At 63.7% G+C, this 115,343-nt stretch carries 98 protein-coding genes and 2 pseudogenes (2 of these 100 cut by a window edge); 42 read left to right on the top strand and 58 right to left on the bottom strand.

Annotated elements, in window-relative coordinates; translation table 11 throughout:
- Positions 1-1,567 carry the 5' portion of an FMN-binding glutamate synthase family protein gene (locus L1080_RS29855; protein ID WP_159923595.1) on the bottom strand. The gene continues 38 nt to the left of window position 1, outside the view, so 1,567 of the gene's 1,605 nt are visible here — the first part of the coding sequence; it begins with the start codon at positions 1,565-1,567; the stop codon falls past the left edge of the window.
- 128 nt (positions 1,568-1,695) lie between these two features.
- On the opposite strand from L1080_RS29855, the gene L1080_RS29850 reads away from it, so the two are divergent.
- Complete coding sequence (locus L1080_RS29850) at positions 1,696-2,703, top strand: NAD(P)H-dependent glycerol-3-phosphate dehydrogenase (RefSeq protein WP_109333855.1); 1,008 nt, start codon at positions 1,696-1,698, stop codon at positions 2,701-2,703.
- A 16-nt stretch (positions 2,704-2,719) separates the two neighbouring features.
- Here L1080_RS29850 and L1080_RS29845 read toward each other — a convergent pair whose 3' ends face one another.
- The gene (locus L1080_RS29845; RefSeq protein ID WP_236603514.1) at positions 2,720-3,406 is read right to left on the bottom strand and encodes a M50 family metallopeptidase; all 687 of its coding nucleotides are present in this window, start codon (positions 3,404-3,406) and stop codon (positions 2,720-2,722) included.
- 241 nt (positions 3,407-3,647) lie between these two features.
- Between L1080_RS29845 and L1080_RS29840 the strand changes: the two genes are divergently transcribed.
- On the top strand, positions 3,648-4,076 hold the full coding sequence (locus L1080_RS29840) for a CBS domain-containing protein (RefSeq protein ID WP_159927347.1): 429 nt from the start codon (positions 3,648-3,650) through the stop codon (positions 4,074-4,076).
- 78 nt (positions 4,077-4,154) lie between these two features.
- Here the strand turns inward: L1080_RS29840 and L1080_RS29835 are convergent, their stop codons facing one another.
- Positions 4,155-5,342: an ATP-binding protein gene (locus L1080_RS29835; RefSeq protein ID WP_250776997.1), complete on the bottom strand. Its 1,188-nt coding sequence runs from the start codon at positions 5,340-5,342 to the stop codon at positions 4,155-4,157.
- A gap of 177 nt (positions 5,343-5,519) precedes the next feature.
- Here L1080_RS29835 and shbA point away from each other — a divergent pair, with 177 nt between their 5' ends.
- The 3 genes from shbA (at position 5,520) to L1080_RS29820 (ending at position 7,560) form a co-directional block, all read left to right on the top strand.
- Positions 5,520-6,110 (top strand): RNA polymerase sigma factor ShbA, encoded by a 591-nt coding sequence (shbA, locus tag L1080_RS29830; RefSeq protein WP_250776973.1) that lies wholly within the window; start codon positions 5,520-5,522, stop codon positions 6,108-6,110.
- A 62-nt stretch (positions 6,111-6,172) separates the two neighbouring features.
- On the top strand, positions 6,173-7,273 hold the full coding sequence (locus L1080_RS29825; protein ID WP_250776974.1) for a WD40/YVTN/BNR-like repeat-containing protein: 1,101 nt from the start codon (positions 6,173-6,175) through the stop codon (positions 7,271-7,273).
- A complete protein-coding gene (locus L1080_RS29820) occupies positions 7,270-7,560 on the top strand; it encodes a MoaD/ThiS family protein (RefSeq protein ID WP_250776975.1) in 291 nt (96 codons plus the stop codon). Before L1080_RS29825 ends, L1080_RS29820 begins: the two co-directional genes overlap by 4 nt.
- 41 nt (positions 7,561-7,601) lie before the next feature.
- Here the strand turns inward: L1080_RS29820 and L1080_RS29815 are convergent, their stop codons facing one another.
- A complete protein-coding gene (locus L1080_RS29815) occupies positions 7,602-8,273 on the bottom strand; it encodes a cyclase family protein (protein WP_250776976.1) in 672 nt (223 codons plus the stop codon).
- Positions 8,274-8,417: 144 nt separating this feature from the next.
- Between L1080_RS29815 and L1080_RS29810 the strand changes: the two genes are divergently transcribed.
- The gene (locus tag L1080_RS29810; RefSeq protein ID WP_250776977.1) at positions 8,418-11,912 is read left to right on the top strand and encodes a serine/threonine-protein kinase; all 3,495 of its coding nucleotides are present in this window, start codon (positions 8,418-8,420) and stop codon (positions 11,910-11,912) included.
- Between the two features lie 250 nt (positions 11,913-12,162).
- Here L1080_RS29810 and L1080_RS29805 read toward each other — a convergent pair whose 3' ends face one another.
- The 13 genes from L1080_RS29805 to L1080_RS29745 form a co-directional block, all read right to left on the bottom strand.
- Positions 12,163-13,731, bottom strand: a complete 1,569-nt coding sequence (locus L1080_RS29805) for an ABC transporter substrate-binding protein (protein WP_250776978.1) — start codon at positions 13,729-13,731, stop codon at positions 12,163-12,165.
- A 295-nt stretch (positions 13,732-14,026) separates the two neighbouring features.
- Positions 14,027-15,076, bottom strand: coding sequence for an ABC transporter ATP-binding protein (locus L1080_RS29800; protein ID WP_308202214.1), 1,050 nt, complete (start codon positions 15,074-15,076; stop codon positions 14,027-14,029).
- Positions 15,073-17,052 (bottom strand): dipeptide/oligopeptide/nickel ABC transporter permease/ATP-binding protein, encoded by a 1,980-nt coding sequence (locus L1080_RS29795; protein WP_159923577.1) that lies wholly within the window; start codon positions 17,050-17,052, stop codon positions 15,073-15,075. The genes L1080_RS29800 and L1080_RS29795 overlap by 4 nt, the downstream gene beginning before the upstream one ends.
- Positions 17,052-17,999, bottom strand: a complete 948-nt coding sequence (locus L1080_RS29790; protein WP_159923575.1) for an ABC transporter permease — start codon at positions 17,997-17,999, stop codon at positions 17,052-17,054. Before L1080_RS29790 ends, L1080_RS29795 begins: the two co-directional genes overlap by 1 nt.
- Positions 18,000-18,996: 997 nt before the next feature.
- Positions 18,997-20,412: a Re/Si-specific NAD(P)(+) transhydrogenase subunit beta gene (gene pntB, locus L1080_RS29785; protein WP_159923573.1), complete on the bottom strand. Its 1,416-nt coding sequence runs from the start codon at positions 20,410-20,412 to the stop codon at positions 18,997-18,999.
- Positions 20,413-20,420: 8 nt separating this feature from the next.
- Positions 20,421-21,962 (bottom strand): Re/Si-specific NAD(P)(+) transhydrogenase subunit alpha, encoded by a 1,542-nt coding sequence (locus L1080_RS29780; RefSeq protein ID WP_159927343.1) that lies wholly within the window; start codon positions 21,960-21,962, stop codon positions 20,421-20,423.
- 557 nt (positions 21,963-22,519) lie between these two features.
- Positions 22,520-22,873: a YybH family protein gene (locus L1080_RS29775; RefSeq protein WP_159923571.1), complete on the bottom strand. Its 354-nt coding sequence runs from the start codon at positions 22,871-22,873 to the stop codon at positions 22,520-22,522.
- Positions 22,874-23,071: 198 nt separating this feature from the next.
- Positions 23,072-24,562: an MFS transporter gene (locus L1080_RS29770; RefSeq protein WP_250776979.1), complete on the bottom strand. Its 1,491-nt coding sequence runs from the start codon at positions 24,560-24,562 to the stop codon at positions 23,072-23,074.
- Between the two features lie 213 nt (positions 24,563-24,775).
- Positions 24,776-26,329, bottom strand: coding sequence for an AMP-binding protein (locus tag L1080_RS29765; RefSeq protein ID WP_250776980.1), 1,554 nt, complete (start codon positions 26,327-26,329; stop codon positions 24,776-24,778).
- A 1-nt stretch (position 26,330) separates the two neighbouring features.
- Positions 26,331-26,717 (bottom strand): Zn-ribbon domain-containing OB-fold protein, encoded by a 387-nt coding sequence (locus L1080_RS29760; protein WP_250776999.1) that lies wholly within the window; start codon positions 26,715-26,717, stop codon positions 26,331-26,333.
- Between the two features lie 14 nt (positions 26,718-26,731).
- A complete protein-coding gene (locus tag L1080_RS29755; protein WP_159923559.1) occupies positions 26,732-27,892 on the bottom strand; it encodes a thiolase family protein in 1,161 nt (386 codons plus the stop codon).
- Between the two features lie 510 nt (positions 27,893-28,402).
- Positions 28,403-28,987: a TetR/AcrR family transcriptional regulator C-terminal domain-containing protein gene (locus L1080_RS29750; protein ID WP_236603202.1), complete on the bottom strand. Its 585-nt coding sequence runs from the start codon at positions 28,985-28,987 to the stop codon at positions 28,403-28,405.
- Between the two features lie 154 nt (positions 28,988-29,141).
- Positions 29,142-30,281 carry an acyl-CoA dehydrogenase family protein gene (locus L1080_RS29745; RefSeq protein WP_159923557.1) on the bottom strand — a complete coding sequence of 380 codons (1,140 nt, stop codon included), beginning with the start codon at positions 30,279-30,281 and terminating at the stop codon, positions 29,142-29,144.
- Positions 30,282-30,743: 462 nt separating this feature from the next.
- Between L1080_RS29745 and L1080_RS29740 the strand changes: the two genes are divergently transcribed.
- The 5 genes from L1080_RS29740 to L1080_RS29720 all read left to right on the top strand — a co-directional run bounded on the left by L1080_RS29740 (position 30,744) and on the right by L1080_RS29720 (position 36,266).
- Complete coding sequence (locus tag L1080_RS29740; RefSeq protein ID WP_250776982.1) at positions 30,744-31,661, top strand: NmrA family NAD(P)-binding protein; 918 nt, start codon at positions 30,744-30,746, stop codon at positions 31,659-31,661.
- 127 nt (positions 31,662-31,788) lie between these two features.
- The gene (locus L1080_RS29735) at positions 31,789-32,688 is read left to right on the top strand and encodes an SDR family NAD(P)-dependent oxidoreductase (RefSeq protein WP_159923553.1); all 900 of its coding nucleotides are present in this window, start codon (positions 31,789-31,791) and stop codon (positions 32,686-32,688) included.
- Between the two features lie 132 nt (positions 32,689-32,820).
- Entirely contained in the window at positions 32,821-33,561 is a 741-nt protein-coding gene (locus L1080_RS29730) for an SDR family NAD(P)-dependent oxidoreductase (RefSeq protein WP_159923551.1), read from the top strand.
- 663 nt (positions 33,562-34,224) lie between these two features.
- On the top strand, positions 34,225-35,577 hold the full coding sequence (locus L1080_RS29725; protein WP_250776983.1) for a phenylacetate--CoA ligase family protein: 1,353 nt from the start codon (positions 34,225-34,227) through the stop codon (positions 35,575-35,577).
- A gap of 98 nt (positions 35,578-35,675) precedes the next feature.
- On the top strand, positions 35,676-36,266 hold the full coding sequence (locus tag L1080_RS29720; protein WP_250776984.1) for a hypothetical protein: 591 nt from the start codon (positions 35,676-35,678) through the stop codon (positions 36,264-36,266).
- A gap of 925 nt (positions 36,267-37,191) precedes the next feature.
- Here L1080_RS29720 and L1080_RS29715 read toward each other — a convergent pair.
- The 5 genes from L1080_RS29715 to L1080_RS29695 form a co-directional block, all read right to left on the bottom strand.
- Entirely contained in the window at positions 37,192-39,573 is a 2,382-nt protein-coding gene (locus L1080_RS29715) for an AMP-binding protein (protein ID WP_159923547.1), read from the bottom strand.
- A gap of 485 nt (positions 39,574-40,058) precedes the next feature.
- On the bottom strand, positions 40,059-40,397 hold the full coding sequence (locus tag L1080_RS29710) for a hypothetical protein (RefSeq protein WP_159923545.1): 339 nt from the start codon (positions 40,395-40,397) through the stop codon (positions 40,059-40,061).
- 456 nt (positions 40,398-40,853) lie between these two features.
- The gene (locus L1080_RS29705; RefSeq protein ID WP_159923543.1) at positions 40,854-42,170 is read right to left on the bottom strand and encodes an acyl-CoA dehydrogenase family protein; all 1,317 of its coding nucleotides are present in this window, start codon (positions 42,168-42,170) and stop codon (positions 40,854-40,856) included.
- A gap of 17 nt (positions 42,171-42,187) precedes the next feature.
- Positions 42,188-42,943, bottom strand: a complete 756-nt coding sequence (locus L1080_RS29700; RefSeq protein WP_159923541.1) for an SDR family NAD(P)-dependent oxidoreductase — start codon at positions 42,941-42,943, stop codon at positions 42,188-42,190.
- Position 42,944: 1 nt separating this feature from the next.
- On the bottom strand, positions 42,945-43,973 hold the full coding sequence (locus L1080_RS29695) for a phosphotransferase family protein (RefSeq protein ID WP_159923539.1): 1,029 nt from the start codon (positions 43,971-43,973) through the stop codon (positions 42,945-42,947).
- 228 nt (positions 43,974-44,201) lie between these two features.
- Between L1080_RS29695 and L1080_RS29690 the strand changes: the two genes are divergently transcribed.
- A complete protein-coding gene (locus L1080_RS29690; RefSeq protein WP_159923537.1) occupies positions 44,202-44,858 on the top strand; it encodes a TetR family transcriptional regulator in 657 nt (218 codons plus the stop codon).
- Between the two features lie 78 nt (positions 44,859-44,936).
- On the opposite strand, the gene L1080_RS29685 is transcribed toward L1080_RS29690, so the two are convergent.
- Together L1080_RS29685 and L1080_RS29680 are read right to left on the bottom strand one after the other, a co-directional pair.
- Positions 44,937-45,548 (bottom strand): TetR/AcrR family transcriptional regulator, encoded by a 612-nt coding sequence (locus L1080_RS29685; protein ID WP_159923535.1) that lies wholly within the window; start codon positions 45,546-45,548, stop codon positions 44,937-44,939.
- Positions 45,549-45,581: 33 nt separating this feature from the next.
- Positions 45,582-46,610 carry a ferredoxin--NADP reductase gene (locus tag L1080_RS29680; protein ID WP_236603200.1) on the bottom strand — a complete coding sequence of 343 codons (1,029 nt, stop codon included), beginning with the start codon at positions 46,608-46,610 and terminating at the stop codon, positions 45,582-45,584.
- A gap of 508 nt (positions 46,611-47,118) precedes the next feature.
- Between L1080_RS29680 and L1080_RS29675 the strand changes: the two genes are divergently transcribed.
- On the top strand, positions 47,119-48,087 hold the full coding sequence (locus tag L1080_RS29675) for an alpha/beta fold hydrolase (RefSeq protein WP_250776985.1): 969 nt from the start codon (positions 47,119-47,121) through the stop codon (positions 48,085-48,087).
- Between the two features lie 26 nt (positions 48,088-48,113).
- Here the strand turns inward: L1080_RS29675 and L1080_RS29670 are convergent, their stop codons facing one another.
- Together L1080_RS29670 and L1080_RS29665 are read right to left on the bottom strand one after the other, a co-directional pair.
- Positions 48,114-48,851, bottom strand: a complete 738-nt coding sequence (locus L1080_RS29670; RefSeq protein ID WP_236603199.1) for a TetR/AcrR family transcriptional regulator — start codon at positions 48,849-48,851, stop codon at positions 48,114-48,116.
- Positions 48,835-49,980, bottom strand: a complete 1,146-nt coding sequence (locus L1080_RS29665) for a CaiB/BaiF CoA transferase family protein (protein WP_159923527.1) — start codon at positions 49,978-49,980, stop codon at positions 48,835-48,837. The genes L1080_RS29670 and L1080_RS29665 overlap by 17 nt, the downstream gene beginning before the upstream one ends.
- Positions 49,981-50,211: 231 nt before the next feature.
- Here L1080_RS29665 and L1080_RS29660 point away from each other — a divergent pair, with 231 nt between their 5' ends.
- The 12 genes from L1080_RS29660 to L1080_RS29605 all read left to right on the top strand — a co-directional run bounded on the left by L1080_RS29660 (position 50,212) and on the right by L1080_RS29605 (position 63,475).
- On the top strand, positions 50,212-51,609 hold the full coding sequence (locus L1080_RS29660; protein WP_159923525.1) for an MFS transporter: 1,398 nt from the start codon (positions 50,212-50,214) through the stop codon (positions 51,607-51,609).
- A 42-nt stretch (positions 51,610-51,651) separates the two neighbouring features.
- On the top strand, positions 51,652-53,298 hold the full coding sequence (locus tag L1080_RS29655; protein WP_250776986.1) for a class I adenylate-forming enzyme family protein: 1,647 nt from the start codon (positions 51,652-51,654) through the stop codon (positions 53,296-53,298).
- A 73-nt stretch (positions 53,299-53,371) separates the two neighbouring features.
- Positions 53,372-54,475, top strand: coding sequence for a Rieske 2Fe-2S domain-containing protein (locus L1080_RS29650; RefSeq protein WP_250776987.1), 1,104 nt, complete (start codon positions 53,372-53,374; stop codon positions 54,473-54,475).
- A 120-nt stretch (positions 54,476-54,595) separates the two neighbouring features.
- Positions 54,596-55,384, top strand: a complete 789-nt coding sequence (locus L1080_RS29645) for an SDR family oxidoreductase (protein WP_250776988.1) — start codon at positions 54,596-54,598, stop codon at positions 55,382-55,384.
- Positions 55,385-55,612: 228 nt separating this feature from the next.
- On the top strand, positions 55,613-56,368 hold the full coding sequence (locus tag L1080_RS29640; protein ID WP_250776989.1) for an SDR family NAD(P)-dependent oxidoreductase: 756 nt from the start codon (positions 55,613-55,615) through the stop codon (positions 56,366-56,368).
- Between the two features lie 257 nt (positions 56,369-56,625).
- Complete coding sequence (locus L1080_RS29635) at positions 56,626-57,405, top strand: SDR family NAD(P)-dependent oxidoreductase (RefSeq protein ID WP_374435841.1); 780 nt, start codon at positions 56,626-56,628, stop codon at positions 57,403-57,405.
- A 75-nt stretch (positions 57,406-57,480) separates the two neighbouring features.
- Positions 57,481-58,284: an SDR family NAD(P)-dependent oxidoreductase gene (locus tag L1080_RS29630; protein WP_250776990.1), complete on the top strand. Its 804-nt coding sequence runs from the start codon at positions 57,481-57,483 to the stop codon at positions 58,282-58,284.
- Positions 58,284-59,006, top strand: coding sequence for an enoyl-CoA hydratase-related protein (locus L1080_RS29625; RefSeq protein ID WP_250776991.1), 723 nt, complete (start codon positions 58,284-58,286; stop codon positions 59,004-59,006). Before L1080_RS29630 ends, L1080_RS29625 begins: the two co-directional genes overlap by 1 nt.
- Positions 59,003-60,283, top strand: a complete 1,281-nt coding sequence (locus L1080_RS29620) for a cytochrome P450 (protein WP_250776992.1) — start codon at positions 59,003-59,005, stop codon at positions 60,281-60,283. Before L1080_RS29625 ends, L1080_RS29620 begins: the two co-directional genes overlap by 4 nt.
- Before the next feature lie 4 nt (positions 60,284-60,287).
- Positions 60,288-61,046 (top strand): enoyl-CoA hydratase/isomerase family protein, encoded by a 759-nt coding sequence (locus tag L1080_RS29615; RefSeq protein ID WP_159923511.1) that lies wholly within the window; start codon positions 60,288-60,290, stop codon positions 61,044-61,046.
- Between the two features lie 37 nt (positions 61,047-61,083).
- Positions 61,084-62,076, top strand: a complete 993-nt coding sequence (locus L1080_RS29610) for an NAD(P)H-dependent flavin oxidoreductase (RefSeq protein ID WP_159923509.1) — start codon at positions 61,084-61,086, stop codon at positions 62,074-62,076.
- Between the two features lie 433 nt (positions 62,077-62,509).
- Positions 62,510-63,475, top strand: coding sequence for a PDR/VanB family oxidoreductase (locus tag L1080_RS29605; protein ID WP_159923507.1), 966 nt, complete (start codon positions 62,510-62,512; stop codon positions 63,473-63,475).
- Positions 63,476-63,597: 122 nt separating this feature from the next.
- Here the strand turns inward: L1080_RS29605 and L1080_RS29600 are convergent, their stop codons facing one another.
- The 10 genes from L1080_RS29600 to L1080_RS29555 all read right to left on the bottom strand — a co-directional run bounded on the left by L1080_RS29600 (position 63,598) and on the right by L1080_RS29555 (position 74,600).
- Positions 63,598-64,443, bottom strand: coding sequence for an enoyl-CoA hydratase-related protein (locus L1080_RS29600; RefSeq protein ID WP_236603197.1), 846 nt, complete (start codon positions 64,441-64,443; stop codon positions 63,598-63,600).
- Between the two features lie 2 nt (positions 64,444-64,445).
- Positions 64,446-65,345, bottom strand: a complete 900-nt coding sequence (locus L1080_RS29595; RefSeq protein WP_159923503.1) for an SDR family NAD(P)-dependent oxidoreductase — start codon at positions 65,343-65,345, stop codon at positions 64,446-64,448.
- A gap of 302 nt (positions 65,346-65,647) precedes the next feature.
- Positions 65,648-66,397: a FadR/GntR family transcriptional regulator gene (locus L1080_RS29590; protein ID WP_159923501.1), complete on the bottom strand. Its 750-nt coding sequence runs from the start codon at positions 66,395-66,397 to the stop codon at positions 65,648-65,650.
- Between the two features lie 187 nt (positions 66,398-66,584).
- The gene (locus tag L1080_RS29585; protein WP_159923499.1) at positions 66,585-67,844 is read right to left on the bottom strand and encodes an acetyl-CoA C-acetyltransferase; all 1,260 of its coding nucleotides are present in this window, start codon (positions 67,842-67,844) and stop codon (positions 66,585-66,587) included.
- 39 nt (positions 67,845-67,883) lie between these two features.
- The gene (locus tag L1080_RS29580; RefSeq protein ID WP_159923497.1) at positions 67,884-68,648 is read right to left on the bottom strand and encodes an SDR family NAD(P)-dependent oxidoreductase; all 765 of its coding nucleotides are present in this window, start codon (positions 68,646-68,648) and stop codon (positions 67,884-67,886) included.
- A 167-nt stretch (positions 68,649-68,815) separates the two neighbouring features.
- Positions 68,816-70,429, bottom strand: coding sequence for a class I adenylate-forming enzyme family protein (locus L1080_RS29575; protein WP_250776993.1), 1,614 nt, complete (start codon positions 70,427-70,429; stop codon positions 68,816-68,818).
- 250 nt (positions 70,430-70,679) lie between these two features.
- The gene (locus tag L1080_RS29570) at positions 70,680-71,480 is read right to left on the bottom strand and encodes an enoyl-CoA hydratase/isomerase family protein (RefSeq protein ID WP_159923493.1); all 801 of its coding nucleotides are present in this window, start codon (positions 71,478-71,480) and stop codon (positions 70,680-70,682) included.
- Between the two features lie 128 nt (positions 71,481-71,608).
- On the bottom strand, positions 71,609-72,796 hold the full coding sequence (locus L1080_RS29565; protein WP_250776994.1) for an acyl-CoA dehydrogenase family protein: 1,188 nt from the start codon (positions 72,794-72,796) through the stop codon (positions 71,609-71,611).
- A 37-nt stretch (positions 72,797-72,833) separates the two neighbouring features.
- Positions 72,834-73,721 carry an amidohydrolase family protein gene (locus L1080_RS29560; protein WP_159923489.1) on the bottom strand — a complete coding sequence of 296 codons (888 nt, stop codon included), beginning with the start codon at positions 73,719-73,721 and terminating at the stop codon, positions 72,834-72,836.
- 87 nt (positions 73,722-73,808) lie between these two features.
- Positions 73,809-74,600: an enoyl-CoA hydratase/isomerase family protein gene (locus tag L1080_RS29555; RefSeq protein WP_159923487.1), complete on the bottom strand. Its 792-nt coding sequence runs from the start codon at positions 74,598-74,600 to the stop codon at positions 73,809-73,811.
- A 105-nt stretch (positions 74,601-74,705) separates the two neighbouring features.
- Here L1080_RS29555 and L1080_RS29550 point away from each other — a divergent pair, with 105 nt between their 5' ends.
- The 5 genes from L1080_RS29550 (at position 74,706) to L1080_RS29530 (ending at position 80,412) form a co-directional block, all read left to right on the top strand.
- The gene (locus tag L1080_RS29550) at positions 74,706-75,947 is read left to right on the top strand and encodes an acyl-CoA dehydrogenase family protein (RefSeq protein ID WP_159923485.1); all 1,242 of its coding nucleotides are present in this window, start codon (positions 74,706-74,708) and stop codon (positions 75,945-75,947) included.
- Positions 75,944-77,176 (top strand): CaiB/BaiF CoA transferase family protein, encoded by a 1,233-nt coding sequence (locus L1080_RS29545; RefSeq protein ID WP_159923483.1) that lies wholly within the window; start codon positions 75,944-75,946, stop codon positions 77,174-77,176. Before L1080_RS29550 ends, L1080_RS29545 begins: the two co-directional genes overlap by 4 nt.
- Positions 77,177-77,328: 152 nt before the next feature.
- Positions 77,329-78,225, top strand: a complete 897-nt coding sequence (locus L1080_RS29540; protein WP_159923481.1) for an enoyl-CoA hydratase — start codon at positions 77,329-77,331, stop codon at positions 78,223-78,225.
- Positions 78,222-79,688 (top strand): class I adenylate-forming enzyme family protein, encoded by a 1,467-nt coding sequence (locus L1080_RS29535; protein WP_159923479.1) that lies wholly within the window; start codon positions 78,222-78,224, stop codon positions 79,686-79,688. The genes L1080_RS29540 and L1080_RS29535 overlap by 4 nt, the downstream gene beginning before the upstream one ends.
- A 94-nt stretch (positions 79,689-79,782) precedes the next feature.
- Positions 79,783-80,412: a TetR family transcriptional regulator gene (locus L1080_RS29530; RefSeq protein ID WP_250776995.1), complete on the top strand. Its 630-nt coding sequence runs from the start codon at positions 79,783-79,785 to the stop codon at positions 80,410-80,412.
- Here the strand turns inward: L1080_RS29530 and L1080_RS29525 are convergent.
- Positions 80,380-81,253 (bottom strand): annotated as a pseudogene (locus tag L1080_RS29525) (IS5 family transposase). The gene L1080_RS29530 and the pseudogene L1080_RS29525 sit on opposite strands and share 33 nt — an antisense overlap.
- An 88-nt stretch (positions 81,254-81,341) precedes the next feature.
- Complete coding sequence (locus L1080_RS29520; protein ID WP_159923475.1) at positions 81,342-81,515, bottom strand: hypothetical protein; 174 nt, start codon at positions 81,513-81,515, stop codon at positions 81,342-81,344.
- Between the two features lie 366 nt (positions 81,516-81,881).
- On the opposite strand from L1080_RS29520, the gene L1080_RS29515 reads away from it, so the two are divergent.
- From L1080_RS29515 to L1080_RS29495, 5 genes are all read left to right on the top strand, one after another.
- Entirely contained in the window at positions 81,882-83,090 is a 1,209-nt protein-coding gene (locus L1080_RS29515; RefSeq protein WP_159923473.1) for an amidohydrolase family protein, read from the top strand.
- 86 nt (positions 83,091-83,176) lie between these two features.
- On the top strand, positions 83,177-84,331 hold the full coding sequence (locus tag L1080_RS29510; RefSeq protein ID WP_159923471.1) for an acyl-CoA dehydrogenase family protein: 1,155 nt from the start codon (positions 83,177-83,179) through the stop codon (positions 84,329-84,331).
- Positions 84,328-85,386 carry an acyl-CoA dehydrogenase family protein gene (locus L1080_RS29505; protein WP_159923469.1) on the top strand — a complete coding sequence of 353 codons (1,059 nt, stop codon included), beginning with the start codon at positions 84,328-84,330 and terminating at the stop codon, positions 85,384-85,386. The genes L1080_RS29510 and L1080_RS29505 overlap by 4 nt, the downstream gene beginning before the upstream one ends.
- A 103-nt stretch (positions 85,387-85,489) precedes the next feature.
- Positions 85,490-86,638, top strand: coding sequence for an acyl-CoA dehydrogenase family protein (locus L1080_RS29500; RefSeq protein WP_159923467.1), 1,149 nt, complete (start codon positions 85,490-85,492; stop codon positions 86,636-86,638).
- Positions 86,639-86,720: 82 nt separating this feature from the next.
- Positions 86,721-87,584 (top strand): acyl-CoA thioesterase, encoded by an 864-nt coding sequence (locus L1080_RS29495; protein WP_159923465.1) that lies wholly within the window; start codon positions 86,721-86,723, stop codon positions 87,582-87,584.
- 719 nt (positions 87,585-88,303) lie between these two features.
- Here the strand turns inward: L1080_RS29495 and L1080_RS29490 are convergent.
- The 13 genes from L1080_RS29490 to L1080_RS29430 all read right to left on the bottom strand — a co-directional run bounded on the left by L1080_RS29490 (position 88,304) and on the right by L1080_RS29430 (position 103,193).
- Positions 88,304-89,020: an SDR family NAD(P)-dependent oxidoreductase gene (locus L1080_RS29490; RefSeq protein WP_159923463.1), complete on the bottom strand. Its 717-nt coding sequence runs from the start codon at positions 89,018-89,020 to the stop codon at positions 88,304-88,306.
- A gap of 7 nt (positions 89,021-89,027) precedes the next feature.
- Positions 89,028-89,486, bottom strand: a complete 459-nt coding sequence (locus L1080_RS29485; protein WP_250767835.1) for a MaoC family dehydratase — start codon at positions 89,484-89,486, stop codon at positions 89,028-89,030.
- A gap of 5 nt (positions 89,487-89,491) precedes the next feature.
- A complete protein-coding gene (locus tag L1080_RS29480; protein WP_236603196.1) occupies positions 89,492-90,616 on the bottom strand; it encodes an acyl-CoA dehydrogenase family protein in 1,125 nt (374 codons plus the stop codon).
- Between the two features lie 254 nt (positions 90,617-90,870).
- Positions 90,871-92,016 (bottom strand): thiolase family protein, encoded by a 1,146-nt coding sequence (locus tag L1080_RS29475; RefSeq protein WP_159923459.1) that lies wholly within the window; start codon positions 92,014-92,016, stop codon positions 90,871-90,873.
- The gene (locus tag L1080_RS29470; RefSeq protein ID WP_159923457.1) at positions 92,016-92,411 is read right to left on the bottom strand and encodes a Zn-ribbon domain-containing OB-fold protein; all 396 of its coding nucleotides are present in this window, start codon (positions 92,409-92,411) and stop codon (positions 92,016-92,018) included. Before L1080_RS29470 ends, L1080_RS29475 begins: the two co-directional genes overlap by 1 nt.
- 27 nt (positions 92,412-92,438) lie before the next feature.
- Complete coding sequence (locus L1080_RS29465) at positions 92,439-92,978, bottom strand: PaaI family thioesterase (protein ID WP_236603195.1); 540 nt, start codon at positions 92,976-92,978, stop codon at positions 92,439-92,441.
- Positions 92,979-93,124: 146 nt separating this feature from the next.
- Positions 93,125-93,289, bottom strand: a complete 165-nt coding sequence (locus tag L1080_RS29460) for a hypothetical protein (protein ID WP_459031979.1) — start codon at positions 93,287-93,289, stop codon at positions 93,125-93,127.
- A 99-nt stretch (positions 93,290-93,388) separates the two neighbouring features.
- Entirely contained in the window at positions 93,389-94,561 is a 1,173-nt protein-coding gene (locus L1080_RS29455) for a thiolase family protein (RefSeq protein ID WP_159923455.1), read from the bottom strand.
- A gap of 917 nt (positions 94,562-95,478) precedes the next feature.
- Complete coding sequence (locus L1080_RS29450; protein ID WP_159923453.1) at positions 95,479-96,606, bottom strand: amidohydrolase family protein; 1,128 nt, start codon at positions 96,604-96,606, stop codon at positions 95,479-95,481.
- Positions 96,607-96,868: 262 nt separating this feature from the next.
- Complete coding sequence (locus L1080_RS29445; protein WP_250767832.1) at positions 96,869-100,132, bottom strand: protein kinase domain-containing protein; 3,264 nt, start codon at positions 100,130-100,132, stop codon at positions 96,869-96,871.
- An 80-nt stretch (positions 100,133-100,212) separates the two neighbouring features.
- Complete coding sequence (locus L1080_RS29440) at positions 100,213-101,781, bottom strand: MFS transporter (RefSeq protein ID WP_308202113.1); 1,569 nt, start codon at positions 101,779-101,781, stop codon at positions 100,213-100,215.
- An 82-nt stretch (positions 101,782-101,863) separates the two neighbouring features.
- Positions 101,864-102,481 carry a GTP cyclohydrolase I FolE gene (gene folE / locus L1080_RS29435; protein WP_159923447.1) on the bottom strand — a complete coding sequence of 206 codons (618 nt, stop codon included), beginning with the start codon at positions 102,479-102,481 and terminating at the stop codon, positions 101,864-101,866.
- 196 nt (positions 102,482-102,677) lie between these two features.
- Positions 102,678-103,193 carry a DoxX family protein gene (locus tag L1080_RS29430; protein WP_159923445.1) on the bottom strand — a complete coding sequence of 172 codons (516 nt, stop codon included), beginning with the start codon at positions 103,191-103,193 and terminating at the stop codon, positions 102,678-102,680.
- A 191-nt stretch (positions 103,194-103,384) separates the two neighbouring features.
- Here L1080_RS29430 and L1080_RS29425 point away from each other — a divergent pair, with 191 nt between their 5' ends.
- A complete protein-coding gene (locus tag L1080_RS29425) occupies positions 103,385-104,149 on the top strand; it encodes a maleylpyruvate isomerase family mycothiol-dependent enzyme (protein WP_159923443.1) in 765 nt (254 codons plus the stop codon).
- A 27-nt stretch (positions 104,150-104,176) separates the two neighbouring features.
- Here L1080_RS29425 and L1080_RS29420 read toward each other — a convergent pair whose 3' ends face one another.
- The gene (locus tag L1080_RS29420) at positions 104,177-104,602 is read right to left on the bottom strand and encodes a pyridoxamine 5'-phosphate oxidase family protein (RefSeq protein WP_250767823.1); all 426 of its coding nucleotides are present in this window, start codon (positions 104,600-104,602) and stop codon (positions 104,177-104,179) included.
- A 137-nt stretch (positions 104,603-104,739) separates the two neighbouring features.
- Here L1080_RS29420 and L1080_RS29415 point away from each other — a divergent pair, with 137 nt between their 5' ends.
- The gene (locus L1080_RS29415) at positions 104,740-105,792 is read left to right on the top strand and encodes a Dyp-type peroxidase (RefSeq protein WP_250767821.1); all 1,053 of its coding nucleotides are present in this window, start codon (positions 104,740-104,742) and stop codon (positions 105,790-105,792) included.
- Positions 105,789-106,595, top strand: coding sequence for a family 1 encapsulin nanocompartment shell protein (locus L1080_RS29410; protein WP_250767820.1), 807 nt, complete (start codon positions 105,789-105,791; stop codon positions 106,593-106,595). The genes L1080_RS29415 and L1080_RS29410 overlap by 4 nt, the downstream gene beginning before the upstream one ends.
- Positions 106,596-106,620: 25 nt before the next feature.
- Here the strand turns inward: L1080_RS29410 and L1080_RS29405 are convergent, their stop codons facing one another.
- From L1080_RS29405 to L1080_RS29390, 4 genes are read right to left on the bottom strand one after another with little or no spacing between them, the layout of a single operon-like run.
- Positions 106,621-107,955 (bottom strand): hypothetical protein, encoded by a 1,335-nt coding sequence (locus tag L1080_RS29405; protein ID WP_250767818.1) that lies wholly within the window; start codon positions 107,953-107,955, stop codon positions 106,621-106,623.
- On the bottom strand, positions 107,952-108,365 hold the full coding sequence (locus L1080_RS29400) for a hypothetical protein (protein WP_159923433.1): 414 nt from the start codon (positions 108,363-108,365) through the stop codon (positions 107,952-107,954). Before L1080_RS29400 ends, L1080_RS29405 begins: the two co-directional genes overlap by 4 nt.
- The gene (locus tag L1080_RS29395; protein ID WP_250767816.1) at positions 108,366-108,581 is read right to left on the bottom strand and encodes a hypothetical protein; all 216 of its coding nucleotides are present in this window, start codon (positions 108,579-108,581) and stop codon (positions 108,366-108,368) included.
- Positions 108,578-110,428, bottom strand: a complete 1,851-nt coding sequence (locus tag L1080_RS29390; protein WP_250767814.1) for a hypothetical protein — start codon at positions 110,426-110,428, stop codon at positions 108,578-108,580. Before L1080_RS29390 ends, L1080_RS29395 begins: the two co-directional genes overlap by 4 nt.
- A gap of 263 nt (positions 110,429-110,691) precedes the next feature.
- Here L1080_RS29390 and L1080_RS29385 point away from each other — a divergent pair, with 263 nt between their 5' ends.
- On the top strand, positions 110,692-111,207 hold the full coding sequence (locus L1080_RS29385; protein WP_250767812.1) for a CGNR zinc finger domain-containing protein: 516 nt from the start codon (positions 110,692-110,694) through the stop codon (positions 111,205-111,207).
- 27 nt (positions 111,208-111,234) lie between these two features.
- Here L1080_RS29385 and L1080_RS29380 read toward each other — a convergent pair.
- Positions 111,235-111,543, bottom strand: a pseudogene (locus L1080_RS29380) (VOC family protein); the annotation flags it as partial.
- A 92-nt stretch (positions 111,544-111,635) separates the two neighbouring features.
- Positions 111,636-112,805 (bottom strand): LLM class flavin-dependent oxidoreductase, encoded by a 1,170-nt coding sequence (locus L1080_RS29375; protein WP_250767809.1) that lies wholly within the window; start codon positions 112,803-112,805, stop codon positions 111,636-111,638.
- A 131-nt stretch (positions 112,806-112,936) separates the two neighbouring features.
- On the opposite strand from L1080_RS29375, the gene L1080_RS29370 reads away from it, so the two are divergent.
- From L1080_RS29370 to L1080_RS29360, 3 genes are all read left to right on the top strand, one after another.
- The gene (locus L1080_RS29370) at positions 112,937-114,262 is read left to right on the top strand and encodes an MFS transporter (RefSeq protein ID WP_250767806.1); all 1,326 of its coding nucleotides are present in this window, start codon (positions 112,937-112,939) and stop codon (positions 114,260-114,262) included.
- 108 nt (positions 114,263-114,370) lie between these two features.
- Complete coding sequence (locus tag L1080_RS29365) at positions 114,371-115,078, top strand: TetR/AcrR family transcriptional regulator (protein WP_250767803.1); 708 nt, start codon at positions 114,371-114,373, stop codon at positions 115,076-115,078.
- On the top strand, positions 115,075-115,343 hold the beginning of the coding sequence (locus L1080_RS29360) for an FAD-binding dehydrogenase (RefSeq protein WP_250767799.1). The gene runs 1,381 nt beyond the window's last position; only the first 269 of its 1,650 coding nucleotides appear in the window; the start codon lies at positions 115,075-115,077; the stop codon falls past the right edge of the window. The genes L1080_RS29365 and L1080_RS29360 overlap by 4 nt, the downstream gene beginning before the upstream one ends.

Below are 115,343 nucleotides of genomic sequence, written 5' to 3'. Positions count from 1 at the left end.
TCTGCGCGTCGGGTGAGCCGGTCTCCCCGACCGGGCCGGCCGCGTATTCGGCCATCAGCCGGGTGATCTCGTCGCGATCGGCGAGTCCCGGAAGTCCCCACCCGTCCCGGTAACCGTAGAGCTCGGCGAGAGTAGTCGCGCGGCGGTTGCCGTCCGCGACCTCCACATCCGAAGCCGTGATCAGTCCGGGATGTGCGACTCCGCACGCCTCGGCTACCTTGAACACGTCCCGCCGCAGCGATCGGATGTAGTTGTCGGCCCGTACCGACTTCGCCTGGGCGTCGAGGCCGTGTTCCAGCCAGCTGCTCTGGGTGGCCACTCCCGTGGGGCATCGATCGGTGTGACATTTCTGGGCCTGGATGCAGCCGATCGCGAGCATCGGCTCGCGGGCAACGTTGATCATGTCGCAACCGAGAGCCATCGCTACCACAGCGTTGTCGGGCAAACCGAGTTTCCCGGAGCCGATGAACGTGACGCCGTCGGTGAGTCCCGCCTCGGCGAACATCGAGTACACCCGGGCGAATCCACTGCGGAACGGCAACGAAACCGCGTCGGAAAACACCAGCGGTGCCGCGCCTGTGCCACCCTCGCCGCCGTCGATCGTCACGAAGTCGACGCCCCGGTCGGAGTGGGTCATCTCCTCGATCAGCGATTCCCAGAACCGGGAGTCTCCGACTGCCGATTTGATGCCCACCGGCAGTCCCGTCTCGGCCGCGACGAGTTCCACCCAGTCGAGCATGCTGTCGACGTCGTGGAACGCGGTGTGCCGGGACGGACTGACACAGTCGCTGCCTTCCCGGACGCCGCGGATCTCGGCGATCTCGGCCGTGACCTTCGCACCCGGTAACAGGCCACCGAGCCCGGGCTTCGCACCCTGGCTGAGTTTGATCTCGATGGCCCGTACCGGGGCGGAGTCGACGAGGGATACGAGTCGATCGAGATCGAACCGGCCGTCCTCGTCCCGGCACCCGAAGTAGGCGGTACCGATCTGGAACACCAGATCCGCACCGTTCCGGTGGTACCGCGACAGCCCACCCTCACCGGTGTTCTGCAGGCAGTCCGCCGCTGTGGCACCGCGATTCAAGGCGGTGATCGCCGCCGACGACAGCGAGCCGAAACTCATGGCCGAGATGTTGACGAGTGAGTGCGGACGAAAGGCCTTGGCCCGGCCGCGTGCCGCCCCCAGAACCTTGGCCGACGGGAGCTGAAGTGTGTCACCACCCCCGGGGACGGCCGACGGGGCGATGTCGGAGAACGTGCGGTGCTTGATGATGGTGTAGCCGTCGGTGAACTCGATGTCGTTGTCCGTGCCGAAGCCGAACGTGTTGGTTTCCTTCTTCGACGACGCGTACACCCAGCGACGCTGATCGCGGGTGAAGGGACGCTCCTCGTCGTTATTGGTCGTGATGTACTGCCGAAGCTCCGGCCCGAGCGACTCCAGCAGATATCTGCCGTGGCCCAGGACGGGAAAATTGCGCAGCAGAGCGTGCCGCCGCTGGAGCAGGTCATACGAGGCCACGGCGGCCAGCGCGGCGGCCGGGATCCCGAGGGCGTTCGACCACTTCATGAAGCCACCGTACGTCGCGGTCTGGGGGCTCCGTTGGCGATTTCGGTGTGGTCGCCGGCTTCCGGTGCCACGCTTGACGGTATGAACCCTATTCGCCCCAGGAGTGATCGATACAGGAGTGATCGATAATGGCCCGGCCGGTTCGCGTCGTCGTTCTCGGAGCGGGCTCGTGGGGAACCACGGTGGCCGGACTGGCGGCGCGGAACACACCGACCCTCTTGTGGGCGCGGAGCTCGGACACCGCCGACGAGATCAACACCGTCCACAGGAACTCCCGGTACCTCGGTGACCGCGTCCTCCCCGACTCGATGCGCGCGACCGCCGACCTCGTCGAGGCAGCGCAGGAGGCAGACGTCCTCGTCGTCGGGGTGCCCTCACATGCCGTCCGCGGCACCCTCTCGCAGATCGCCAACGAGGTGCGCGCGTGGGTACCGGTGCTGTCGCTGGCCAAGGGACTCGAGCCCGGCACCCGGCTGCGTCCCACCGAGGTGATCGCGGAATGCCTCCCCGGCCATCCCGTCGGGCTCCTCGCGGGGCCGAACATCGCTCGGGAGATCGTCGACGGACTTGCCGCGGCTTCCGTCGTGGCCACCCAGGACGTTCGAGTAGCCACCGCCCTGCAGCCACTGTTCGCGTCCCCCGTCTTCCGCGTCTACCGCAACACCGACGTGCTCGGGTGCGAGCTCGGTGGCGTGCTCAAGAACATCGTGGCCATCGCGTCGGGCATGGCCGACGGACTCGACGTCGGCGACAACACGCGGGCCATGGTGCTCGCCCGAGGACTGGCCGAGATGACGAGGCTCGGCGAGGCGATGGGCGCCAACCCACGAACCTTCGCCGGCCTCACCGGTGTCGGTGACCTGATCGCGACGTGCATGAGCCCCAGTTCCCGTAACCGCCGGGTGGGCGAAGCGCTGGCCCGCGGGCTGACCGTGGAGGAGGCCGTCGCCCAACTCGGTCAGGTCGCGGAGGGTGTCAAGACCGCACCGACCGTCATGGAACTCGCCCGTGACCACGGCGTGGACATGCCTATCGCCGCTGAGGTGGAAGCCGTGGTGGCGGGGCGACAGACGGCGGAAGGTGCCTACCGCGGCCTGCGCAAGGTCGCGGCGGGCAGCGAGCACGAGGTCGCGTAACGAGCGGGGCCGGCGATCACGCCCCGACCGGACGGAGGATCCACCAGCCCCCGAGCAGGAGACATCCGATGTTGACCAGCAGGAAGAGACCCACCCAGACGATGCCGGGAACACGGGTGAGCCGCGCCAGCTGATCGGCGTCGGAGTCGGGGGCGGCCCGCCGTGCCCGACTCCGCTGTAGTTCGATGACCGGCCGCGGTGACGCCACCAGCATGAAGAACGTGATCAGGTAGGCAGCCGCCACTTGCTGCTGCTCCGTGCCGAGCCAGACCAATCCGAACAGCAGGGCTCCGACGACGGTGAGGGAGAACAGCCCGTAGAGGTTCCGAACCAGGATCAGCATGGCGGCGAGTGCCACCACGCCGATCCAGAGCACCGCGACGGCATGGCGGGTCCCGAGCACCCAGGCTGCGCCGAGGCCGAGGACCGCGGGACCCACATACCCCGCAAAGGTCATGAGAACGACACCGAGTCCCGTGGGCTTGCCCGACGAGATCGCGACCCCGGACGTATCCGAGTGCAGCCGGACACCTTTCAGTCGTCTACCGAAAAGCAGCGCGACCACGAGGTGCGCACCCTCGTGGATGATCGTCACCACGTTGCGCGTGATGCGCCAGGCGTGGGGCTCGAGAACGAGCACCACCGCGACCACTGCTACCACTTGGACGATCCATGTCGCCGGGGTGGGGCTGATCGCGCTCACGCGCTCCCACAGCGATCGAATACCGTCTACACCCGCCGCGTCGTATGCGGCGGCCCCGCTCACCTGAGTCATCGGCGCCGAGTGTACGGAGGAGCGGCGTTGCCCGAGGAGCAGGATCGTTCGCAAGCCTACGGTCACGAGTAGGTAAACATGCGGAGAGCTGCCGTAGCGCTGGCCTAGGCTCGATAGTTACCCGCGATCGACCCGGCGGGTACGAGTGCGGATGGATCGGGGTGTCCAGATGCGGATCGCGGATGTATTGCGGAGCAAGGGTACGGCGGTAGCGACGGTCGACGCCGATACGTCGGTGAGCAGCGTCGTCGACGAGCTCGCCCAGCACAATGTCGGCGCGCTGGTGGTGCTGGAGAAGGGCTCGCTGGTCGGCATCGTGACCGAGCGCGACGTCGTGCGCAAGATTCACGAGCGTGGACCCGACGTGCTGAAGGCACGGGTCGCGGACATCATGAGCACCTCGGTGTTCACCTGCCTGCCCACCGACAGTGTGGACAGCCTCGCCGAGACCATGACCGAGCGCCGGATCCGGCATCTGCCCGTGGTGGTGGAGGGGCAGCTCGTCGGCATCGTCAGCATCGGTGACGTGGTGAAGAGCCGGATCGGCGAGCTGCAGAGCGAACGCGACCAGCTCGAGCACTACATCGATCAGGGCTGAACTCCACGACTCCCGCTAGCGTCGTATTCGACTCTCTAGCGATGAGCCTAGAAAGCGATAGATTGCGCTACCGATCTCTCAGTCGCTCTGGCCGCGCAGATACCGGCCGAAATGCGGGACGGTGAACCCGATGGATCCACGCTCGGCCGAATAGATCAAGCCCTTCTTGATCAGGCCGTCCCGGGCGGGTGACAACGAGGCCGGCTTACGACCGAGTTCGGCGGCGATCGCTGCTGTCGCGACGGGGCCGTCGTCGCCCGCGAGATCCGCCATCGCCCGCATGTACTCGCGTTCGGCGGGGGTCGCGCGCTCGTAGCGGGAACCGAAGAACCCCACGGCGAGTTCCTCTTCCGCGGTCGGTGCCGCCACCCGCACGTCTTCCTCGGTGATCGGACTGGCCGCAGCCACATCCCAGGTGGCCTTCCCGTACGCCTGCACGAAATAGGGATAACCGTCGGCGGCCGCATACAACGCATCCAAAGCCTCATCGGCGAACTTCACATCTTCCCGCTCTGCGGGCGCGATGAGCGCGCGATCCGCCGACGGCCGGTCCAGCCGGTCGATGCGGTGGTAACTGAAGAGCCGTTCCGAGTAACTCTTCGATGCCGACAACACCGCAGGCAGGTGCGGGAGACCGGCACCGACCACGATGAGCGGCGCCGCGTCCTGGCTGAGCTCGTGGCACGCGCCGCAGATCGCGGAGACGTCCGCGGCACCGAGGTCCTGCATCTCGTCGATGAACAGCGCGATCCCGACGCCCACATCTCGCGCCAGCGAGGAGGCGTCGAGCAACAACTCCACCAGATCGATCTCGATGTCTCCCGAATCCGCCCGACCCTTCACGGCCGGGGCGTCGATCCCGGGTTGCCATCTCTCCCGCATGCCCTTGTCCGCCGTCGCCCGCAACGCAAACGACTTCAGAACGCCCAGGAACTCCTCGACCCGATCGGGGTTGCGGTGTGCCCCCGCGATCTCGCGCACTGCCATGTGCAGCGCCGACGACAACGGTCGGCGCACGTCCTGGTCGGGTCGGGCCTCGATCTTGCCGGTTCCCCAGCTTCGGGAGATGGCCGCCGACCGCAGATGATTGAGCAGCACCGTCTTTCCGACTCCGCGGAGGCCGGTGAGCACCACACTGCGTTCCGGACGGCCGCGGGCGATCCGCTCGAGCACCACGTCGAACGCGTCGAGCTGTCGACTTCGGCCCGCGAGCTCCGGTGGACGCTGGCCTGCGCCGGGGGCGTAGGGATTACGGACGGGGTCCATGGCCTCGAAGGTAACAACCTCGATAGCCGAATCTGCGGACATCTAGCGCGTGTCCTAGATCCCACTATGAAGTCCACGACGCGCACGAGGGGGTGGGTGTTCGTCACCCTTCGGTGCCTATCGACGGGCGCCCGTTCCGCCGAGGCTGGAAGCAGTCACACGGAACGGGAGAACACCATGATCGAGACGGACGTCAGAGCGCAGCTCGAGCGCCTCGCACCCCTCGCCGCCGTCGGGGACGAGGAGGCTGTGGAAGAGATTCTCCGCATCGCCCACCCGGTGGTGCATCGCTACTGCACGTCCCGACTCGAATCGGTGGAACACCCGCACGCCTCGGCCGACGACGTCACCCAAGACGTCTCCCTCGCATTGATGAGCGCACTGCGCACCTACCGCGACGAAGGTAAATCCCTGTTGTCGTTCATCTTCGGTATCGCCGCACACAAGGTGTCCGATGCCCGTCGGCGTGCCAATCGCCTGTCGGTGCCCACCGCACGCTCGGCCACCGCGCATCACACGGTGGCTATCGACGAGGGGCCCGAGCACCACGTGCTGCGCACCGAACTTCGGGGGGAGATGGACGAACTGGTGCAGACGCTCCCGGTCCGGCACCAGCAGATCGTGTTCATGCGCATCGTGGTCGGGATGTCCGCCGAACAGACGGCTCGCGTACTCGACACCACGCCCGGGGCCATTCGCGTCGCCCAGCACCGCGCGCTCGCCCACCTGCGGTCCCGGATCCACGCGTCACATTCCCTCTCCAGCTGACCTGACCGCCGAGGTGTGATCGCACCATTGCCATTCGCCGGACCGAGTGGTCCGATGTAACGATGAGCGCAGCCGACACAGTTTTGCTCGCGATCGGAACCAAGAAGGGCCTCTGGCTGGCCACCAGCCGAAACCGCACCACGTGGTCGTTTTCGGGCCCACACTTCTTGATGCACGAAATCCCCAGCATCGGCATCGACACCCGCGCGGGCCGCACCCGCATTCTCGTGGGGGTCCGGTCGGAGCACTGGGGACCGACCGTCGCCCATTCCGACGATCTGGGCGCCACATGGGTCGAACCCGACCACGGGGCGATCCGATTCGGTGACACCGACGACGCCGCGCTCGAGCGGATCTGGCAACTCCAACCGGACAGCGAAGACCGGCCCGGTGTCGTATGGGCGGGCTGTGAACCGATTTCGGTGTGGCGATCCCTGGACAACGGCGAGCACTTCGAACTCGAGCGCGTACTGTGGGACCACCCGCACCGGTCGCAGTGGGGTGCCGGGTTCGGCGGCGCTGCAGCTCATTCCGTGGTTCCGCATCCCCGCGACCCGGACACGGTGCACGTCGCCATGAGCACGGGCGGCGTCTACCGCACCACCGACGGCGGCCGCACCTGGCAGCCGCGCAATGCGGGCATCTCGGCGGGCTTCCTGCCGGATCCGAATCCGGAGTTCGGGCAATGCGTCCACAAGATCGCCCGTGACGCGGTGACCGAGAATCGGCTGTACGCGCAGAACCATCACGGCGTGTACCGATCCGACGACAACGGCGACACGTGGAAGTCGATTGCCGACGGGTTGCCGTCGGACTTCGGTTTCGTCATGCTCACCCACCCGTCTCGCGAGGGCACGGTGTGGGTGGTGCCGATCGAGGCGGACGCCGAACGGATCCCACCGGACGGCCGCCTCGCCGTGTACCGCAGCGAGGATGCCGGCAACACCTGGACCCGGCTCGACCGCGGCTTACCCGAACGCGAGTACAACGTGGTGCTGCGTGACGCCGCCTCCGTCGACACCGCCGACCCCGCGGGAGTGTATTTCGGTACGCGCGGCGGTGCCGTGTATGCGAGCGCCGACGAGGGCGCCACGTTCACCGAGGTGGTCGGACACCTTCCCGACGTCCTCTGTGTGCGCGCGGCGGTGGTGGCCGCGCCGTGACCGGGGCGGTGTCCGTTCGGGTTCCGCGCGCCCTCGCCTCGATCGTGGGCGGTGAACGCACCCTCGACGTGGTTCTCGACTCCGTGGCGACAGTGGCTGCCGTCCTCGACGTTCTCGCCGAGAGGTACCCGGTGCTCGGCAGGCGCATTCGTGACGAGACCGGCGCCCTGCGCCGGTACGTCAACGTCTACGTGGACGGAGAGGACGTTCGCCTACTGAGCGGCGTTAGCACCGAAGTGGCGCCCGGACAGGAAATACAGATTCTGCAGTCGGTCGCCGGCGGCTGACACCCACCGCGCGTGCACGTCGTTCTGGCCCGCCGTCGACATCAGCACCCGAGGTCGAGCGCCACCGCACGGGTGGGGGCGCCGTCCGAGCCCTCGATGGTGATCGGCAACAGGCTGACGAAGGGGTCGGGGAAGTCGATGAGGTCGAGGCGGCACAGGTTCTCGCCGATCACTCCCCCGGCAGCGGCGATCAGGTGGTGCACCGGATATCCGTTGTCGGCCTGTCCGTCGGCCGGCGTCTCGTCGACACTCGGTGCGTCGACGCAGAATGTCCGCACCCCCCGATCGAGCAGTAGTTCGCAGGCATCGGGATCGAGGTAGGGATGCGTGTAATAGGCGTCGCTGCCGTAATAACGCGACCATCCGGTATGGAACAGGGCGATGTCACCGGGCCGTAGGCGTTCGGCAGCGGCCCGGATCGCATCAACGGTAATACGTTCGCGCGCACCGAGATCGCGGACGTCGAACAACACTCCGCGGCCGACGAACAGCTCCGGCGGCAGGGCGTCGACGGTGGCGCCGGTCGCATCCATGTGGGCGGGCGCATCTACATGGGTGCCGGATTGCGATCCGAAGCGGACACCCATGACGTTGTAGCCATCGCGTTCGATCGTGCGGTGCGGCGTCAGCATCGGCACCGGATCACCGGGATACACCGGCATTCCGGGACCGATCGTGTGGGAAAGGTCCACTATTCTCCGCACGTGTGGCATCGTTCGATTGTCCACGGTTCGCGGGCATGTGCACGCTGTGGCGGCGGCACGGCCCTGCGCGCCACGATATGCTCGACGACGAGCAAAGAGGTGGTTGCATGCCCGCGCGGTTGCTGACGCCACAACGTCAGGTCGAGGCCGACGATGGCCGAATTTGATCCGCTCGCGACTCAGCGTGGCGCTGCGCCCACGCTCGCAGCCGAACTCTCCGCAGTCGGGCTCGAGGATGCCGTAGAAATCGGCCGCGGCGGGTTCGGTGTGGTCTACCGCTGCGTGCAACCCCAGCTCGACCGGACCGTCGCCGTGAAGGTGCTCACCGCGGAACTCGACGCGGAGAACCTCGAACGATTCTTGCGGGAACAACGCGCGATGGGCAGATTGAGCGGACACCCGCACATCGTCAACATCATGCAGGTCGGCGCTACGGACAGCGGCAAACCCTTCATCGTGATGCAATTTCATCCCCACGACTCGCTCGACATGCAGATCCGCAGAAGGGGTCCCGTGCCGTGGAGCGAGGCGCTCCGAATCGGCGTCAAACTCGCCGGCGCCCTGGAGACCGCCCACAGGGTGGGGATACTCCACCGCGACGTGAAGCCCGGCAACATCCTCCTCACCGAATACGGCGAGCCGCAGCTCACCGACTTTGGCATCGCACGGATGTCCGGGGCTTTCGAGACGTCGGCCGGCACAGTCACGGGATCACCGGCGTTCACCTCGCCCGAAGTGCTGTCGGGACGGGCACCGACCGCGGCGTCCGACGTGTACAGCCTGGGCGCCACGCTGTTCAGCGCCATCACCGGTCATGCCGCATTCGAGCGGCACCACGGCGAGGAGGTGATCGCCCAGTTCCTGCGGATCACCACCCAGCCCGTGCCCGATCTGCGCCAGGAAGGCTTTCCCGACGACGTGAGCGACGTGATCCAGCGGGCGATGTCCGGTAACCCCGAGGAGCGTCCGGCCTCCGCCGCCGCGTTCGGAGACGAACTCCGCGACATCGAACGCCGTCACGGGCTGCCCGTCGACGAGATGGCGATGCCCGTCGACAAGGGCATCGTCGTCGTCCATCCCGCCGATGCCGCGCCGTCCGGCACCACAACCGGTGACACCCCTCGTTCCACCACCGGCAGGCGACGGGACACCTCGACGCCTCCGCCGACGCCGGCTACCCGGTTCCGGCCGCCGGTGCCCACCCGGCGACTGGTGGAGCGTGCACGCCTCATCGACTTGTTGCGGGCCGGCCGTCGCCGGCTACTCACAGTCATCCACGGCCCGACCGGTTTCGGGAAGAGCACCCTGGCTGTGCAGTGGCGTGATGTCCTGACCGCGGACGGTGTGGCCGTCGCATGGCTGACCGTCGACAACGACGACGACAACGTGGTCTGGTTCGTCGCGCACCTCATCGAGGCGATCCGGCACGTGCGGCCGAGTTTGGCCGAGGAACTCGGTCAGGTTCTCGAGGAGCACGACAACGAGGCCGAACGGTACGTACTCACGTCCCTCGTCAACCAGATCCACTCGAGCGGTGAACGCGTCGCGCTGATCATCGACGACTGGCAACGGGTGTCCGATCCGGCGACGATCGCCGCCCTGGAGTTCCTCCTCGACAACGGGTGTCACCACCTGCAGGTGATCGTCGCGAGCCGAACCCGGGCGGGCCTGCCGATGAGCCGGATGAGAGTCAAGGACGAACTGGTCGAAATCGATTATGCCGAACTCCGTTTCGACAACGGTGAGGCGCGAGAGTTCCTCGTCGACCTCGGTGGCCTGGCCCTCGAGAACGACGACGTCACCGAACTCCGAGATTCCACCGACGGCTGGGTGGCGGCGCTGCAGCTGGCCTCGTTGTCGTTGCGGGGCCGATCCGATCCCGGGGAACTCATCGCCGGGCTGTCGGGACGGCATCATGCGATCGGTGAATTCCTCGCCGAGAACGTCCTCGACACCCTCGAACCGGCGATGCTCGACTTTCTGCTCGCCACGTCGATCACCGACCGCATCTGTGGACGCCTCGCCTGCACCCTCGCAGACACGGCGCGGGGGCAGGCCATGCTCGAGGAGGCGGAGGACCGGGATCTGTTCCTCCGTCACATCGACGACGAGCGGACGTGGTTTCGCTACCACACCCTCTTCGCCGAATTTCTCCGCAGGAGGCTCGAACGCGATCAGCCCGAACGTCTTCGGGAACTTCATCGGGCAGCGTCGAATTGGTTCTGCACCCACGGACTGCTCCGGGAGGCTGTCGATCATGCTCTGGCGGCCGGTGACGAACAACGGGCCGTCGAGTTGGTGGAGGCCGACGGGTTGTCGCTCTTCGAGCATTCGCAGACTGCGACGCTGCTCTCCCTGGTCGGCAAGCTCCCGCCGCGGTTGGTGCAGCGCAGTGCCCGACTGCAGATCACCGTTGCCTGGGCAGACATGATGTTGAGCCGCATGGAACCGGCGCGGCGGGCACTTGAACTGGCCGAGCGTGCCCTCGAAGACAGCGCACTCGACCCGGGGGACATCGCGGATCTCCGCGCCGAGATCGGTGCGGTTCGTGGGGTCGGGGAACTGCGCGCCGACCGGATCGACGACATCGACGAACTCGTCGCCGAGAGCCTCGCCCAGCCGGAATCATTGCACCCCTGGGTGGTGTCGGCCGCTTCCAACGTCGCCACCTTCGCCGCAGTGTATCGATTCGACTTCGCCGAAGCGCGACGGCTGCAGGAACGCGCCCAACCCTATTACCAGCGGAACAAGGGACCGCACAACATGGTTCACGGTGAATGCTACGTCGGCATCTGCGCGCAGGAAGAACTCGACGTCGACGAGGCCGAGAAGCGCTTCCGCAAGGCAAGGGGTGGCGCGCGGAAAGCCGGCGGAGTGCACGCGCCCTCGGGCCGGCTCGCGGGTTCCCTTCTCGGCGAGCTCCTCTACGAGCGGGGCGAACTCGACGAGGCGGAGCAGCTACTCGACGACGGGTACCGCCTCGGCGCGGAAAGCGGCGGCGTGGACTTCAAGATCGCCCGGTACGTCACTGGGGCCCATATCAAGGCACTCCGTAATGACCGCGACGAAGCCGCCCGCAGGCTGCACGAAGGCTACGAAATCGCCACTGCGCATCGACTTCCGCGCCTGAAGGCCCGCGTGGAGAACGAACGCCGAAGATTGGGGATCTCCGCCCATCCCGCACTCGGAGCAGCCACACCGATCACCTATGCAGAGCGGCGCCGACCGGTGCACGGGCTGAACTCGATCACAGCGCAGGTAGAAGAAGCCACCGCCATCCGTCTCCTCCTCGCCACCCGATCCCAGGAGAACATCGAGCTGGCCTGCACATGGGCGCACGAGTGGACCGGCAGGCTGGAGGGCAGCGGACGCCGACGGGCGCTGCTCCTGGCCGATCGACTGCTGGTGGCATGCCTTGCCGCGGCGGGCCGCGAAGACGAGGCCAAGAAAGTACTCGCTTCCGTGGCGTCCATCTGCGCCGTCCGGGGCCTTCGCCGCATTCTCCCCGACGGTGGACCGCTCGTCGTCGCCCTCTCGGCGGATCTGCGGGCAGATCAACTGGCCGGCGACTGGCAGCCGGAGTGGCCTGCCGTCCCACCCGAATTCCTCGAACAGATCCAGGCGTCGACTGCCCCGTACACCTTGTGAGTGGATCATTCATCGCGGAGCAGCCACTGACCGAGGCAGTGACGGCGTGTCGATGGATTCGATCGACACGGGTCGCGCAAATCGTGCCCAACTGCAACACACACTCCGGCGACTTCCAAGGTGCGCTCGCCCGTGACGTTGTTCGGTGAGCGTAACGCGGTCACGCTGTTCTGCTCATAGCACCTCGGCGACTGCCGTAGCGTGGCCCGCGCCAATGCTGACGCGGGCCACCTGCACTATGTGCGTCTCACTACCTCGTCATGTACAACTTCGTCACGTCGGGCTGCATTTGCCCGAGCGGATCACTCTGCATAGGCAAGTCCCCGATCCGGCTCTTGTTGTAGCCACCGTTATCCAGGATGAAGATCGTGTTCACGGTCAGCGCAGAATCCTTGAATGCAACCTCCTGGCACTCCACCGCCTTGGCAACGAACTCGTCACTCGCCGGGTCCAGCGCGGCCAGAGCCTCGGCACACTCGTCCAGCGCGGGCACCGGGTACGAGCAAGCGTTGGAGACGGCGTCACTGGTCAACAAGCGGAAGAACGTTCCCGGGATCCCCCGGAGCATGGGCACTCCCGCCACCTCTCCGTTCGCTCCCTTTGCTTGATACCACTGCTCATTGAGGTCAGTTGCGGCGGTGAGCTGAAGGTCAACGCCGATCTCCTTCCATTGGGCCTGCAGAATCTCGAAGTGCTTGGACTCGTTCGGCATAACGACGGCCTTGAGATTCAGGCCGTTGGCATAGCCGGCGTCCGACAGAAGGTCCTTGGCTTTCTGAACGTCGTAAGGGTAGGCGTTTGCGAGGTCCTCCGCGAACAACCGGTGACCACTCGGCACGAGACCCACAGCCGCCTCACTCTTCCCGCCCGTGTACAGCTCGTTGACCCTGTCACGGTCCGTACCGTAGTTGAGGGCCTGACGCACCCTGAGGTCGCCGAGCGGCCCGCCCTCTCGCATGCAGAACAATGCAGAGTCCGTGCCCGGGAGGCGGTTGGAATAGCCCTGTAAGGCTCCACCCAACGCGGACGCATCAGATTCCGAGACCAGGTTGAGACCGGCGACGAAATCGATGGTGCCGCCGCGCAGCCCGTTCATCCCGGCTGCCCCGTCGCCGATGTGCCGATATTCGATGCCCGCCAACTTAACGTTGTCCGCATTCCAGTACAAGTCGTTCTTGACCATTCGCACTCTGGCACCCGGCTCGAACGATTCCAGCTTGAATGGACCCGCAGTGATGATGTCCCCGTTGTGATTGCCTGGCGCGCTGATGGTTTTCGGCGACACTGGGGTGGTCTCGGCGTCCGCCAACAGTGGGTAGAACAATGCCATTCTCGGCTCGGTCAGCTGAATGGTGAACTTGGTAGGCGAGTCTATTGTCATCGAGTTGACAAGTTTGAGTTCCGACAAGCGCAACCCCGGGGGCTGAGCCTCGATGGTGCGCTTGATGCTGTTTATGGCGGCCTGCGCGTCCAGTGTCTCACCGTTACTGAACTTCAGGTCGGGGCGCATGGTCACGCTGACCGTCGTAGGGTTGGCGACAGTAACTTCCTCTGCAAGATCCATGACGTACTCGCCGTTTTCGTCAATCTTCAGCCACGAGTTCGTCACCGGATAAACGTATCCGTACCAACCGGGACCGATGGTGGCTGGATCGAAGCTGATGCCTCCCTGAAATGTCAGGTCGACACCCCGGACGAACACTCCGTCGGGATCGTACTCCCCGCTGGAGCTTGCGTTGCCGCCGGATCCGCACGCGGACAACAACATGGCGAAACTTAAGAGCAGCCCGATCCCTAGGGCGGTGATATGACGTCTCATCCTTGCTGACCTCCTGGTAAGAGAAAAATTCATAGCGGCGAAAGCTGGGGTCCGAAGCCGTGATATGTCACATTGATTTATCGGCCCGGAGCCCTGGTTGGGAACTGCGATGCTGGCAACAGGTTACGGTGGGTTCAATCTGCGGCGCCGGAGTGGCGGATTTCCGATGACCAGGCCGCTCGAGTGTTTGATCAATATTCTTGGATGTCAGCTGATTTCGCATTCCTGGGGCGGTGGTCATGTGAGTGATGACTCGGCTCGTGACCCTCTGACCTGCGAGTGAACACCCGTATTCCTATGCCCGCCCGGAGCTGGATTCCGACTGCGGCATGGGGAGGTCGGTGACAGATCGCCCAGCGAGTTGAGGGCCATGTGTGTGCAGATGGCAGCGTGCCATCACACCGGCGGGCCCGACATACTCCTCCGGCTCGACTGTCCGACAAATTTCCATGACATGAGCACAACGGGTATGGAATCGGCAGCCCTGAGGCGGGTTCGCAGGCGAGGGAATCTCGCCTTTCAGCTCGATCCGCTCCCGAGCCCGCTGCACCACGGGATCGGCTACCGGGATCGCGGAGAGCAGTGCCTGCGTGTATGGATGACGAGGACGGGTGTAAACCTCCTCTGCGGCCCCGTATTCCACCACTTGTCCCAGGTACATGACTGCGATCTCGTGACTGACGTGTCGCACAACGGCCAGGTCGTGTGCGATGAAGAGATACGCGACATGTCGGTCGCGTTGAAGATCGGTGAGTAGATTGATGACGTCCGCCTGCGTGGAAACGTCGAGTGCGCTGACCGGCTCGTCGAGCACCAGCAGCTTGGGCCCACAGGCCAAAGCACGCGCGATGGCCACCCTCTGCAACTGTCCACCCGAGAGCTCCTGTGGATAGCGCTGCCCATGAGACGGTTGCAGGCCGACGGTTGCCAGTAGTTCAGCGACTCGATTTTGATGCGCGGACCGGGGGAGTAATTGGTGGGTCCGCAACGGCTCTGCGACGCTGGACCCCACGGTGGCCATGGGATCAAAGGACGAGTAGGGATCCTGGAAGACAACTTGCATCTGACGCCGCAATGCACGTAGCGCCGCACCGCGGAGGGAAGTGATCTCCTTCCCGTCAAACATGACATGGCCATTCGTGGGCGCATCCAGCCGCAGGGCCAACCGACCAAGGGTGGATTTTCCCGAACCGGACTCTCCTACCAGCCCCAGCGTTCGCCCTGGTCTGAGCGACAAGCTGACGCCGGCAACGGCCGTCACGTGCCGGGTACCTCGCCCCATAAGGTTCTTGTCGACGGTAAAGGTTTTTCGCACATCGTGAAGTTCGAGGACGTTGTCATTCATGAGGAGACGACCTCCAGCAGCTCGTCGGAGCGGATACAGCGGACTTGGTGCGCAGGTTCCGGTTGCGTCAACTGCATGGGTCGATCGCACTCGACACGGCTGTGTGGACAGCGCGGCGCGAATCGGCACCCCTCTGGGAACGCGGAGGGCAGCGGCACCGTTCCGGGGATTGCGGTGAGCCTTTCCCCACGCCCGGCCAGCTGGGGCATCGCCTTCATCAGTGCTTGGGTGTACACGTGCCTGGGCTGCCGAAAGAGCTCGTCAACCGGTGCCTGCTCCACGACTTGACCGGCGTACATCACCACCACCCGATCACAGATGTCCGCCACGACCCCGAGGTCATGGGTCACGAGGATCATCGACATGCCAAGCTCTCGTTGCAGCGAGCGCAACAGATCGAGCACTTCTGCCTGGATGGTCACGTCCAGGGCTGTGGTTGGTTCGTCTGCGATCAACAATCGCGGTTCGCACGCTAGAGCTTGGGCGATCATCACTCGCTGCCGCATGCCGCCAGAGAGCTGGTGAGGGTACTGGTCAAGGCGCACATGCGGATCGGAGATGCCGACCATGTCGAGCAATTCAACTGAGCGGGTCTTGGCCGCACTCGCGGTCAGGTCGGTGTGGAGTCGCACGGTTTCAGTCAGTTGATTGCCGATGGTGAATGCGGGGTTGAGGCTCGACATCGGGTCCTGGAAAATCATCGAGATGTCCTTGCCGCGGACCGCCCGTAATTCCTTGGCCGACATCGAAGTGAGGTCGCGGCCGTCGAAAATCACCGATCCGCGCTCGATCCATCCCGGCGGCGTGGGAACCAGCCGCATGATGCCGAGCGATGTCATGGACTTGCCGCATCCACTCTCGCCGACCAGCCCCACGATCTCGCCCGGCTCGATATCGAAGCTCACGCCGTCAACCACGGTGACCGCTCCCGATTCCGTAGCGAAGCGGATCTCGAGATCACGGACGGAGAGCACCGCACTCGACGACGGCTGCTTGGTGGCTATCCGGTTCTCCTTGACGGACGTGACCCCCAGCCCCGCCTTCCGTCGGATGGCGCGAGGCGCCTTCACTGGTTGGTGGCCCAGGGAGTCGCGCAGCCCATCTCCGATGACGTTCCAGGCGAGGACTGTCAGGGCGATCGCAATTCCGGGCGCCAGCATCTGCCACGGGTGGGCGAAGATCGCATCGTATGCGCGTCGCAGCATCTGACCCCAGCTGGGATCGGGTGGCTGCACACCCAGCCCGACGAAGCTCAGCGATGCTTCGGCCAGTAGCGCGGCGCCGAGGAGCACGGTGACCTGGACGATCAAGGGTGACGCCAGGTTCGGCAGAATTCTGCGCATCAGGATGGTGTGGGTGCGGGTTCCGATCGCACGTGAGGCTTCGACGAACGTCTCCTCCTTGACCGCAAGCGTCTGGGCACGAATTAGGCGGGTGAGTCCGGGGACGAAGATGACCGCGATGGCGATTGTCGTGCTTCCCAGACTCGCGCCGAGCATTGCGGCGATGGCGATCGCGAAGACCAGCGGAGGGAAGCTGGAGAGCGCGTCCATCGCGCGCATGACGCTGTAGTCGAATTTCTTGCCCACGTATCCAGCCGTCAAACCCAGAGCGAGCGCGATGATTAGAGCCAGACCCACGATCGTGAACGCTGCCTGCAGGGCAACCTGCGATGCGTACACCAGTCGGCTGAAGACATCGCGCCCGAGTTCGTCGGTGCCCAAGAGATGGTCCGATGACGGACCCAGGAATGGAACGGAGTCTTGGGTCGCTGGATCGTGGGGGGCGATGAGGGGGGCGAATATGGAACAGGCAACGATCACGATCAGCCAGGCAAGGCCAAGCATCGCCGCGTTGTTCTTCCTGAATCGTCGCATGGCCTTCGCGAGTGGCCCCGACGAACCGCGGCTGCCACGTTCGGCCGGCGGTGCTGCAATGGCGTCCGTAACGTCGACGACTTCACGTGTCTGACCCATCAAGAGGCACGCACCTTCGGGTTGAGGAAACTGTAGGCGATATCGACCAGGAGCATGAGCAGCACCTGGATGAGGGCAAAGAAGACCACGATGCCCTGAATCATTGGCAAGTCGGAGTCGAGGACGGCCTGCAGCAGTCGGGTGCCGAGACCGGGAATACTGAAAATCTGCTCGACCAACACGGAGCCTCCGATAAGCGATCCCAAGGTCAGCCCCAGCACCGTAACTGTCGGCATCGCCGCGTTTTTCAAAGCATGCTTGCCGACGACGCGGGCGACTCCCCCACCCTTGCCCCAGGCAGTGCGGACGTAGTGCGATCCCATGACGTCAACCAGCGATGCCCGCAATTGCCGCATGATGATCGCCGCAGGGAGCAGCCCGAGCGCGATGGCCGGCAGCACCAGTGACCGGGCCCAGCCGACGGGGTCTTCACTGAACATCGGGAGACCCCCCGGTGGGAACCAGCCGAGCTGCAAGGACAACCCCGAGATGAGAAGCATTCCTAGCCAGAAATTGGGCACCGCCATACCGATGCTGGAGCCGACCGTTGCGAACCGGTCGCGTGCACTGCCTGGCCGCTTGCCTGCCACAAATCCGGCCACACCGCCGACAACCACACCAAAAGCGATCGCGGCGAGCGCAAGCGTCAGCGTCACCGGGAACCGATCCTGGATCGTTCCGGTCACGGGACGCCGGTCGACCAGCGAGTCACCGAAGTCCAGGACAATCGCGTGACGCAGCCAGTCCCAGTATTGAACCGGCAAGGGTTGGTCCAAACCCAACTCAGCACGAACTTGGGCGATGCGCTCCGGCGTAGCGTTCTCGCCGCCGGCCAACACAGCGGCCGCGTCACCGGGAATAAGCGTCGACAGCATGAAGACGACGAACGACACCAACAACATCACGGGGATTACGGCCCCGAGCCTCCTCAGTATCAGCGCGGCCATTGCGGTCTCCGCTCGGCCGTTTCGCCATGGAGAAAATGGTTGAGCATGCTGGACTCCAGCCTGGAAGTGTAGAAGCGTAATGGGTTCCGAGGCAGGCATCGGTAGCTTTCCCGAACACGGCCTCGTTAGAGCGTAGTGTGCACTACATCACCTTACGCTGTAAAGTGTGAGTTATTCCTCACCGCATTCCCGGGAAGTGGAGGTGCCCGATGAACGGGGGATCCGCTGGCGACGATTAGTCGATGCACTCTTCGAAACTCGAAACTATGCGGGCTCTTGTGGCTTGAAAGTGCATCGATTCCGCGGGTGACGTTGCCGCAGTGCTGCAATGAACGAATCCGGGTGTGAAGTAGGTCGCGGAATCCGCTGGGCGCATACCCGTGGTGCGGCGGGCAACACCTATGTCTTCGTGATCGTGGACCTGGACACCGACGTTCAACGGCTCGGGGGACTACGCTCGACGTCAGACGAGCGAGCTACTCCAGCCGAATATCTCTCCTGCGGTGGATAATCCGCGGACATCAGGGTTGGCCGTACACCCAATTCGTCGATCTGCACGCTCAGGCGCGCATGCGCGCCCGCCCGGTGATGATCACCGTATACGCGGCGTCCCACCTGATCACGGCAGCAGAAGAACTCCGCAACGCCAACCGCATCCGCAACAGGTGCCAGACGCGGTCTCAGGTCGTGCCCTGATGGACGCGGGCAAGCGACCAGCACGATCACTCACGGCCCGCGATCGTGTCGCTTGCCAGGGTGATGGGACCACCTCGTTGCCACGAACATGGGACCACCCGAATGTGTCATCGAGCATCGACCTGGCCTTCTGCTGTCAATCGGGACACGGCCGGATCGGGTGCGTAGACGGTAGGACGGGCCCTCGACGACGAGGTGGTCGGTGCACGGCCCCAACTCTGGCACAGCACCGACCACCTGGTCGAGACCCTCACTCGACATTTACTGCCGCAGCGAGGTTTCGAAGAAATCCCGAGGTTGTTCAGACCTTCGCGTGGGTCTTCAGGGCGGCGAGGATGTCCTGCACACGCTCTTTGGCGTCACCGAACAGCATCTGGGTGTTGTCCCGGAAGAATAGGGGGTTCTGCACGCCCGCGTATCCGGTGGCCATGGATCGCTTGAACACCACGACGTCGGCGGACTCCCAGACCCGCAGCACCGGCATTCCAGCAATGGGGCTGGCAGGGTCTTCGGCGGCGGCCGGATTCACCGTGTCGTTGGCCCCAATGACAAGGACGACGTCCGTGTCGGCGAGATCGTCATTGACTTCGTCCATCTCCAAGACGATGTCGTAGGGCACTTGCGCCTCGGCGAGCAGCACGTTCATGTGTCCGGGCAGCCGCCCCGCCACCGGGTGTACTCCGAACCGGACCTCGACGCCCTGCTCACGCAGGCGACGAGTCAGCTCCGCGACCGGGTACTGAGCCTGCGCGACGGCCATGCCGTAGCCGGGAGTGATGACAACCGATTTGGCGCCCGCCAGCAACTCGGCGACCCCGTCGGCGTTGATCTCCCGGTGCTCACCGGTGACACTCGCCCCGCCGGAGGAGGTGGGTGCTCCGAAGCCGCCGGCGATGACCGAGAGGAACGACCGGTTCATCGCCTTGCACATCACGTAGGACAGGTACGCGCCCGAGGACCCGACGAGTGCGCCGGTGATGATCAGCAGGTCGTTGGCCAACAGGAAACCGGATGCCGCTGCGGCCCAGCCGGAGTAGCTGTTGAGCATCGACACGACCACGGGCATGTCGCCGCCGCCGATCGATGCGACCAGGTGGATTCCCAGGAGCATCGCCAGGATCGTCACCGCGGCGAGCAGCCACAGGGTAGGGCCATTCACGAAGATCACCGTGAGCACGACGAACCCGGCCAGCGCACCGAGGTTGAGCAGATTCTTCCCCGGCAGCTGCAGCGGCATCGACGGGATCCGTGCCGACAACTTCAGGTAGGCGACGATCGAGCCGGTAAATGTCACGGCGCCGATGAACACCCCGATCACCACTTCGGCGTGGTGGATCCCCAGCAGGGACCCGACCAGCTCCGTGTGACCGCTCTCGACTTCGAGGAAGCCGTTCCAGCCCACTAACACCGCGGCAAGGCCGACGAAGCTGTGCATCAGCGCGATCAGCTCCGGCATGCCGGTCATCTCGACGACCCGGGCCCGCCAGAGCCCGATTCCGCTGCCGACCACCAATGCGATCAGGAGCAGGGCGATCCCGAGACCGGACGCCGAGTCGAGTGCGGTGAGCACGCTGGCGACCAGCGCGATCGTCATGCCGACCACACCAAACACCACACCCGAGCGGGAGGTCTCGTGCTTGGACAGTCCCGCGAGACTGACCACGAATAGCAGGGCGGCGATCAGATAGGCCGCCGCAGTCCACGTCGAAACGCTCATACCTATTCTCAGCTCCTCGAGAACATCGACAGCATGCGGCGGGTCACCGCGAAGCCACCGACGATGTTGATGGCGGCCAGCAACACCGCAAACGCGGCCAGCCCGGTGACCAGTTCCCCGCCGGCATTCGCGCCGCCGGTGCCGATCTGCAGGATCGCAGCGACCACGATGATTCCGGAGATGGCGTTGGTGACCGACATCAGAGGGGTGTGCAGGGCGTGATGGACGTTGCCTATCACATAGAAGCCGATCACCACTGTCAGCACGAACACCGTCAGGTGCCCGGCCAGTTCGGGGGGCGCAAATGCGGTGGTCAGGAACAAGACCAGCGCCCCTAAAATCCCCACCGACGCCCGCGCCCACGGTGACGGGGCCTTCTTCAGCTCGGCTTGGGTGTCGACGGCGTGCGGCGCCGCGGCCGGGGCGGCGCTCACCGATACCGGCGGCGGCGGCCAGAGGGTCTCACCCTGGTGGGTGACGGTCAGTCCGCGCTGCACCACGTCCTCGAAGTCGAGCACGATGTGCCCGTCCTTGCCCGGGGTGAGCAGCTTCAGGAGGTTGACCACGTTCGTGCCGTACAACTGCGAGGCCTGCGTGGGAAGTCGGCCGGGTAAGTCGGTGTAGCCGATGATCGTGACCCCGTTGTCGGTCACGACGATTTCACCGGCGACCGTGCCCGCCACGTTGCCGCCCTGCGCGGCCGCCATGTCGACGATCACGCTGCCGGGTCTCATGGACGCGACTTGCTGGGCGTCGAGTAGCCTCGGGGCCGGACGGCCCGGGATCAGGGCGGTTGTGACCACGATGTCGACGTCTGCGGCCTGCTCAGAGTAGATTTCCGATGCGCGTCTGTCGTATTCGTGCGACGTCGCCTTCGCGTAGCCGTCGGCGCTCTTCTCCTGAGCGACCTCGACAGCCAGATATTCGCCGCCCAGCGACTTGACCTGGTCGGCGACCTCGGGCCGCGGGTCGGTGGCTCGCACCACAGCGCCGAGGCTGTTCGCGGTCGCGATCGCGGCCAGCCCGGCCACGCCGGCACCGGCAACGAGCACCTTCGCGGGCGGGACCTTGCCCGCCGCGGTGACCTGACCGGTGAAGAATCGGCCGAAGGCGTGTGCTGCCTCGACCACGGCGCGGTAGCCGGCGATGTTCGCCATCGAGCTGAGCACGTCCATCGACTGCGCCCGCGAGATGCGCGGTACCGCGTCCATCGCCAGTGCGGTGACTCCCCGCTCGGCCAGCGCAGCCAGGCGTTCAGGATCGAGCGCCGGGGCGAGCATCGCGATCAGGACACTGCCGGCACGCAGTGCGGTGATCTCGTCGGGCTGCGGGGCGTTGATCATCACCACGACGTCCGCGTCCCACACAGGACTTGCCGAGATCTCGGCACCAGCGTCGAGGTAGGCGGTGTCGTCGAATCCAGCTCGCTCCCCCGCCCCGGACTCCACGGTCACCGTATAACCGAGGCTTACGATCTTGCGCACCGCCTCCGGAGTGAGAGCGACCCGCGTCTCGGCCTTGACGGTTTCCGCGACCAGCCCGATTCGCATCGGTGATGGGGCGGGAGTTGGCGCCGGGAAGGTGGGCGCTGGTGGACTTTCACTCATTCGTACTCCTTGATCAGCGGCGTGCAGGCGCCACTCGAGCGCGTGCAGTTTGATCTGGGCACTAACCGTTGGTCTGCAGCCCATGCTGGGGAACTCTGCTTCTTGCTTGCATGAAGGGTGATTCAGGTCGCGTACACCGTTGGTGATTTCCCTGGAGGACCCCGCAGGATCGTCAGGCAGGCGAAGTCACCAGCTTTCCGGCGGCACGGCATCGCTGCGGTCCTCAGGCCAGGGCTCGCGCAGATACGAATCACGGTCGATAAACGCCCGACCGGACGGAGGCGTAGGTGTAGCCTCCGTCCGGGATGTTCGCAATTCGCCGTACCGAATATTGTCGGGCACCGCCGAGCGCATTTTGTTCTTCGGAAGCGCTGTCTCGTCGTCGACCAAGACGCCCTTACAACAGTCCGCGCTCACCAACCGCCACGATTCATCGCAAAGCCGGTTCGCAGACCGCGCACGGGACACAGCCCGCCCGACCACTCCGTCGAAGGCGCCGGCTATCGACCAGTCTCCCGCGTGTACACGACGAAACGTTTGACCAAACCGTCGCCGTCGAGCGTCGCGTGGTCGATGGCACTTAAAAAGTACTCGGTCTCGTCGTTGATCTGCGCATCCAACTCGTAGACGCACATGTCGCCCTGCTCGACGAAGCTGGCGAGTCGGAGTCTGGACTTGATGGAGGGCAGGAAATTTTCGTAAAACGAGCTAATTTGTTCCCGTCCTCGCAGCTCGCGCCCCTTCGGAGCGAGAAAGACTGCATCTTCTGCGAACAAGGATGCAAGCCGGTTGTATTGGCCGGCATTGGTGAACTCCACGTATCGTTCGGCGAACGCGCGGGTAGGAGTCGTCATGTTCAGTAAATCCTTCCAGTGTGATTCTATATCGGTTGGTTCATCCTTGATTGGGCCATCTTCCAAGCCTCGGGCTCCATTCCTCGCGCCGGTGCGTAAGTATCCGCCGGCGAGGCCGGGATATGACCAGCAACCTCAAGATGGTGACCGTCACCGATTCGGTCAGCAAAAGTTGCGTCCAGAAAATATGGTGCTGCCCTAGTTGAGCGGCTTGTCGCCCCCAGCAACGGTTGAAAACGCATCGACATCTTGCTGTCTCGACGCGCGTCGTTGCGCTGCGATGTGGCGAGCCCGCAGCATGGACACCACGGCCAGAATTCCGACCCACAGGCCGACAAGGAACGACCCAAGCACAAACAGGCCCGAATTGAGCACCATAGCAAGCCAGAAAGGAGCGACGGCATTTGATACTCGGGTCGTCGAGTGGGCGAAGCCCATTCCACTCGCTCGCACAGAGGTCGGAAACTCCTCGCCGGCTGTCACGTTGGTCAGTGGCGAGTAGCCACCACTCACCGCCATAACAACGAATGCAGAAGCGATTACGACAGACGTCGCATCTGATGCAAAGAAGACTACGATACTGATGCAGGCCAGCGCAGCCATTGCAAACATCATCGTCCACCGCGAAACAAAACGACTGGACAGGTACACAATTGCGCATCCCAGTGGCGCTCCGTACAACGACGCGGCGGTGACCGTGAGCGCTAATGAGGAGTCGAATCCCCGAGCATCAAGAATCGTGGGAAGCCACATGGAGAACGACTGCCCCGCGGTCGAATAGAGCATCAACATCACCGACACCAGAACAAGGGAGACGAGTAGGGGTCCGCGTGTCAGTCGAACCGGTTCCCCACCAGCTATATCTACGGTATCAGGTTCTGCATTCACCGATTCCGTGGCAGTCGAACCTGGAGTGTCCGAGGTGAAAACCTCTTCACAGGTAGCGATTGCCGGCGATTGCGTTGAGGAAACACCCGAGTTTCGTTCCAGCGAGGTCATTGCCGCTTTCGCATCGTCCAGGCGCCCCCGCGTAACCAACCACAGCGGAGATTCGGGGAGCAGTCGCAACGGAATGTACAAGAGGATCGCCAAGGCGCTGATACAAAACACGAGACGCCAGCCCTCAGGCCCGACTGGAATGATGAGTCGAGCCAACGTTGCGAAAACGGCCGAGCCTCCTACACCAATGCCTGCCACAATCGCTGTGCGCGCAGTCCTTCGAGACGGTGGGCTCATCTCAACGAGATAGATCAACGCGACAACGAATAGTGATCCGATTCCGATTCCCGCCAGGAAGCGAAGAATGACCAGTTCAACCGGCGTCTGGATGACCGATTGCGCCAGAGTGAAGAGCGTCGTGATAGCCAATGCCAAACGGAAGAATCGAATTCGACCATATCTGTCCGACAGATAGCCACCGATCGAAGCACCGAGGAAGGACCCGATAAAGGTTGCGGACATCGTGAGAGCGAACATGGTAGTGGTCAGCCCAATAGCATCCCGCAACGTCGGAGCGACGAGCCCAAGCGAGGCACCGTCACCAATATCAAAGAATACGGCTAGGGCAGCGACCACAACCACCATCCTCGATCTACCGCGGGCCGGTAGATTTTCAAGACGTGCGGCGATGTTCTCGTGAACCCGGGTACGCTCTGATGAGTGCACCGGCTCTCCGTCTGAGTGCTTCATTCGTTCGCTCCTGTTCTGGACATCAGCAGTCGCCTGAGACGATCCGCAACGGAGGTGAAAAGAATCTTCGCCACGCGCATGCGGTCCTGCGATGTGAATCTCACATTAGAACTTCAAAAACGCTGACAACTATCCGAAAGGTGGATCCAACTCACGAGCGCCTCCACACTGGCGGTTCAGGGATGACCAACCGATCAACAGGTGAGCCGGAGATCAGACCTTGGCCTTCGTAATGTCGGACTCACCCGGGTAACCGCCGCCTCCAAAGGTGGCATCGAGCGAGTCGTAGTCGATGGCGCCGCCGACCGTCGGGATCGAGTCGACAAACTCTACAAACTTGGGTTTCTTGTAGGAGGCTATGCGTGTCCTGCAGTACTCCCGCAGCTCGCCTTCAGTTACCGTCTCACCGCTCTCCAAAACAACGATCGCCTTGACGGACTGAATGAAAACAGGGTCGGGCACGCCGATGATTGCGGCTGTCTTCACGGCGGGATGGGTCTTCAGACAACCCTCGACCTCCGGTGGGTAGATGTTCTCGGCCGCGGACTTGATTACCCGGACCATCGTGCCCAGAAATGACACGGATCCGTCGGATTCCCGCCGGCCGGCATCTGTCGTTCGCCACCATCCACCGTCGAGGAACCGCGCAGCATTCGTCTCCGAGCGGTTCCAGTACCCGCTGTGGACGGTGTCCCCACGAATCGCGATCTCCCCCATCTCGCCGTCCGGTACCACCGCCCCTGCAGGGTCCACAATTTTCACTTGTGTCCCCGGGAACGGTCTACCCGCATTGCCGATGCAATCCGGTCCGATTGCTTTCAGGAGGGCCAAGCCGGTCAGCTCTGTCTGTCCGTAGCCGCCCGGGCGCTGTCCCCATCGTGATGTATCGGCAGGCAGGTCGTCACCCCACATCGATCCGAACGCACCCGCTCTCAGCGTGGAGATGTCGAGTCGGGCCTCCATGTTGAGTTGCTTGATCTCCGCAATGGTGGGCGGCATGAGGAAGGCGGAGGTCACTTTCTCATCGGCGATGATTTGCAGGACGTTGACGGCATCGACACGGGGTGTGTAGACGTTGGTCCCGCCCCGCACGTATACCGGCAGAGATTCGAGTTGGAAGTTGGCGGTATGGAACAGCGGACCCGAGTTCAGGAATATCGAATCGTGAGCGGCGCCCGTAACCTCACCGGTCAGCAGTGCCATGGAGATGAGGTTGCGATGGCTCAGCATCGAACCGCGCGGGCGCTCAGTGGTTGCGGCGGTGTAGATCACCAGCAGTGCATCGTCGGGGCTGACATCTGCATTCGGAGGTTGAATTGACGGCGCTGCAGCGACTCTCGCCTCATAGTCGTCCGGCCCGGCGCCGTCGTGTTGAATCCAGATCGCGTCGAACTGCGCGGTCTGCCGGGCGGCCTGTACTGCATCGCCGATCTCTTCCTCTTGCCAAAAGACAACTGACGGCTCGAGATCGTTGATGACGAACGCCATCTCTTCAGCCGGCTGACGCCAGTTCACGGGGCAGATCATTGCTCCCAACCGCCCGGCGGCGGTCAACAACTCGAGGAAACGGAACGACCCCTGCGCCAACCAGAGAATGCGGTCGCCGTGCGAGACACCCGACTGCGCCAGCACGTGTGCCACACGATCGACCCGGAGATCGAACTGCTGCCAGGTGAATCTGGTGGCCCCGTCGACAACAGCCGCGGTCGCGGGATAACTGTGACTGTTCTCCCGGCAGATATCGGAGATCGTCGGTTGATAGACCATGTCACGCTCCTATGAGCTCGACGGGCGTAAACATCGGAAGCGACGCGCCCTCGACGTCGTGGAAGACAACTCGCACCCGCGTGCCAATACTGATGGCTTCTGGTGGGCACCCGACAATATTGGTGAGGTACGTCCAGCCTTCGTCGCCTGTGACGACGCCAAGGACATATGGCGTTTCGAGGTCGGCGGAAAGAGGTCTGTGCACCACAGTGAATGTGGTAATCGTCCCAACACCACGGCATTCGACGTAGGACCAGTCCGTCGAGTCCGTTCCGGGTACACATCGTTCGGGTGGGAAGAAGTACCGACCGGTCCGGTTGCATCGTGGTGTCACGAAGCGGTGGTCCCGCGCGGCTTCCCAGAACTCGGACGACCAAGCGGAAGGCACTGCAGCAAGGCTTCTCAACGCGGTCCCTTTCCGAGGAGTGCGAGCTCGTAGTGACCGGCAGCCGAACCAGCGTTCGCTGCCAGTGCGGTCTCGACGCCCTGAACTTGATGCACCGCGGTACCCCTGATCTGCCGCACACACTCGATCACTTTCAGTGTCATCTGTTGAGTGCCATTCCAAGCATACGAGAGGCATCCTCCGTCGGGATTTACCGGACGAGGTCCGACGATTCCGATCGACTCGGAGGTCACGTAGCGGCCTCCCTCACCCTCAGGGCAGTACCCCAGCACCTCGAGCTGCCGAATGATCTCAAACGAATTCGGGTCGTAGAGACTCAGGACGTCGACGTCATCACGGCTCCGGTCGGCGATGGCGAAGGCACGCTCGGCGGCGGCGGCGCCCAGCCTGCCTACCGCACCGTAGGAGGGAGGCGTGAAATACGGTCCCCCGATGGCTTCCATGGACCCACCAAGTACAGACACCGGTATGTGTGGAAGATCCCGTGCACGTGCCATCGATGTCAGCACGACTGCGGCACCTCCTTCGCCGGAGAGGCACACGTCGAGCCGGTGCAAGGGCGAAGCCACCATGGGCGAGGCCAGAACATCGTCAACGGTGTACGGTCCCCGTCCGAACATGATCGCCTCCGGGTTCGTGTGACCATTGTTCCGGATTGTCGCGGACACACTAGCGAGCTGCTCGGACGTGGTTCCGAAACGATGCATGTGCTCGGCCGCAACCAGGGCGAAGAGAGGGACGACATAGGCCCCCCAGACGTCGGTGAACTCCCCCGGCTCGACTCCTGCGCTGACGGTTGCGCCCGGCCCGAACATCCCCGCCATGCCTCCGCCGACCACCGCGACGTCACACAGGCCGGCGTTGATCGCTGCGGCCGCCTTGAGGACACCCCGCACGCCGGACGTGTCGAGCAGCGAATCGGCAATCCACCGAACGGAGCCACCGAGGGCGCGAGCCCACAAAGAGCCCTCCCCCGGACGACCCCCCGCACCCGGCCATTCCGCGGCGACTCCGTCGACGTCTGATGGCTTCAGGCCCGCGTCCGCGATCGCACCGAAGACAGCTTCTTGTGCAAGTTCCAGCGACGTGCGGTGCGGAAGTGCCCGAGACTGCTCAGTGGCATAGATCCCCACCACGGCGACGTCTTGTAGCGGCATCAGTGTTCCTCCAGATCTCGGCGAAGGTGATAACTGACCTTCACCAACTGGCCCACCCGGCGTTCCAAACCGGTCGAACCCATATAGATAGATACTTTAACTGATAACAGTGTGCACCACGTCACCTTACAGTGTAAAGTAGAAAGCGAGTTTTCGCAGCTCACACAGCCGGAGACCCAAGATGAGTTACCCCGCGGGCCGGACCCACCGGTAGCCCACAGCCGATGTCGATCAAGCTGCCGGGAGCCCGGCATGACCGCAGCAGTACCTCCCACCAGCCGCGGCCGAGTACCGTATCCGGCAAGGGGCACGGTGGGCACGGCAAACCTTTTAGGACATCGCGCTTGGCTTCGTCCCCCTGCGTCGAGGTCATCGCGATTCCTGGGATCAGGAAGGCCTCGGTTCACACATGCCGGCCCATCAGGTGCTGGTGGCATTCACTCGATTGCCGCCTCGCATCGGATGTGCGAGGCGTTTGAGAGGATCCTCCTGCGCGGTCGGTCTCCGCATTCAGCTGGGCTTACCAGCGCGGGCTCGGATTCCCTCAATCAAAGTATCGATACCAAAACTGAAGTAGTCGGCGCCCCGCAACTCATCGAGGTACGGCATGATCTGCGCCAACGCAGACGGTACCCCCACCTGGTCTTCGGGTTGAGGCACGACGTCCAACGCCACCTGGTAACGCCCGAACAGATAAGTGTGGATCATCGCGTACGTCAGAACGACCTGCCTCTTTTCCAACCCCGCCTCCAGCAGGATCGCCATCAGCGCGTCGACCAACCTCCAATCGGAGTACAACATGCGCTGGAGTAGAAGGCTGGCGATCCCAGGATGTCGGCGCAGCTGCGCATCGCTCCTCTCGATCAGCAGCCGGAGCCGAGTGTCCCACGGCCCATCGTCCGCAGTGGGGATGCGAACCTCCTCGAGGGTTCGCCGAGCGACGAGGTCAAGAAGCTCCTGCTTGTCGGTAACATGAGAGTAAGCAGCCATCTGGGAGCGTCCGAGCTCACGAGACAGGCGCCGCATCGAGAGCGCATCGAGCCCGTCCGCTCGAATGATCGTCAGGGCTGCATCGACGATCTGATCCTCGGTCAACGACGGCGGGCGTCCTTTGCCGCGCCGAACCGCGTCCTTCGTAGCGCGCGAGGAAGATGAACGCTCGTTCGAATTCACAGCGATAGTGTACTCACCGTCCCGCCCGCACCCGGGGGACGACGAGTACAGGCCTGTGCCGCCATCACCACACGCATTAGATTCCGAGGCGTTCAAGGAGCCTCTCGTGCGCCGCTGTCGGGCCCCCGAGAAGCAGGTCTGTCGTCTGAACGCGCAGGCCGATTGCTTGGGCGACCGCTGGGTCGAACTCGCTGGAGCCGGCCGTATGAAGCCGGCGGAACACACGACGAGCCGCCGAAGAACACCCGATGTGCGCCATCGCGGAAGCAACTGAGCTCTGACCGCTCCTGTTGTCTCCCTGGAGCTTAATCGCTCGGAGCAACAGAGCAGTTGCACTCCATCGCAGAACCTCCATCGCCGCAATCTCGCGGGTGTACCGGCGCCATGCTTCGCTGTCACCACACGACGGAGGCAACTGCGACAACGTCTTCAGGCCACGATCCACCAGGCCCACCTGCTCGGCAGCCAGGGCGGTTGTCGCCCGGTCCACGATACTGTTCATGACCTGTCCGACAGCACCTTCCCTGCCGATCATCACCGCGGGCGTATCGTCGAATCCGACCCGAGCCAAAGGCCGATCAGCATCAAGTGTGGTGAGCGAATTGATGCTCACTCCCTGGGCTGAGGATTCGACGAGGTACAAGGACGGGCCATCAACCGTGCGTGCGATCGTGAGGATCGTGTCTGACCCCAGGGCACTGGGGACAAACCATTTCTCACCGGAGACCCTCCAGGAATCGCCACCTGAAGACGCTCGGGCGCGAACGAGCGCTGGGTCCCACGACCCGGACTCCTCAGCCACAGCCAGAGTTGCCTTTCCGAGATCGGCATAATCGCCGTTGGATGCGGACACCAAGGAGTACGCCTGGGCGGCAAGCCCTGCCGAAGCGAAGTAGTCGGTCGACGACAGTGTGAAGCCGGCCGAGTATGCGACCTGCGCGAGCCCCCTTGCAGACGAGGAATTCTCAGACCACGCAGTTTCGGGCAGGATAGTCGACAGAGACTCGTTGCGCTCGATCACATGACCTGTGACTTCAACAGAGATCGCATTCAGCGCCTGCTCTGCCTGATAGACCAGTCCACCCGTCGCCGACACCAGCGGCAAGAACGGACCACGAAACGGGTTCCCGGCATCTGCAAGCAGGCGAGGACCGAGGACCTCGGCGATGAACTCGCCAGCGGTCGCCAGTACACCGCACTCTGCGGCTTCGATCACGGGAACCGGGCCGTCGACGATTCCAGTGCGTAGTTCGCGGACCGCAGCGAGACCGACCAGGATCTTGCTGAGCTGTCGCCGCAGAGCGCGATCGTCCAAGGTCCACGTGGAGCGCATCAGCGCCGACAATGTCTCGACATCGAGTCGATCGAGGTAGTCGGCGCGCTGTTCAGATGTCATCACCGCGGTGGCAGTCGTGTGCGTCATCAGCTCTCCAGGAGGGGTCTCGGACGGTACCTTCACAGAATGAACCCTTTACGTTACGCTGTAAAGTATCTAGGTTCACGCTATACCCGCGGCCGTCACCACGGAGGAAACATCTGCCCAAGGAGGGCTCATTTGACCGGCGTGACGAACTACTGTTAGGGAAGACGGCGCCGAGTCAGGAAATCATGGCTCACTCAGGAGGCAGGTTCCGGAGACGCCAAGATTGCGGCACAGCCAAATCATGAAGGAGTCATTGTGACAGTAGATCTTAGTGACCTTAAGAATCGGTCGGTCCTTGTGACCGGCGCAACCGGGATGCAGGGCGGGTCCGTTGCTCGTAATCTCAGCCGCGAGGGCGCTTCCGTGTCAGCTCTTGTCCGCGAACCTGGTTCCGAGGCTGCCGTGGAGCTCGAGAAGTCCGGAATACGTCTGATTAAGGGCGACCTCGAGGACAGCTCCTCGCTTCGGGCAGCATGTGCGGGACACGACTCCGTCTTTTCAGTCCAGCTCGCCCCGAGTCCAGCCAACCCAACCTCCGAGCGAGATCAAGCGAACAACCTGATTACGGCTGCGAGAGACTCGAATGTCGCGCACTTTGTACACAGTTCAGTTTCCGGAACGGGCTGGCGAAAGTCTCATCCGGAAGCAAATTCTGGTGGGACAGATGCCTACTGGGACAGTAAAGAGGCCGTCGAGGACGCCGTACGCAGCGCCGGGTTCCCAGTCTGGACCATACTGAAGCCAGCATTCTTCATGGAAAACTTCGTGGCGCCCAAAGTGGCTCACATGTTTCCCTTCCTGAGCCGTGGCGAGATCGTCGTAGCCTGTGATACCGGCACGACCCTGGCGATGGTCTCGGGTGACGACTTCGGCAAAGCAGCTGCCGCTGTTGTCGCCGACCCCGCCCGCTTTGCAAAGGCGGAAATCGAGCTTTCCTCCACCGCACTGAGCTTTGCGGAGATTGCCGACACCTACGGCGATGTAACAGGGGTTCGAACCAAGGCGTGTTCGGCGTCTCCAGAGGAAATCGAGGAGCGGTTGGGCCACAGGTACTGGTCCGGCATGCAAATTTGGCTCGACGCTGTCGGCTACCCAGCGCGACCTGAACACGCTGCCGCATACGGGATCGATATCGACACAAGCTTCCGAGATTGGCTTTCTTCACACCAGTGATCTCCTCGGAAGTCTGTAAACCGCGGGGAAGCTACAACATTCCGCTATTACACGCCATCGGGTCGAGTGGTCCACTCCCGGGCGATTCTATCTTGACCCACATGCAGAGCCTCTTAGGGAGAGACCGTTGCGAAACATCAATTTCAGCGGCCGCGTTGCGATCGTTACCGGCGCCGGCCGAGGGTTGGGACGATCCTATGCGGAAATACTGGCCGCACGTGGTGCGATAGTGGTCGTCAACGACGTGACGAACTCCGGCGAAGCTGCAGACGCCATTCGAAGCGCCGGCGGATTATCTATCGCTAGCGACCACGATATCTCGACACCAACGGGAGCCAAAGGCTTGGTCGATTTCACCGAAGAGCAATGCGGAGGCGTCGACATCCTTGTCAATAATGCCGCTATTGGTCGGTATTCCAGCTTTCTGGATGTAGAAATCGACGAGTACGAGTTGGTGCGCAAAGTCGGACTGGACGGCACATTCTACGTGACCCGAGCGGTGTGGCCGATCATGGCCGCCCGGGAGTATGGGCGAATCGTAATGACCACTTCAGGCCACGGTCTGCTGGGCGGGAATAACTCCATCAGTTATTCGGCCACTAAAGGCGGGATATTCGGCATGATGCGTTCGGCTGCACTCGACGGCAAGCCCTTCGGAATCATGGTTAATTCCATTTGCCCAACCGCGTTTACGCCAATGGCCGAGTCTTACGTGAGTGAAGAATGGGCGGAAAAGATGCGAATGGAGTCACCCACCAGCCTAGTGTCCCCTCTCGTTGCCCTGCTGTGCAGTGAGCAGTGCCCCACGACGGGCGCCAATTTCGACGTAGGGTCGGGTCGGGTTGGCATGGTCACTCCTTTCACAAACGTAGGTTATTACGACCGCGACCAGACACCCGAGTCGATTCTTGAACATTGGCCCGAAGTAACTGACACGGCGGCACAGAGCGCGTATCCCAGTTCGCGAGAATCTACCGAAGCAGTAGAAAAGGCTCGAAGGCGAACAGGGGCAGACGCGACTCGCTGATCCGTGAAGTCGACTAATCCTGCTCCGGCAACTTCAGTCGACAGACCTGCCGAACCGCTTCGGCAGGTCCTCGCCGTTAGGCGTCCACATCTATCAATCCTGACGCCATCCTGAAAATGAAGGGAGCTCGACATGGGAGGTCGACTCGCAGGAAAGTCTGCGATCGTTACTGGTGCCGGTTCTGGTATCGGACGCGCCATCGCGTTGCGATTCGCGGCAGAAGGCGCTGAGGTTCTCGCGGCTGACATTAGCGATGGTGTCAAAGAAACTGCATCGCAGTCGAACGCGATCAGTCCCATCTTGTGCGATGTAAGCGACCACGAACAGGTTCAACGCCTGGAAGAGGAGGCCCGAAAGCGATTCGGGGGCCTCGACATCTTGGCGAACAACGCCGGCATCGGCGGCTTGAGCGGAGTGCCGCTTCACGAATACCCGATCGAAGCATTCGATAGAGCGCACGCTGTAAACGTCCGCGGTGCTTTCATGGTGCTTCAGGCGGGAATCCGCCTCATGCTCGATAGCGGCGGTGGAACGGTCGTAAACACCGCATCGACCGCCGGATTTCGAGCCACCCCAGGGTCCTCCGGATACGTCATCTCGAAGGGCGGTGTGGTGATGATGACGAGGCAAGCCGGGTACGAGTACGCAGACAAGGGAATCCGCGTGAACGCGATCGCCCCTGGGACCATCCAGACACCCATACTCGACGGCATCTCAGACGAGCTTATGGAAGAGCTTCAATCCCGTTCACCGGAGAAGCGACTGGGTCGGCCGGAGGAAGTCGCCTCGCTGGCCCTCTTTCTCGCGTCGGACGAATCGACCCACATCATTGGGCAGTGCTATTTGATCGACGGCGGTCGTACAGCTGGTTAGATGTGGTCACCCTGACCTCGAACGCCTCACCATGAAGCCGCCGAGGACCCATGTCGCGACCGAAAGCCCGTGCACGTCCGGCCCCACGCCCATCCGCTGAGTGCACACCGGGCCCGGCCTGTCGAAAGTACCGGGCAGGAGGCGCTTCCTGGTCGCCGACTCCCTTCGCTTCGCGTTCGTGCTTGCCGTCGGCACAAGCATGACATGGGTAAGTGGGACCTGGCCCGCTCCCCGCTCAACGCAATTTCCCATACCATCCGCAGATATGGGCGCGCGATCATACTCCTGGGCGGGGAGACAAGGAGAATTAAACAGATTCTGATCACCGTAGATGTTCGGAGTCCCGATAGGTTTCACCACGGACCGGCGGCCCGTTTCGCAGCGGCGTGGTAACTGACTCTCAGTGATCAGTTTAAGAAACTGACTGCCCAACAGTCGATCTCGGGTGCTGCACGAGGTCCCATTGGGGGCTACAAGACCCGATGGGACCGGTTTTCCAGCACTCCGAACAACGTTCGAGGGGGTCGCCCGAACCCGTTATCCGATAGATACTTAAGCTTATTGAATCGTTGCTTGCGTCACACTACGCTACGTTTGGGGTTGCCGCTCCGCGTGCGTTGGACGAAGCGCGCGACCTTTAAGCACCCACGGACGGAGTTGATCTTGACAGCACAACGTAGCCCACTCATCGAAGGCAGGGTGAGCGTTCGGCGGCATGGAAGCGACGCACTGCTGGAGCCAGCGGTAGAGCTGGCGTCTCGTGCTGCGATTGAATCGAACCAGGAACAGAAGATTCTGGAGTTGGTCCAGTATGCCTGGGATCGTTCAGCCTTCTACCGCGAGTTTTGGGGGGCTAGTGGCATCACACCGGACGACATAAAATCCGTTCGCGACTTCGTCGAGAAGGTGCCCCTGATGACGAAAGACGACATTCGCGCGTTTCGCGCACGCACTGGTGATCCGTTCGGCGGGCTCCTGTGCGTCAATCCTTCTGAACTTACTTCTGTCATCACAACTTCGGGTACGACGGGCGAGCCTGAGCCGGTGGCGGAGATCTGGGACGAGATTCCACCCATCCCGGCTGCGTGCCTTCGTGACCAGTGGGAGTGGGGATTGCGACCCGGCGATCGCATTATCGTCCCGGCGGGGACATTCAAGAACTACTGGGACACGCTCTACAACGCCATGGGTCTGGTTCCGATCTTTGTGGACACATGGATCGGGAACGGTGAACGGGTCCTGAACGTGATCAAGCGCCACAACGTGGCGTACATGCTGCTGCCGATGCCTCTGATTCTCGAGTTCGAAGCTCTCGAGGATCGCTACGACCTGCGGGAGATGCTGTCGTCGCTCAAGTACGTGTCCTTCTCCGGTCAGCCACTCGGCGCAGTACTCCGGCGAAAGATCACTGAGGACTGGGGTGTGCAGATCGCCACGTTCACGAGCGCCGGCGATTGTGGTCTGGCGTGGGAAGGCACGGATCAGGACGGGTTCTACCTCTGGGAGGACACGATTCTTCCTGAGGTGATCGACCCTGTGACTCACCATGAGGTCGGGGACGACGAAATTGGTGAACTGGTGACGACTGATTTCGACAATCGAGTCGCGCCATACATCAGATTTCGGTCAGGTGATCTCGTCCGCAGAACCAAGATGGAATCGTCGCTCGGCCGCCACCATGCTCGGATGTGGGTAATCGGGCGAATGGGCGACCAGACTATAATTGACGGACGAGCCGTCGTTGTCAGCGACATCTGGGCAGCCATCGAAACCCTGAGCGAAACCAGCGACGGGATGTTCCAGATCGTGCAGTATGCATCGAAGATGGATCGACTCGAGCTGCGCGTCGGTTATGCACCGGAGCGAACCGCTGATATTGACGACCTGGGTGCGCGGGTTATTTCTCTCCTCGAGCAGAAGCTCCGGGTTGGAGTGGACGTCACTTTGATGACTGTCGACGAGATTCTTAAGTTCAGTTCAAGTGTGGCCAAGTTCCCGAGAGTGGTGAAGCAGTGAGTCGGCGTTCAATGGTTGAGGCGATCCGCAAAGTCCCCGCAGCCCCCATTTACGGCATAGTCGTTACTGATTTCGGCGGCGAGCCATACGAATACGAGGTGGGCTGGGATGACTCTGAGCGAGACTTCCAGTGGGCTCTGCGACTTCTGAGGCGCGCGGGCGTCACCTCGGATGACTACATCCTGTGCACAACGCCCAACCACGAACTTCCGTGGACCAGCCCGTTCATCCGCGCCTTTCGCGAGATCGGCGCGACGTACGTTCCAGCGGAGCAGCATAGTTGGGACTCCCGCCGTTTCCTTGCGATCCTCGACAGACTTCCCATCACGGTCGTGTTCGGACTGTGGCCAGAGACCCTGGCTGCGATCACGGACAGTAGGCCCGACCTTCAGAGGGTGTTCTCCGACACCCGGCTGATATGGGCTAGGCCCGAGGCCAATCGGCAGCTGTCAGCCGCGGGAGTTCAGTCTTTGCCATTCGCACTGCTGGGTCCTGCTGTGGGGCTCGGGTTGCCCGACAACGATGACTTGCAGGTCAACGGGAACGAGTGGGAGTTTTGCTCCCGGGACGGAGAACTGATCGTCTCCGCTACGACGCAGCGGAGGACCGGCCTGGTGGATGTGCCTACAGGGGTCCGCGCTACGGTCACCGCGACCAAGGAAGGCGGAACCCTGGTTCAGCTGTCCTGACCTCGACTCCGGAACCGTGAGTGGGCGCGGCGGTGCCCACGTCGGGTTCTCCGCCCACCGGCGCGGTGGATTGTTCGATGTCGTGGGCCGGTTGAAGACGCCTCGAGTGTGTGGTTCTTCTACGGAAATCGTGTCTACGCTCCGACTCGGCGGTGGCGATGACGACGCTCGACAAAGTGCTCAGACATGCTCGGTGAAAAAGTGCCCACATGCCACTGCGGTTTGTCGTCATGATGATCGATGTCTTCACATACCGCCCAAGTAACCACCTGAAACAGCGCGGATGCCGCCGCGCCCGGTGGTAGCGGGCGGCGAGGTTGGCCGCCGTGGCGAATTTAGGTGCGGCGGCCGGCGTGCACCGCGACCCGCGCCAGCCTGACCGCCAGGTACATCTTGGCGACCCCGGCGGGCCGATAAGCAGCAGGTTCGAGAGCAACTCCTCCAGGGTGTTCTCCCGCGGGCGACCCGCCGCTCGTAGATGGACAGGTCGATGACCGTTTGAGGCCGTTGCAGCCGACGGTTCGACCTCGCTCGATGTCGTGCTGGTGGGTGGTCCCGCCGGGAATGGGCGCGGTGTAACACGTCCGCGCCCATTCCCGGCGGACAACCCGTTCCATCCGGGTCCCTACAAATGTCTGGAGGACGTCGAGTACACCGCGATGGAGTGGGTTCACTGGTTCACACGCAGTCGTCGGGCACTGTCGGCTCGGATATACCCCTCCGGATGAGTTCTAGGCGGCGTACTACGCTCATCTGTCGGCTCCAGAACCGGAGCTATCACCGATATAAGAGCGGCAAGAAACCCGAGACGGTTCATCACCACGTTCGCCACGACCTCGCCCTTGATGCAGGACCACTACGGGTGGCCTACGCGGCGCCGCGCTCTCGCGTCGCGCCAGATGGTGTCCAAACCGGGTTTCTCGAACTACTCCGAGAAGTCCGAGAGGCCCACCTGCGGCAACGGGCGGTTGACGCTCCCAGTCCAGCGCGGCGCACGCTTCTCGAGGAACGCGTTCACCCCTTCCGTCGCATCTGGCTCGCGCGCGAGGGCGACAAACAGGTCGGACTCTCGCGCGAACGACGGCCCATACGAGGTCTCCAGACTATCGAGCATGAGTCGCTTGGCGAGCCCGACAGCACGAGGTGCTGTGTGGTTCGCTATGTCCTTGGCCGTTTCCAGAGCCCTCTCGAGCACCTCGCCCCTGGGTACCGCGTGACTGCATACTCCCAGGCGTTCGGCCTCCGCGCCGGAAAAGCGTCTACCCGTCAGGAGTAGATCTGAGGCGACTGCCAGGCCCGCGATCCGTGGAAGAGTCCAGTGGGAGCCCAGTTCCGGAATGACCCCGAGGCGGGTCATCGGGATTGCCAGGCGCGCATCGATGGCGACGATGCGAATGTCGCACAGGAGGCTGAGCGTGACTCCCATTCCGATCGCATCGCCGTTGATCGCTGCAATGACTGGCTTGTCGAGATCACGTGGTGTGAAAAGGTTCTGGAGTACATCTGACGGGTTCGTCGCCGTGTCAGAAGAGGGTTCTAGTCCCGCCGCAAGGTCAGCGCCTACGGAGAACGAGTCGCCAGCCCCGGTGAGAACCACGACTCGAATTTCATCGTCGTGAGCACAGCGGCGGAGGGCATCACTGAAAGCTCGGACCATGGGAATGGTCCAGGCGTTGCGGTGCTTTTCGCGGTCCAGTGTCAGTGTGGCGACACGGTCGGTGACGTCTACTCGGATTCCGTCGAAGGTCCTGGGCCACTGGGTCAGTACGGTGCCGCCAGCGAGTTCAGGGGCGATTACTTGGTCCCTCAACTCATGCTTGCGTAGCTTCCCAGTTGGTGTCCGCGGCAGTTCGTCGACGATCCGAAACTCGCGGGGGACCTTGAACCCGGCCAACCGTTCCCTGACGTAGGCACGGAGATCCTCGGCTAACCCCTCGACATCGTCCTTCGAGACCGGTTGAACGACCGCGACCAAACGTTCACCCATCTCCTGGTCGGGAAGTCCGATGACGCCGACATCGAGAATCCGCGGATGCAGCACGAGTGCGTCCTCGATCTCTTGTGGATAGATGTTCACACCACCGGAGATGATCAGATGCGGGCGACGATCGCTGAGAAACAGATAACCATCCTCATCCAAATATCCGAGGTCGCCTACCGTGACACCACCACTCGAGTCGCGACTGGCTGCAGTCTTCAACGGGTCTCCGTGGTACTCGAACTGCTCACAACCAGTGAACCAGATCGTGCCGACTTCACCCGCTGGGAGCGTATTGCCGTCCTCGTCCTTGATGTAGGGCGTTCCCATCACCGGAAGCCCGACAGACCCGGGCTTGAGCAGCCACTGTTCAGAAGTGATCGCGGTTGCACCCATGCCCTCCGTGCTGGAGTAGAACTCGTAGAGGATCGGGCCGAGCCACTCGATCATTCGGTGTTTCACCTCGACCGGGCACGGCGCTGCTCCGTGGATCACATGGCGCAGGCTGGAGAGGTCATAACCTGTGCGCACCTTTTCGGGCAGTTTGAGCATGCGGACAAACATGGTCGGCACCCATTGGCTATGGGTCACCTGGTGTTTCTCCAAGGTCCGGAGCGAGAGCTCTGGATCGAAGTTGCGCAAAATTACTGCCGTGCCGCCGCTGCGATGGGTCGACATCGACCACGCCAGCGGCGCAGCGTGATAGAGCGGCGCAGGAGAAAGGTAGACGTCGCCAGGATTGAATCCGAGCGTTTCCCGCAGCCACCGGCCGGGCAGATCGGAATAGGTGCCCATCGGTCCGCCTGGTAGCGGGCGTTTGATCCCCTTGGGTTGTCCGGTCGTGCCCGAGGAGTACAGAAGGAAGTCACCCTCGCACTCGTCATCGATCGTTGTCGTCGGGTAGCTAGTCAGTATGTCCGCATAGCACTCCCAGTCCTCGCAGCGGTCACCGATAACGATCCGGCGTGGCTGCAGGTTTGGGGCGGTGAGGACATTCTCAGCCAGGTCCACGAAGCGAGCAGACACAAAAAGCACGTGCACACCGCTGTCGCCGACCAAGTAGGACACCTCTGGGGCGGTTAGATGGGTGTTGATCCCGACGTAGTAGAGCCCCGCACGCTGGGCTCCCCACGCGATCTCGAGGTACTCAGCCGAGTTCTCGGACATGATGCCAATGCGATCGCCCGGACGTAGACCTGCTTCGCGGAGGTAGTGCGCAATCTGGTTCGACCGTGCCTCCAGCTCGGCGAACGTCACCACGTGCAAGTCCGGTTCGACGATGATCGCTGCCCGGTTGCCGTCGAAACGGGTCAGGACGTCGGTGTCCATCAAGATTCCGCTCCTTCCTCGATATGGGTGCGGGGATCCGTGGCAGCCTGGACTCGAAGCGGGCCGGCACCCCGGCCAGCCACTGCAGCAAGGAGTGCCGGAGCTCGCTGTGCTCTTAGTGCGGCGTGGGGTAAGGCATTCAACGGTCGAGTTGTCACCGACAAGCCGGTCACCTCGTGTGGTGACGTTGCGGAATCTTGCGCGCGCACTGCATGCGCCGACGGCCTATAGATGTGCGGCGGAGAGGCGGTCCATTTTCGAAGGTGGGCTAACGGGAGCCTCGCAGCACCTCGGAGTCTCTGCTTCGACTCGCTCATCTCTATGGAGAATGCCATTGCATTGCCTTCCGGGGCTGGCCCGCCAAGCGGATCCCAGAGGAGCGCAGAATCGAGAATGTCAGTGTCGATACGGCTGTGCCACACGTCTTTCTACCTGATTCTTCTTCCTCTGGTGCCACTCGCAAGTTCGCGGGACCTGTCGGATCGTCAGCTATTTTGTTGCCCATGAAAGAGATCGCCGACTGCTGGGGGAACGAAGGAGGAACTCTGCTTGTCGGTAGGGTACGCGCTCGCCAAACAGCTCATTTCGTCGTCGACGCAGTTCGACTCAGGGACAACCTGCCACAATCGCTCAATAAATCGACACCGCGTCATTCCGAACTGCACAAGGATTTCCTCCTCGGTCGCCCCCCCGTACGGCGCCCACTTGATGGCGAACTCGATGAGGCGCTCCGCTTCGATGTCACGGTGATTGCGTGTGCGGTTGGCCGCGAGCAAAGCGGCTCGACGCCTCTGACGCAATTGGCGATACTCACGAGAGTTCACGGGATTTCACCCCTCTGATCGTGACTGAAGAAGTCTGCTAACTCGTGGAGGTCTTATCCCAGCGAGGACTATGCCTGGGGGACGCCTGTCGTTTTCACCGTGGCAGTCAAGGTTCTCATCCCACGACGCACTAGATGCTCCGCAACCACGGCTAGGATCCTCGAGTCCGGCTCGCACTCGTTGATGCGGAGAGTTTCCCGCAGGCCTTCTCGACAATGGACCGCCACTTAGTTCAGCGCCTGGCATCCGACGCTACTCGCAAATCGTCATCTGCCGAACCCACGTACATCGGGACACGCACGACATTGTCTGCGCGCATCAATACTGACATCGGAGGACCCCATAACTGAAAACACTCCAATGCTGTCGGGCCAACAGGCTTTCAGGCGGTGGCCCGACAACACTTACCCCGGCTGGGTCCGGTGTCGGAATGCGCGAATTGCTCTTTCAAGACCCTTACGCGTGTACCTCGGCCTCGGTGGCAGCCTGCGCCGCGAGTGCCGTGGCGTGCTTGGCACGCGCAGCCTCGACCCGCGCAGGCAACCACTCGGTCGGGTAGTCGCCCGGCGCCGGCTCATGGTCCCGAAGAATCAGGCGAGCCGCTGTAATCGTGTGCACCTCGGTGGGGCCGTCCCAAATTCCGTACGCAGCCGCCAGAGCCCACAACTCACCGAATGGCATTTCGTTGGAGACTCCCAGCGCGCCGTGCAGGTGCATCGCCCGCTCGACTACATCGCGCACCACACGGGCAGACAGCACCTTTGCGACGGCGATGTCGCGTCGGATGTCCTTGCTGTAGCCATGCCCCTGGTCGATCATCCATGCGGTCCGAAGGACGAACAGCCGGAACTGTTCGATCTGGGCGTAGCTTTCCATGATCGCCTGCTGCACCAGTTGGAAGTCCCCCAGTTGGGAGCCACGGCTGATTCGGCTCAGCACTCGCTCGCAGCCCATGTCGAAGGCGTAGCGTGCCTGGCCGACACCACGCATGGCGTGGTGGATGCGACCACCCGAGAGACGGGTCTGTGCAATCTCGAAGCCCTGGCCGGGGTCACCGAGCAGGCCCTCAGCGGGAACCCGGACGTTCGTGTAGCGAACGAGTGCGTGATCCATCGCGTCTTGGGCTTCACCCATGAACTGCGTGCGGCGAACCGTCTCGATTCCCGGGGTATCCCGCGGGACGAGGAACATCGACATGCGCTTGTAGGTCGATGCCTCGGGATCCGTCACGGCCAGCAGCACGAGGAAGGCGGCTTCCTCGGAGTTCGAGGTGAAGAACTTCTCGCCGTTGATTACCCAGCCGTCGCCGTCTCGCTCTGCCCGGCAGCGGAAGCCTGTGGGATCCGAACCACCCTGCGGCTCGGTCATCGAGAAGGCGGAGAACAGCTCGCCATCGAGGAGCGGCTGTAGGTATTGGTCCTTCTGCTCCTGGGTGCCGTAGTGCGCGATGACTTCAGCATTGCCGGTGTCCGGCCCCTGCACCCCGAAAATGGTCGGTGCCCACTGGTACGGGGCGAGGATCTCGTTCATCAGGCTGAGCTTCACCTGCCCAAAACCCTGGCCGCCCAGCTCCGGGCCCAGGTGACAGGCCCACAGCCCACGCTTGCGGACCTCGTCCTTGAGCGGGTCGATGACATCTTTGAGCCACTTCGGAGGCGTCCGATGGTGATCGTGCGGCCACAGCAGGTCGAGAGGGGCGACCTCCTCAACCACGAAACGCCGCATCCACTCCAACTGCTCTTCGAACTCAGGTTCCGTGCTGAAATTCCACATACTTGCACTACTCCTTGTCAGGGGTTCTGTCGGTAAAGGCCGCCGTCGACCCGAATCAGGGTGCCGGTAACGAAGGCCGATGCCGGTGTGGCCAGCCAGAGGGCCGGTCCTACGAAGTCCTCCGGGGTGCCCATCCGAGCCAGCGGCATCCCGTCGACCGCGCGGGCGCGAAGCTCATCGCTCCACCCGGCCGAAATGTCGGTGGCAACCGGCCCCGGGAGCAGGGCATTAACTCGGACTGTGGGCCCGTATGCACCCGAGAGACCGACGGTCAGCGCATTTAGTCCGGCCTTCGCACAGGCATAGACCAGCTCGTCGGTTCCGGGCCGGAGCGTTCCAATAGTGCTGATATTGATGATCGAGCCACCGCCGCCTGCCTTCATCTGCTCGGCCAGCAGAACCGACAGCCGGAACGGACCCTTGAGGTTCACCCCGGCGACCTTGTCGTAGTAGGACTCGTCGATGGACAGAAGATCCGGATAGCGCGGGGTCATGCCCGCGTTGTTGACGAGCACGTCACACCGACCGAACTCGCGGTCGATCGTCTCGGCGAGGTGGTCGGATTCCTCCCAATTCGCGGCTTGGTAAGCGACCGGAAGTGCGCGGACTCCGAATTTTTCGGCGATCTGCTCAGCCGCGATTGCACATGCGTCGAACTTTCGACTGGCGATCACGACATCCGCGCCTGCGGCGGCGAACCCCTCGACGATCGCACGGCCGATCCCCCGGCTGCCGCCGGTGACAATCGCAACCTTCCCCGCCAACTCATTCATCTCAGATCCTTTCTTCGCGGGCGAACTCCGCCGCGGCAACCATGAGGCGCTCCACGAGCGGCGCCATGGTGTTGTCCTTGTCGGGAACCCCGTTCGCCACCGCCCGGGCGACGCGACCCTCGAGGATGACCGCGAGCTTGAACAGCGCCAGGCACTGGTAGTACGGCAGAGCCGACAGATCCCGGCCGGAGCGCTCCGCGTAACGGGCTGCCAGCTCGGCGCGAGTGGGATAGTGATCGACACCGCCGGCCTGCAAAGTGAGGACCGGCTCCTCGCCGGGGTTTGTCCAGCGAGCCAGAAGATGACCGATGTCGAGCAGTGGATCGCCGATGGTGCCCGTGTCCCAGTCGATGATCGCCGCCAGTCGGGCCGGCGGTTCGGGCGCGACCATCACATTGAAAGGGCTGTAGTCGCCGTGCAAAATCGCGGCGGGACTCATGGTCGGCCGATTGCACTCGAGCCAGTCCGTGACGAAGTCCAGTTCGGGCAGGTCTCGCGTGCGGTACCGATCCAGCTGCGCGAGCCAGCGCGACACCTGCCGTTCCAAGAATCCTTCCGGCTTGCCCAGTCCCTCCAGGCCTCGCTCCCGCCAGTCGACCGCGGCCAGTTCGACCAGACCGTCGACATATGCCTCGGCGAGACCACGCCGCAAGCTCGGATCCGAATGGAACGGCTCGGCCAGCTCGTATCCCGGCGTGAAGCCGTCGACTTTGTCCATGATCATGAACGGGGCACCTATGACTTTGGCGTCCTCGCAGAGCAGCCGCGGCGTGGGGTGCGGAACTGGCGTGCCCTCCAGAGCCTGGAGGATTCGCCACTCCCGGACCGTGTCGCCCGCGCTCTTGTCATTCAGCACCGCGGGCGGACGACGGAGAACGAAGACATCGTTGCCGCGCCGCAGTTCGTACAGCGCATTGGCGATGCCGGTCGCCGCGCCGATCCGAGTCGCGCTGATGGGCTCGGACGCAACGCCCAGCGCATCGCCCGCCCAGGCGGATAGGGCCGCCAGGTCGAGTTGGGGATCATCCATCACGACCGCGTCCTCAGTGGTTCCACTCGAAGCCGACACCGGACCTCCAGAAAGGTTCTATTTGACAGTGACTGCCAGCCGATGACAGTGACTGACACAAGTTGACAGAGGCTGACATTATTGTGTGTATGACATCGAGTCAAGTGATTCGCCGGTCCTCCCCGCCGACGATCAATGACAGACTTGCGACTTGCCGCCCAGCAACCGCGAAGGGAAGTGACGAGGACAATGCAGCGCGATGACCTGACGTCCGATCTGCAGTCCGCCGCCGGCTTTCGACCCGACGGCTCGCATGCCGATCAGTCGATGCCGCAGAACTTGCGCGCGCTCCGCCGACAGTGGGTACAGGATGATCTGGCCCGGATCGCCTTGCACCTCTTCCTCGACCGCGGTTACGACGCGGTGTCCGTCGAAGAGGTGGCCGCCGCCGCTGGGATGTCAGAGCGGACGTTCTTTCGATACTTCCCGTCCAAAGAGGCAGTACTACGTCGATATCGCCACTCGCTCTCAGCGAGGTTTCTGCGGTTGTTCGAGGCGCGGCCGAGCGACGAATCCCCACTCGTTGCCCTGCGCGGCGCCTACCTCGAGAGCTCGCACGTTCCCGAGAGCGAACGGCCCAAGGTCCACGCACTCGAACGGCTCCTAGCGACCACGACCGCCATCTGGGCCAAGGACCTGGGCGAGACGATCACCGACACCTCGGTGGTCGCTGAGCTGGCCCGACGAATGGATGTCGCTGCCTCAGACCTGCAGCCAACCGTTCTGGCCGCGGCCGTGTCCGCCGCGGCCGCAACTGGGTGGAATTGCTGGGCGCGCTCCACCGGCGAGGATGACCCCAGCACGATCGTGGCTGCCGCCATCGATCTGCTCGGTCTGACCGATTGAGCGCGCCCCGCGCGTGATTGCCCCGCCTCGGGCGGATCTGACCGCTGGACGCCTAACTCGCCCGGCGCGTAATCCGGCTCAGCGCTGGACCATCCGAAGCATCCGGTCGATCAGAGTTCGTCGCGCATGCGGACCCGGCGGCCTGCGCTTCGGCGAGGCCATTGTCCGTATGTACACAATCCCGACCAGGCTGTCCGCCAAGAGTGCCCGATCGACGTCGGCCGCGAGTTCACCACGGTCGACCGCCGCCTGAAGGACCTCCGCGAACCGCCGCGCAGTGGGGTGCAGCAACCGCTCCTGGAAACGAGCCAGCAATTCGGGGTTCGAGCTCGCATCAGCCATCACCCGCATCTGGAGGTCCATCGTCTCGGTCCCCATCTGATCGGCGATAGCGCCCAGCAGCACCAGCAGGTCCCCCCGGAGAGTGCCGGGCAATTCTGGAATCTCCGGCAGGACGATCGCGTCGATCGCGTCGACGATCAGCGCCTCCGCCTCGGTCCAGCGCAGCAGCAGACTCGATCGCGCGACGCCGGCCCGTTTCGCCACGCTACGCATGCTGAAGCCGGCGACACCTCGGTCCGTCAACTCCTCGCGAGCCGCCCGCAGCAGTCGCTCCTCCAGCGACGAGTCACGCGGCCGTCCCACACGGGGGTGCACGACGGCCTCCCGTGCCCCCACTTCGCCTGTCATCGCACCTCCGAGTCGAGTCCCTCCAGCGCCGCGTCAGAATACAACCTTGACGGGTTCATCCCCGGCGCACACCAACTGACAGGCCAGCACATCACCGTTCGCGACGTCTTCCGGCTCCAGCAGATTGTTACCCGCCATCGTCACCTGCCCCGACGAACAGGTAGCCAGACAGGTTCCGCACTCGCCGTCGCGGCAGAGGTAGGGGACCTCGATGCCGCGTGCAAGCAGGAAGTCGACCAACGTGACGCCCTTTGGCCACTGCAGGTCGTGGGTCTCGCCGTCGACGCTCACTTCGAGTGGCACCATCTCGCCACCATCGATCTCCCCGACGGTCACAGATTCCTCGAATGGGTCTCCGCTGAGGGAGATGAACACCTCGAGGTGTAGAGAGGCCCGGTCGCGCCCCGCCGCAGTCCAGGCCGCACGAACTGCCTCCATGAAGGGGCCCGGGCCACAGGTGTACGCCTCCCGGTCTGGGAACGACTGTGCGATTCGGGCCAGCGTGTGTGATCGAGGCAACCCTTGAACGGATTCCAGCCAGTGGTGCACCATGAGGCGCTCGGGAAACTCGGCCTCGAGCGATCGCAACTCATTGGCCGCGATGATCGACAACTCGTCCCTGTTCGCATAGAAGAGATCGACGGCGCCGCCGCCCACGCTGAGTACGGACTTCGCGATCGACAGGATCGGTGTGATTCCGCTGCCCGCCGCGAACAATAGCAGGTTCGCATCCAGCGAATTCGGAGTGAATACACCAGACGGGAGAAGTACGTCCAGCTCGTCTCCGCTTGTTATGTTGTCGCACAACCAGTTCGACGCATAGCCGGCGGGCGTGCGCTTGACGATCACCCGGGCAGGCTCGTCACGGTGGGGCGAACTGGCGAGCGAATAGCACCTGGCAACCGAGCCCGTCCGCTCGCTGGGCACTCGCAACACCAGGAACTGACCCGGGCGATAGTCGAGGGCCTGACCACCCTCCTCGAACAGGATCGACACCGCATCCGGCGTCTCGTGCACGACATCTGCGACCCGCAACCGCAGGGACTTTGCTGTCCCGCTCATGGCCATCTCCTAGCGATTCTCCGCACTCATCCGGACTCACACAAAGCATACCAGCATGGTCTGGTATTTCCTAGAAGTGGAGGCAGCCGAGTATCGTTCAGGCACAGGAGAATCGGTGAGTGGATGTCCATGGACCCCAGCGTCTCCGCATTTCCGAGTCAGTCCGGCAAGTCCGCCGCGATCGAGGTGAGGCGGCGACGAACCAGAGACGCACCGTCACGATCGGTCACGATGCGCAGCAGATCCGCCTCTATGCCTGCGAGAACCATCTCGGCGACCGCGGCCGGATCCAGGACCGAACCTAACCGCGCGACGGTGGGTGCCGCTGGCTGCGCCGGTCAGGACCGCGACGTCGTCGGTGTGCAAACGCATCCCAACACCCCTTCCGGCGAGGGCGGACACCCGACCAGCCGGTCCGGCACGCCGTGCGCCACCTCATGGAATCACATGACTGCGAATAACTTTCATCTACTATTGCAATTTAGTCCACCATGGTATGGTAATTCGCGTGTCGTTCTTCACCGACCCTGACATGGGCGCCCGTGACATTGGCCTCGCCTCCTCGGGTGGCGTCGGCGGCCCGCCACGACCGATTCGAATCGACACGGCGTACGGCACGCTCTCCGGAATCACCGCCGAGCCGGCGGTGTCACCTCGCGGGCTGCTCGTCGCCCTGCACGGCGGTGGATCCGGTGCGGCGTACTTCCACTCCCCGGTGTGCCCGGAATCTTCCCTCCTCGCGCTCGCCGCCGCCACCGGTTGGCGCGCGGTCTCGCTGGATCGCCCCGGGTACGGGGCATCGACCGGCCTCCAGGAACGCCGACTGGACCTCGCTGCGCAGGCCGGGCTGCTGCGAGCAGTGGCAGCTCGGCTCGCCGCCGGCGCCCCCGTGATTCTCGTCGGCCACTCACTGGGAGCCATCACCGCACTTCAACTCGCCCGTCACATCGAGCGGGGACCCGGAGACATCCGACTGCTCGGCGTCGCCGTCGGCGGCGCACCACTGGTGTACACCGCGGAGCAGCGCGCCATGCATGCCACCGTCGACGCCAGCGGAACGACCATCCGGCGGCCACCGGGCGCCCCGCGCGACCCGGATGACTGGCTCGGACCGGAGGGAAGTTACCCGTCTCAGCTGCGCGAGCATCTCCACGAGGTCGTCTCCCGGGTGCCGTCCGGCGAGATGGCGGATGCGGCGAACGCGCCCGAATTGCTGGCGGAGCTACTCTCGGAAGCGCATGTTCCGGTGCAGTTCGCGGTGGCCGAACTCGAATCCACCATGGCATCCGCCACAGAGGTTTTCACGCGGGCCGCAGAGATCCTACGGCGTCCCGGATCGGAGCTGTTCACGGTTCCGGGCTCGGGACACAATCTGTCCCTGGGATTCGGTGCGCGCTCGTACCATTTGCGCGTGCTGTCCTTCGCGGAACAACTACTTGCCGGATCCACGAACGAGCGGTCGGTGCAAGAACGATGATTCTCGTGCCGACCGCTCGCACATCCTTACGCGTCGTCGACGGGCCTCGCCTGCCCGAGAATTCGCTCGAGTCGGTCCAGTTCGGATCGGACTGCCGTCGCTGCCCGTTGTGCCGAATCCAGAACCGCCGACGTCGCCGCCGACGGGGCGAGCAACCCGGCCACCGCGATCGAAGCGATTTGTTCGGCGACTTGCTCCGCGCTGAGTCGGCCTCCGGCATCGAACCAGATCGCCAGCGAACGTGTCACCGAGGCCATCGTCTGCGCCGCTACACCGGGATCGACGTCCCGGAAAACCCCGGTCTCGATTCCGACCACGATGACTCCGCGCAGGGAGGCGAAGAACGACCGGTTGAAGTCCCGCACGATCGTCTGGGCAGCCTCTGGAAGCACCGGCCAGATGGTGTCGACCATCCGCGTCGTCTGTGGGTGTTCAATCGCGAAGGAGGCGAGGCTCCGGACCAGGTCGTGCAGCCGCACCTCGGGCGAGCTGTCAGGAATGGTCTCGGCCATGATCTTCGCCGCCCGCTCGGCGTGCTCGGCGACAATCTCACTCACCAAGGCGTCCCGACTCGGAAAGTAGCGGTACAGGGCGGATCTGCTGATCCCCATCCTGTCCGCGACGTCCTGCAGCCCGGTCGCGTCGGACCCGCGGGTGGCGAACACCTCCGCCGCGACGCGCCTGACCTCGGCCCTCATCAGCTCCGTGCGCGCTGACGAACGGCCGAGGTCTCGGGGCTCGGCGGGCTCAGCCGAGCCAGTCACGGCGAATCCCATCCGCGTGCACATTGAAGTCCGGCGGGGGGGTCAGGCTGTCGCCGGCGCGCGTTCCGGTGTGGTGCCATCGGATCGCGGTGGCCACGGTGGGCCACTCACCCTCCGACCCCGACATGATCTCGCGGGCGGCGAAGTGATCACTTGCCATGAAGCCCTGGACATCGAGCACTGGCCCGCCCGGCACGTCCCAGGTTCGGAAGCGCTCCATCCAGGTCGCCGCGTCTTCCTTTGCGAACACGGTTTCGAGCTCTGCTTCGAGGGCCGCATCCGCGTCGCCGTATTCGAGTTCGCCGCCCTCGTGGTGGGACACCAGGTCCTCCCGACCGATGCCCGCACAGAAACGCTTCCAGAACTTATGCTCGAGCGCGCCGATGAGGATCGGCACTCCGTCCGAAGACAGGTAGGTGGTGTAGAGCGCCTGCCGCGGAGTGTCCCGATAGGAGAATGCCTTGCCGGTGCGGTGCGTCATCGCGATCTCGGTGCGATGGGTTTCGACCAGGGCATCCCAGCAGGATACGTCGACCCAGGCACCCTCGCCACCGGCCCGGACGGACGCGATCGCCGCACACGTGCCGGCCACCGCCGAGAGTGCACCAAGCTCGTTGCCCCAAGAGGTAAAGGCCCAGCCGCGGTGCGGCCTGCCGTCCTCCCAGACGAGGTTGATCCCGTCAGCGAGGGCGTCGACATTGAGGCCGTGTGCAGGCAGGCCCGCCCAGGGGCCGGTCTGCCCGAAACCGGTGATCGAGCAGATCACCAACTCCGGTCGCTCCTTCCGGAGCTCGGCGAAGTCGACGCCCGCCTCCAGCCAGAAACCCGCGAGCTGATTCTCGACGACGACATCCGCCGCACGCACCAGGGCGATGAGGGTCTCCCGGTCGGCCTTGTCCCGGACGTCCAGCGCGATCGACCGCTTACCCCAGTTCTGGCTCATGTGCTGGGGGCTGCCGCCGTCGGGAGCGAATGGGGGGATCTTGCGGATGCGGTCGCCGGCGGGCGGCTGCTCAACCTTCACCACATCGGCGCCGAGAGCAGCGAGCTTTCCGGAGGTCAATGCCGCAGGAATGAGAATCCCCAGATCGAGGACCTTGATGCCTGCCAGTGGTTGGTATCCATTCATGGTGACAACAATGTTGCACTTGCGACATAGCTGTCAAGTCAGTAGCGTAGATCACATCGCTTGGAGTGATGTGACTAGAGATCCGGTTCGTGGATTCGACCGAATCCACCCGGCCTCCGCCACCTCAAGTCGATGCAGACACCGCTCGAGGACGCGCGATTTGTCAAGAGAACGTGCGCCCTTTTCGGCAACCCCTCCACTCTTCGGTTACCTCACCCACTGGAGCGATCAATGTCGAGTACCCCCACCAGCGAGACCGTTCCGGCCTCGCTGGATGCCGCCGCAATTGCCGCACGCCTGTCCCGACTCCCCGCCAAGGGCATTGCGCTGCGCATCATGGTCGCCACCGCGGCCGCCTACTTCTTCGACCTCTACGACCAGTCGGCCTTCGGAATCGTGGCCCCAGCGATGCGGGCCGGGGAAGGCTTCTCCCTCAACAACATCGCGACCCTGGTCTCCGTGACCTTCACCGGCATGCTGATCGGCGCGCTGATCGGTGGCCGAGTGGCCGACCGGCACGGACGGTTGCCCATCCTGAGAGTGGGCCTCGTCTTGGCGTCTCTGGGCTCGCTCGCCCACGTCTTCGCCAGCGGCCTGATAGCCTTCGGTGTCCTCCGCCTGGTGACCGCGATCGGTATGGGCATCATCTTCGTCGTGGCTATGACCTACCTCGTCGAGGTCTCGCCCGTCCACCGCCGCGGCTCACGTGTCGCCCTGACCGCCTTCTTCGGCGGTATCGGCGGCGCCACGGTGGCGATCCTGGGCCGGACCATCATTCCGCTGGACCCCCACGCCTGGCGTTGGCTGTTCGCCATCGGTGGCCTTGGCCTGCTCGCCCTCGGCCTGCTGTTCCGCCTCCCCGAGTCGCCGCTGTGGTTGCTCTCCCGAGGCCGTCCCGAGGATGCCGAACGAGAGCTTCAACGGCTCGAGCGCGGCGTCGAGCAGGCCGTCGGCACGGCTCTCCCCCCAGCGGTGGTCAAGCACAGTATGGCCGAGGTCGCCGCGGAGGAGGAATCGGTTCAGGGCAGTGGCTGGCGCGCAGCCTTCCGTGGGAAGTTGCTCCGGCCGACTATCATCCTCATGGCGATATGGATCGTGTATTCGACTGTTACCCAGGTGTTCTCGGTTTGGCTGGCGACCATCCTGCAAATGCGGGGATTCGACAGCGAGACGCTACTCACCATCACCATGGTCGCCATCGTCGGTGCCCCGGTGGGCATGCTCCTCGCCTTCGCGTTCGCCGACCGGCTGCCTCGTAAGGCCCAGTTCTTCGGCGTCGCAGTGGTCGCGGGCATCGTTGGCCTGCTCTTTGGCATCGTGCCGGCGGCTGGAGTCATCGCGGTGATGGCCTTCGTCCACTTCGTGTTGATCGCCTGGTTCTCGCCAGTGTTGAATGCTGCAATGATGGACGAGTACCCCTCGGCACTACGCTCGACCGGTGCTGGCATGGCATACTCCTCCGGCCGACTGTGGAGCATCGTCTTCCCCTTCACCGTTGCGGCCGCGCTCCACGCGTACGGCGCCGGCATCATCGGCTGGGTCCTGCTGGCCGCGTGGGTAACCATCGCCCTCCTCGGCCTCGGATTACGCGGCAGCATCAGCTCCCGATCGGCTGAGCCAAGTTCCTAACCTCCTCCCTTCAAGATCCTTCCCTGCGAGAGGCTCGCCCCCATGCACCTTGTCAACCTCACCGACCCAGACGAGCGGGTAGTTACCACCGTCCTGCGCCGACAAGCGGAGGCCGTACCGGACCAGATCTTCCTGGCCGGAGAACACGGCACTCACAGTTACGGCGAGGTGTGGGAACGATCCCGGCGCAACGCAGGAGCGCTGTCCGAGCTCGGGGTCGGCCGGGGTGACACGGTCGCCATGTTCATGGACAACTCGCCCGAGATGGCGATCACCGCCTTCGGGGCCAACCAGGCCGGCGCGATGTGGTCGCCGGTCAGCACCGAGTACCGCGGCGAATGGCTGCAGGAGCTGTTGCAGGACATCCGATCCCGCGTTCTGGTCGTCGACGCCCACCTACTGCCCACGATCACGAGCCTGGCCGAGACGAATTTCGATCATCTGGTCGTGAATGGCGATCTTCCGACCGATCTCGACACCCGGCTCCCGGGTGTCACCGTGCACCGGCTGGTCGATTTCGCTGAGCATGCCGGGATCACGACCACCCCGGACTGGTACTACGGTGACACCAACTCGATCATGTGGACCTCCGGGACCACCGGCCGCTCCAAGGGCGTCGAGCAGCCGCACAACGCCTGGATCTCCCATGCCCTGCACCACAACGACATTCGTGGTGGCGTGCGCGAAGGTGAGAATTTCTACGGTTGCGTACCGATGTACAACTCCAGCGGCTGGTCGATGAACGTCTACGCGGCCCTGGTCACCGGAGCGAAGGCGGGCATCGACAAGCGCTTCTCGGTGCGCGACTATTGGAACCGCATCAGGTTCTACGACGCGCACCACACCATGATGCTCGGGACGATGCACGTGTTCCTGTCCCAGCAGAAGCCGACTGCGGCGGAACGCGATAACACCCTGCGCAGTCTAGTGATGAATCCGCCGGTGCCGGATTTGATCGAGGTGGCAAAGAAGCGCTGGGGCATCGAGACCGTGTTCTCCGGATACGGGCAGAGCGAGGTTTTGGGCGCGGTCATGTACCGGGACGACTGGGGCCTGAAGGCAGGAGCCTGCGGCGTCCCGAAGCCGGATGATCTGGTGGAAACGGCGCTTTTGGATAAATACGATCGGGAGGTCGGTGTCGACGAGGTCGGCGAGTTCTGCATCCGGCCTCGCCAGCCTTTCACCATCTTCAACGGTTACTTCCACGCACCCGACAAGACCGCCGAGGCCTTCCGCAATCTCTGGTACCACACCGGCGACCTGGGGCGAAAGGACGCAGACGGCGAGATGTTCTTCGTCGACCGCAAGAAGGACTCGCTGCGGTTCAAGGGCCGGAACCTGTCGTCCTTCGAGGTCGAGCACATTGCTCGAGCCTTCCCCGGTGTCCTGGACACCGCCGCGGTGGGTGTCCGACCCACCGACATCGAGTACGCATCCCAGCTGCACGAGTACGAGCTGCTGCTCTACGTGCTCCCCGAGCCCGGGACGACGATCGACCCGCTCGCGTTGTGCCGCTACATCGACGAACATGCTCCCTACTTCTTCGTCCCACGCTACGTCCACCAGGTCGAGAAGTTCCCGATGACACCGACCAGCAAGGTGCAAAAGTACAAGCTCCGGGAAAAGGGTCTGCCCGAGAACGCCTGGGACAGGCTCGTCGAGGCACCGGACTGGAGCCCGACGCGATAAGCCCCCATCCAGAGTCGTTGACTCCACCGGCCGACAGCGGCCTATTTCGCACTAGTTCGAAGGGAACGTATACATGGTCAAGCCCGCATTGTCGATGAAACCCACCGGTTGGTTCCAGGTTGCCTGGTCCGCCGAGATCGAACCCGGCCAAGTCCATCGAATGAAGTACTTCGGTCAGGAGATGGTCGCCTGGCGGTCGACCTCCGGAAACCTCACAGTCATGGACGCCTACTGCGAGCATCTGGGCGCCCACCTCGGTCATGGGGGCCGGGTCGAGGAAGACCGGATAATCTGCCCATTCCACGGATGGGAGTGGAACGGGCAGGGACGCAACGTATGCATCCCCTACCAGGATCGTCCGAACCCGACGCGTCGAATGCGCACCTGGCCGGTGGTCGAGAAGAATGAAAGCGTCTACATCTGGCATGACCTCGAGGGGCGCGAACCATTCTTCGACGTGCTGGATGTGTTCGAGGCCTACTCGGACGGCCGCACCGCCAAGGACTTCTACCGCACCTACCCGGAGGGCACCTTGTCGTACTCCGGGCTCGAGCTTCACCCGCAGTACGTGATGGAAAACAGCGTCGACCTCGCGCACTTCAAGTTCGTGCATCGTGCCGCCAATCTTCCGGTATCCCTCCGCCAGGAATTCGAAGGACCAATCGCCTACGTGGACTTCGAGATGGTCTTCGGCGCAACAAAGGACAAGACGGTGCTCACACCGAACGGGGCCGTCCACGGCTTCGGCCACGTGATCAACATCGGTCTCGGTATCGGCATGGCCGCGTTCGAGGGCCCGGACAACCAGCGGGTGATTGTCACTGTGACGCCGGTCGACGACGAGACCTCGGACATCCGGTCATCGGTGTGGCTGGACCGAATCCCTGGCGACGACTCTCCGCACCAACCGGCATCGCTCGAGCGACGGCAGCGCTACGCCAACAACCAGTTCGAGGCAGATATCGTCATCTGGAAGCACCAGAAGTACTCCGACCCGCCGGCGCTGGCCACGGCCGAGGGTAAGGGCTTCCGTGCAATCCGCAAGTGGGCCATGCAGTTCTACCCGGACGGGGAACTCGGCAGTGCGTCGACTCCGCACCTGCAGACCGCCGGAACCGACGCGGGCCCCGATGCGCCCGAGCGTGCGGCCTTCGAAGCGCAGGGCGCCGCGCGCTGATCATGTGGTGGGTACCCGGGCTTTCCGGGGCGCCCACCATTGTTTCGGCACCCACAGTGGTCGCAGTGAGCCTCGGACCACGGAATCAGTCCAGACGTCCCCACCAGTGAAGGAATCGAAATGAAGTTGTCCGGTCGCATAGTCGCGATCACCGGCGGCGGAGCAGGACTGGGCGCGCAGGCCTGCCGCATCGCCCGTGAACGAGGCGCCGCGCGCATCGGGGTGATCGATCTCAACGCCGAGGCAGCGGAGAAAATCGCTGCCGAGGTCGGCGGGATCCCGATCACCGCCGACGTCACCGATGAGGCACAGATCCGCGCCGCCGTCGATCAACTCGGTGGCGTCGACATCTGGGTGCACAACGCCGGGATCGGCGCGCAGACCACCCCCTTCAGCGATGACGGCATCTGGCAGCGGATGTGGGATGTGCACGTCATGGGAGTCGTGTACGCCACCCGCGCCCTGCTTCCCGCCTGGATCGAGCGCGGCGAGGGACACTTCGCCATGGTGGCCTCGGCCAACGCGCTGACAACCAACCCCATGTCGGCCGCCTACGCGGCCTCCAAGCACGCCGAACTCGCCCTCGCCGAGTGGATGGCCATGACCTACGGTCCGCGAGGGGTGATCACCAGTTGCTTCTGCCCGAAGGGCATGCTCACCCCGATGCTCCTTGCTCATGCGGGCGACAACGAATACGTGCGGGAGTCCGTCCGCACCGCGGTGACATCGGAGGCCGCCGCGACGATGCTGATCGATCTCATCGAGAGTGACCGCTTCCTCTCGACCACCTACCCGCCCGTAATGGAGGAGTATGCCCTGCGGGCGACCGATCCGGACGCCTACATCGCCGGACTGCAGGACACGCACCGCAGGCTGGTGCCCGGCTTCGGACTGCCCGCGACCTCCTGATTGCTGCTGGGGACATCGGCCCGATGGCCGCAGCTGCCTTCGCCGACTGGGCCATGGCATACAAGACCGACTTTGACCTTGCCAATGCCGGACACGCCCGACCGAACGCAGCGGGTGGCTGACGCATCCGGGAATCGGAACCTCGAGGTACCGATACGCACGGATACCCACAGCCCTGTGGCTCAGGCATCCATGACACGTCTCAACGACGAACCTAGGGGAATCACAATGGGTTTACTGGATAACAAGGTCGCCTTGATCACGGGTGCGGGACAGGGCTTGGGTGAAGGAACCGCTCACGCACTGGCCGCGGACGGCGCAGCCGTGGTGATCGCCGACATCTCGCCCGCCGACGCACGGAAGGTGGCCGACGACCTCACCGCGGCCGGCCGCTCCGCCCTGGCCGTCACCTGCGATGTCCGGGACCGCACTGCGGTCGACGCCGCCGTGGCCACCACTGTGTCCGAGTTCGGCAGGCTCGACATACTCGTCAACAACGCGATGACCCTCCGATTCGTGCCCTTCGAAGACGCCACCTCCGACGACCTCCTCGATGCCTATCGGTCGTCGGTTCTCGGAACCTTCAACTGCATGCAGGCATGTTTCCCGCACCTCCGCGAAAGGGGCGGGAAGGTCGTCAATTTCGGCTCGAACGCCGGCACCGAGGGTGGCGCTACCATGGCCACCTATGCGGCTGCGAAGGAAGCGGTTCGTGGCCTGACGAAGGCGGTCGCAACAGAGTGGGGGCGGTACGGCATCACCGTGAACGTCATCGTCCCGACGGGTTCGTCACCCGCGTGGGAACGCGTCAAGGCCGGTCTCACCGACGAGCAGCTCGACAAGATGCTAGAGCGTCCGATCAAGCGCATGGGGCACCCCGTCGACGACATCGGCCGTATCGTCGTGTTCCTCAGCAGTCCGTACTCGGACTACATGACGGGACGCACGCTGTTCGCCGACGGGGGCCGGTCGAAGTTCCGGTAGTCACCGGAAGACATCGACATCGGAACCGCGTCGCCGTCGGTCACCCACACGTCCGCCCCTTCCGCGCCCGACCCTGTCACGCACCGTGCGCCTCCCACGCCCGGTGCGTGACCTCGTCGTGGACGATGCCCGGGTTCCGGACGGTCTCTGCCGCTTGCCTTGACCGAAGTTAATCCGGTAGATAGTTTGTCTTATTGAGGGCGTCGCGGCTCGACCGCGATCCGCACCCGGTCGAATCGAGACGAAGGGAGGAAACCATGACCTCGATGAATCTGTCCGGCACCGCTGCCATCGTCACCGGTGGCGCCGGGGGCCTGGGCGAGGCGGTCGTCCGTCGACTGCACGAGCACGGCGCAGCAGTAGTCATCGCCGACCTCGCCGACGATCGGTCCCGTGAATTGGCCGACGAGCTGGCCGGTTCCGTGGTGTACGCACGCACCGACGTCACCGATTCCGACAGCGTCTCGGCGGCGATCGAGGCCGCATCCCGTCTCGGCCACCTGCGTTCCGCTGTCCTTGCCCACGGCGGATGGGGCGTTGCCGAGCGCATCGTCCAGCGGGACGGTTCCCCTGCCTCTCTCGACGGATTCACCAGGACGCTGGACCTGTATCTCACCGGAACCTACAACGTTCTGCGACTGGTCAGCGCGCACATGGCCACCAATGATCCGGACGACGACGGCGAGCGCGGTGCCATAGTTCAAACGGCGTCGATCGCTGGGTACGAGGGTCAGATCGGCCAGAGCGCCTATGCGGCGGCGAAGGCCGGCGTCATCGGACTGACGCTGGCCGGTGCCCGCGACCTCGGTACCTTCGGTATTCGACTCAACACGATCGCCCCTGGCACCATGCAGACAGCGATGATGGAAACCGTCGGCGAGCAGGCACTGCAGAAATTCCGCTCCAACGTTCCCTTTCCGAAACGGCTTGGTAGAACATCGGAGTTCGCGGATCTCGCGCTCGGCATGCTGACCAACCACTACCTCAACGGGGAGGTCGTTCGCCTCGACGGCGCGCAGCGCTTCACCCCACGTTGACCGGTGTCCACCGAGTTCTTGTCGACCATAACCCGACCCCGACGCAAAACTCCCTACGAACAGGACGTCGCCGCGATGGCAATCGCCTCTACCGACTCAGACATCTTCTCCATGACAGGGCGCGTCGCCCTCGTCACCGGATCCACTCGCGGCATGGGTCTCGCCGCGGCTCACGAACTCGCCCGGCATGGTGCCGACGTAGTCATCGTCGGGCGTGACACCGAAAGTACCGGCGCTGCGGCCGCCCAGGTCAACGAGGCGGTCGGCGCCGACCGCGCCCACCCGATCGTGGCCAACATCGGCCACCGTGACTCGGTCACCGACCTGATGGCCCGGACACGTGCAGAGGTGGGCCAGATCGATGCGCTGCTGTTGCACGCCGGAATGAACATCTGGGTCGGCGAAACGACCGACCTCGAGGATCGCACTCTGACCAAGTTCATCGACAGCAGCATCATGTCGGCCCACTGGTTCTGTCGCGAGGTGCTGCCACATATGGTGGATCAGGGGTGGGGCAGGATCATCTTCACGTCGTCCGTCATCGGATCGACCCTCGGAAGTTCGGACAACGGCCCCTACGGCATTACCAAGGCAGCCTTGGCCCAGATGGCCCGCAATCTTGCGTGCGAGTACGGAAAACACGGGATTCGCGCGAATGCAATCGCGCCAGCGCTGTTCGAGACGCGGCAGGCTGAGGCGGTGTTGTCCGACGAGGGTCGGCTGCGCCGGTATCTGGATCGCTGCCCCGCGGGACGAGTAGGTGAGGCGCGCGAATTCGCAGGTCTCGCCCTGCTCCTGGCTTCCGAAGCAGGCGGCTACATCAACGGGCAGACGGTTAATGTCGACGGTGGGTACTCCGTTCTCTGGGATTCGTACTGATGAGCGAGCTACTTGTCCAGGGACAGCCCGGCGGCGTCGAAGTCTGGACCCTCAATCGACCCGATGCACGCAACGCACTCACCAGCACGCTCGCGCGTCGGCTGGTCGCCGAGATGGACAGAGCTGCAACGGAGAACGCCGTCCACTCCGTCGTCTTGATCGGCGCAGGCAAGGGCTTCTGCGCCGGCCTCGACCTCGCCGAATTCAGCAAACCGGATGCGCCCCGCGGAGTTGTCGGCGACGCCATCCGGCGCGCGCACTCATTTCCGAAGCCGTTGGTGGGCGCAATCAACGGTCCTGCGGTCACCGGTGGACTGGAGCTCGCCCTCGCATGCGACATGCTGATCGCAACTCCTGACGCAGTGTTCCGCGATACACACCTGAAGATCGGTGCGATGAGCGGAAGCGGGCTGACCGTTCACCTGCCCCGGGCCGTCGGGCAGAGCTGGTCCAGAAGAATGATCCTTGCAAATGATCCGCTGCCGGCGGACGTCGCTCTGCGGCTCGGGTTGGTGACCGAAGTAGTTCCGGCAGAGCACCTCCGCCAGCACGCAGTCGCGTTGGCGAGCCGGATCGCCGCGATGGACCCCGACTTGGCGTCGACGGTCAAACAACTGTGCGTCGACATCGACCGGGTATCGCCGGCAGAAGGTCTACGGCTGGAAGCAGCAGCACTTCAGGAGCACAAAAAGAGGGGCCGAGCATGGAAGACAGCCACATGAGTAATCACGACTTCACAGGTCCGATGGTGGACGAAGATTTCAATCCGATGTCGGCGGAGTTCGCGGACGATCCGTTCGCCGCGTTCGGCAAGGCGCGAGAAGAGTGTCCCGTTCGCCACACTGCCGAGTTCTCGCCCGAGTTTTACAGCCTCACCCGGTTCTCGGACATCTTTGCCGCCCTGAACGACGCCGAGGCCGCGCGATGGTCTGCCCGGTACGGGAGCAGCCCCCAGTTCCACCGCGCCATCGGATTCAATCAGGACGCCGAGGACAGTCGTGACTTCCGCGCGCTGTTCCGAACCTGGTTGCCGGCCAATGCCGGTGTCGTCTACGGCGATCTCATCGACTCGACGATCAACGATCTCATCGACGAGATGACAGCCGACGACCGGGTACAGGGTGACTTCGCATCCGAGTTCGCGGTGTTGCTCCCGATCAGGATCATCGCGCAGCTCATCGGCGTCCCCCCCGAGGACGCACTCGAGATCAAGGAAATGACCGACGAGTTCCTCGGGGCCTTCTGCATTCCGGAACAGAACGGTGTAGCCCCCGCGGCCCGCCGACTTCACGCGTACTTCGAGCCACACCTGGAGCGCCGGCGGGAACTGCTTCGAGGCGCCTCGATCGAGGTGCCCGACGAGACACATCTCGGAACCGTCCTTCCGAACGACCTGCTGAGCTTCATGCTCGTCAAGAAGTACGGCGACCGTACCCTGACGCCTTCCGAGATTGATTACGTGCTGGCCACCGCCCTCACCGGGGGTAACGACACGACCACCTCGATGCTCACGAACGTCACATATCGCCTACTCTCGACGCCGTCGCTGTGGGATCGGATCGTTGAGGACGGCAAACTGATTCAACCGGCAATCGAAGAGAGTCTCCGGATGGATCCGCCCGTCCTGGGACTGTTTCGTACCACCGCCGACGACGTGACTGTCTCCGGCTGCCCGATCCCCGAGAAGTCGAAGGTCATGCTGCTGTTCGGATCTGCGAATCGGGATCCGCAACAGTGGGAGGATCCGGACGAGTTCCGCCTCGACCGCCCCATGAAGTTTCTTCGTCGGCATCTGGCCTTCGGTGGGGGTGCACACTTCTGTCTCGGTGCGCCGCTGGCCCGCGCCGAAGGGAACCGGGCTCTCGAGCTTCTCCGTACCCGTCTGCCCCATCTTCGGCTCGACGGGGAGTCCGAGCGGATCCCTCAGTTCCACCTTTGGGGCCGTCAGACCCTCCCGGTCCGATGGGACGCTCCACACCTCGATTCGGAAGGCGCCTGATCTCATGACCGAGGAACCCGAGATCCTCATCGAGTCCGACGGGCCCGTGCGAATCGTCACACTCAATCGGCCCGAGAGTCGCAACGCCACCAGCGTCACGATGCACCACGCATTTCTCTCGCTGTGGCGACAGCTCGCCGACGACAGCGAGGCGCGAGCTGTGGTCGTGACCGGAGCCGGCAAGGCGTTCAGCGCCGGCGGGGACTACGAGATGATGCAACTATCGCTGGATCCGGTAGGTCGCTGGCGCAATGTCGATGAAGCCCGCCGTCTTCTCGTCGAACTAGTCCACTTCCCGCTTCCAATTGTCGCTGCCGTCAACGGTCCGGCCGTCGGCCTGGGCGCGAGCTTCCTCGCCTTCAGCGACTTCGTGGTGATGTCGGAATCCGCTTTCATCGCCGATCCGCACATCGCCGTCGGGTTGGTCTGTGGAGACGGCGGGGTGGCCTGGCCGCTGCATGTCGGCCTGCTCCGGGCAAAGGAGATGCTGCTCTTGGGAGGGCGTATCGGCGCCGAGGAGGCGAAGTCGATGGGCATCGCCAATCGGGTCGTACCACGTGACGACGTTCTCACCGAGGCCACCACGATCGCGCACCGTCTGGCCGCGCAGCCGCCGGGTGCGCTCCAAGACACGAAGCGTGCCCTCAATATGTACCTGGAATCGAGTTTGACCGGACCCGTCGGCCACTCTCTGATGACCGAGCGATACAGCATGGCTTCCGCTGAGCATCGCATCTTCGTAGAAGGACAGACGAAGTCGTGACTGTCACGATGCACTCTCGAATCGAACTGGAGCTCCTATGATCAGAACCAGCCTGACCGATCTCGTCGGTACCCGTCACCCAGTGGTACAGGGCGGAATGCAGTGGGTAGCAACCGCTCCGCTGGTGGCCGCCGTGGCGAACTCCGGCGCACTGGGGTTCCTGTCCGCGCTGACTCAACCCACACCGGCAGCGCTGCGCGAGGAGATCGAGAGATGCCGGTCTCTCACCTCCGAACCGTTCGGCGTAAACCTGACGATCTTGCCGTCCATCTCGCCGCCACCGTACGCCGAGTACCGGCGCGCGATCATCGAGTCCGGGATCAAGATCGTCGAGACCGCCGGCTCCAACCCGGTGGAACACCTCGACGACTTCAAGGCAGCCGGAGTCACGGTGGTGCACAAGTGCACCACCGTGCGCCATGCGGTCTCCGCTCAGAAACTCGGCGTCGATGCCGTCAGTATCGACGGTTTCGAATGCGCGGGACACGCAGGCGAGGACGACATCCCCGGCCTGGTGTTGATCCCAGCAGCCGCGGACGAACTGGAGATTCCGATCATCGCCTCCGGCGGATTCGCGGACGGACGTGGTCTCGTCGCCGCCTTGGCACTGGGCGCGGACGGCATCAACATGGGCACGCGATTCATGTGCACCGCCGAAGCCGAGATACACCCGAACGTAAAGAACCGCATTCTCGAGGCCGATATCCGTCAGACCGATCTCATCTTCCGCGAGCTGAAGAACACCTCGAGGGTGGCTCGCAATGCCGTCAGCGAACGCGTGGTCGAGATGCTGCGCGGCGGAGCGACGTTCGATCATGTTCGTGATCTTGTGGCGGGCAAGCGGGGACGGGAGGTGTACGTCACCGGAGACCTGGATTACGGCATCTGGACTGCGGGAATGGCACAGGGCCTGGTCCACGACATACCCACGGTCGCGGACCTGGTGAACGGAATAGTCGGTGACGCCGAGTCGCTGATCCGGTCCCGTCTATTCGACCTGGTCGCCACCGATTCACCCGTCTCGGTCTGACACCCTGAGATCATCGACACTTCACCAGGCGCGGTGACGGAGTTCCGCTGGCCCGCAAAGGAGAAGCGATAACCGTGCCGAAGAACGTACTGGTGATAGGCAGGCCGAAGCACAGGGCGTAGTCGACAGTGCTCCGGCGGTGTACCCACTAGCTGTCCGGCGGCGTCATCAGATCGACCATAGACCCGGCAGCCGAGCGGATCTGAACCCGACGGGTCATCGACGGTCGCGAAATCGATCTCGCGTCGGAGTCGCCGGCAGAGGTAGCAGCGACGCACTGCCGACAATCTGGTGTTGACGTCCACCACAGTGCCGGGTCAATCTGGATTTTCACGTCGATGAAAAGCCGACTGTAATCCTTCGATGTCAATGACGTTGAGCCGCGCGGGTGTCGCGCACACTTCCAAATACCGCAACAGTCCAAGGAGCCACCATGGCAGTATCCGGCCGAGACGAGGCCCATCTTCACCTTCGAGTTCGCCGACGTGACGCGGTCGCCGAGGGCGTGGTGGTGCTGGAACTCGAGAATTCCACATCAGCCCCTCTGCCCCCCTGGGATCCGGGCGCCCACATCGACCTCTGTCTCCCGAATGGCATGACACGCCAGTACTCCCTGTGTGGCACTCCCTCCGACAACGGCACTTATCGTGTCGGAATCCTGCGGGATCCGGCCAGCAGGGGTGGCTCGTCCTACATAGTGGACGAGGTCGGCGTCGGGGCCGCGATTGAGGTCAAGGGGCCGCGGAACCACTTCCATATGCTCCCCTCCCCCCGTTACGTGTTCATCGCCGGCGGTATCGGTATTACGCCGTTGCTTCCCATGATCTCCGCCGCCGAGGCCTCCGGTGCGGAATGGGAACTGCATTACGGCGGTCGCTCGCGGCAGTCGATGGGTTTCTTGGACGAGATCACCACGCTGTCCGGCGATCGAGTCCGGCTTTATCCGGAGGACGAGGTCGGACTTATCGACCTAGCCACTGTGCTGGACGGGCATCGCGCAGAGACACTGGTCTACACCTGCGGACCCAGCGGCCTGCTGCAGGCGATCGAGGAGCGCACTGCTGGCTGGCCGGTCGGATCGGTGCACATGGAGCGCTTCGAGCCCAAGGAGTTCGACCAGGAGACCTCCACGGGCTCGTTTGAAGTCGAACTGTCCGATAGCGGAACGGTTCTCGTCGTTCCCCCGGACCGCTCGGTTCTCCAGGTTTTACAGGACGCCGACGTCGATGTGTACTCTTCGTGCCAGGACGGAACCTGCGGAACCTGCGAGACTACGGTCCTGGCCGGCGAAGTGGAGCATCGCGATTCGATTCTCAGCGCGGAGGAGCAGGCAGCTAACGACCGAATGTACATCTGTGTCTCGCGTGCCGCCTGTCCCCGGCTCGTTCTCGAGCTCTGACTCCAGGGCGTTTCCCAGTCGATATCGTCGGGGGACACAGCGAGAAGTGCCCGGCTCCGCATCCGCGGAGCCGGGCACTTTATCTGTCAGGCATGAGATATATGGGTACCGGGCACTGGCGGTCAGATCTTGGGGCGCTCCCAGGCCCTGGAGCCGACGCCAGCGATCTCGTAATGCTTTCCGGAGGTGAAGTTCGGATCACGTTTCTCGATGAACGAGGCCACTCCTTCCGCCGAGTCGGGCTGACTCCCCAGATCGCGAAAGATCTCCCATTCCTGGTGGAAGGCCACCTCTCGGTCGGCTTCTGAGAGAAGCGAGTAGAGCAACTGCTTCGTCACGCCGACCGCAGCGGGACTAGTACAGCGGGCGATCTCAGAGGCCAGTCCCATGGCGGTGTCAAGCACTTGGTCAGCAGGTACCGCGTGGGTGGCGATTCCCATCTGTCGGGCTTCGGCACCACTGAAGAGCCGACCGGTGAGGAGAAGCTCCGTTGCAGTCGCAAGACCAACCAGTTTCGGCAGGAGCCACAGCGAATTCTGTTCCGGTATAAGACCGCGCCGGGTAAATACGAACCCGTACTTGGCCTCCTCGTTGACGACCCGGATATCCCACTGCAGAGGGAAGGTCAGACCGAGACCGACCGCTGATCCGTTCATCGCGGCAATAATCGGGGTGCGCATCTTCCATGGGCGTGGTCGATGGCGCATCATGAGGCGTGCTCGCCGGGTCCGGTCCTCATCGAAAGCGAAGTTCGTGCCCTCGGGGTCCATGTCAGCGCCGGTGGAGAAGAACCGCCCTCGGCCGGTGACGACGATCGCTCGAACGTCATCTTCGCAGTCGAGTGTAGCGAGCTGATCATGCAACTCGACCTGCATCGCGGAGGTGAACCCGTTGCCACGGTCGGGGCGATCGAGCCACACGACCGCGACCGCCCCGTCCCGCTCGATGCTGATCCCGTGGGTCGGCACTGTCAGCCGCCCACACGCGGGTTGCCGGAACCGTCGGAATTGGGGCGAGCCGAGGCCACCAGGCGGGGAATGACCTCGCCGAGCTGGGCCGAATCCCATTTTTCGAACCGCTCTTCTTCCGGCCCCGCAACCCAGGTCTCCGCCACACCGATCTTGCCGCCCTTGACGTTGAAGACGCGGCCGGTGATGGACGCAGCCTCCGGCGAGGACAGCCACACCACCGGCGGAGCGATGTTTGCCGGTGAACCGTAGTCGAAGCCCGTCTTCTCTTTGATCTGCTCCAGATGCGCGACGTAGGCGTCGAGTCCGGCAGTCATCTGTGTGAGTGCGCTGGGGGCAATCGCATTGACCGTAACTCCCAGCCGCGCGAGTTCATCCGCAAGGATCACCGTGAGCCCGGCGATCGCCGCCTTCGCCGTTCCATAGTTGGACTGGCCGACATTGCCGTACAGACCTGAGGGTGAGGACGTGTTGACGATGCTGGGATTCTGCACGGGGTCGCCCTCCTTGTGCTTGGCCCGCCAGTAGTTCACGGCATGCCGGGTCGGGCAGAACGTTCCCCGAAGGTGGACCCGCATGACGTCATCCCACATGTCGACATCCATGTTCACAAACATCTTGTCACGCAGAATTCCGGCGTTGTTGACCAGAACGTGCAGATCGCCGAAGGCGTCCAGTGCGGACTGGATGAGGCGGCCGGCACCGTCCCAGTCGGAGACATCGTCGTTGTTTCCGATTGCCTCGCCCCCGGCGTCCCGGATCTCGGCGACGGTCTCGTCCACCGACCCTAGGTCGTTGACGACCACCTTGGCCCCCTGGCGGGCGAACTCGAGGGCATGCTCACGGCCGATGCCGCGGCCCGCACCTGTCACGACGACGACACGATTATCATGCAGACCCATACAACTTCTCCTTGTGTATACCGAACTCGTGGGTTCTTCCGAATCTGGAATTGACTGAGCTCGCCCTCGGTCAACCGGGGGTCCAGGGAGGCGGCGACCTTCCAACCGCATTCGGCCGAAGATCTGCGGCCCATACAACCAAGAGCTTAATCAGTTAGTTATTTATACCTTAATCTCGAGCTGGAGCCAACCGTTCGCGACCTTAGGCAGGCCGCGACGGTTGCGGTTCCGGATGTCGTTATCGGACAAAGAAAAAGGGCGCGTGATGACATCACGCGCCCTTTGCGAATCGCAGGGTGGTTCTACGACAGTACTTCGACGAGTGTCGTCCCGGAATCGTCGAGCATGACGTTGGCCACCTTGCGAAGGTGGCGAAGCCAGTGGGCTACTGCGCTGTCGACGTCGCCCTCTCTCAACAGTTTCAACAGCCGCCGGTAGGACCGGTACGCCAACTGGTCGACGACGAGCTCATGCTCGGGGCCGTGAGTGACAATGTATAGACGGTTGTGCGCATCCATGATGTGCAGGAGCATCCCCATCATGATGGACATTGTCTGAGACCCAGCCAGGTCCACGATCGCCTGATGGATCCGAGTGTCGAGTTTCGCGAACCCGACCGGATCCCCGAGCAAACTACGCCCCTCCTCAACGAGCTCGGTCAGCCTCTTCAGGTCCGGCTCGTTGCCTCCCCACGCGCGCAGAGCGGCAATCTCGACCTCTGTGCGAGCGCGATAGACATCGGCCAGTGCCACTCCCTGGTACTGCAAGAGCAAGCCCATGTGACGCGCCGCAACCGACTCGTCAGGCGCCAGAACCCGCGCGCCTCCGTGGGCGCCTCGCAGCACGACGATGATGGATTCCGACTCGAGGATGCGAAATGCCTCACGCATGGTCGGCCGGGACACACCGTACCGCTCCATGAGCGCGGACTCACCGGGGAGCGGGTCCCCGGGCTTCAGCTCGCCGGTCACGATCTGTCGCCTCAACTTGGCCGCTACCAGTTCACCGGCTTTCGGAACCCGCACCAACGACGACTCTGTACCAACCGACATATGCCCTCCATTCGGCGGTCAATCGTGCAATCATTCAATCATATCAACCCACAGGTCGGCCGGGGCCATCGCCCACCTAGGGCCATAGAAGAGAGAACAGTCCCGCCCCCTGCTCTGCAGGGATGACAAGGGCGCATCGGTCACCGATGCCTCGACGGGGCGAGCTACTGGCGGACGCAGCGGGTCCTCAGCTCAGGCGCTCCAAGATCATTGCCATACCCTGACCGCCGCCCACACACATCGTCTCGAGCCCGAACTGCTTGTCATGCCACCGCATGGAGTTCATCAACGTTGTCGCGATGCGAGCACCGGTCATTCCGAAGGGGTGACCTGCAGCGATGCCGCCGCCATTGACGTTCAGCCGGTCGAGCGGGATCCCCAGTTCCTTGTAGGAGGGGATCACCTGAGCAGCGAACGCCTCGTTGATCTCGAAGAGGTCGATGTCCCCGACCGACATCCCGGCGTTCGCGAGTGCGTTGCGGGTGGCGGCGATCGGCCCGAGTCCCATGATCTCGGGCGACAGGGCGGACACCCCTGTCGAAACGATACGTGCCAGAGGGGTGATTCCCAGCTCTGCAGCCTTCCGATCGGACATGATGATCAGCGCCGCAGCGCCGTCATTGAGTGGGCACGCGTTGCCTGCGGTGACGGTTCCGTCCGGCCGGAATGCCGGAGACAATGCCGCCAGCTTTTCGAGCGTGGTTCCGGCACGGGGACTTTCGTCACGATCCAGCACCTGGCCATCAGGCAGCGTGATCGGAGTGATTTCCCGTTTCCAGAAGCCGGCCTCGGCGGCCTGCTGATAGAGCGTCTGGGAACGCAGCGCGAACTCGTCCTGTTCCTGCCGCGAAACGTTGTACGCCTGAGCGACATTCTCCGCGGTCTGTCCCATTGCGATGTACACATCCGGCAGACCACCGGACGTCCGGGGATCCTGCCAAACGGGGGCATCACCCTGCGTGCGCTCGCGGGTCAGTGCTTGGGCAGACGAGAAGAGTGGATTCGTCCACGGATTCGCGGAGCGATCCCGGGGATCTGCATTCTCGTCGACGGGTGGGGTGTCCGCGTGGCCACGCCGTCCCCTGCTGATTGCCTCGACGCCCGCTGCGACGAAGACGTCGCCCTCGCCCGCACGGATTGCGTGCATTGCCATCCGCGTCGTCTGCACGCTGGACGCGCAGTACCTGGTGATGGTCGTTCCGGGGACGGTGTCCCACCCCAGCAGCGTGGCAACCACCCGTCCCATATTGAAGCCCTGTTCACCTCCCGGCGCGCCGCACCCGAGCATGAGGTCCTTGATCTCACTCGGGTCAAGCGCAGGGAGCTGCGTCGCAGCGGCCCGCACCGCTGTCGCAGCCAGGTCGTCGGGGCGCATGTCACGTAAGGCGCCCTTGTACGCGCGCCCGATCGGTGTGCGCGCGGCGGCGACGATCACTGCCTCTGCCATTGGTCTCCTCCAGTTGAGTTTCTCGTCTATGAAATCGAGTCAGTACCGCATGTGCGATCCCGCAGAAATGTTCACGATCTCGCCGGTGATGGATGCGGAGCGGTCCGACACCAGGAACGCCGCGGCCTCGACGATGTCCTCGACGCGCGGCAGCCGTCCCAGGGCCGTCTTGACCCGCTCGCCCTCCTGCATCTCCGGATGCAGCGTGTCGGTGAAGCGGGTCCCGGTCACCATGCCCATCGACAGGGTGTTGACCCGGATCCCGTGGGGCCCTCCCTCATGGGCGCAGCAACGGGTCAACACGCTGAGGCCGCCCTTGCTGACCGCATAGGGCGTCTCGATCCCTTCACCACCGACATCCGGAGCGTAGGTCGACACGTTAAGGATCACTCCAGGCGCTCCAGCATCACGCATGTGGTTCATGGCCTGCCGGGAAAGCATCCACGGACCAGTTAGATTGACCGCGAGCACCTGGTCCCACGAGGCCGGCTCGTAATCGAAGATCGACCCGATCACGTTCACCGCCGCGTTGTTCACCAGGATCGAGATCGGTCCCAACTCCGCGCGAACGGCGTCGGTCACGGCCACGATCTGCTCGCGGTCACCGACGTCGAGCACGTGCCCGACGGCGGTACCTCCGGTCGCATGGCGGATGTCGGTCACTGCCTCCGCCAGCCGACGCTCGTGCGAATCCGTGACGACGACCGTCGCACCTTCCGCTGCCAGCCTGGTGGCGATCGCCTTGCCTATCCCAGCCCCCGCGGCACCCGTGACCAGGGCTACGCGCCCGGACAACGACGACATCTGCACTCCTCGCTTGTTGATTGAATTCGACTCTTCCGCATCGCACCGGTGTCCGGCGATTCGGCACAGACTGTGTCTCGGAGCGAGACGCTCGCGGCATCCCACCGCCAAGCCGGCACGATCTGGTCGACCATGCCTCCGCTCGGGAATACAGATTAATTATTGCACTAATCTTGGCCCCGGACTACCGGTTGCCCATCCCGTCGTCCGAGCTGCCCGGCAAGGGCAAGCCTGCGCACCTTGCCGGTGGAGGTACGGGGAAAGTCCTCGACGAGGAACCACCGCGTCGGCTGCTTCTGCCGGGGTAAACACGCGCTCACGTACTCCGCGAGGTCGGTGTCGGTGATCGTCGATCCCGGCACGAGTCGCACCGCTGCGACCGGCTGCTCCCCGAGCCTCGGATCTGGCATGCCGAACACCACCACCTCCTCCACACCCGCCATGCGGGCGATCACGGACTCGATCTCCGCGGGATAAAGGTTCTCGCCACCCCGGATCACGACCTCTCGAATGCGTGAGTGGAAGGTGACAACCCCCTGGCTCATCGAGCACAGATCCCCGGTGCGCATCCATCCATGCTCGTCGCACACCGAGACCGTTTGCCCACTGGAGTCGAGATAGCCCGACATGATGAGCGGCCCACGAACACACAACTCACCGACCGTTCCCTCCTCGACGAGACGTCCATCCGCGCTTACGCAGTAATCCCGTTCCGGTAGCGGCCGACCGAGCGTACGAGTTCGTTCGTAGGGCGGATCATCGGGCGAACTCATCGTCATGCACGGAGCCTCGCTCTGGCCGTACGCCACGAGGAACCTGGTATCCAGTCGCTCCTCGAGCGAATCGATGAGCACCGGATCGACACTGGTCGCACCGCCAACAACGGCCGCGACCGAGGCAAAGTCGTCCGCCACGACACCGTCCAAGGACAGGATGTCGATGACCATTGTCGGCACGATCCCGACAATGCCAGGCCGGAGTCTCCGGATGGCTTCGACCGTCGAGCGGGGGTCGATCCGTTCCACTGCGACATAGGTTCCCGCAGTCATCAGCGCGCTCATCACCCCTCCGACGACGCCGCCGACATGCTCGAGGGGCAGCGGATTGAGTAGAACGGCTCCGTCGGTGGCGCCGGCAGCGGCCGCATAGTGCCGAGCCGACCCCAGCACGGCTCGATGGGATAGCACGGCCACCTTGGGTTGTCCGGTCGTACCCGATGTGAACTGCAAAAGGAATGGGTCATCAGCGTGCGCGCCATCCGAATGATCTCGGAAACCGACTCCGACATTTTCGAGTTCGCCCACGCTCACCACTTCCGGTACCAGCAGCGTGGAGTCGGCGATGGGTACCTCCCCGACCGTAACGAGCAGATCAATGCCGACTTGCGCACCACGGGCAGCGAGACCCTCCGCCGTCTCACCGGACGGCATGGGCACGACCGCGCATCCGGCGCGAGCGGCACCATACATCGCCACCATCCACGAAACCCGCTCACGCCCCAACAACCCCACCCTCCGATGCCGGAGGGGACGATCGCGGAGAGCCGCACCCACCGAGGTGGCCCGAGCGAAGAGCTCACCCCAGGTCAACTTGCACACCGTCGTCCCGTCGAGCCAGGAGATCGCAACCCGAGCCGGATGCCGACTCGCGACATCGGAGAACCAGTCGTCGACGGTCCTGGCTGTGCCGGTCGGGTTGTGGTCGACCGCACCATGAGGTAGATACGACCAACCGGGACGGGCGCTCTCGCCCAGCTCGGGTAGCCTGCATAATTCAGTCACGATTCCTCACACCTCGCTCGCTTGCCGATCGCGGGTGTCCGGGCTCCGAGATCGTGTACATCACTTGCCCGACTCGCCGTCCGGCGTGCGAGCCCCTCCCGGTCGACCTTCGCCATGGCGCAGAGCGTCGGTGGATTCCAGGATCACCGAAACATCGATCGTCACCGTCCACCAACAGACCGCTTCGTAGTCAAAATGCGAGCTGCTGAGGAATGCGACCACCCGGCCAACTGCCGCACGATCCGAACCGTCACCGGCCCTCGAACACCGGCTTTCGGTGCTCGAGGAAGGCCGACATCGCTTCCCGTGAATCCGCGGTATTCACCGCGAGTATCTGAGTACGGTTCTCCCGGTCAACCGCCTCGCCGAAGCCACAATTCTGGTTCGCCCAGAATGCTTCCTTCGTCGCTTCGAGCCCGAACGGTGAGAAACCCGCGATCTGCGCGGCCATGTCAATGGCTGCAGGAAGCAACTCGTCGTCGGGGTGGACAGCCGAGACGATCCCGCGCCGCTCCGCCTCCCCCGCCGAAACCAACCGATTGGTCAGCATCAACTCGAGCGCGTTGGACGTCCCCACCAGACGCGGGAGACTCCAGCTGATCCCGCCCTCGCACGCGCTCAGCCCCATTCGGATCGCACCATCACGGAACGAACCCGACTCGCCGGCGATCCGCACATCGGTAGCAAGTGCGAGTCCGAGGCCCGCGCCGACGGCCGGACCGTTGATCGCCGCGATTACCGGCTGCCGAAGCTGACGCACGGCCAGCGCCAGACCGGACGTGCGGCGCTGTGCCTCGAAACGGGTCGGGATATCCACGTCACTGCGCCCTCGGGCACCCCCCACATCGGAGCCAGCACAGAACGCGCGACCGGCACCGGTAAGGACAACTACGCGCACATCGTGCTGCCGGTGCACCTCCGACAGGACCCTGCGTAGCTCGTCGATCAGTGGCCAAGTGAGGGCATTGAGACTCTCGGGACGATTGAGGGTGATCATTGCAACACCCGTTGCGGGCTCCGACACCAGGAGCAGCGACTCGTCGACATCCATGGTCAGTCCTTTCAATCGCGCTGTGTAGCGCAGAGTTTGCGGTTCGGATCGAAGAGGCGGTCCGGATCGGCTTATCGCAGTCGCCACAGCCATCAGAGTTCGATCGCCGTCCGGGTGGTAGGGGACGATCAGCGCGGAAGTCCCAGCAGGCGCTCGGAGGCAATATTGCGCTGGATCTCGGCGGTGCCACCGTAGATGGTCTCCGCGCGTGACGACAGGAACAGCTTTCGCATTCCTGCGGCAGGCTCGGTTCCCTCGAACAATGATTCCGCTCCCACGATGTCCATGGCGAGCTCGCCCATGCGCTGATGGTGCGTCGAGGCGAAGAGTTTCGTCGTAACGGAAGCGGCGGCCGTCGCTGCGCCCGGCTCCGGGGCTTCGTCGTCGAGGAGGTCCGCGACCACCCGCAGGTTCGTCGCGCGCATGAGCTTGACGCCGATATACACGTCCACGAGGCGTCGACGGATCGCGGGATCGTCAATCGCACCACCGCGTCGGGCCAGGTCGAGCATGGCGTCGTACTCCCGCTCCATACCGAGCTGTATCGGCATCAGGGCGCTCCCTCGCTCGAACCCGAGGGTCGTAATCACGACCGGCCATCCACCGTTGACCTCACCCACGGTGAGATCGAGCGGAGTCTGTGCATCGTTGAAGAAGCACTCGCTGAACTCGGTCGACCGGACGATGTTCTCGATCGGCCGGATCTCGACTCCGTCCTGGGCGACGTCGATCAGGAGCAGCGACAATCCCCGGTGGCGCAACGACAGATCCGGATCGGTACGACAGAGCACGTAGAGCCAGTCCGCGTTATGCCCAAAGGTGGTCCAGATCTTCTGGCCGTTGACGTGCCATACATTCTCGGCATCCAGAGTGGCGCGCGTGCGCACGTCGGCCAGATCCGAACCCGCACCGGGTTCGCTCCACCCCTGCCCCCACATCTCCTCGACCGCGAGGATCTTCGGCAGGAAGCGTTGGCGTTGCTCTTCGGTGCCACAGGCGATCAGGGTCGGACCGAGCAGATCGAGCGCCTGGGTGCTGACCCTCGCCGGTGCAGCAGCACGCGCGTACTCGTACTCGAATACAATCTCCTCGGCGAGGCCGAGCCCTCTACCGCCGTAGCGAGTGGGCCACGTCAGACCCAGCCAGCCGTCTCGGGAGAGTTCGCGCTCCCATTCGACCCTGAGATCCCACGCGGTGTCGTCGGTGGGACTGCCGATACCGCGGTGCGCGGCAAAGTCTCCGACCAGATGCTCGGAGAACCACGTTCGAACCTCCTCGCGGAAGTCGGCGACGTTCGGGGCGAAATCGTTGTCCATGTCGTGGAATCCTGATCCTAGACGGGCGGTAAAATGATCAACTCGGCTTCCCGAATACCTCGACTGCGTTGGCACCGAGGTAGCCGTCCCGGGCGGCACCGGCAAGAGGCAGGGCGCGGCCCTCCTCGATCGTGCGTTCGATCGGCAGGATCGGATAGTCCGAGGCCCACATGAGCTTGCGCGGATTGCGGCGTTGCGCAAAGGTGAGAATTTCCTCGGGGACGTACTTCGGAGCCCATCCCGCCGTCATGGCGAAAACGTTGGGGTGCTTGATCAGCATGGCGATCGTCTCGCTGATCCACGGGTCACCCAAATGGCTCATCACGAGCTTCAGGTCCGGGAAGGTGAGGGCGACCTCATCGATCAGAATCGTGCGCTGAAGCTTCGCGGGCTTCATCGGCCCCGGTACGCCGACATTGATCGAGACGACCGCACCCTCGTCGCAGGCGGCGGTGTAGGCCGGGTAGGCCAGCTTGTCGTCGATGGCGATGCCGGTGAACATCGGAATGATACGGATGCACTTGATCCCATACTCCCGCACTGCGATACGAACATGGCGTGCGGCATCGTAACCTAGTCGTGGGTCGATGCCGACCGAGGTGACGAAGCGGCCCGGGTAGTCACGCTGAATCTCGGCCAGCCGCGTACACGTCTCACGCAGCACCTGCTCGCCGGACTTCGTGCCGTGCACGAACGGGGGCGTGATGTCGCGTGGCACCTTGGTCAGCACGCCGGACGCGATACCTAGTCGGTCCATCTCGGCTACTACATCGGCGATCGTCTCACCGCCCTCGTAGGCGCTGTTTCCCCGTTTGAACCTCGCCACAACGGAGGGGTCGGGCGTGACCTCTCCCGGCTGGTAAGGCAGGTTGATCCAGGCATCGAACACTTCCGGCTCCGCGGACCCCGCCGTTTGATCTGTCATGTCCATCTCCTCGCTATCGTCGGGGTCGGCACATCGCCGCACGATCCCCTTTGGCCTGACCGACTTTGCGGCGGTCTCATCAGAGGGCTACCGGCCTCGATAGACCGGTGCCCGCTTCTCCTTCATCGCCGATAACGCCTCGGCCGAGTCCTCGGTCGCCGCAATGACGGCGAAGTGTGAGGACGCAAGATCGAGTGCGGTATTCAGATCTGCGCCGGCCGATTGGTAAGTGATCCGCTTGATCATCCGGCTCGTCAGCGGCGCGTGCCGTGCGATGGACTGCGCGAACGCACGGGTCTCATCTGCGAAGTCTTCCGCAGGCGCTACTCGGTTGGCCAATCCGATACGAAGGGCCTCGTCCGCCGAGACGAAGTCGCCGGTCAGCAGCATCTCCAGCGCCTTGGACGTGCCGACGATTCTCGGCAGATAATAGGCTCCACCGTCGCCGGGCGTCAGCCCGACACGGATATATCCCTCGGACAGTGATGCGGTCGACGACATGATCCGCATGTCACACATGAGGGCCATGTCGAGGCCTGCTCCGACCGCCACGCCGTTGATCGCGGCGATCACCGGTTTGTCGAGAGTTGCCATTGCCCGGGCCACTCTATGTATCTCGTCGTGTAACTGTGCTTTTCGCTCGATCGGAGTCAGTCCGGAATCGGCATTGGAGATCTGTCCCAGATCCACACCCGAGCAGAACGCCTTGTCGCCTGCCCCGGTCAGGACGACGACACGGACGTCGTCATCGTCGCCTGCATGACGGATCAGACGCTCCCACTCGCGAATCATCGCGAAAGTGAAAGCGTTACGGGCATCCGGCCGGTTAAGCGTGATCGTGCCGACGCCCTCGTCGAACGTCCAGTAAATTTCCTGCATCGATCACTCCTCCACACCACTCCGCTTGGGTCCGGGCCTTCAGGTTTTCCGACCTATCCACCCACGCATCTCGTCTAATTCGATAACTAATTGTACTATACGGCCATGGATGCCTCAGTAGACAGTTTCGGCGGGCTCACCCTTTCCGACGCCGACCGCGACTTCCGAGAGGAGGTGCGGACCTGGTTCGCCGACCACCTGACCGGGGAGTTCGCCGGCCAGGCCGACCGTGGCGGCCCCGACGATGATGACAACTGGGAGTTGCGTCGCGCCTGGGAGCACGAACTCGGCCGCGGCAACTGGCTCGGCCTCTCGTGGCCGCCCGAATATGGTGGCCGCGGCGCCACCATGACCCAGGAAATCATCTTCGCGATGGAGTATGCGCGTTCCGGAGCCCCCCCACGTGCCGCCTTTCACGGAGAGACATTGATGGCGCCGACGGCCTTGAGCTACGGCACCGAGGAACAGAAGAAGCGACTCCTGCTACCCATGTCCCGCGGCGAGGTGGTCTGGTGCCAGGGGTACTCCGAGCCCGGTGCAGGCTCCGACCTCGCCAATGTGGGAACTCGGGCGCAGCTCGACGGAACGGAGTGGGTGATCAACGGTCAGAAGATCTGGACCACCTTCGCCCACCACGCGAACTGGATGTTTGCAATCGTGCGGACGGACCCTCACTCCTCTAAGCACGCCGGTCTGTCCTATCTGCTCATTCCAATGGACCAACCAGGCGTCACCGTTCGGCCCATTCGAACAATGCTCGGGGACAGCGGCTTCAACGAGGTCTTCTTCGACGATGCCCGCACCTCTCAGGACAACGTCCTCGGTCCGGTGGGTGTCGGTTGGAGCGCCGCGATGACCACCCTCGGACACGAGCGGGCCACGTCGGTACTCAACTACCAGTTCTCGTTCGTCCGCGAGATGAAGCATCTGGAGACGCTCGCACGGCATCGCGGTGCACTCGACGATCCGGCGCTGCGGAGCCGGATTGTCGACTCGTATATCGGCCTGCAGATCATGGCATACAACAATCTGCGGACATTGACCACCGCGCTGCGCGAGGGCAAGTTCGGCCCGGAGGCATCGATCGGCAAGTACTACTGGTCGAAATGGCACCAGAAGTTCACCGACGTAGCAATGGACGTGCTCGGTCCGGAGGCTCTGCTCGGAACGGACTGGCGAACGGACGGTGATCCGAACACCCAGGAAGTGACCATCGACGAGGCGACGGCGATGCGTCGCGCATTCATCCGAAGTCGCGCAGAAACGATCTATGCGGGCGCCAGTGAAATCCAAAAAAACATCATTAGTGAGCGTGTGCTGAATCTTCCGAAGGAGCCCCGCCGATGACCAGCTCTGCCAATCCAGTCGCAGGCGCGCTGAGCGGGATACGCATTCTGGATCTCAGTCGCATCCTGGCCGCTCCGTTCGCCACGCAGCTCCTCGGCGATCTCGGCGCCGACATCATCAAGGTGGAGCGCCCAGGCTCCGGTGACGACGCCCGACAGTACGGCCCCCCGTTCCTGGGCGATCCCGAGGATCGCACGTCTGGCTTCTACTTGAGCACCAACCGGAACAAGAGATCCATCACGGTCGATCACTCACGGACGGAGGGTGCCGATCTGATTCGCGCGATCGCCGCCGAGTCCGACGTACTTATCGAAAACTTTCGAACCGGGGTGCTGTCGAAGTACGGGCTCGGCTACGACGAACTGCGTAAGGTCAATCCCGGCCTGATCTATTGCTCCGTGACGGGCTTCGGTCAGGACGGCCCTTATGCATCGCGGGCCGGATACGACGGGGTCTTCCAGGCAATGTGCGGCATGATGAGCGTGTCCGGCCATCCTGACGGCGAGCCCGGAGCGGGCCCGATGAAGGTCGGTGTCTCGATGGTCGACGTCATCACCGGCCTCTACACGACCTCCGCCATCCTGGCTGCTCTTCGGCATCGCGATGTCTCGGACGGTGCCGGTCAGTACATCGACATATCGCTGCTCGACTGCGGGCTGGCCTCCCTCTCGCACTACGTGCAGAACTACCTCGTCTCCGGGGTTCCCGCCCCTCGCCGCGGCAACGGTGGCTTCGGCGGCATCCCGTCCCAGGCCTTCGAGTGCGCGGATGGTGAGGACATCTTCGTCGTCGCGAGCACAGCACCTCAATTCGCGGCACTCGCACGGGCTCTCGGACGGGACGAACTCGTCGACGATCCGCGGTTCGCGACCGTCTCGGCCCGCATCGAGAATCGCGATCTCGTTCTCGACGAGCTGTCAGCGATCTTCCGGCAGCACCCGTCCGCGCATTGGGTGAAACGGTTGGAGGAGGCGGGCGTTCCATGCAGTCCGGTGAACTCGATCCCCGAGGTGTTCGCGAATCCTCAGGTTGTCCACCGTGGGATGCTCCAGCGCGACGAGGACGACGAGCTCGACTTGCTCCGGAACCCGATTCGGCTCTCGCAGACGCCGATCGCGGAGTACCGTCGGCCGCCGAATCTCGGTGAGCACACCGACGAAATTCTGACCGGAGTCCTCGGCAAGGGTCCGGAAGATGTGGCCCGTCTGCACAAATTGGGCGTCGTCTGATGGAACCCTGGGATAGTCGACTCCGGCTGCATCGCTCGCCACCACACGAGCTGCGCGGTGTGAGTTGACGACCACCGGTACGCGTCCCCTAACCGAGTATCCAACGGCGCCCGCTGCAATTGTGATGTCAGAAACAGAATGAAGGACTCGAGATGACCTACACATTCATCCGGTACGAGAGGGTGGGTGCGGGCAACATCGCTCGCATCGTCCTCGATCGTCCCGAGACGAGGAACGCACAGAACCGAGGTCTGCTGACCGAGCTTGACGATGCGTTCCGGCGAGCCGAGCAGGACGATTCGATCGATGTGATCATTCTGTCCGGCAGCGGAGCCGGATTCTCGTCCGGTCACGATATGGGCTCCGAGATCGCGGCACTCGAGGAGTTGCCCGGGCCCCGCCAGCATCCGACGTTCCGCATCGACGGTGGTACGGCGGAGTCTCACGTCGAGCGCCGTATGAGGCAAGAGTGGCACTACTACTTCGAGTGCACCCGGCGGTGGCGGGAGTTGCGGAAGATCACCATCGCGCAGGTCCACGGCAAGGTGATTTCGGCCGGGCTCATGCTGATGTGGGCATGCGACCTCATTGTGGCGGCGGAGGACACGTTGTTCGCCGATGTCGTGGCGGTTCGGCTGGGGATGCCCGGGGTGGAGTACATGGCGCACCCGTTCGAGTTCGGGCCGCGCAGGGCGAAGGAGCTCCTCCTGACCGGAGATGCCATCGATGCGGAGGAGGCGCACCGGATCGGCATGGTGTCCAAGGTGTTCCCCGGGGAGGAACTCGGCGAGCGTACCGTCGAGTTCGCGAGTCGCATCGCCCGCCGGCCGGCGATGGCCCGCCTCCTGATCAAGGACTCGGTCAATGGCGCAGTGGATGCGATGGGATTTCAGGAGTCGCTCCGCCACAGTTTCGGTCTGCATCAGCTGGGTCATGCACACTGGACGGCGCTGCACGAGGACAAGTTTCCGGCGGCGAAACCGGGCCCTGACATCGAGGACTGGAAAGCTGCCGGACCGCTGCAGACCGCGAATCCACACCGCGCATGATCAAACGATTCACCCACTATGCATCGCTTCCGGCACGAGCCGCCGAACGGTGGCCTGAGCGGGTCGCTCTCGAATTCGAAGGAGAGCGATGGACATTCCGTGAGTTCGACCGCGCCGTCCATCGAACTGAACTTCTACTTTTCGACGCCGGTATACGTGCCGGAATGCGTACCGTGCTTCTGTTGGAGAACAGCCCTGAGTATGTCTTCGCGCAGTTCGCACTCGCCCGGATCGGCGCGGCGTTCGTGACACCGAACCCCTACTGGACCGACGTGGAGCTCCGGCGTACGCTTGCGCCGGTCGGCGCGCAAGCAGCGATCGTCGCGGCACGGCACGAGCGGATGGCAGGCGGTTTTCCTGTCTGCATTCGCGCCGAGGAGATCCGCACGAGTCCGTGCGGCACCGAGATTCCGGTGATCTCGACGGACCACGATCCCGGCTCGGGGCATTCGCGCCGTGAACTGTGCATCCCATTCTCCTCTGGCACGACTGGCCTCCCTAAAGGTGTGGTGCACACCCACGCAAGCCTGGCGGGCGGCATCGGCCAGCTCGTACGGCACCTGCACCTGACGGAAAAGGATCGACTCCAGATCTCCCTGCCGCTGTGCCATATCTTCGGTACGTCCATGATGGGCGCCGCAGTATCCGCGGGGGCGAAGGTCACCCTGTTCGAGCGGTTCGACTTCGACCAGTGCATCCGACAACTCAGGGAGGACGCCGTTACAGTGTGGCCTCTTGCCGGAAGTGTGGCCAACCGCTTGGCGGAACTCCCCACCCTGAGCCGGCGAGACTTTCCCGGTCTTCGGTTCTTCATGTGGGGAGGAAGCGCCGTTCCGGAGCACCTTGCGTCGGTGATCACGTCCCGAACTGGAATCGGATTTCTCTGCTCGTATGGCATGACCGAAGCATTTGCGACTGCGTTCAACCCGGTCGATTCGCCTGCCCTGTGGCGCCTGGACTCACCTGGATTCCCAACCGCAGGCACCGAGATCCGGCTCGGTGTGGACAATGAAATCGAGGTGCGCAGCCCGTGTGTGGCGAGCGGCTACACGACGCAACCCGCGGATGCCGCCGACGAGACGTTTCTCCCCGGTGGGTGGCTCCGCACAGGGGACGTGGGCCGGATCGATCCCGATGGCCGTCTGTGGATTGTCGACCGCCGGAAGGACATGATCAAGGTGTCGGGATTCCAGGTAGCGCCGGCCGAGGTCGAGATCGAGCTCCTCCGCCATCCCGCAGTGACGGACGCCGCAGTTATCGGGCGCCCCGACGAACGGCGCGGCGAACAGGTTGTCGCATTCGTGGTCGCTTCCGAGCCGGTCTCGCCGGACGATTTGCTGGCCGACCTCGCGGATCGCTTAGCAAGCTACAAACTCCCTCGCAAGGTCGTCTTCGTCGACCGGCTCCCCCGCACCTCGGCAGGCAAGCTGCAACGGGCGCTTCTTCGCAGCGGTAGCAGCTAGCCACCCGACGACCACATCCTCGACAGCTCGACGTTGCTATCGTCGCTCTATCCCATCGTGCATGGCACAGCACCCGAACAGGAGAGTAGACATCATGACGTCGCTTCGCGAACGGAACCGAACCCGGACGCGCCGCGACATCGAGAATGCCGCTTTGGAGCTCTTCGAGAAGCAAGGCTACGACGCCACTGGTGTCGACGAGATCACGGAACTGGCAGGGGTGTCACGCGCGACCTTCTTTCGCTACTACGGGTCCAAGGAGGAAGTGCTGTTCACCAACGAGACCGACGCGGTCGCCGAGATGGTGGCACACATCGCCGAACGGGAAGACCCGCGCCAGAACCTCGCCGCCCTGGCATCACCGGTGGCCCGCTTCGGTCGCGGTCTGCTCGACGACGATTCTTCGGAGGGACAGCGCCTGACACGTCTGGTCATGACCACCCGCGAACTCGAGGCACGCAGCATGCGAATGCGACTGCGGTGGGAACGTGGCATCGCCCGGCAGCTCGCGCGGGAACGCGATGAGCAGTCTCCCGCCACAACGGATATTCTTCTCGCCAACCTCGCCGTGGCCTGCCTCGCGGCCGCCCTTTGGGCGTGGCAGGCCAGCCCGGAGGACACCACCATCGAACGGATTCTCGGGGATCAGTTCGCTGACGCACTTCGTCTGTGCGGCCTAGGGTTCTGTCTGCTAATTGCGCAGACGGTGCGTTGTGACTGTTGAGGCGAGGAGTACGCCACCGAGGTAAGTGATGGCGTACTTGTCATACCGAGTGGCTATACCGCGCCAGTGCTTGAGTCGATTGAAACCCCGCTCAACGGTGTTGCGGTGTCGGTAGAGCGCCGGGTCGAAGGCCGGTGGTCGCCCGCCTCGGGAACCTTTCTCCTTCCGTCGTGCAATCTGATCGGATCGTTCCGGAATCGTGTGCGAGATGCGCTTTTCCCGCAGGAAGTTTCGAGTCGAAGGATGGGAGTACGCCTTGTCTGCCAGCAACCGCATCGTGCCACCGTGCCGATCCGGATAGATCTCGAGCAGCGGCGCCAGCTGTGGGTTATCGCCGACCTGCCCGGCAGTCAGCAACAGGGCGACCGGAGCGCAGGTGCCGTCGATGAGGGCGTGGATCTTCGTCGTCCACCCGCCTCGGGACCGTCCCAGGGCGTGATCGGTGGGCTCGCCCGCAAACGTGTAATTCGACTCAGCCCCCTGTGGATCTGGGAGCTGGAGCACCCGCCGCATGCTGATGGGCACGCACGCTGGTCGAGTCGATCGAGACCAGAGCCGCCAACGCCTCATCGTCGACATCACGGACCGCATGCACGGCGCGGAACATTGCCTCGTAGGTTCCGTCGATCGACCAGCGCTTGTGTCGTTCCCAGATCGACTGCCAGGCACCGAACTCGTCGGGAATATCCCGCCATGGGGAACCGGTCCGGAACCGCCAGCAGATCGCCTCGAGTGTCACGCGGTGGTCGTTCCATGGCCGACCACGCCGCGGACACGACGTGGGCATCACTTCCGCGAGCACCTCCCACAAGTCATCGGAAATCACACCTGAACGAGTCACCTGTCCACCATGAACCATCTTCGCCTCGCGATTTAGCAGACACGCCCTAGAGGGCCGGTGAGCCCGACGCGCGAGGTCTGATCCGCGCCTATACGCGCGGATAGACGGCGGCGAGGGCTATCTGGTCGCTCAAATTCGCACCGGTAGCACGGACACTTGCCCAGAGCGCTTCACGGAAGCGGCGCGTCGACATGCCGAATTGCTCGAAGATCTCGTCGGCGGGAGCCCCACCGTAGGGCAACCACATCCGAGCGAACGCCATAATCTCGTTCGCAGGCCGGCCCGGCAGGACGCCGGCACGCGGCACCGCCAGCCTTCGGCCGCCTTCCACTGGGCGAAAATCCCTGCACGCGTGGCGAAGAACGGAGTCGCTTCCGACTCGGTTAGGTTCCATGTGCATACCTCCAAAAGTACGTCCACCGGTCATGGCGTTCCGGCAGAACACCCTCGCTGATAAGCTTAATTATATACCGGTATAGCCATTGCGCGACAAGTTCTCAGACTGATACTCTGTCTCACATCGGTGGAACTTTTCCACCAAATCTACGGTGGAACTCTTCCACCAAATCAACGGTGGAGATCTCCACCAAACATCGTCCTGCCGAGACGACACACCCGGAGGTGAGCAATGGCGCTGATCCAGAACTCTGTGGGAAAGCTCCCCTACCTACTGACAGACTTCGACCAGCACTCCTACGAGGCACCGGACGCATTCACACGCTTCATGCCGAAGAACAAGCTGCACACGGCGGTACGGCCGATCGAAGCACCCGGGTTCGACCGTAAGGTCCTGCTTGCGAACGACCGCATCGTCACCGCCCTCGAAGCAGACCTCGAACAGGCCTACGTACCGGGATCTCTGGTCGAGATGCTCAAACAACGGGCTTCAGGTAACGCTACCGACGCCGAGCGGTTCTACGAGCCCATCCAGCCGGAGTACCGCGACCGGGACAAGCGTCTCATCCAGCTCGCCGAGCAGCAGATCGAGAAGACCGTGATGTACCCGGGCGGCTGGGGACTGCTCGCGGAGGCCTACCTTGACGACGCGGAGGTTCTCTACGACAACCTCGAGTCGTTCAACCGTTGGATCGATGAGGACTGGGGCTTTTGCTACAAGGACACAATCCACGCTCCTGCGTTGCTGTCGTTGCGCGACCTTGATCGGGCCTGTGCCGAGTTGGACCGAGTTCTGAACGCGGGCGCGCGGTTCATCATGCTCCCTGCCGGCCCCGCTTACGGCCGATCCCCCGGTGATCCCTACTTCGACCCGTTCTGGGCCCGCGTCAACGAGGCGAAGATTGTCGTCTCGTACCACATCTCGGAGTTCTACTATCAGGCCAATGTCGCCGCAGACTGGGGTTGGAAGTTGGTTCCGCCCTTCCAGTTCTCCGCATGGCAGTGGCAGAACACCTACGGCGAGCGGCCAATCACCGACACCCTATCGGCCCTGATCTTCGACAACCTGTTCGGCCGCTTCCCGAATATCAGGGTCCTTGTCAGCGAGTTCGGAGCCGAGTGGGTTCCGCACTTCATCCGGCACATGGACAAGAGTCGCGGCATGGCACGGAACGGCCGCTGGCTCGGAGGCCAGCTGTCCGAGCGGCCGAGCACGATCTTCAAGAACCACATCCGCGTAGTCCCGTACCCGGAGGACGACACGGTCACCATGGCCGACAAGCTCGGCACGGTGGACTGCTTGGTCATGGGTTCGGACTGGCCACACGCCGAGGGTCTGCGCGAACCGGCCGACTTCTTCCAGAAGGCCGAAGGGCTCGGAGAAGAACGACGAAAACTGTTCCTGCGCGACAACGGAATAGGACTGTTCACCGGCGCCTGACCGTCGGCTGATCGAGCGCGGCGCCGTGGTCCCTCCCGAATCCACGGCGCCGCGCAACACCTATCGAGCAAGAGGTGGTTCCGACCATGATTGGATTAGTCCCGGATGTTGTCCCGCTCCCTGCGGAGACAATTGACCTCCGCAGAGCGGTCAGGGAATTCCTCGCCGCGGATCGCGAGCAATACCGGTGGGAGTCCCGTGTGGACTCCTGGATCTCCTCGTGGGATCCCGGATTCAGCCAACGTCTCGCCCGTCAGGGTTGGGTCGGTATGACAATCCCTACCGACTTCGGGGGTCCGGGACGTACCCACCTGGAACGTTTTGTCGTCACCGAGGAACTCCTTGCCCACGGTGCCCCCGTCGCCGCCCACTGGGTCGCTGACCGGCAGGTCGCCCCGGCACTGGTCCGGCACGGGAACACCGTCCAACGTGAGCGTTATCTGACCCGAATCGCCAACGGCACTTGCCACTTCGCGATCGGAATGAGCGAACCTGAGGCTGGTTCCGACCTGGCCGCAGTTCGCACCCGGGGCGTTCGCGCTGACGGCGGATGGCACGTCACCGGGACCAAGGTCTGGACTTCCGGAGCTCACCACAGCGAAGCCTTCTTCGTCCTCGCTCGTACGTCGGAACTCGATCCGACCCACCGCCACGACGGCCTGAGCCAATTCCTCGTCCCCCTCGACTCACCGGGCATCGAGATCAGACCAATCAAATTACTGACCGGACAGCACCACTTCAACGAGGTCGTCCTCGACCGCGTCTTCGTACCAGATGACATGGTCGTGGGCGCCATAGGTTCGGGCTGGGGCCAGGTCGGGTCGGAACTCGGTTTCGAACGGAGTGGGCCGGAGCGGTTCCTCTCACCGCAACCGCTACTCGACAGTGTCGCGACCCGACTGGACCCCGAGAACAGCGGTGCGATGACGACACTCGGCGGCCTCGTCGCCGACCTGATGACGTTGCGCCACCTCTCCGGTTCCGTCGCGCGTGCGCTATCCGGTAACGAGTCGGCCGATCTGAGCGCGGCCGTGGTCAAGGAGATCGGCACGTCCTACGAACAACGCCTCGTGAGCGAGTGCGCCGAGCTGATTCCCGAGGTCCGTCCTGATCTGGAGTCGGACGACGAGATCTCCCGGCTGCTTGCCGAAGCTCTGCTGCACTCCCCCGGTTTTACACTTCGCGGTGGCACCAGCGAGATTCTCCGCGGGGTCATCGCCCGAGGATTGGGACTTCGATGACATCGACCTTGCACGTACCCACCGCGGACGAAATCAACGCGTTGCGCGAACTGGCCGACGACATGTTCGCATCGATCGTCGAGCCCCACCTCCACAGTCCGACTGTGTCCCTCCCATTTTCGGTCGACGCATGGGACCTTCTCGGCGAGGCAGGTCTGACACTGTTGACCACACCCGAGTCTTCGGGCGGTAGCGGCGCCGGACTCATGGAAGCATCCATCCTGCTCGATCGCGGCGGATTCCATGCACTTCCTGCCCCCCTCGCCGAAACCGATCTGCTGGGCGCCTGGCTACTCACCGAGCTCGGCGAAACCCCATCGGGATCTCCGAGCACCGCCGTCTGCGTCGATCTGGCACGTTCGCAAATCTCCGCCGACGACATCCGCTTGCCTGCAGTTCCGTGGGCAGCGGTGGCCGCGGACATCCTGATCGTCGGGAAGGACTTCATCGGGTACCTTCCGCTGGATCGTGCGACGATCACGCCCGTCGGCGACCTAGCCGGCGAGAACTGCGCCGTCGTCCGTTTCGCCGGCCGGGACCTCGATGTCACCTCGGTGTCGTCCGACCTTCGCATGCAGCTGCGGACACGGGGAGCATGGGCTCGATCGATCCAAATCTGCGGTGCGCTGGAGCGCTCCCTCGATCTCGCGATCACTCATGTCTCGGAACGGCATCAGTTCGGTCGGCCGATCGGCAGGTTCCAGGCGGTGCAGGATCTGATCGCTCGCTCCGTCGGCCTGTTGACGACAGCGAAGGCCGCGACCGCACACGCCGTCACCGTCGCCGCTGAGGACGGGTTCGTGTCCGATACGACCTCGATTGCCACAGCCGTGGCAAAGATTCAGGCCGGGCGAGCCGCGGTGGGAGTCGGCCGCAACGTGCACCAAGCGTTCGGTGCCATCGGATTCACCCTCGACCACCAGCTGCGGCACTTCACCACTCGTGCCCTGTCCTGGAACCGTGATTTCGGGACACCGACCGAGTGGTCGACCGACCTCGGACGTCGCGCCATGCGCTCAGACGGGTCGGTGTGGGAGTTCGCGGTTTCCCACTGACTCCCTGCAGGACGTTTCCACAACTGTTAACAGAAACTCAATTCAGCTGATTACCGAGACCGCACAGCGGTCACCGTTCCAGTTCCAGACGGAGGGATAACCGATGCAACGTAAAATTTTCGAACCCGAACACGACGAGTTTCGGGCAACCGCACGAGCGTTCTTCGAGACCCATTGCGCACCCCACTCCGTGGAATGGGAGGAACGTGGCTACGCCGATCGCGACGCCTGGCTCGAGGCCGGGAAGCTGGGCCTCATTGGGTGGGACATGCCGGAGAAGTTCGGGGGTTCCGACATCGACGATTTTCGCTTCAACGCGATCCTCAACGAGGAGTACCACGCGACCGGCTCTGTCGGAATCGGCCTTGGTGTGCAGAACGACATTCTCGCCGGATACTTCCGCGATTTGACAACGGATGAGCAGAAGCAGCGCTGGCTGCCCAAGTACATGTCCGGTGAGTACATCACGGCGATCGCGATGTCGGAACCAGGCGCCGGATCGGATCTGGCGAACGTCAAGACGTCCGCCCGACGCGAAGGTGACCATTTCGTCGTCAACGGCGCGAAGACGTTCATCTCGAACGGAATGCTGGCCGACCTCGTCGTCGTCGTCTGCCGCACCGATCCCAATGCCGAGAAGCCCCACCAGGGCATCAGTCTGATCGTCCTGGAAACCGGCATGGAGGGCTTCACCCGCGGCCGCAATCTCGACAAGATCGGCCAGAAGGCCGCGGACACCGCCGAACTATTCTTCGACAATGTGCGAGTTCCGGTGGAGAACCTCCTCGGCGAAGAGAACCGGGGCTTCTACCACCTGATGCGTAACCTGCCGGCCGAACGACTGGCGATCGGAATCCACGCCGTCGCGCAGGCACGCCGTGCCGTCGCTCTCGCCAGCGAATACGCACACGAACGCAAGGCCTTCGGCCAAGAGATCGGCAAGTTCCAGATCAATCGTCACGCGCTCGCACAGATGAAGATCGAGATCGATGTTATGCAGATCTATGTCGACGAGTGCATCATGCGAGTGAACTCGGGCGAGTTGACGGCCGAGGAGGCCGCCGGTGCGAAGTGGTGGACGACCGAGACCCAGTGGAAGATCGTCGACCGCTGCCTCCAACTGCATGGTGGCTACGGCTACATGAACGAGTACGAAATCGCCAGGTTGTGGCGCGACGCGCGTGTCCAGAGGATCTACGGTGGCACGAACGAGATCATGCTCGATCTGGTCGGCCGCAAACTCGGCTACTGACGCCTCGGCAATCCCAGGCCGCGATCCGACGCCAACCCACCCGTAACCGCCGCCGTGGATCAACACGCCCCGAGGAGCACTCATGTCCGTGAAGCACCGTGATCTGCTGGAGCTGATCGAAATCGAACAGATCGCGCCTACGGTCTTCGAAGGCCAACCGACCCGTTACCGGCTTCCCCGAGTGTTCGGTGGCCAGGTAGCCGGTATGGCGATGGAGGCCGCATCACAGACTCTGTCCGAACCCTGGCCGGCACACTCGGTCCAGTGCCAGTTCCTGCGTCCGGGTAGCGCGGACCGGCCGATCCGATTCGCCGTCGAACGCGTACGAGACGGCGGTTCATTCGCGAGCCGGAATGTCGACGCGTACCAGGGCGATGTTCGACTGTTCTCGGCACGCATGTCCTATCATCGCGAGGAAGTGGACGGATTCGACCACCAGCTTCCGGTCCCGAGCACCACGCCGCCGGACGACCTGCACAGCGCAGCCGAACTGGCCCATGATCGACCCGACGAGTGGCCCCAGTTCTACCGCGAGTGGGAGCAACTCGACATCCGGATCGTGCCCACGGGACCAGCGAGCGCCCCGGCGAGCACTACCGGTCTTACTGCACACTCTCAGGTATGGATGCGGGCGGTCGAGCCACTCCCTACCTCCAGACAGAACACACACAATGCCCTACTGGCCTGCATCGCAGACTTGACATTCCTTTCTACATCGCTCCTCCCTCACGGCCTTCCTCCCACTCATCCAGGCGTGATGATCGCCTCCCTGGATCACTGCGTGTGGTTTCATCGGCCATTCAGGGTCGACGAGTGGCTCCTCTACGACCAGGTGTCGCCCACGGCCTACGGCGGGCTGGGGTTGTGCCGGGGCGCGTTCTACACCGCGGACGGGGTCCACGTGGCCTCGGTACTTCAGGAGGGCCTCATTCGCCCTGTGTCGTGAGACTCAGTGGGGCTGCAGGCGACGATGTCGAGCACAGGCACATCCAAGTGGCTCTTCCGAGATGTTTTGTAGCGGGAGCCAGCGGCGCGATGGAGACGGTGGCCTTCTGTGCCGTTCGACTGTTCGACCGGCAAGCCTCAACTACTTGACATGCCTTCGCATCGAACGGGGCACTTCCCGTAGACCCACCCCGGTTTCGGCCATCGATCGACGGTGAACCTGCAGCAGCGACCGTAAAGCTGATGGCTGAGGCGGTTCCTGCGTGGCCGAGGGTAGTCGACTGACTCGCCAGCCTATGAGACGAGTGAGAGGCTTGCGCTGGTCCACTCCAGCCCAGTAACGCATGCAGGCATCGCGGATTCCTTGCTCGGCCAATATGGCTCCGCGGCAGTTCGACTCCAGTCGGTATCCAACACATCCATTGGCTGCCATCACTTTCCCTCTACGCACGGAGGGGGCTCGGGCCCCGGAGGAGTCCGAACGCGTCAGCGAAAACCTCGAGACGCGGGTGCCCAATTGCCGCTTCACGACGTAGACGACCGAAACTGATCGCCATCGTGATGAAGCGGCCACCGGGTCTCAGCAAGTCCCTCGTCTCACGCATCAGACGAATGAGCGCCAGATTGTTGGTCTCGATGAATTGGGCAACATCTTGCGACTGACATCGGAACGTATCGGCGAGTGGCCACATCGGCCGTCCACCATATTTTTGCCGAGCTTTATCCGGAGACCGGCACTCGAGCACCGTTCACCGAACTCGCTGCGTCGGATACCAGGAATTCGATCGTCTCGGCAACCCGCTCGGGTGACACCCATCCATGACGTGAGGCCTCTGGTTGCGATGCACGGTTACCGGGGGTGTCGATCACCGACGGCACGATGACATTGGCTCTGACTCCGGAGTCGCGATACTCCACAGAAAGCGCGTTCACGAACGCCCACACGGCCGCTTTGGCCGTGATATAGCCGGCGGCTCCCGCGAACGGAGTGAAGGCAGAACGCGCCGAGACTCCCACGATCGAGCCACCGCCCGCTTCGATCAGCGACGGAAGTGCGGCTTGCGTGAGCAGGTAGAGTGGCCGAAGATTCAGCTGCATCATGCGGTCGAAATCATCGATCGACGTATCAGCAATTAAGTCGCCCATGGCAAACCCTCCGACCAGGTTCACGACGGCCTTCAACGGTGCCTCTGAGTTACGTTGCGCTGCAACGATGACGGCCCGGACCTGCTCTTCAACGAACAGGTCTGCCCTGCACAGAGTAATTAGTTCCGACTGCGGCAACCGTTCGAGTTCCGCCTCAGCGATCCATGGCACAACAACATGCCATCCGGTGTCGATGAGTTTCCTGACGACAGCGACACCCAGTCCCCCGCTGCCTCCCGACACGATTACCGTGTGCTTCGCCACCGGTCTTCCCTTCGAGTCCTTAGCCATTCGCCGTTCAGAAAGCGACCCTGCTCACAGTTTCTGCTACGAGTGCAGGCTTGTCCTGCCCCTCGATCTCCATCGTCTGACCGACGATCATCTGGAGTGATCCATCCTGCAATGCTTCTGCCGATAGCAGCTTCGCACGAAGGCGCAAGCGCGAGCCGACTGTCACAGGGTTGATGAACCGCACCTTGTTCGAACCGTAATTGATGCCCATCTTCGAACCTTTGATCTCGAAGATCTGCCACCCGAGCATCGGTACCAGCGACAGCGTCAGATAGCCGTGTGCGATCGGGCCGCCGAACGGGCTCTCCGCTGTCGCGCGTTCGACGTCGACATGAATCCACTGGTGGTCACCGGTCGCATCGGCAAATCGGTCGACGCGGTCCTGGGTGATCTGGATCCACTCGCTGATGCCGAGTTCGTCGCCTACTGCGGCGCAGATGTCGTCAATCGAGGTGAATGTGCGCATGTGAACTATCCTTTCGCGGTCGTGTGCGGAACAAGGCCGATCAGTTTTTCCAGTCGTGCACGATGGTGTGCTGGAGACCCGAAGAGCAACTCCGAGGCCTTCGCTCGCTTGAAGTAGAGGTGGGCGTGATGTTCCCAGGTGAACCCGATGCCGCCGTGCATCTGAATACTCTCGGCGGCGATGTGGTAGAAGGCCTCCGAACAGTAGGTCTTCGCAATGGCCGCTGCCTGAGGAAGGTCGGGAGAGTTCTCCTCGACGGCCGTACTTGCGTAGGTGGCTGCGGATCTCGCCGACTCGAGTTCGACGAGCATGTCCGCGCACCGATGCTTGAGTGCTTGGAAGGAGCCGATCGGGCGCCCGAACTGGTTCCGCACCTTCAGGTACTCGACTGTTCGCTCCAATACCTCCGCGGCCGCACCTACCTGCTCGCACGCCAGCGCGACCGAGGCGACGTCGGCAACCCGCTCCAGGATCTCTCCCGCGGCACCAGCGCGCCCTAACGGACGCGCGAGCGCCTCGCCGAGCTCCACCCGTGCGAAGCTCCTCGTCTGGTCCATTACCGTCAGTGGAGTGATGTCGACCTCCGTCTGTGGAAGATCGACGACAAAGAGTGAATGTCCGGATTCGGTATTGGCCGCTACGATCACGAAGTCCGCACACATCGCATCGAGTACGTACGCCTTCGCGCCGGTCACGCGCCACCCGTCGTCGCTGTGTCGAGCGGTGGTCCGTCCGTTCGGGGCGATCACCAAGTCGTCATCGCCGGCGGCCAGGGTGCCCAGTCGCGCACCTTCTGCCAACCCGGGCAGCAGCTCGGCGCACAGCACGTCATCCTCCGACAGCAGGAGTGTGTACGTCGCCAGCACGCTCGACGAGAGCAGCGGCGCGGCCAGCAGGGACCGCCCGCTCTCCTCCAGCACGATACCCAATTCGCCGAATCCAAATCCGGCACCACCGAACTTCTCGGGTATCACCAGTGCCGGAGCACCAATCTGTTCGGACAGAGCCGACCATGCAACCGGGTCGAAAGACTCCGTCGTGCCCATCAGTTCTCGCACCTGCGCCTCGGACGAGTGCTTGGTCGTGAACGCCTGCATGACTTCGCGCAGTGCCTGTTGTTCTGCGGTCACCGTGAATCCCATGAATACCCTTTCGGCTCTCGTCGACGTGTGCTCACGTGCGTATGCACCGCGTGTCGGCGACTCCGTCTGGGAACCGTTCGCGTGTGCGGCGAGGGCACCCCGAGGGACGTGTCACCCGTTGACTCTTCGAAACTTGATCGGCACTTCGAATCCCACCAGCGTCTCGTGGGGTGCCGACACGACTTGATCTCTGTGCAAGCCAGCGACGTCCCGGTTCCGCCAGAGCGGAACCGGCGATGCCCTCATCGGACCAGGATGCTGACCGCGCCGGTTCCTGGCGAACCGTACAGGTGGGTGTACCCCACCGAGGGAACCTCCTCGATCTGACGGGTGCCGGCCTGGCCACGCATCTGCAAGACGACTTCGCGGATCTGACGGAGGCCCGAGGCACCAATCGGTTCACCGTTCGCGATCAGCCCGCCATCGGTGTTGACCGGCAGTACGCCGGTGATCTCGGTGTGTCCCTCAGCGATGAGCTTCTCCTGGTCGCCGTCGGCGCAGAATCCGTTCTCCGCCAGATGCATGATCTCGGAGCCGGCGTCCGTGTCTTGCAGTTGCGCGACCCCGACATCACTCGGTTCCACTCCGGCGATCTCGAATGCTGCACGCGAGGCATCGACAGTGGGGCTCGGCGCTCCGGTCAGCGGAAGCGAGGTGCTCTGCATCTCGAACGCTCCCTCTCGCCGACTCCTGAGAACCGACGCACTCAGTGTAATCGGCGTCGAGGCGTACTTGCGCGCCAGATCGGATCTGCACAGCACGATAGCGGCTGCACCCTCGTCCGGGGCGCAGTACATATACTGTGTGAGTGGGTAATTCAGGTACCGCGCCGACAGAATCTCCTCTTCGGACATCGGTTTCCGGCGCCATGCCATCTCGTTGTGTTCACCGTTACGCATGTTCTTGGCGGCGACCCGAGCGAGGGTCCGCGGAGAGATGCCGTAATCGCTCATGTAACGATTGATCTTCATCCCGAAAAAGTGCGTGGTGAGGAAGAGCCCGGTCTGCGCATACCAGTCCGGCAGCCCGAGCACGGAGGGATCCGCGGAGAAGGCACCCTTCGGATGCTTGTCGAATCCGACGGCGACCGCGATATCGGCCTCACCGTGTTCGATTGCTTTGGCTGCCATCGAGAGTGAGGTGTTGGCCGTCGCGCAGCCGTTGAATACGCCGTAGACGGGGATCCCAGTGAGTCCCATCTTCCCGACGATCGAGTCTGGATTGGAAACCTCCAGACTGCCCGCAAATCCCATCTGCACGTCAGACCAGGAGATCCCGGCATCACGGAGCGCCGAATGCAGGGCCTCCGCGCCCATGTCGAGAGCGGACTTACCCGGGAACCGCCCGAAGGGGTGCATTCCCACCCCGATGATTGATACCGCCGCCATCACTGTTCTCCTTCTGCGCTGTCCGTCACCGGAGCGAAAGCAAAGGTGTCACCGCCAGCAAAAGGCACGACGACAACGCGCATACGGCCGTCGATCGTCAACTCGTCGGGATTGCACGTCGTCAGCCTGCCCTCGACGAGGAGCCCCTCCGGGAACTTCACATAACCCACACCGAATGGTCGAAATTCTCCGTCGGGCAGCGCCGGGGGAGACGGAGGCGGAAACTCCTGGCTTGTCCACGTGTAGAGCAGGCCTTCCGGTGCCAGCTCTACGACTTCCTGATCGGGCTCAGCAGGAAAGACCAGGTGATCCGACGTGGCGGACCTCGAAGCGATTAAATACACACGGTCACCGTCGACCCTGAACAAGTCGGCCGGCGCTACGAACGTCGTCATGTCTAAACAGTATCATCAGCTAAACTATTAATCTATACGCCGTTGGCCTTCCAACCACTTGTAATGCGACTCGAAGTGGGTGGCTGGACGTTTGATCATGATGGCGTCGGCCTCCGCCACGATCGTCTCTGAACTCTCGAGCTCCAGGGTCGCCTTGATGAACACCCTTCTGCCCTCGCGTTCGGTGATCCACGCCCGACCAATCAGCTGCCAACCAATTGGCACCGGACGAACGAACCTGACAGTCAGCGTCCCCGTGACTGCAAATTCTGCGTTCATCGTCAGCGTGTGCCCAGCCAGTTCGTCCATGACCGCAGCCGTCCACCCGCCATGCGCGACCTTCGGACCTCCTTCTTCGGTCGGGGGACACACCACACGGCTGATCACGGCACCGGTCTCGTTGAGTTGTTCGCTCTCGATCCCGAGCCTGCAGCGATTCAACCGACGGCACCCGTGGCACAGGCTCATTCCGCCAGGCGAAGTTGGCGCATAGAACGGTGAGGATGGATCGCTCTGGTCCACCGATGCTGGCGGCTGTTCGACATTGTTCCGGCCGGTCGTGGACACAAGGCTCCTTTCGACGCTGAGACGCCGCACCGATTCAAGTGCAGCGTGGAGATACGGAAAGTAGGCCATAACCGAGGGAGCCTCTTGGAGACCGGAAACAATCGGATAATCTCGGGGCTACAACTGGCCAGTGAAGCAAGAAGCAGCTAGATGTGCTCGAGTGCGCTGACGAGCACCGATGCGAGGGCGGCGCAGGAGCCAAGGCTCACCTGCCGGTGAGTGCGGCGACAACCGGGATACCTGCCCCGGACGCACGGGATGCCGTGCGTCCGGCTGCTGTGGTCTATCCGGTCCCCGACTCGGTCGCTCATCACCACACCTTGGCGGACTCGGAATGCGACATCAGTCCTGCCCGCATTGTGTGCACTGAGCTGTCTCCGGGCGGGTTGCGGCGGTCGCCGCACCGCCTGCTATCGGAGGTTCTCGTAAATGGTGGCGTTCGCGGTTCCACCACCCTCACACATGGTCTGGAGTCCGAATCGGCCACCGGTGTGCGCGAGATGGTTGATCAGCGTTGCGGCCAGGCGAGCGCCTGATCCCCCGAGCGGATGCCCGAGTGCGATAGCGCCTCCAAGTGGGTTCAGCGCACTGTCCGGCACCCCAGTCTCTGCCTGCCACGCCAGTGGAACCGACGCGAAAGCTTCATTGACTTCGAAAGCATCGATATCCTCGATAGACAATCCCGCACGCTTCAACACAAGTCGTGTCGCGGGGATCGGACCGGTCAGCATCTTGACCGGATCGTCACCCGTGACGACGGCAGTGTGGATCCGTGCCAAAGGCCGGATCCCCAGTTGCATAGCCTTTTCCGAAGTGGTGATCAGCAGTGCCGCCGAACCGTCGGAGATCTGTGACGCGTTACCGGCGGTGATCACTCCCCCGTCCAAAAATGGAGCCTTGAGGGTCGCCAGTTTCTCGACCGTCGACCCGCGTCGAATACCTTCATCAGCGCTGACAATATTGTCTTGAACCCTCACAGGCACGATCTCGTCGTCGAAGTATCCACTGTCCTGCGCCTGTGCGGCCCGTTCGTGTGAACGCACGGAGTACTCGTCGAGCTGTGAGCGGGACAACCCCCACTCGCGAGCGATCAGCTCGGCTCCGGCACCCTGGTTAAACCGTCCGCCGAATCCGGGAGCCGAAAGTGCGTCGGCGTATCGACGCACCGCCGGCCCACCCATTTCACCTGTTCCCTCCACAGTGGCCGCGCCCATCGGAACACTCGACATCATCTCGACTCCACCCGCGACGACGACGTCGGCATGACCGGCAATCACTGTTGCCGCGGCGGTGGAGATGGCCTGCTGTGAGGAGCCGCATTGACGATCGACTGTGAACCCGGGGACGCTCTCGGGCCAGCCTGCGGCCAGCACACCCATTCGTGCGACGTTCCCGGACTGCTGGCCCACGCTGATTACATTGCCCCAGTGCACGTCTTCGATGATGGAGGGGTCGATTCCCGCCCGTTCGACGAGCGCGTTCAACACCTGTGCAGTCGTGTCAACCGCATGAAGGGCCGACAATCCTCCCCCACGCTTTCCAATCGGCGTCCGCGCCAGCGCAACTACAACTGCATCCCTCATAATTTTCCCGTCCTCAGCCGGCCGATCGACGGCCGGGTTTCAGCTTAATCAGTTCACTATATAGCGAAAGGGGTGTGCGTCAACCAGGACGGCCTCCCAGACTGGGCGGGCCGTGTCAGGAGCGGTGCCGGTGGGCCACCCGCTGCTCGCCATGCAGACTGTGCGGACTATATCGAAAAACGCCGAACCCAATTTGTCACACTGCTGAGGCGGCACTAACGCGAGTTGAACGGCCACTCCCGACCTGACACCGCGCGGTTCACGCTCGCCACGAAGTCCCGACCGCGATTCTGGTCGAAACGCTCACCATCCACATAGCAGAAGAGTCCTCAGCGGTGACGAGTGTCTACACCGCCAACGTCAGCAAGCGAACCGGGCTATCGCGAAGACCTCGACGTACTTCGCACGTGCCTCCTCCACACCCGATAGTGAAGCGCCGCAATAGGGTCAAAGATTGCGCGAGATTCAGTTTTTGCTCATCAAAAGTGATGCCGCGCCACCGCTCGTCGGCGACGATGCGGCAACGAGCGGTGGTGACGAGGCAAACGTTTCGTGGGCCCGACGTGCTCGACGGGGTATGGTTACAGCTTGGCCCAACGTCCGCGCAGACAGTCATATTTCGCGACTCGACGACGAGCTGAATCTCGCGCCACCGAGCAGGACCGACGAATCCGATCCGGTCGGCCGCACGGATTATCTGCGCGACTCTCAGTTGGCGTGCAACCTGGCGAGCCGAAGCCCTTCGTCACGAGTCGGTGCGACTGTTTGCCACCGCTCGCACGAGCACGCACACCGAAACCCTCCCTCGGTGAGCGGCACGACCGACTGCACGTCGCAACTGCCGTCGGCGATCGCATCCTGCATCATCTCGAGCGGAGAGTCGTACATGACGTTCTCGGACATATCAGCCTCGCCTGTCATGCCGCGGGAACTGCCGGCAGTCCGGGAAACAGCTCGTTGAACGCCCCGACCGTGATCCTCTCTCTGACCACCGGGTCGGCATCGCGGAAGAGTCCGTGAAGCGTTTCTTGCGTGTGGCCGTAGGTGCCTTCCATATGCGGATAGTCACTACCCCACAACACATTGGTGTAACCCATATGGGTGGCGGCCATTACTGCGGTTGCGTCATGCTGGAAAGACGCATAAACCTGCGAGTAAAGGATTTCGCGCGCCGAGCGCTTCAGCTTGTGCCGGATGGCGGAGTCATGTTGACGATAGCCCTCCTCCATCCTGTCTGCGATGAACGGCACCCACGTGGCACCGCCCTCGGCAACCAAAACCTTCAGGTCTGGGTGACGATCGAGCGCTCCACTGGCGACCATCTTCATCGCGGCCCGCTGCCCGCCGAAAGAAGTTTCGGTGAAGTTGAGGATGAACCCGCCCGGACCACGGTATTTGATCTCGCCGTTCGTGTTTCCGGTCGAAAGATCGACCGGGTCAGTACCGATATGAAACGCGATCACGATACGCGCCCGCTCTGCGGCAGCCCAGAACGGTTCCCAATCCTCGTGGTGGTAGTCCTTTTGCATCGGGTGCGGGGTGACCGGCAAGAAGACTGCGCGGTAACCCATCTCAGCAACACGCTCGAGTTCAGCTACCGCGTCGCCCACGTCCAACGTCGACACCTGCGCAGTTGCAACCAGCCGATCGTGAGGCTTCTCGATTGTTTCCCACGCCCAGTCGTTACTCACTCGCAGAGCTTCACGCAGCACCTCCGGGGTCCTGAACGATGAACTCCACATGCCGAGTGAAGGGAACACGAGTTCTGCCCAAATGCCCTCTTGATCGAGGTCGGCCATCCGCTTGTCCACGTCACGAGCACCTGGAGCGCGCATCGACGATTCGATGAACTCCTGAGCCTTCATCGTCGGGAGCTTGCGCCGGAACGACATGCCATCGATGTGCACGGTCTCCCACTGACCATCGGCATCCTTGACAGTTCGAGGAACCAGGTCGGCAAGCCGCGCCGGGAGATTATCCCGCCAAAGATCCTCAGGCTCGAGGAAATGCGAATCGGCGGAGTTTGCCCATATCTTGGTCGGCATTACGTACCTCCTGAGGTAGTTGTGTCTGCCCTTGTCCTGTGAAACACCCGCCCTTCGCACAGCGAACGCGGGCGGCGCATGAACGGGCGCGGGAGACTCAGAGCGGATAGCGTATTACTTTACACTGTAATTTAATGGATCTGACCGGTCTTGTAAAGGCTTCGCGTTGATTCCCTGCCATCGACGGGCGAAGGACGAGTCCGGGCGCCCAAGGGCGCCGAAATTCCCTCGGACTGTGGTAGCTACGGCGTACTACCCGGCGCTAATCGTGCGTCCGCTCCACGACCCAGGCTGCCACTTGTGTCCGGGAGGTGAAACCCAGTTTGGCCAGGATGTGCTCTACATGCCCTTGCGCGGTGCGGGGGGAGATCACCAGGCGGTCGCCGATGGCCTGGTTGGTCAGGCCTTCGGCGATCAGATCAGCGACTTGGCGTTCCCGCTTGGTCAGCCGCGTCGACGCCTCGGAGGTGGGGGCCGGGTTACTGGGCGGTTGCTCGTGGAGGGCGTAGGCGATTGCCGCGTCGAAGCCGAGCTGTTCACCCTTGTGGTGCGCCGCTGAGAATGCTTTATCACCCAGTTTGCGCCGGGCATTCCGCCTAGATTCCTGCTGGTAGAGAAGTAGGTTGGAATGTATGACCACAGCACTTCCCATCGACTGCGCCAACCCGTCTGCGGCCCCCATCAGAACTGCGGCCCGAGTTGCGTCACGTTGTTCGCAGGTGATCCAAGCGAGCGCTTCGAGGGAAGACACGGCGACGCGTGGACTGTGGATGCGCCGGGTCAGCTCCAATGATTGCCTCAGCAGCCGCACTGCGCGATCGGTGTCGCCCTGCCGCCACACGGCGATGCCTAGGGCCCACAGTGAGAGGGATCGAAACAACAACTCACCGTGGGCTTCCGTGATCGCAAGAGCTCGTTCGTGGGTCTCGATCGCCTGCTCCGTCAAACCGCGCATTCCACGGGCAAGCCCTAACGAGTACAGCAGGCTGACTTCGAGGGTGCGCTCCGGGTGTTCACTGAATGTGGGCAGGGCAGTTTCGAGCAGAGTGCACGCGCGGTCAGGATCGCCACTGATGAGTGCCAACGTTCCTTCGGCGAAGAGACCTAACGCCCGTATCATCGGGTCATCCGTGTGCGCGGCGAGCGCGTGTCCTTCCTCGACAAATTTCGCTCCAGTCTGAAGGTCGCGCTGCATGATCGCCGTCACGCTGGCGCAGTAGAGTCCCTTTGCCCACTCGAGCGTCGGTGGGCCGCTCTGGCGGACGAGCAGATCCCCCAGCCAGCGCCGCCCCTCGCTGTAGAAGCCCTCAGTTCCCCAGAACAGAAACAGCGCGGCAGCGGTACGCAGACCGGCGGCGGGATTGTCGTCGAGGCTGAATTCGAGGGCCTCTCGCAGGTTCGGTTGCTCCCGCTGCAGGCGGGCGATCCAGTCGAGTTGGCGGGCGCTGATCCATTCGGCTTCCGATTCAAGCGCCAATGCCTCGTACCAGTCCCGGTGCCGGCGACGCAATGCGTTGCTCTCGCCGGTCTGCACGAGTTTGTCGTAGCCGTATGCCCGGAGGGTCTCGAGCATCCGGAACCGCACCACCGACCCGGTTTCTTCCCGGATGAGGATGGACTTGTCTACCAGGGAGGTCAGGGTATCGAGGAGCTCGTCCCGGTCGAGGCCCTCGCCGCACACATGCTCGCCGGCGTCGAGTTCGAAGCTACCCGCGAACACCGCTACCCGCCGCCAGACCAATTGTTCACCGGGGCTGCACAACTCGAAGCTCCAGTCGATACACCATCGTAGGGTTTGCTGCCGCGTCGGCGCGCCTCGGCTGCCGCGGGTGAGCAGGGCGTAGCGGTCGGTCAGCCGCTGCAGGATCTGTGCGGGCGACATCGCCCGCAACCGAGCCGCGGCCAGTTCGATCGGCAGCGGAAGCCCGTCGAGGCGGTGGCAGATTCCGGCCACCGGCGCCGCATTGTCCTCGGTGAGCATGAATCCGGGGACGGCGGCAGCGGCGCGCTCGGTAAACAGCGTCACCGCATCGTATCTGGGCAACCCTCGCAGCGAGGGTTGCCGCTCCGGATCAGGGACCGACAGTGGGGGGACCCGGAACACCGCCTCCCCGCCGATACCGAGAGGTTCGCGGCTGGTGGCGAGAATCCGCACACCAGGGCAGGTCTGCAGCAGCAGACTGGACAGCTCCGCCACGGCGTCCACCAGGTGTTCGCAGTTGTCGAGGACCAGCAGAGGTTCTCGCGGGGTGAGGAACTCGATCAGCACCTCCCGCAGCGGCCTCGTCGAGTGGTCCCGCAATCCCACTGCTCCGGCGACGGCGTCGACCAGCGCCGACTCGTCGCGCAGTTCCCCCAACTCGACCAGGCGCACACCGTCGGCGTAGTCGCGTTGCACCGCTGCCGCGACCCGAAGTGCGAGCCGCGTCTTGCCTACACCCCCGATCCCAGTCAAGGTGACGAGCCGGGACCCGGTGAGCAGGTTCTTCGTCTCGGTCAGCTCGTGTCGGCGGCCGATGAAACTGCTCAGTTCCAGGGGCAAATGTCCCGTCGCCCCCAGCACGGAAGAAGGTGGCCCTTGCCCGCTGAGCGTAGACACATGCCGTCCGTTTCCCTGAGCATCGGACTCCTCGCGCAGGGCCATCTCGTCAACCGGCAGACCGTGTTGCCGTTGTAGGGTGCGCAGTTCCTCCCCGAACTCGGCGGCACTGGCGGGACGCTGACCAGGAGTCCGGAACATCGCCCAGGCAATCGTGTCGGACACATCGTCGGGGATCCCGTGTTCTCGCAGATCGGGCGCCTCCTGAGTGGTAATCCGCAGGAACTGGGCTATCACCTGCTCCCCGCTGTGACGCTCGTACGCGGCATGACCGGTCAGCGCACTGAACAGGGTCGCGCCCAGGCCGTAGACGTCGGCGGCCCGGCTCGGCGGATCACCACCGAGGACCTCCGGCGCGGTATACGCAGGCGACCCGGTGACCGCACCGGTGGCGGTCTCGAATCCACCGGTGATGTGCGCGATACCGAAATCCGCCAACTCGGGTTCGCCGTAGTCGGTGAGCAGGATGTTCGCTGGTTTGACGTCGCGATGGAGGATGCCGAGTCGGTGCGCCGTCTCGATCGCACCCGCCATCTTCACCCCGAGCCGCAGTGCCTCCCCAAAAGTTAGCGGACCGCGGCGACGGATCCGCACTTCGAGGGAATCCTGCGGGTGATACGGCATCACGATGTAGGGACGACCGCGGTCGGTGGCGCCGACCTGCAAAATGCCCACGATGTTCGGGTGACCGGTCAGCCGGCCCATCGCCTGTTGCTCCCGGAAGAACCTCGCCCGGTTCTCCTCGTCGAGCTCGACGGTGAGAACCTTCACCGCGACCGTGCGGTCCAGGTCCGCCTGGATGCACCGGTAGACGACGCCGAAACCGCCGCGACCGATCTCCTCGGCATCGTCGAAGCCGATGCGCGCCAGCTCCGCGGCGGGCGACGGCGGATACCGCTGAGTGTCGAGCGGATCACCTGCACCCATCGGACGGTCTACTCACTCCGTCGCTCACGTCATAAGACACTGGACCCGACGGTACGTCCAGCGCCCATTCACCCGTGGACTCACCTTTCGATGGCGCCCTCTCGAGGATATCCCTGACGGAGATCGGTGTGGGCCTCCGCGCATGTCTCCTTTCCGGCCGAGTCCCACACATCGGCGGCGGGTGGTCCCTCGACGAGGAGGTCACCGTCCCGGGGGATGAACATGCCGATGCCGACGGCGAGCAACCCGGCGGCCGCGGCGATCCCGAAGACGGCCGCGTAGGCGGCGGCCGTGGGGTACTCAACTCCCGCAATGTGCATCACCGATGCGGTCGTCAAAGCTGCGACGACCGCGCTGCACGTCGACGTACCGAGGGACCGAGCCAAGGTATTGAGGCTATTTGCCGCGGCAGTTTCCGTGGTGGGGACCGCGCGCATGATCATCGCAGGAATCGCGCCGTAGGCGAACGCAGCACCGACCGAGGTCACCGTTGCCGCCACAATCACGACGACGAGATGAGGTGGGGTGACGGCGCGGACGAGATTGGTGGCCATGAGGATCGTGGTGCCGATCAGGAAGGTCCTTCGGGGACCACAACGGTGGGACAGGTAGGCGGTCACCGGGGAGAACGCGACCATCATCAGACCGGCGGGGAGCAGCGCGAGACCGCTGAGGGTCAACGACATCCCGTACCCGTAACCGGTCTCGAGGGGGGCCTGGAAGATCTGGGCACTCACCATGAAGGACGTGAACATGGCGAACCCGACGAGGATCGAGGCGATGTTGGTCAGAAGTATCGGACGGCGTGCGGACACGCGCAGGTCCACCAACGGCTGCCGAACTCCGGCCGCACGCGTTGCCGAGGTGAGCCGTAGTTCGTAACTACCCCACACCAGGAACAGCGCTGCCGCCCCGGCGAACAGTCCGAGTACCGGTCTGCTCCCCCAGCCCCATCCGTTGCCCTGGGTGATGGCGAGCAGCAGGCACACCAATGCCGCGGTCAACCCGAGGGCGCCGAGCAGGTCGAACTTGCCGCCGGAACGGACCGGTGATTCGGGCACCACCGTCCAGATCGCGCCCATTCCGAGCACTCCGATCACCGCGGCACCACCGAAAAGCCAATGCCAGCTCAGATGTTCGGCGACGACACCGGTCAAGGGCAGCCCGATTGCCCCGCCTGCGCCCAGCGTGGAACTCATCAACGCGATCCCACCGGCCACCCGCCTCGGTGGGAGTTCATCACGCATGATGCTGATGCCGAGTGGTACGGCTCCGACCGCCGCACCCTGCAGGGCACGGGCGATCAACACTGCGGCGAAGGTGTTGAAAAGCGCGCCGAGGGCACTACCCGTCGCCATCACCGCCAGCGCGATCAGCAACAGCCGCCGCTTGCCGTACATGTCTCCGAGCCGACCGAGAACCGGTGCACAGACGGCGCCGGCGATGAGGTTGATCGTCACCAGCCACACGGCCCCGCCGGGTGTGGTGTGCAGCAGCCGCGGGAACTCCGGCAGCAGTGGCATCACGATGGTTTGCATCAGCGAGACCGCAATGCCGCACGATGCCAGGGCGAGGACGACCAGCCTGCCTGACCCAGCACGGGCCTTTCTCCGAGATGGACGTGCGAGGAGAGAGGGCCGCCGCTGCACTTCTCGAGAGGCCGGCGGATGCCATCGACTCGACCGCTCCCCCGCTGCGCCGGCGCGCGAAACTGTACTCATACCACCGCGGTCACTTGCGTAGGATCAGGCTCAGCGCCTCGGACCGCGAGGCGGCACTGGACTGCAGAAGCCCCCGGACCGCCGAGGTCGTCGTCACCGCTCCCGGCTTGCGGATTCCGCGCATCGCCATACACAAGTGCTCGGCCTCGACCACCACGATCGCACCCTGAGGGCTGAGTTTGCGCATCACGGCGTCGGCGATCTGGCTGGTGAGACGCTCCTGCACCTGCGGTCGCTTCGCGTAGAGGTCGACGACCCGGGCGATCTTGGAGAGGCCGGTGATCCGGCCGGAGCTACCCGGGATGTATCCGACGTGCGCCAGGCCGTGGAACGAGACCAGATGATGCTCACACATGGAGTAGATCGGAATATCCCGAACGAGAACCAACTCGCGGTGGCTTTCGTCGAAGGTGGTGCTCAGAACATCGTCCGGATCGGTGTAAAGACCGGCGAACATTTCCCGATAGGAGCGGGCAACACGGGCGGGAGTGTCGATCAACCCGGGGCGGTCGGGATCTTCACCTACGGCCAGGAGCAGTTCTCGTACCGCCCTTTCGGCACGCGGTTGGTCGAACACTCGATCCTTCACGAGCGTTCCGGATTCAGAGGGGTGGCGATTCACCGACATACCGACTCCTTCGAGACGTCAACGACAGGGCGTCACCGGAAAGGCATTTGGACTGCCCGCCCGAACGGCGTACGCGACCCGGATCCGCCATGCACCGGCGTCCGGGAGGTGAGATGGTGTGAGGTCGCGCGACACCGGAGCACGCTAGTGTCATCGCCGGACGAGCCGTGCCCCGCGGAACAGCTGAAACTGGAATTCAGCGCTCCTCCGCTGGCACGGGAGGGCGGAAGAACACGGCGACCTGTCCGACACCCGCACCCAGGCCGATGACCAGGGCGATGACCAGACCCCACCACTGATCGACCCCGGAGCCGAGGCCGATCAGATGATCCACCGAAAGCCTGCCGGAACCGGTGACAGCGACACTGAGCGCCACGCAGGCCAACACGAAATTGTATTCCCACCCGTTACCGACGATGAAGAAGCCGCTGTCGCGATGCACCGTCCAGGCAGCAACCACCATCAGCGCGATCATCGCCGCGGCCGCCAACGGGGTGAGCAACCCGAGGGCGAACAGTACGCCGGCGCCGATTTCGGTGAATGCCGCCAACGGTGCGTGCAACCGCCCCGGCCGCATCCCGATCGAATCGAACCAGCGGGCAGTTCCTGCCAGGCGACCCCCACGGAAGATCTTCGCGTAGCCGTGGGCGGCGAGCGTCACCCCGACGGTGACTCTCAGGATCAACAGTCCTACGTCGATGGCAGTCGTCATGTGTTTCGCCCTCCCTGGGACCGGGTGCCGACAAGGGCCACCATTTACTTTACAGCGTAAATCTTACGCTACACGTTCGGCCGTACGTTTCTCAGGCGTCGGAGCGGAACTACATCTCCAAACAACCGGCGGTGTTCTAGCGCGGCCGTGCTTTCGCGTTGCCAAACGGCTCGGGGCATTACCGTGAGCGGATGACGAACCCCGGCACGCCCCTCCTTCTCGATGTCCTGCGCACCGAAGGGCAGCGCATCGCGTCGATGCCGGCCGACGCCCTTGCCGCGCCGGTACCGTCGTGCCCGGGCTGGACGCTCGAACACGTGGTCCGGCACACCGGCAAAGTCCACCTATGGGTGACCGCCGTGATGCAGGCAGGCCCCGGAGCCGCCCTCGACCAGGCTCGACCGGCGCGGCAGATGCCACGGGGACCGGAGTGTCTCGACGCCTACCGCTCGGCTCACGAGGCGATGATGGCCGAGTTCGAGCAGCGAGATCTCGATGAGCCCGCACCCACCTTCGTCGGACCGGCAACCGCGCGGTGGTGGGTTCGCCGACAGGCCCACGAGGCGACGGTCCATCGTTTCGACGCCGCCGATGCCGTCCACACGGCCGGTGGGCCACTGCCCGAACCCGCAGACCCCACCGCAGCGGCCGACGGCGTCGACGAGTGGATTCAGGCCATGGCCTCACGATTCCTCGGCGCGGGACAGGTGCCCGAAAGCCTGCTCGGCCGCACCGTACACATGCACGGCACCGACACCGGTGACGCCGAGTGGCTGCTGGCCTTCACCGACGACGGCATGTCCGTCACGACCGAACACACGAAAGCCGACGTCGCGTTGCGCGGCTCCGCGCAACAACTACTCCTCGCAGTGTGGCGGCGGCGGCCGCTCGACAGCCTCCAACTCTTCGGCGACGAAGCCGTTGCCGAAGCCCTCCTCGACACCGTGCAGGTCTGAGGCGTTTCACCCGGGCACCGGTGCGAGTCAGCTCGATCCCATGTCTGCCGATCGCCAGTGCTCGGGCCGGAGGTAGATCGCAACCTGCTCGCCGAGTTGAGCCTTGGCGAAGTGGAGGTAGGCGTCGACCTTCTCCGGCGCGAGATAACGCTGAGCCATCTCCCGCATCATGTCGTCCGTTCCCGGGGCGGTTCGCGTCACCGCGCCCTCGACGGAGACGTATCGGACGGTGGGTTCGACTCGTTCGACCATCATCGTGAATCGCCCGGCCGCCTCGATGAGGCGCGCCTTCTCCGACCCGGGGCCGGTGAGCACCCATATTTCGCCACCGGGGTGGTACTGGTACCAGATCGGGACTGTCAGGGGTCCGCGGTGCTCGCCCGCGGACACCGACAGCGCCGCGATGTGCGGCTCGGCCAGGAACTGTTCGCGCTCGTGCGCAGAAAGTGGCATGTCGCCGACGGTAGACGCACCCACTGACATCGTGTTCCGGTAAGGATTGCGGTCCCGAGTCGACGGATTCAGCCGAGGGTGTTGAATGGGACCCGTCGGTCGGTGCAGCGTCGTTGTCGAGATGATCGGAGGCCGTGATGCCGGGTCCAGTGCCGAGATTGGCTGCGCAAGCCGTTCTCACACCACCGAGTGCGGCATCGCTCTTCCTCGTCGTGGTGGCGGGTGAGTCGCGAGAGGACGCAGTGACGGTCCGCGACGTCGTCGCCGACCTCGAAAGTCTTCTCAAGGCCGTGGGTTTCCGGGAACTGTCGGGATCGTTGTCGTGTGTGGTGGGCATCGGGTCCGAGTTCTGGGATCGGGTGAGCCCCGCGGCCAAACCGGCTCTGCTGCACCGCTTCCTCCCCCTGTCCGGACCCGTCCACAGCGCCCCGTCCACTCCTGGTGACGTTCTGTTCCACATCAAGGCTGCCCGCGCCGACCTCTGTTTCGAGCTGGGCCGCTTGCTCGTCGCCGCGCTCGGGTCCGCTGCCACCGTTGTCGACGAGGTGTCCGGCTTCCGGTATTTCGACGCCCGCGATCTCCTCGGATTCGTCGACGGCACCGAAAACCCCACGGACGCCGACGCCGACGAGGCCGCCCTCATCGGAGACGAGGATCCGGATTTCCGTGGTGGCAGCTACGTGATCGTGCAGAAGTATCTGCACGACATGAGCGCCTGGACGTCGCTCAGCGTCACCGAGCAGGAACGCGTCATCGGGCGGACCAAGCTCGAGAATGTCGAGCTGGACGAGGACGCACAGCCCGGCAACTCCCACGTCGCCCTCAACACGATCGTCGACGATGAGGGTGTCGAACACCAGATCCTCCGCGACAACATGCCGTTCGGCAGCCTGGCGGCCGGTGAGTTCGGCACCTACTTCATCGGTTACGCCAGGGATCCGGGCGTCACCGAACTGATGCTGCGCCGTATGTTCCTCGGCGAACCGCCCGGCAACTACGACCGCATCCTCGATTTCTCCACGGCCGTCACGGGCACGCTGTTCTTCGTTCCGAGCCGGGACGTCCTCGAGTCCCTCGCCGACGAACCGGAGAGCGCCGAGGCGCCATCGAATGCCACCGGCGAAGCCGAGCAGCCGGACCCGTACGACCTGTCCTTGAACATCGGTGGTCTCAAAGGAGTATCGCAATGAGTGATTCGAGCAATCTGCACCGCAACCTCGCCCCGGTGACGGAGGCAGCGTGGCAGCAGATCAGCGAGGAGGCGGCCCGTACGTTCAAGCGCCATGTCGCCGGGCGACGGGTCGTCGACGTTGCGGGACCGTTCGGTTACTCCTACTCCGCCCACAACATCGGGCGGGTCACCCCGATCAGTACCTCAGACAGCAGAATTCGGGCACAGCTGCGCCAGGTCCATCCCCTCGTCGAACTGCGTTTCCCGTTCACGCTCAGTCGCGCGGAGGTCGACGACGTGGCCAGGGGCTCTCTCGACTCCGACTGGCAGCCCGTCAAGGACGCCGCGAAGGCCCTCGCGTTCGCCGAGGACCAGTCGATCTTCGACGGGTTCGAGCAGGCCGGGATTCGCGGCATCGGCGCGTCCAGCGACAATCCCGTCCTGAGCCTGCCCGAGGATCCTCTTCTCGTTCCCGACGCCGTGGCCTCGGCATTGTCGGCGTTGCGTCTCGCCGGTGTCGAGGGACCGTACTCGGTGGTGCTCGACGCCGACACATACACGGCAGTCAGCGAGACCCGCGACGCCGGGCACCCGGTGTTCCACCATCTCGACGCCCTGGTCACCGGCGACATCATCTGGGCCCCGGCGATCCGCGGCGGGTACGTGCTCTCCACCCGTGGCGGTGACAATCAGCTGACCCTCGGCGCCGACCTGTCCATCGGCTACGACAGCCACACCGCAACCGACGTGACGCTGTACCTCGAAGAGACGTTCACGTTCTCCTCGCTCACCGCCGAGGCCGCGGTCGTTCTCCAACGCTGAGCGTGCGCCTCGCTGAGCGCGCGCCTCAGCCGCCGAACAGCAGGTACAGCCCACCGAAGGTGTAGGTGACCATGGTGAGCAGCAGTGCCAGCTGTCCGGTGAGCTGATGCCCCCGCGGCAGGATCCGCACCGATGCGTCGTGTGCCGCAACCACGCCCAGGACGTGCCCGATCAGCACACAGAGCACCTTGATCGACGCGGTCGCGGACGGGTGCTCGGACAGTATGTACGCCACCTCGGCGTTGCCCAGCCCGAGCAGATTCCATCCGCGGCCCAGCGGGTCGGCCAGCAGGATCACCGTCGCCTGACCCTTCTCCACCAGGTACGTCAGGTAATGGGCGAACACGTAGCCGATGATGATCGGGATCAGCGAGTGCGAGAGCAATCCGGGGAGGGCGGCGCGCTGCTCGGGACGTAGGCCGCCCGTCGCCCTGGTGGCCGCCCAGAACGACACTCCGACGAAGCCGATGAAGACGAGCAGTCCGGCGGTGCGTGCCAGCGTCTCCGCTACTGGTCCCCCGGCTGCACCGAGGGTGCGCTGCCACCATGGAAAGGCGGAGAAGCTGTCGAACGCCGTCGACCCCAGCAGGGTCGCCATCAACGCCACCGACCCGGCGCGCACGGGCATCGACCCTAGATGGTCGAGCGGATTGCGTAAGGCGATCCGGCCGTCACCGCGGTTGCGGCTCAGCGGCGACAACCGGGATGCGAGGGTGCTGTAGACCTCGAACGGATCACCTCGCTCGCACCAGCGCTCCCCTGCGAAAACAGCGCCGGCCAACGTCACGACGAGGTAGGCCACACACCAGGTGCGCACGGCGGCAACGGAACCCGGATCCGAATAGGCGAGTTCGAGCCACACGAAAGCGAACAGACCCACCACCGCCGGACGATATCCCCAGGAGTCGCCGTACCGCCGGTTCCGTTCTCCGGGTGAGCGTCCGAGCGCGGCGCACACCATTCGATGCACTGTCCGCACCGGGGACAGCACCCGCCAGATCGGGCCGAACGCCAGCGACACCGCGACCAGGCCCACCCACAGGAGCACGTAGAACACACCGGGCAACGCATTATCCGCGGACGTCGACGGGCCGAAGAACGCGGCCAGAGCCACCCACGCGGTGAGGACGAGCGCTACACCCGCCAGAACGTTCCGGGTGATGGGCGAGTCCGCGAACCGCGTGACCCAGTCGGGGAGGGCGCGGCCGGGGCGGTCGGGATCGAGTTTCGGGGTCTTCCACGCGAAGGCCAGAACGACGAACGACACGGTCAGCGCCCAGCTCGCGCCGATCAGCGCAAAGGTGAAGGGAATCGGAAGATCGGTGGACCCACCGAGCCCGTGTGCGAGCACAGCGGTCATGGACGCACGAGCAGGGTGGCCACCGTCTTGCCGCTCTCGTGCAGTTCCAAGGCGACCTGGCCCGGAACCTCTACCGAGAACTGGGTCTGCTGGCCCGTCCCCGGGTGGATTTCGAACGAGTGCTCCGGCACCGCATGTACGTGCAGTTCGTCGTCGGCGTCGCTGTCGACGCGCACGGTCACGGTCTGTCCTACCGCGACGTCGATGCGCTCGTTGGTGGGAGTCACCGTGCCTTGGCTGATCCGGACGTCGATCACGACACTGTCCTCGGCCGCGTCCGGTGTGGTCTCTGCCGAGGTCTCACTGGCCGGCGTACCGGTGCCTGGGGCTTCGGTTTCGGTACCGCACCCGGAAGCTCCGACGAGAACACCCGCGGACACCGCCACCACGGCGGTCAACCGCCTGATCACCTAGACGTCCTCCTCTTTCCGCTCCGTCGATTCGTCGCCGGTGTTCTCGACATTTTCCGTGTTCCCGGCATTCTCGGCTGCCTCGGCTTTGCGGTCCCGGACCGCCAGATAGACGATCAGACCGACGACGAGGAATGCCGGAACGAAGGCGGGAATCGCCAACAACACCGAGTGGTCCGCGAGATACACGACATTCGGGTCGCTCGCCGGACTCATGTCACGTTCACGTCCTCGCGGGTGTCGGCGGTCGCCTGTCCCCGGGTGTACTTGCCGATCCGTCCGGCGCCCCAGGCCAGGGCGGTGACGAGTGCGAGCGTGCAGGCCAACACGACCAGGGAGGCGGCGGCGAACAACCAGCTGGGATGATCGAAGTTGCGCTCCCGCTGCAAGATGGTGATTTCCGGGACGAACTCACGGGTGAACGACGACTCCGCGGGCAGTTCCTCGGCACCGATCCCCGGGTCGCTCGGCAGGAAGATCGGCACCGCCGTCATGGTGCGCCCGTCCTGCACGCGCAGCAAAGTCTTCCACGTTCCGTGCACCGGCACGGGCTCGTTGGTCCGGTAGGTTCCCGGCCCGGTGCGTTCGAGGTTGTCCACGGTGAAACCGTTGTCGAGGTCGGGCCCGCCCTGCCAGGACAGGATGGACACCCAGGCCGGATCGTCGCTCGCCAGATCGGGCGGATCGATGGTGACCTCGGCATTGACCATTCGGCCGCCATTGGGTGCCGCGTCGGTGAGGACCACTGTGGCTGTGGCGTTCTCCGGGACGGTGGCGATCAGGCCGTTGGCGGTCGCACCGCCGATCACCAGAACGGTGGCGACCACGATGGTCCGGCTGAGCGCGGGACGCGGCAAACCCTCGGACCGCAACACCCGGCCGAGCAGCGCACCACAGGCTCCCGCCGCGATACCGACGGGCACGGCCATCGCCAGTGCCTCCGGCCACATACTGGTGGGCCAGGGGTAGAGGTACATGGCGTCGATCCACAACGATTCGAGCCAGAGTCCGACCGTGGCGACGAGGAATCCGCCCACGGCGCCGAACGCCACCCGATTCTTGATCAGCGGGGTGAGGGCCAGCAATTCGATGACCACGGCTGCGCCGAGGCACAGTTCGAACACGTTGGTCGGGGCTCCCAGTACCGGGCCCACCATCAACGCGGTGGCGGCGCGCACCACTCCGGCGACGGCGACTGCGACGAGTGCCGCGAAAGGACCGAGGACGATGCGCGCAGCGACCAGGGCGAATGCGGCAGCACCGGCGATCATCATCGGCTGCAGGACCAACCGGAACTGTTCGACACCGAAGTCGTACTCGATCTGGAAGACGGACAAGCCGATGATCAGACCACCGAAGGTGCCGCACCGGAGGAACCAGATGAGCCGGCTGTCGGCGACCGTCTCCCCCGTCTTGGCGGCGCGACCCTCGAAGTCGAGGAGGAGAACGCCGATCAGGGACAGTCCCGCTCCGCCGATCAGCATGAGGTGAGTGGGGCCCCACAGCGTGACGTCTTGACCGAAGATGCGGTGCCAGACGTCGTCGAGCGGAAAACCGATGAGAGCGTACAAGCCTGCCCCGGCGACCAGTATCCCGCCGACCGGGACGTACCAGGTGCGGGTGATCTTCAGCGCGGCCGGACCTGGCTTCTCGTCGCGGGGCAGGATCATCGCCAGCATGCCGGTGATGAACAGCAGGAAGAGACCCACGAGGATGAAGTAGTGCGCCGGGTTCGCCAGCGGGCCGTCGTCACGCCCGCGTCCGATATGCAGACTCACGTCCCAGATGAAGCCGAAGAACGCCGTGAGAATGGTGCCCACGAAGGTGAACAGCGGGAGCGCCACCCACGCGGGGCGGTCCAGCGTGCGACCCGCGGCGTCGGCAATCGACTGTAGCCACGTGATCTTCCGCGCACGGTGCAGGTACGCGATCCACAGCAGGCCGATCGTGATGACCGCCGTCGCCACCGTGATCGCGATCATCTGGTCGAACGCTGCGCCGCCACCCTCTCCGCCAGATTGCGCGAAGATGAGTGAACTCGAAGTAACAGTAACTTGGCTCACGTGGTGATTATGTGCGTCCCGCGCCGAAAATGCCAGCCCCTCGTCGGGGAGGTCACCGTTCCGTAGACGAATCTATGCCTTTCTGCGATCAGACGTAGATCTGCGTAGATGCCGCTATCGCAGTCTCTACCAGGACTAATCGCCAACGTCCGCAACTGCAGCCCGTGTAGGACACCACCCCTGTACTCGTCCGATGTCGCGATACTTCCTGCCAGGCGTGCTCGTGCCGTTCACTCATGGCTCCAGCGTGATGTAATGGCATTGTGCATCTCAACCCTTACGGGGAGTATGCGGTGGAACTCGCCGCTGATCTGGCGAATCGCCGACCCCGGACCATCGACGAACTGGTAGCCCGATGCATCGAGGCCGGAGTCGTGGTCGATTTCCCGGTCTTCGAGGACGACCTCGGCGACGTACTCGCCGTGCTCGACCGGTGGGTGGTCATCGTGGACGCCGCACACGAGCAGGACCGCGCAGAGCAGGTCAATCTCCTCCTCGCAAAGGCGTCCGCCTACCCACGTCTGACCAACCACGCCGGCGACGGCTGGCATCTGCACTATCGCGACGACCAGCGTTCCCTCGCCGGAGTGCTCGAGGCACTCATTGCCGTAGGAACCGCATTGCATCTCGTCGGCCGAGGGATGAGCCGCCTCGGCCGGTGCGCGGTGGAGGAATGCACAGTGATCTATGCAGACACCTCTCGGAACGGGCGGCAACGATACTGCTCGCCTCGCTGCGCCAACCGGGACGCCGTCCGCCGTCACCGGTCGCGCTGCTGATCGTCCTGGGGCGAGCTGACTGCTCTGCCCCGAATTGTCGCGCATTACCGCCTCGACCCCGTAGGGGCGTTCGGCCGGAGGCTGAGTGAATTCGACCCCCTTCGCGCGCAGCTCGTCGTAGGTCTTGCGGCAGTCGGTGGTGGTCAATCCGAACCCGCCCATCGTCCCACTCGCCAGTGCGCGCCGGATCGCCTCTGCCATGTCGGCGTCGAGCGGCGGTCCCGGCTTCATGAGGGTGACCTCGAGCTCGGGGTGGTCCGGGCGCATGATCGTCACCCAGCGGAACCCGTCACCCATCGTGACGTCGGTGCCCTCGACGAAGCCGAGCGTCGTAATTGCGGTCGATGAGGTCGCGGGCGCGGCGCAGGTGCGGGAGAAGCTCCTCGGGAACTCGAGCAGCCGCGGTCATGCTCCCGTTCTGGCAGGACCTACCGACGAGAGGACAGGAACGCCGTCGAGCCCGACAGGTCGCCCGGGCGGTGGCTGCGTGGCTGGACGAGCCCGCGGCGCTCGAGAATAGGCCGCACACCCTCTCCGAAGCGGTACGACTCCTCGAGGTGGGGATAGCCGGACAGCACGAAATGGTCGAGTCCGAGTGCCGCGTATTCGGCGATGCGGTCGGCGACCTCCTCGTGCGAGCCGACCAGCGCGGTGCCGGCGCCACCCCGCACCAGTCCGACACCTGCCCACAGGTTGGGCGCCACCTCGAGACTCCGCGCGTCACTCGCCCTTGAATACGCGCTGCCTCCGCCGTGAAGCTCACGCATGCGTCGCTGTCCCTCCGAGCCCGAGCGGGCGAGGCTCTGTTGCGCCTGTTCGACCGTGGCCGGATCGAGCGCTGCCAACAGCCGGTCGGCTTCGGCCCAGGCCTCCTCGGAAGTGTCGCGGCTGATCACGTGCAGTCTGATGCCGTAGTCGAGCGTGCGACCCTGCACCTCGGCGAGGTCCCGGATCCACGCGATCTTCCCGGCGACAGCACTGGGCGGCTCACCCCAGGTGAGGTAGGTGTCGGCGAACTGGGACGCGACGGTACCGGCCGCAGGTGACGACCCGCCGAAGAAGATCGGTGGCACGGGATCGGGAATCCGCTGCAGCGAAGCGTTCTCGACCCGGATGTACTCGCCGGCGTAGTCGACCGGACCGTTGCCCGACCACAGACGCCGGATGACGTCGAGAAACTCTCCGCACCGTGCGTATCGCTGGTTCTTGTCGAGGTAATCGCCATACGTCCGCTGCTCGTGGTCTTCTCCACCGGTCACCACATTGAGCAGCAGACGTCCCTCCGACTGCCATTGGAACGTCGACGCCATTTGAGCGGCGAGCGTCGGGCTGAGCAAGCCTGGCCGCAATGCGACCAGAAACTTCAATGTTTCAGTGGTCTCCACCATCATCGCCGTCGTGAGCCACGCGTCCTCGCACCAGGCGCCGGTGGGAGTGAGAACCGATTCGAAACCGCTCGCCTCCGCGGCTGCGCCGATCTGGTTGAGGTATTTCAGCGTTGCGGGACGGTCCCCCGCCATCGAGCTTCCGTGGCCGCCTGCCATCAAGTTGCGGGAGTCACCGTAGGTGGGCAGGAACCAGTGGAAATGCAGAGACACGCGGGATCCTTGTCGACGAAGATGGGCAGCGCTGCCCAGTTCATCAACCGCGCGGCCCCGGCGGGAGGGTTTCATTCACCGTGATTCGGAGGGTGAAGGCCGGCGGCGGACACCGATAACGTCACCGGCCCATGACCACGCTCTCCCAACCCGCCTCCTCGCCGTCGACCGAGTCCGACCTCGAGCGGCGCACGCGGTTACGCACCGTCGTGGCAGCCAGCCTCCTGGGCACGACAGTGGAGTGGTACGACTTCTTCCTCTACGCAACGGCCGCCAGCCTGGTCTTCAACCAACTCTTCTTTCCCGACCAGACGTCCTTCGTCGGCACCATGTTGGCTTTCGCGACGTTCGCAGTCGGTTTCGTGGTCCGCCCGATCGGTGGAGTCGTGTTCGGCCATATCGGCGACCGCATCGGGCGCAAGAAGACGCTCGCGCTGACCATGTTCATCATGGGCATCGCGACCGCCCTGATGGGCGTGCTGCCGACCGCCGAGCAGGTCGGTGTTCTCGCCCCCGTGCTGTTGCTCCTGCTCCGGATTCTGCAGGGGTTCGCCCTGGGTGGCGAATGGGCGGGCGCCGTGCTTCTCGCCGTCGAGCACAGCCCCGCGCGGCGACGCGGGCTGTTCGGGAGCATCCCGCAGATCGGCCTCGCCCTGGGTCTCGCACTGGGGACCGGAGTCTTCGCGGCCCTGCAGGTGATCTTCGACGACGCCCAATTCCTGTCGTACGGATGGCGAATCGCGTTCTTACTCAGCCTGATCCTCGTCGTCATCGGCTTCGTCGTGCGACTGAAGGTCGAGGAGACCCCGGCCTTCCGGGAAGTGCACGAACTGCAGACGCGTTCCTCGGCTCCGCTGAAGGACGTGTTTCGCGGCCGCGTCCGCCGCAACACTGTGCTCGGATTACTCTCGCGCTGGGGTGAAGGGGCCGCGTTCAACACTTGGGGCGTTTTCGCAATCACCTACGCGACGAAGAGTCTGGACTTCGCGAAAGTGCCCGTCCTGCTGGCCGTCACGATCGCGGCAGTCGTCATGGCGGCCCTGCTTCCGTTCTCCGGGCTCTTGGTGGACCGCTACGGGGCCGCAAGGATCTACATCATCGGTATCACCGCGTACGGCCTGGCAGTGTTCCCGACTTTCGGCCTGTTCGGCACGGAGAACATGCTCTGGTTCACCGCCGCGCTGGTGCTGGTGTTCGGGATCATCCACGCTCTGTTCTACGGAGCGCAGGGCACTCTCTATGCAAGTCTCTATCCCACCGAGATCCGCTACACCGGACTGTCGGTGGTGTATCAATTCTCCGGGATCTACGCCTCCGGTGTGACGCCGATGATCCTCACCGCCCTCATCGCAGTCGGCGGCGGCGCCCCGTGGCTCGCCTGCGGCTACCTCGTCGCCACCTCGATCGTCAGCGTCGTTGCCACATCTGCGATCCGTAAGCAAGATCTCTACCTCTGACCCGGGCATCCGTCGGCACTCACTCGGTACACCGACTTCGATACACCAGCGTATTCGATACGTTAGTGTATCGAGTGAGTCCACCGACCCCGGCGCAGAGGAGGGAACATGCCGACATCTTCGGCGCCCACCCCTCACCATGCCACCGACGCGCCGAGAAGGGTGACGAAACGGCGAGGCCAAACTCGGCGGCGCCTGCTCGACGCAGCCGGCGAGGTGTTCTCGGAGAACGGTTTCGGGCGCTCGACGGTCGAACAGATCTGTGAGCGCGGCGGATACACGCGCGGAGCCTTCTACTCCAACTTCGCCTCCCTCGACGAAATGTTCTTCGCCATGTGGGAACAGCGATCCACCGCCATGCTCGAGCACATTCGACTGGCAGCCGAGTCGTCGGACATCGACCTGACCGATCTCCCGCCGTCGGAGAAGGTGCGTGCCGGTACCGCCCTCATACTCGACGTCGTTCCCGTCGACGACCAGTGGTACCGGATCAACGCCGAATTCACCGCGCATGCGCTACGTAATCCCGCCTTGAAGAAGGCCCTCGCGGCGCGCGAACAAGCGGTCCTCGACACGATAGTGCCGATCCTCGAGAGTGCCCTAGGCCGACTCGGCCGCACCATTGTCGGCGACCCACAAACATTGGGCCGCGCCTTGGTCGCCGTACACGACGGCACCAGCGTCCAGTGCCTGATCGAGGACGCCAGCGCGTCCGCCCGGGAACTGCGCGTCGACCTGTTCACCCACGTCGTCACGGCATACAGCCGGCCCGACACCACCCCACCACGCACCGCCCGACAAGAGGAGTCTTCGTGACCGAACAGGCTGATGTCATCGTCGTCGGCGCCGGCTTGGCCGGTCTCGTCGCCACCTACGAAATGGTGAAGGCGGGCCGCAAAGTCCTGGTGGTCGAGCAGGAGAGTTCCTCGAACCTCGGCGGGCAGGCCTTCTGGTCACTCGGCGGGTTGTTTCTCGTCGACACGCCCGAGCAGCGGCGTCTCGGTATCAAGGACTCGTACGAGCTCGCGATCCAGGACTGGATGGGCACCGCCGCCTTCGACCGCGAACGAGAGGACCAGTG

The organism is Rhodococcus sp. MSC1_016 (genome assembly GCF_023667485.2).
GTDB lineage: Bacteria > Actinomycetota > Actinomycetes > Mycobacteriales > Mycobacteriaceae > Rhodococcus_F > Rhodococcus_F oxybenzonivorans.
The sequence above is the reverse complement of the archived record's forward strand: the minus strand, read 5'-3'. Positions and strand labels throughout refer to the sequence as shown.

Bases quoted from the DNA above. Each gene is read 5' to 3' on its own strand.
- L1080_RS29850 (WP_109333855.1), top strand. From the start codon at position 1,696: ATGGCCCGGCCGGTTCGCGTCGTCGTTCTCGGAGCGGGCTCGTGGGGA.
- L1080_RS29840 (WP_159927347.1), top strand. From the start codon at position 3,648: ATGCGGATCGCGGATGTATTGCGGAGCAAGGGTACGGCGGTAGCGACG.
- L1080_RS29835 (WP_250776997.1), bottom strand. From the start codon at position 5,342: ATGGACCCCGTCCGTAATCCCTACGCCCCCGGCGCAGGCCAGCGTCCA.
- shbA (WP_250776973.1), top strand. From the start codon at position 5,520: ATGATCGAGACGGACGTCAGAGCGCAGCTCGAGCGCCTCGCACCCCTC.
- L1080_RS29825 (WP_250776974.1), top strand. From the start codon at position 6,173: ATGAGCGCAGCCGACACAGTTTTGCTCGCGATCGGAACCAAGAAGGGC.
- L1080_RS29815 (WP_250776976.1), bottom strand. From the start codon at position 8,273: ATGCCACACGTGCGGAGAATAGTGGACCTTTCCCACACGATCGGTCCC.
- L1080_RS29810 (WP_250776977.1), top strand. From the start codon at position 8,418: ATGGCCGAATTTGATCCGCTCGCGACTCAGCGTGGCGCTGCGCCCACG.
- L1080_RS29805 (WP_250776978.1), bottom strand. From the start codon at position 13,731: ATGAGACGTCATATCACCGCCCTAGGGATCGGGCTGCTCTTAAGTTTC.
- L1080_RS29800 (WP_308202214.1), bottom strand. From the start codon at position 15,076: ATGAATGACAACGTCCTCGAACTTCACGATGTGCGAAAAACCTTTACC.
- L1080_RS29795 (WP_159923577.1), bottom strand. From the start codon at position 17,052: ATGGGTCAGACACGTGAAGTCGTCGACGTTACGGACGCCATTGCAGCA.
- L1080_RS29790 (WP_159923575.1), bottom strand. From the start codon at position 17,999: ATGGCCGCGCTGATACTGAGGAGGCTCGGGGCCGTAATCCCCGTGATG.
- pntB (WP_159923573.1), bottom strand. From the start codon at position 20,412: ATGAGCGTTTCGACGTGGACTGCGGCGGCCTATCTGATCGCCGCCCTG.
- L1080_RS29780 (WP_159927343.1), bottom strand. From the start codon at position 21,962: ATGCGAATCGGGCTGGTCGCGGAAACCGTCAAGGCCGAGACGCGGGTC.
- L1080_RS29775 (WP_159923571.1), bottom strand. From the start codon at position 22,873: ATGACGACTCCTACCCGCGCGTTCGCCGAACGATACGTGGAGTTCACC.
- L1080_RS29770 (WP_250776979.1), bottom strand. From the start codon at position 24,562: ATGAAGCACTCAGACGGAGAGCCGGTGCACTCATCAGAGCGTACCCGG.
- L1080_RS29765 (WP_250776980.1), bottom strand. From the start codon at position 26,329: ATGGTCTATCAACCGACGATCTCCGATATCTGCCGGGAGAACAGTCAC.
- L1080_RS29755 (WP_159923559.1), bottom strand. From the start codon at position 27,892: ATGCCGCTACAAGACGTCGCCGTGGTGGGGATCTATGCCACTGAGCAG.
- L1080_RS29730 (WP_159923551.1), top strand. From the start codon at position 32,821: ATGGGAGGTCGACTCGCAGGAAAGTCTGCGATCGTTACTGGTGCCGGT.
- L1080_RS29715 (WP_159923547.1), bottom strand. From the start codon at position 39,573: ATGGACACCGACGTCCTGACCCGTTTCGACGGCAACCGGGCAGCGATC.
- L1080_RS29705 (WP_159923543.1), bottom strand. From the start codon at position 42,170: ATGTGGAATTTCAGCACGGAACCTGAGTTCGAAGAGCAGTTGGAGTGG.
- L1080_RS29700 (WP_159923541.1), bottom strand. From the start codon at position 42,943: ATGAATGAGTTGGCGGGGAAGGTTGCGATTGTCACCGGCGGCAGCCGG.
- L1080_RS29695 (WP_159923539.1), bottom strand. From the start codon at position 43,973: ATGGATGATCCCCAACTCGACCTGGCGGCCCTATCCGCCTGGGCGGGC.
- L1080_RS29690 (WP_159923537.1), top strand. From the start codon at position 44,202: ATGCAGCGCGATGACCTGACGTCCGATCTGCAGTCCGCCGCCGGCTTT.
- L1080_RS29685 (WP_159923535.1), bottom strand. From the start codon at position 45,548: ATGACAGGCGAAGTGGGGGCACGGGAGGCCGTCGTGCACCCCCGTGTG.
- L1080_RS29680 (WP_236603200.1), bottom strand. From the start codon at position 46,610: ATGAGCGGGACAGCAAAGTCCCTGCGGTTGCGGGTCGCAGATGTCGTG.
- L1080_RS29665 (WP_159923527.1), bottom strand. From the start codon at position 49,980: ATGAATGGATACCAACCACTGGCAGGCATCAAGGTCCTCGATCTGGGG.
- L1080_RS29660 (WP_159923525.1), top strand. From the start codon at position 50,212: ATGTCGAGTACCCCCACCAGCGAGACCGTTCCGGCCTCGCTGGATGCC.
- L1080_RS29655 (WP_250776986.1), top strand. From the start codon at position 51,652: ATGCACCTTGTCAACCTCACCGACCCAGACGAGCGGGTAGTTACCACC.
- L1080_RS29650 (WP_250776987.1), top strand. From the start codon at position 53,372: ATGGTCAAGCCCGCATTGTCGATGAAACCCACCGGTTGGTTCCAGGTT.
- L1080_RS29645 (WP_250776988.1), top strand. From the start codon at position 54,596: ATGAAGTTGTCCGGTCGCATAGTCGCGATCACCGGCGGCGGAGCAGGA.
- L1080_RS29640 (WP_250776989.1), top strand. From the start codon at position 55,613: ATGGGTTTACTGGATAACAAGGTCGCCTTGATCACGGGTGCGGGACAG.
- L1080_RS29635 (WP_374435841.1), top strand. From the start codon at position 56,626: ATGACCTCGATGAATCTGTCCGGCACCGCTGCCATCGTCACCGGTGGC.
- L1080_RS29630 (WP_250776990.1), top strand. From the start codon at position 57,481: ATGGCAATCGCCTCTACCGACTCAGACATCTTCTCCATGACAGGGCGC.
- L1080_RS29625 (WP_250776991.1), top strand. From the start codon at position 58,284: ATGAGCGAGCTACTTGTCCAGGGACAGCCCGGCGGCGTCGAAGTCTGG.
- L1080_RS29620 (WP_250776992.1), top strand. From the start codon at position 59,003: ATGAGTAATCACGACTTCACAGGTCCGATGGTGGACGAAGATTTCAAT.
- L1080_RS29615 (WP_159923511.1), top strand. From the start codon at position 60,288: ATGACCGAGGAACCCGAGATCCTCATCGAGTCCGACGGGCCCGTGCGA.
- L1080_RS29610 (WP_159923509.1), top strand. From the start codon at position 61,084: ATGATCAGAACCAGCCTGACCGATCTCGTCGGTACCCGTCACCCAGTG.
- L1080_RS29605 (WP_159923507.1), top strand. From the start codon at position 62,510: ATGGCAGTATCCGGCCGAGACGAGGCCCATCTTCACCTTCGAGTTCGC.
- L1080_RS29595 (WP_159923503.1), bottom strand. From the start codon at position 65,345: ATGGGTCTGCATGATAATCGTGTCGTCGTCGTGACAGGTGCGGGCCGC.
- L1080_RS29590 (WP_159923501.1), bottom strand. From the start codon at position 66,397: ATGTCGGTTGGTACAGAGTCGTCGTTGGTGCGGGTTCCGAAAGCCGGT.
- L1080_RS29585 (WP_159923499.1), bottom strand. From the start codon at position 67,844: ATGGCAGAGGCAGTGATCGTCGCCGCCGCGCGCACACCGATCGGGCGC.
- L1080_RS29580 (WP_159923497.1), bottom strand. From the start codon at position 68,648: ATGTCGTCGTTGTCCGGGCGCGTAGCCCTGGTCACGGGTGCCGCGGGG.
- L1080_RS29570 (WP_159923493.1), bottom strand. From the start codon at position 71,480: ATGGATGTCGACGAGTCGCTGCTCCTGGTGTCGGAGCCCGCAACGGGT.
- L1080_RS29565 (WP_250776994.1), bottom strand. From the start codon at position 72,796: ATGGACAACGATTTCGCCCCGAACGTCGCCGACTTCCGCGAGGAGGTT.
- L1080_RS29560 (WP_159923489.1), bottom strand. From the start codon at position 73,721: ATGACAGATCAAACGGCGGGGTCCGCGGAGCCGGAAGTGTTCGATGCC.
- L1080_RS29555 (WP_159923487.1), bottom strand. From the start codon at position 74,600: ATGCAGGAAATTTACTGGACGTTCGACGAGGGCGTCGGCACGATCACG.
- L1080_RS29550 (WP_159923485.1), top strand. From the start codon at position 74,706: ATGGATGCCTCAGTAGACAGTTTCGGCGGGCTCACCCTTTCCGACGCC.
- L1080_RS29545 (WP_159923483.1), top strand. From the start codon at position 75,944: ATGACCAGCTCTGCCAATCCAGTCGCAGGCGCGCTGAGCGGGATACGC.
- L1080_RS29540 (WP_159923481.1), top strand. From the start codon at position 77,329: ATGACCTACACATTCATCCGGTACGAGAGGGTGGGTGCGGGCAACATC.
- L1080_RS29535 (WP_159923479.1), top strand. From the start codon at position 78,222: ATGATCAAACGATTCACCCACTATGCATCGCTTCCGGCACGAGCCGCC.
- L1080_RS29530 (WP_250776995.1), top strand. From the start codon at position 79,783: ATGACGTCGCTTCGCGAACGGAACCGAACCCGGACGCGCCGCGACATC.
- L1080_RS29520 (WP_159923475.1), bottom strand. From the start codon at position 81,515: ATGGCGTTCGCTCGGATGTGGTTGCCCTACGGTGGGGCTCCCGCCGAC.
- L1080_RS29515 (WP_159923473.1), top strand. From the start codon at position 81,882: ATGGCGCTGATCCAGAACTCTGTGGGAAAGCTCCCCTACCTACTGACA.
- L1080_RS29510 (WP_159923471.1), top strand. From the start codon at position 83,177: ATGATTGGATTAGTCCCGGATGTTGTCCCGCTCCCTGCGGAGACAATT.
- L1080_RS29505 (WP_159923469.1), top strand. From the start codon at position 84,328: ATGACATCGACCTTGCACGTACCCACCGCGGACGAAATCAACGCGTTG.
- L1080_RS29500 (WP_159923467.1), top strand. From the start codon at position 85,490: ATGCAACGTAAAATTTTCGAACCCGAACACGACGAGTTTCGGGCAACC.
- L1080_RS29495 (WP_159923465.1), top strand. From the start codon at position 86,721: ATGTCCGTGAAGCACCGTGATCTGCTGGAGCTGATCGAAATCGAACAG.
- L1080_RS29490 (WP_159923463.1), bottom strand. From the start codon at position 89,020: ATGGCTAAGGACTCGAAGGGAAGACCGGTGGCGAAGCACACGGTAATC.
- L1080_RS29485 (WP_250767835.1), bottom strand. From the start codon at position 89,486: ATGCGCACATTCACCTCGATTGACGACATCTGCGCCGCAGTAGGCGAC.
- L1080_RS29475 (WP_159923459.1), bottom strand. From the start codon at position 92,016: ATGGCGGCGGTATCAATCATCGGGGTGGGAATGCACCCCTTCGGGCGG.
- L1080_RS29470 (WP_159923457.1), bottom strand. From the start codon at position 92,411: ATGACGACGTTCGTAGCGCCGGCCGACTTGTTCAGGGTCGACGGTGAC.
- L1080_RS29460 (WP_459031979.1), bottom strand. From the start codon at position 93,289: ATGAGCGACCGAGTCGGGGACCGGATAGACCACAGCAGCCGGACGCAC.
- L1080_RS29455 (WP_159923455.1), bottom strand. From the start codon at position 94,561: ATGAGGGATGCAGTTGTAGTTGCGCTGGCGCGGACGCCGATTGGAAAG.
- L1080_RS29450 (WP_159923453.1), bottom strand. From the start codon at position 96,606: ATGCCGACCAAGATATGGGCAAACTCCGCCGATTCGCATTTCCTCGAG.
- L1080_RS29445 (WP_250767832.1), bottom strand. From the start codon at position 100,132: ATGGGTGCAGGTGATCCGCTCGACACTCAGCGGTATCCGCCGTCGCCC.
- folE (WP_159923447.1), bottom strand. From the start codon at position 102,481: ATGTCGGTGAATCGCCACCCCTCTGAATCCGGAACGCTCGTGAAGGAT.
- L1080_RS29430 (WP_159923445.1), bottom strand. From the start codon at position 103,193: ATGACGACTGCCATCGACGTAGGACTGTTGATCCTGAGAGTCACCGTC.
- L1080_RS29425 (WP_159923443.1), top strand. From the start codon at position 103,385: ATGACGAACCCCGGCACGCCCCTCCTTCTCGATGTCCTGCGCACCGAA.
- L1080_RS29420 (WP_250767823.1), bottom strand. From the start codon at position 104,602: ATGCCACTTTCTGCGCACGAGCGCGAACAGTTCCTGGCCGAGCCGCAC.
- L1080_RS29415 (WP_250767821.1), top strand. From the start codon at position 104,740: ATGCCGGGTCCAGTGCCGAGATTGGCTGCGCAAGCCGTTCTCACACCA.
- L1080_RS29410 (WP_250767820.1), top strand. From the start codon at position 105,789: ATGAGTGATTCGAGCAATCTGCACCGCAACCTCGCCCCGGTGACGGAG.
- L1080_RS29405 (WP_250767818.1), bottom strand. From the start codon at position 107,955: ATGACCGCTGTGCTCGCACACGGGCTCGGTGGGTCCACCGATCTTCCG.
- L1080_RS29395 (WP_250767816.1), bottom strand. From the start codon at position 108,581: ATGAGTCCGGCGAGCGACCCGAATGTCGTGTATCTCGCGGACCACTCG.
- L1080_RS29370 (WP_250767806.1), top strand. From the start codon at position 112,937: ATGACCACGCTCTCCCAACCCGCCTCCTCGCCGTCGACCGAGTCCGAC.
- L1080_RS29365 (WP_250767803.1), top strand. From the start codon at position 114,371: ATGCCGACATCTTCGGCGCCCACCCCTCACCATGCCACCGACGCGCCG.